General features: G+C 67.0%; 80 protein-coding genes and 1 pseudogene (1 of these 81 running past the window's edge). 56 read left to right on the forward strand and 25 right to left on the reverse strand.

Annotated elements, in window-relative coordinates:
• Both KUA19_RS07375 and KUA19_RS07380 read left to right on the forward strand, forming a co-directional pair.
• The coding region (locus tag KUA19_RS07375) for a non-reducing end alpha-L-arabinofuranosidase family hydrolase (protein ID WP_217395393.1) at positions 1-1,594 on the forward strand (1,594 nt) is incomplete at its 5' end.
• A 418-nt stretch (positions 1,595-2,012) separates the two neighbouring features.
• Positions 2,013-3,596 carry an HAD family acid phosphatase gene (locus KUA19_RS07380; RefSeq protein WP_217395394.1) on the forward strand — a complete coding sequence of 528 codons (1,584 nt, stop codon included), beginning with the start codon at positions 2,013-2,015 and terminating at the stop codon, positions 3,594-3,596.
• A 93-nt stretch (positions 3,597-3,689) separates the two neighbouring features.
• Here KUA19_RS07380 and KUA19_RS07385 read toward each other — a convergent pair whose 3' ends face one another.
• From KUA19_RS07385 to KUA19_RS07395, 3 genes are read right to left on the reverse strand one after another with little or no spacing between them, the layout of a single operon-like run.
• On the reverse strand, positions 3,690-5,123 hold the full coding sequence (locus KUA19_RS07385) for an aldehyde dehydrogenase family protein (RefSeq protein WP_217395395.1): 1,434 nt from the start codon (positions 5,121-5,123) through the stop codon (positions 3,690-3,692).
• A gap of 13 nt (positions 5,124-5,136) precedes the next feature.
• Positions 5,137-6,417, reverse strand: a complete 1,281-nt coding sequence (locus tag KUA19_RS07390; protein WP_254548957.1) for a dihydrolipoamide acetyltransferase family protein — start codon at positions 6,415-6,417, stop codon at positions 5,137-5,139.
• A gap of 19 nt (positions 6,418-6,436) precedes the next feature.
• A complete protein-coding gene (locus KUA19_RS07395; RefSeq protein ID WP_217395396.1) occupies positions 6,437-8,617 on the reverse strand; it encodes an alpha-ketoacid dehydrogenase subunit alpha/beta in 2,181 nt (726 codons plus the stop codon).
• Positions 8,618-8,777: 160 nt separating this feature from the next.
• On the opposite strand from KUA19_RS07395, the gene KUA19_RS07400 reads away from it, so the two are divergent.
• The 10 genes from KUA19_RS07400 to KUA19_RS42470 all read left to right on the forward strand — a co-directional run bounded on the left by KUA19_RS07400 (position 8,778) and on the right by KUA19_RS42470 (position 18,710).
• Entirely contained in the window at positions 8,778-9,284 is a 507-nt protein-coding gene (locus KUA19_RS07400) for a VOC family protein (RefSeq protein WP_217395397.1), read from the forward strand.
• A gap of 138 nt (positions 9,285-9,422) precedes the next feature.
• The gene (locus tag KUA19_RS07405; protein ID WP_217395398.1) at positions 9,423-10,673 is read left to right on the forward strand and encodes an alpha/beta hydrolase; all 1,251 of its coding nucleotides are present in this window, start codon (positions 9,423-9,425) and stop codon (positions 10,671-10,673) included.
• Between the two features lie 44 nt (positions 10,674-10,717).
• The gene (locus KUA19_RS07410; protein WP_217395399.1) at positions 10,718-12,361 is read left to right on the forward strand and encodes an ABC transporter substrate-binding protein; all 1,644 of its coding nucleotides are present in this window, start codon (positions 10,718-10,720) and stop codon (positions 12,359-12,361) included.
• A complete protein-coding gene (locus KUA19_RS07415; RefSeq protein ID WP_217395400.1) occupies positions 12,358-13,233 on the forward strand; it encodes an alpha/beta fold hydrolase in 876 nt (291 codons plus the stop codon). The genes KUA19_RS07410 and KUA19_RS07415 overlap by 4 nt, the downstream gene beginning before the upstream one ends.
• The gene (locus KUA19_RS07420) at positions 13,233-14,180 is read left to right on the forward strand and encodes an ABC transporter permease (RefSeq protein WP_217395401.1); all 948 of its coding nucleotides are present in this window, start codon (positions 13,233-13,235) and stop codon (positions 14,178-14,180) included. The genes KUA19_RS07415 and KUA19_RS07420 overlap by 1 nt, the downstream gene beginning before the upstream one ends.
• Positions 14,177-14,995, forward strand: coding sequence for an ABC transporter permease (locus KUA19_RS07425; RefSeq protein ID WP_217395402.1), 819 nt, complete (start codon positions 14,177-14,179; stop codon positions 14,993-14,995). The genes KUA19_RS07420 and KUA19_RS07425 overlap by 4 nt, the downstream gene beginning before the upstream one ends.
• Positions 14,992-16,851 (forward strand): dipeptide ABC transporter ATP-binding protein, encoded by a 1,860-nt coding sequence (locus tag KUA19_RS07430; RefSeq protein ID WP_217395403.1) that lies wholly within the window; start codon positions 14,992-14,994, stop codon positions 16,849-16,851. Before KUA19_RS07425 ends, KUA19_RS07430 begins: the two co-directional genes overlap by 4 nt.
• Before the next feature lie 117 nt (positions 16,852-16,968).
• Positions 16,969-17,718 carry a GntR family transcriptional regulator gene (locus KUA19_RS07435; protein WP_254548958.1) on the forward strand — a complete coding sequence of 250 codons (750 nt, stop codon included), beginning with the start codon at positions 16,969-16,971 and terminating at the stop codon, positions 17,716-17,718.
• The gene (locus KUA19_RS07440; protein WP_217395404.1) at positions 17,706-18,530 is read left to right on the forward strand and encodes an alpha/beta fold hydrolase; all 825 of its coding nucleotides are present in this window, start codon (positions 17,706-17,708) and stop codon (positions 18,528-18,530) included. The genes KUA19_RS07435 and KUA19_RS07440 overlap by 13 nt, the downstream gene beginning before the upstream one ends.
• A gap of 36 nt (positions 18,531-18,566) precedes the next feature.
• Positions 18,567-18,710 carry a toll/interleukin-1 receptor domain-containing protein gene (locus tag KUA19_RS42470; RefSeq protein WP_217395405.1) on the forward strand — a complete coding sequence of 48 codons (144 nt, stop codon included), beginning with the start codon at positions 18,567-18,569 and terminating at the stop codon, positions 18,708-18,710.
• 79 nt (positions 18,711-18,789) lie between these two features.
• Here the strand turns inward: KUA19_RS42470 and KUA19_RS07450 are convergent, their stop codons facing one another.
• Together KUA19_RS07450 and KUA19_RS07455 are read right to left on the reverse strand one after the other, a co-directional pair.
• Positions 18,790-19,896, reverse strand: coding sequence for a hypothetical protein (locus KUA19_RS07450; RefSeq protein ID WP_217395406.1), 1,107 nt, complete (start codon positions 19,894-19,896; stop codon positions 18,790-18,792).
• Between the two features lie 154 nt (positions 19,897-20,050).
• Positions 20,051-23,689: a TIR domain-containing protein gene (locus KUA19_RS07455; protein ID WP_217395407.1), complete on the reverse strand. Its 3,639-nt coding sequence runs from the start codon at positions 23,687-23,689 to the stop codon at positions 20,051-20,053.
• A 320-nt stretch (positions 23,690-24,009) separates the two neighbouring features.
• Between KUA19_RS07455 and KUA19_RS07460 the strand changes: the two genes are divergently transcribed.
• The gene (locus KUA19_RS07460; protein WP_217395408.1) at positions 24,010-26,811 is read left to right on the forward strand and encodes an NACHT domain-containing protein; all 2,802 of its coding nucleotides are present in this window, start codon (positions 24,010-24,012) and stop codon (positions 26,809-26,811) included.
• Positions 26,812-27,198: 387 nt separating this feature from the next.
• Positions 27,199-28,542, forward strand: coding sequence for a toll/interleukin-1 receptor domain-containing protein (locus tag KUA19_RS07465; protein ID WP_217395409.1), 1,344 nt, complete (start codon positions 27,199-27,201; stop codon positions 28,540-28,542).
• A gap of 368 nt (positions 28,543-28,910) precedes the next feature.
• Here the strand turns inward: KUA19_RS07465 and KUA19_RS07470 are convergent, their stop codons facing one another.
• Positions 28,911-30,158, reverse strand: a complete 1,248-nt coding sequence (locus tag KUA19_RS07470; RefSeq protein WP_217395410.1) for a GTPase — start codon at positions 30,156-30,158, stop codon at positions 28,911-28,913.
• 378 nt (positions 30,159-30,536) lie between these two features.
• Between KUA19_RS07470 and KUA19_RS07475 the strand changes: the two genes are divergently transcribed.
• Positions 30,537-31,880: a tetratricopeptide repeat protein gene (locus KUA19_RS07475; RefSeq protein WP_217395411.1), complete on the forward strand. Its 1,344-nt coding sequence runs from the start codon at positions 30,537-30,539 to the stop codon at positions 31,878-31,880.
• Positions 31,881-32,210: 330 nt separating this feature from the next.
• Positions 32,211-34,736, forward strand: a complete 2,526-nt coding sequence (fxsT, locus tag KUA19_RS07480) for an FxSxx-COOH system tetratricopeptide repeat protein (protein WP_217395412.1) — start codon at positions 32,211-32,213, stop codon at positions 34,734-34,736.
• On the opposite strand, the gene KUA19_RS44935 is transcribed toward fxsT, so the two are convergent.
• Positions 34,690-35,043, reverse strand: coding sequence for a transposase family protein (locus tag KUA19_RS44935; protein ID WP_372451774.1), 354 nt, complete (start codon positions 35,041-35,043; stop codon positions 34,690-34,692). The genes fxsT and KUA19_RS44935 overlap by 47 nt on opposite strands.
• On the opposite strand from KUA19_RS44935, the gene KUA19_RS07490 reads away from it, so the two are divergent.
• Positions 34,997-35,953: a DUF7003 family protein gene (locus KUA19_RS07490; RefSeq protein WP_217395414.1), complete on the forward strand. Its 957-nt coding sequence runs from the start codon at positions 34,997-34,999 to the stop codon at positions 35,951-35,953. The genes KUA19_RS44935 and KUA19_RS07490 overlap by 47 nt on opposite strands.
• Before the next feature lie 171 nt (positions 35,954-36,124).
• Here KUA19_RS07490 and KUA19_RS07495 read toward each other — a convergent pair whose 3' ends face one another.
• Positions 36,125-38,350, reverse strand: coding sequence for a prolyl oligopeptidase family serine peptidase (locus KUA19_RS07495; protein WP_254548960.1), 2,226 nt, complete (start codon positions 38,348-38,350; stop codon positions 36,125-36,127).
• 649 nt (positions 38,351-38,999) lie between these two features.
• Between KUA19_RS07495 and KUA19_RS07500 the strand changes: the two genes are divergently transcribed.
• The 3 genes from KUA19_RS07500 (at position 39,000) to KUA19_RS07510 (ending at position 43,650) form a co-directional block, all read left to right on the forward strand.
• On the forward strand, positions 39,000-40,364 hold the full coding sequence (locus KUA19_RS07500; protein ID WP_217395415.1) for a hypothetical protein: 1,365 nt from the start codon (positions 39,000-39,002) through the stop codon (positions 40,362-40,364).
• A 334-nt stretch (positions 40,365-40,698) separates the two neighbouring features.
• Positions 40,699-42,825, forward strand: coding sequence for an FG-GAP repeat domain-containing protein (locus KUA19_RS07505; protein ID WP_217395416.1), 2,127 nt, complete (start codon positions 40,699-40,701; stop codon positions 42,823-42,825).
• Positions 42,826-43,467: 642 nt separating this feature from the next.
• The gene (locus KUA19_RS07510; RefSeq protein WP_217395417.1) at positions 43,468-43,650 is read left to right on the forward strand and encodes a hypothetical protein; all 183 of its coding nucleotides are present in this window, start codon (positions 43,468-43,470) and stop codon (positions 43,648-43,650) included.
• A 138-nt stretch (positions 43,651-43,788) separates the two neighbouring features.
• On the opposite strand, the gene tmk is transcribed toward KUA19_RS07510, so the two are convergent.
• Positions 43,789-44,502 carry a dTMP kinase gene (tmk, locus tag KUA19_RS07515; protein WP_217395418.1) on the reverse strand — a complete coding sequence of 238 codons (714 nt, stop codon included), beginning with the start codon at positions 44,500-44,502 and terminating at the stop codon, positions 43,789-43,791.
• Positions 44,503-44,812: 310 nt separating this feature from the next.
• Here tmk and KUA19_RS07520 point away from each other — a divergent pair, with 310 nt between their 5' ends.
• The 5 genes from KUA19_RS07520 to KUA19_RS07540 all read left to right on the forward strand — a co-directional run bounded on the left by KUA19_RS07520 (position 44,813) and on the right by KUA19_RS07540 (position 50,135).
• Positions 44,813-45,616, forward strand: a complete 804-nt coding sequence (locus KUA19_RS07520; protein ID WP_217395419.1) for a sulfotransferase domain-containing protein — start codon at positions 44,813-44,815, stop codon at positions 45,614-45,616.
• A gap of 708 nt (positions 45,617-46,324) precedes the next feature.
• A complete protein-coding gene (locus tag KUA19_RS07525) occupies positions 46,325-47,278 on the forward strand; it encodes a hypothetical protein (RefSeq protein ID WP_217395420.1) in 954 nt (317 codons plus the stop codon).
• A gap of 67 nt (positions 47,279-47,345) precedes the next feature.
• A complete protein-coding gene (locus tag KUA19_RS07530) occupies positions 47,346-48,332 on the forward strand; it encodes a phosphoribosylaminoimidazolesuccinocarboxamide synthase (RefSeq protein WP_217395421.1) in 987 nt (328 codons plus the stop codon).
• A 656-nt stretch (positions 48,333-48,988) separates the two neighbouring features.
• A complete protein-coding gene (locus KUA19_RS07535; RefSeq protein ID WP_217395422.1) occupies positions 48,989-49,492 on the forward strand; it encodes an NUDIX hydrolase in 504 nt (167 codons plus the stop codon).
• 49 nt (positions 49,493-49,541) lie between these two features.
• Positions 49,542-50,135, forward strand: coding sequence for a DinB family protein (locus KUA19_RS07540; protein WP_217395423.1), 594 nt, complete (start codon positions 49,542-49,544; stop codon positions 50,133-50,135).
• A 303-nt stretch (positions 50,136-50,438) separates the two neighbouring features.
• On the opposite strand, the gene KUA19_RS07545 is transcribed toward KUA19_RS07540, so the two are convergent.
• From KUA19_RS07545 to KUA19_RS07565, 5 genes are all read right to left on the reverse strand, one after another.
• On the reverse strand, positions 50,439-51,140 hold the full coding sequence (locus KUA19_RS07545) for a class I SAM-dependent methyltransferase (protein ID WP_217395424.1): 702 nt from the start codon (positions 51,138-51,140) through the stop codon (positions 50,439-50,441).
• A 328-nt stretch (positions 51,141-51,468) separates the two neighbouring features.
• On the reverse strand, positions 51,469-52,110 hold the full coding sequence (locus KUA19_RS07550) for an HAD family hydrolase (protein ID WP_217395425.1): 642 nt from the start codon (positions 52,108-52,110) through the stop codon (positions 51,469-51,471).
• Between the two features lie 60 nt (positions 52,111-52,170).
• On the reverse strand, positions 52,171-52,722 hold the full coding sequence (locus tag KUA19_RS07555) for a histidine phosphatase family protein (RefSeq protein ID WP_217395426.1): 552 nt from the start codon (positions 52,720-52,722) through the stop codon (positions 52,171-52,173).
• Between the two features lie 27 nt (positions 52,723-52,749).
• On the reverse strand, positions 52,750-54,954 hold the full coding sequence (locus tag KUA19_RS07560) for a PEP/pyruvate-binding domain-containing protein (protein ID WP_217395427.1): 2,205 nt from the start codon (positions 54,952-54,954) through the stop codon (positions 52,750-52,752).
• On the reverse strand, positions 54,954-55,172 hold the full coding sequence (locus tag KUA19_RS07565) for a hypothetical protein (protein ID WP_217395428.1): 219 nt from the start codon (positions 55,170-55,172) through the stop codon (positions 54,954-54,956). The genes KUA19_RS07560 and KUA19_RS07565 overlap by 1 nt, the downstream gene beginning before the upstream one ends.
• Before the next feature lie 973 nt (positions 55,173-56,145).
• Between KUA19_RS07565 and KUA19_RS07570 the strand changes: the two genes are divergently transcribed.
• The 7 genes from KUA19_RS07570 to KUA19_RS07600 all read left to right on the forward strand — a co-directional run bounded on the left by KUA19_RS07570 (position 56,146) and on the right by KUA19_RS07600 (position 65,968).
• The gene (locus KUA19_RS07570) at positions 56,146-56,913 is read left to right on the forward strand and encodes a nucleotidyltransferase domain-containing protein (RefSeq protein WP_217395429.1); all 768 of its coding nucleotides are present in this window, start codon (positions 56,146-56,148) and stop codon (positions 56,911-56,913) included.
• Complete coding sequence (locus KUA19_RS07575) at positions 56,910-57,230, forward strand: PqqD family protein (protein ID WP_217395430.1); 321 nt, start codon at positions 56,910-56,912, stop codon at positions 57,228-57,230. Before KUA19_RS07570 ends, KUA19_RS07575 begins: the two co-directional genes overlap by 4 nt.
• A gap of 76 nt (positions 57,231-57,306) precedes the next feature.
• Positions 57,307-58,560, forward strand: a complete 1,254-nt coding sequence (locus tag KUA19_RS07580; protein ID WP_217395431.1) for an MFS transporter — start codon at positions 57,307-57,309, stop codon at positions 58,558-58,560.
• 101 nt (positions 58,561-58,661) lie between these two features.
• Positions 58,662-59,618 (forward strand): diiron oxygenase, encoded by a 957-nt coding sequence (locus tag KUA19_RS07585; protein ID WP_217395432.1) that lies wholly within the window; start codon positions 58,662-58,664, stop codon positions 59,616-59,618.
• Between the two features lie 250 nt (positions 59,619-59,868).
• Entirely contained in the window at positions 59,869-62,064 is a 2,196-nt protein-coding gene (gene asnB, locus KUA19_RS07590; RefSeq protein WP_217395433.1) for an asparagine synthase (glutamine-hydrolyzing), read from the forward strand.
• A 935-nt stretch (positions 62,065-62,999) separates the two neighbouring features.
• On the forward strand, positions 63,000-63,920 hold the full coding sequence (locus KUA19_RS07595) for an L-histidine N(alpha)-methyltransferase (RefSeq protein ID WP_217395434.1): 921 nt from the start codon (positions 63,000-63,002) through the stop codon (positions 63,918-63,920).
• A 404-nt stretch (positions 63,921-64,324) separates the two neighbouring features.
• Positions 64,325-65,968: a DMT family transporter gene (locus KUA19_RS07600; RefSeq protein ID WP_217395435.1), complete on the forward strand. Its 1,644-nt coding sequence runs from the start codon at positions 64,325-64,327 to the stop codon at positions 65,966-65,968.
• A 78-nt stretch (positions 65,969-66,046) separates the two neighbouring features.
• On the opposite strand, the gene solA is transcribed toward KUA19_RS07600, so the two are convergent.
• Positions 66,047-67,195, reverse strand: a complete 1,149-nt coding sequence (solA, locus tag KUA19_RS07605; RefSeq protein WP_217395436.1) for an N-methyl-L-tryptophan oxidase — start codon at positions 67,193-67,195, stop codon at positions 66,047-66,049.
• Between the two features lie 415 nt (positions 67,196-67,610).
• Here solA and KUA19_RS42475 point away from each other — a divergent pair, with 415 nt between their 5' ends.
• Both KUA19_RS42475 and KUA19_RS07615 read left to right on the forward strand, forming a co-directional pair.
• Positions 67,611-68,369, forward strand: a complete 759-nt coding sequence (locus tag KUA19_RS42475) for a flavodoxin (RefSeq protein WP_217395437.1) — start codon at positions 67,611-67,613, stop codon at positions 68,367-68,369.
• A 313-nt stretch (positions 68,370-68,682) separates the two neighbouring features.
• Complete coding sequence (locus KUA19_RS07615; protein ID WP_308167370.1) at positions 68,683-69,408, forward strand: M15 family metallopeptidase; 726 nt, start codon at positions 68,683-68,685, stop codon at positions 69,406-69,408.
• 49 nt (positions 69,409-69,457) lie between these two features.
• Here KUA19_RS07615 and KUA19_RS07620 read toward each other — a convergent pair whose 3' ends face one another.
• Complete coding sequence (locus tag KUA19_RS07620) at positions 69,458-70,402, reverse strand: hypothetical protein (protein WP_217395439.1); 945 nt, start codon at positions 70,400-70,402, stop codon at positions 69,458-69,460.
• A gap of 498 nt (positions 70,403-70,900) precedes the next feature.
• Between KUA19_RS07620 and KUA19_RS44450 the strand changes: the two genes are divergently transcribed.
• The 6 genes from KUA19_RS44450 (at position 70,901) to metG (ending at position 77,499) form a co-directional block, all read left to right on the forward strand.
• A complete protein-coding gene (locus KUA19_RS44450; protein ID WP_217395440.1) occupies positions 70,901-71,731 on the forward strand; it encodes an SAM hydroxide adenosyltransferase in 831 nt (276 codons plus the stop codon).
• A 183-nt stretch (positions 71,732-71,914) separates the two neighbouring features.
• Positions 71,915-73,090 (forward strand): methionine adenosyltransferase, encoded by a 1,176-nt coding sequence (metK, locus tag KUA19_RS07630; RefSeq protein ID WP_217395441.1) that lies wholly within the window; start codon positions 71,915-71,917, stop codon positions 73,088-73,090.
• 28 nt (positions 73,091-73,118) lie between these two features.
• Positions 73,119-73,811 (forward strand): B3/B4 domain-containing protein, encoded by a 693-nt coding sequence (locus KUA19_RS07635; protein ID WP_217395442.1) that lies wholly within the window; start codon positions 73,119-73,121, stop codon positions 73,809-73,811.
• Positions 73,804-74,520 carry a class I SAM-dependent methyltransferase gene (locus tag KUA19_RS07640; RefSeq protein WP_217395443.1) on the forward strand — a complete coding sequence of 239 codons (717 nt, stop codon included), beginning with the start codon at positions 73,804-73,806 and terminating at the stop codon, positions 74,518-74,520. Before KUA19_RS07635 ends, KUA19_RS07640 begins: the two co-directional genes overlap by 8 nt.
• Before the next feature lie 14 nt (positions 74,521-74,534).
• A complete protein-coding gene (locus KUA19_RS07645) occupies positions 74,535-75,644 on the forward strand; it encodes a pentapeptide repeat-containing protein (RefSeq protein WP_217395444.1) in 1,110 nt (369 codons plus the stop codon).
• Positions 75,645-75,705: 61 nt separating this feature from the next.
• The gene (metG, locus tag KUA19_RS07650; protein ID WP_217395819.1) at positions 75,706-77,499 is read left to right on the forward strand and encodes a methionine--tRNA ligase; all 1,794 of its coding nucleotides are present in this window, start codon (positions 75,706-75,708) and stop codon (positions 77,497-77,499) included.
• Positions 77,500-77,651: 152 nt separating this feature from the next.
• Here the strand turns inward: metG and KUA19_RS07655 are convergent, their stop codons facing one another.
• Genes KUA19_RS07655 through KUA19_RS07665 form a run of 3 tightly spaced genes read right to left on the reverse strand, consistent with a single transcriptional unit; the run spans position 77,652 to position 82,941 of the window.
• Positions 77,652-80,852, reverse strand: a complete 3,201-nt coding sequence (locus KUA19_RS07655) for an ATP-binding protein (RefSeq protein WP_217395445.1) — start codon at positions 80,850-80,852, stop codon at positions 77,652-77,654.
• A gap of 45 nt (positions 80,853-80,897) precedes the next feature.
• Complete coding sequence (locus tag KUA19_RS07660; protein WP_217395446.1) at positions 80,898-81,689, reverse strand: alpha/beta hydrolase; 792 nt, start codon at positions 81,687-81,689, stop codon at positions 80,898-80,900.
• Between the two features lie 31 nt (positions 81,690-81,720).
• Positions 81,721-82,941 (reverse strand): M20/M25/M40 family metallo-hydrolase, encoded by a 1,221-nt coding sequence (locus KUA19_RS07665; protein ID WP_217395447.1) that lies wholly within the window; start codon positions 82,939-82,941, stop codon positions 81,721-81,723.
• Positions 82,942-83,172: 231 nt separating this feature from the next.
• On the opposite strand from KUA19_RS07665, the gene KUA19_RS07670 reads away from it, so the two are divergent.
• The 9 genes from KUA19_RS07670 (at position 83,173) to KUA19_RS07710 (ending at position 98,980) form a co-directional block, all read left to right on the forward strand.
• Positions 83,173-84,099 (forward strand): nucleotide-binding protein, encoded by a 927-nt coding sequence (locus KUA19_RS07670; protein ID WP_217395448.1) that lies wholly within the window; start codon positions 83,173-83,175, stop codon positions 84,097-84,099.
• A 199-nt stretch (positions 84,100-84,298) separates the two neighbouring features.
• On the forward strand, positions 84,299-84,655 hold the full coding sequence (locus KUA19_RS07675; protein WP_217395449.1) for a YciI family protein: 357 nt from the start codon (positions 84,299-84,301) through the stop codon (positions 84,653-84,655).
• Entirely contained in the window at positions 84,652-85,926 is a 1,275-nt protein-coding gene (locus KUA19_RS07680; protein ID WP_254548965.1) for an RNA polymerase sigma factor, read from the forward strand. Before KUA19_RS07675 ends, KUA19_RS07680 begins: the two co-directional genes overlap by 4 nt.
• A complete protein-coding gene (locus tag KUA19_RS07685) occupies positions 85,916-86,452 on the forward strand; it encodes an SRPBCC domain-containing protein (protein WP_217395450.1) in 537 nt (178 codons plus the stop codon). The genes KUA19_RS07680 and KUA19_RS07685 overlap by 11 nt, the downstream gene beginning before the upstream one ends.
• Positions 86,453-86,681: 229 nt before the next feature.
• Positions 86,682-93,080, forward strand: coding sequence for an RHS repeat-associated core domain-containing protein (locus KUA19_RS07690; RefSeq protein ID WP_254548966.1), 6,399 nt, complete (start codon positions 86,682-86,684; stop codon positions 93,078-93,080).
• Positions 93,081-93,199: 119 nt separating this feature from the next.
• Complete coding sequence (locus KUA19_RS07695) at positions 93,200-93,658, forward strand: hypothetical protein (RefSeq protein ID WP_217395452.1); 459 nt, start codon at positions 93,200-93,202, stop codon at positions 93,656-93,658.
• A gap of 309 nt (positions 93,659-93,967) precedes the next feature.
• Positions 93,968-95,779, forward strand: a complete 1,812-nt coding sequence (locus tag KUA19_RS44455; RefSeq protein WP_217395453.1) for a tetratricopeptide repeat protein — start codon at positions 93,968-93,970, stop codon at positions 95,777-95,779.
• Between the two features lie 213 nt (positions 95,780-95,992).
• The gene (locus KUA19_RS44460) at positions 95,993-97,312 is read left to right on the forward strand and encodes a tetratricopeptide repeat protein (RefSeq protein WP_217395454.1); all 1,320 of its coding nucleotides are present in this window, start codon (positions 95,993-95,995) and stop codon (positions 97,310-97,312) included.
• Between the two features lie 570 nt (positions 97,313-97,882).
• Positions 97,883-98,980 carry a glycoside hydrolase family 11 protein gene (locus KUA19_RS07710; RefSeq protein ID WP_308167372.1) on the forward strand — a complete coding sequence of 366 codons (1,098 nt, stop codon included), beginning with the start codon at positions 97,883-97,885 and terminating at the stop codon, positions 98,978-98,980.
• Positions 98,981-99,069: 89 nt separating this feature from the next.
• Here KUA19_RS07710 and KUA19_RS07715 read toward each other — a convergent pair whose 3' ends face one another.
• The 3 genes from KUA19_RS07715 to KUA19_RS07720 form a co-directional block, all read right to left on the reverse strand.
• Positions 99,070-99,657 carry a DUF5317 family protein gene (locus KUA19_RS07715; protein ID WP_217395455.1) on the reverse strand — a complete coding sequence of 196 codons (588 nt, stop codon included), beginning with the start codon at positions 99,655-99,657 and terminating at the stop codon, positions 99,070-99,072.
• Complete coding sequence (locus KUA19_RS43820) at positions 99,654-99,785, reverse strand: hypothetical protein (RefSeq protein WP_302498845.1); 132 nt, start codon at positions 99,783-99,785, stop codon at positions 99,654-99,656. Before KUA19_RS43820 ends, KUA19_RS07715 begins: the two co-directional genes overlap by 4 nt.
• A 71-nt stretch (positions 99,786-99,856) precedes the next feature.
• Positions 99,857-100,942, reverse strand: coding sequence for a serine hydrolase domain-containing protein (locus tag KUA19_RS07720; RefSeq protein ID WP_217395456.1), 1,086 nt, complete (start codon positions 100,940-100,942; stop codon positions 99,857-99,859).
• Positions 100,943-101,191: 249 nt separating this feature from the next.
• Here KUA19_RS07720 and KUA19_RS07725 point away from each other — a divergent pair, with 249 nt between their 5' ends.
• On the forward strand, positions 101,192-101,533 hold the full coding sequence (locus KUA19_RS07725; protein WP_217395457.1) for an ArsR/SmtB family transcription factor: 342 nt from the start codon (positions 101,192-101,194) through the stop codon (positions 101,531-101,533).
• Positions 101,534-101,536: 3 nt separating this feature from the next.
• Positions 101,537-102,019, forward strand: coding sequence for an SRPBCC family protein (locus KUA19_RS07730; protein ID WP_217395458.1), 483 nt, complete (start codon positions 101,537-101,539; stop codon positions 102,017-102,019).
• A 106-nt stretch (positions 102,020-102,125) separates the two neighbouring features.
• Here KUA19_RS07730 and KUA19_RS07735 read toward each other — a convergent pair whose 3' ends face one another.
• Positions 102,126-102,719: an MBL fold metallo-hydrolase gene (locus tag KUA19_RS07735; RefSeq protein WP_217395459.1), complete on the reverse strand. Its 594-nt coding sequence runs from the start codon at positions 102,717-102,719 to the stop codon at positions 102,126-102,128.
• Between the two features lie 81 nt (positions 102,720-102,800).
• Between KUA19_RS07735 and KUA19_RS07740 the strand changes: the two genes are divergently transcribed.
• Positions 102,801-103,736, forward strand: a complete 936-nt coding sequence (locus tag KUA19_RS07740) for a helix-turn-helix domain-containing protein (protein ID WP_217395460.1) — start codon at positions 102,801-102,803, stop codon at positions 103,734-103,736.
• A gap of 103 nt (positions 103,737-103,839) precedes the next feature.
• A pseudogene (locus tag KUA19_RS07745) lies at positions 103,840-107,064 on the forward strand (S8 family serine peptidase); the annotation flags it as partial.
• Between the two features lie 1,142 nt (positions 107,065-108,206).
• Here the strand turns inward: KUA19_RS07745 and KUA19_RS07750 are convergent.
• A complete protein-coding gene (locus KUA19_RS07750; protein WP_217395462.1) occupies positions 108,207-108,527 on the reverse strand; it encodes a GYD domain-containing protein in 321 nt (106 codons plus the stop codon).
• A gap of 666 nt (positions 108,528-109,193) precedes the next feature.
• Between KUA19_RS07750 and KUA19_RS07755 the strand changes: the two genes are divergently transcribed.
• Positions 109,194-110,168 (forward strand): AraC family transcriptional regulator, encoded by a 975-nt coding sequence (locus KUA19_RS07755; protein WP_217395463.1) that lies wholly within the window; start codon positions 109,194-109,196, stop codon positions 110,166-110,168.
• A 321-nt stretch (positions 110,169-110,489) separates the two neighbouring features.
• Here KUA19_RS07755 and KUA19_RS43825 read toward each other — a convergent pair whose 3' ends face one another.
• Positions 110,490-112,424: an RNA-guided endonuclease TnpB family protein gene (locus tag KUA19_RS43825; protein WP_217395464.1), complete on the reverse strand. Its 1,935-nt coding sequence runs from the start codon at positions 112,422-112,424 to the stop codon at positions 110,490-110,492.
• Positions 112,425-112,771: 347 nt separating this feature from the next.
• On the opposite strand from KUA19_RS43825, the gene KUA19_RS07765 reads away from it, so the two are divergent.
• Entirely contained in the window at positions 112,772-113,746 is a 975-nt protein-coding gene (locus KUA19_RS07765; protein WP_217395465.1) for an AraC family transcriptional regulator, read from the forward strand.
• 233 nt (positions 113,747-113,979) lie between these two features.
• Positions 113,980-115,343, forward strand: the beginning of a protein-coding gene (locus KUA19_RS07770; protein ID WP_217395466.1) for an ATP-binding protein. 1,783 nt of this gene lie beyond the right edge of the window; only the first 1,364 of its 3,147 coding nucleotides appear in the window; the start codon lies at positions 113,980-113,982; its stop codon lies beyond the right edge, outside the window.

The raw sequence follows: 115,343 nt of genomic DNA on the forward strand, positions 1-115,343 counted from the left end.
GACCGAGGTCGACGTCACCAACGCGTCGACGTCGCAGTACGCGGGGCTCACCCAGGCGTGCATGAACGTGCCGCGCTGCATCGGGATCACGGTGTGGGGCGTGCGCGACAGCGACTCGTGGCGCTCCAGCGAGAGCCCGCTGCTGTTCGACGGCGGCGGGAACAAGAAGTCCGCCTACACGTCGGTGCTCAACGCCCTCAATGCCGTCAACCCGACCACGTCGCCGCCCGCGAGCCCGGCGCCGGGCGGCACCGGCAGGATCGTCGGGGTGCAGTCGGGCCGGTGTATCGACGTGCCCAACGCGTCGCAGACCAACGGCACCCGGGTGCAGCTCTGGGACTGCAACGGGCAGACGAACCAGCAATGGACGTACACCGCCGGCAAGACGCTGACCGTGTACGGCGGCAAGTGCCTCGACGCGAACGCGAAGGGCACCGCGAACGGTACCGCGGTGATCATCTATGACTGCAACGGGCAGTCGAACCAGCAGTGGAACGTCAACTCCAACGGCACCATCAGCGGCGTTCAGTCCGGCCGGTGCCTGGACGTGTGGGGCACCGGCAACGGGCAGCAGATCCAGCTGTACGACTGCCACGGGCAGACCAACCAGCAGTGGCAGACCTCGTTCAGCGCCCCCGCCTCGCCGTCCCCGTCCACGTCGCCCTCGTCGTCGCCGTCCCCGGGGGGTTGTGCTCTTCCGTCGACGTACCGCTGGTCGTCGACCGGCGCGCTGGCGAACCCGCAGAACGGGTGGGTCTCGCTCAAGGACTTCACCAACGTGGTCTACAACGGCAAGCACCTGGTCTACGCGTCGAACGTGTCGAGCGGAGGATCGTATGGCTCGATGAACTTCAGCCTGTTCACGAACTGGTCCGACATGGCCTCGGCCGGCCAGACCGGAATGAGCCAGGGCACGGTGGCACCCACGCTGTTCTACTTCGCACCGAAGAACGTCTGGGTGCTCGCCTACCAGTGGGGTCCCAACGCGTTCAACTACAAGACCTCCAGCGACCCGACCAACCCCAACGGCTGGTCCTCGCCGCAGGCGCTGTTCACCGGAAGCATCTCCAACTCCGGCACCGGCGTCATCGACCAGACGCTCATCGGTGACGACCAGAACATGTACCTGTTCTTCGCCGGTGACAACGGCAACATCTACCGGGCCAGCATGCCGATCGGGAACTTCCCCGGCAACTTCGGCTCGAACTACACGACGATCATGAGCGACTCGCAGTACAACCTGTTCGAGGCGGTCGAGGTCTACAAGGTCCAGGGCCAGAACCAGTACCTGATGATCGTCGAGGCGATCGGGAGCCAGGGGCGCTACTTCCGCTCGTTCACCTCCAGCAGCCTCAGCGGCTCGTGGACCCCGCAGGCCGCCAGCGAGAGCAACCCCTTCGCAGGCAAGGCCAACAGCGGCGCGAGCTGGACCAACGACATCAGCCACGGTGACCTGGTCCGCAGCAACCCCGACCAGACCAAGACCATCGATGCGTGCAACCTCCAGTTCCTCTACCAGGGGAAGAACCCCAACGCGGGCGGCGACTACAACCTGCTGCCGTGGCGGCCGGGTGTGCTGACCCTGCAGCGCTAGGCGAATGGGCTGCTGCTGACCCAGTCCAACCCCGTTCGCTGACCGCTCGGGAGTGTCCGGCGCCGACTGGCGCCGGACACGCCCTTCTCGGCAGGCGGGCGCCGGCTGGGGTGATGCAACACGAAGACGCCGGTGTAGCCGTGGGCGACCATGGGCACCGCTCAGGTCGGAACGTGGAACGCTCGCGCATACTCGCCGGCGAAGTCGAACTGCCACCGCCGCGACGACACACCGGATCCTGACGGTCCATTGTGGATACACGACCGTGGAACGCGAATCGCAGCCCTGATCCGGCGCTGGGACTGACAACCGGGCCGGCGGGTCGGGCCCGGTCAGCGGCCCGGTGCCAACCACGGTTTACTGCTTGTTCACCTTCCCGTAGGGTGGCCGCGTCGTCATCTACATGGGGAGATTTCGTATGCTCACACGTGTCCGTGCCACCGTCGCCGCGGCGTTGATCGCGGTGCCTCTCGTCGCCGCGACCGAGGCGCACGCCACCCCCGCACTGGCACCACGTTCGCACTTCACGATGGCCCCGGATGGCTCGAGCGGCCTGACCGAGGGCGGTGCCGGCATCCCGAACATCGACTCGGTGAAGTCGACGATCCGCGCGTACTACAACGCGACCAGCGCGGGCATCGCGAACAAGACCGACTCGCCCTACATCTCCGAGCTGGCCTCGATCGAGGCCAGTGTGCTCGCCGCACTCCCGGCCGTCGACCCCGCCGCCAGGAAGGCGGTCGTCTTCGATGCCGACGACACCACACTGTGGACGTACGACATGGAAGACAACCTGATGCACTTCAACTTCGACCCGGCACTCCAAGCCACGTGGGTGTTCGGCGAGAAGTTCCCGGCCACCCCCGGCATGGTCGCCTTCGTGCACGCGGTCGCGGACAAGGGGTACGCCGTATTCGGGATCACCGGCCGCCGCGAGGCGCAGGAGCAGGCGACCGTCGAGAACCTGGCAAATGTCGGCTACACCGAGTTCAACGCCGAGAACTTCTACACCAAGTGGAACGGCCCGGACTCGAACAAGCCGTCCTACGTCACCTGCGTCGCGGCCTGCACGACGGTCGAATACAAGGCGAACACCCGCAAGCACATCGAGCAGGACCTCGGCTTCGACATCGCCCTGAACATCGGCGACCAGTTCTCCGACCTGCAGGGCGGCTACTCCGACGCCGTGCTGAAGCTGCCGAATCCGACCTACTACCTGCCGAGCCCGAACCTGCCCGGCGTGGACGAGCCCGCGCTCGCGCCGCGTACGCAGTTCACGATGGCTCCGGACGGCTCGAGCGGCCTGACCGCGGGCGGCGCCGGCATCCCGAACATCGACTCGGTGAAGTCGACCATCCGGGCGTACTACCAGGCATCCAGCACGGGCATCGCAGACAAGACCGATTCGGCGTACATCCGCGAAGTGGCGGGCATTGTCGCGGACAACATGAACCGGCTCGTCAATGAGTGCAAGCGCCTCGTACGCAAGGGTGCCAAGCCCGCCGTCGTCTTCGACGCTGACGACACCACGCTGTGGACCTACGACATGGAGGACGCGGCGATGCACTTCAACTTCGACCCGGCCGTCCAGAACAACGACTGGGTCCAGCCGCAGGCCTTCGGCGCCACGCCGGGCATGCCCGCCCTCGTCAACGCGGTCAGCCAGGCGGGCTGCACCGTGGTCGGGCTGACGGGCCGCCGCACGTTCCAGAAGGATGCCACGCTGGGCAACCTGGCGAAGGTCGGCTACACCGCGTTCACGGCGGAGAACTACTACACGAAGTGGGACACCGGCACGACGCCGGATCCGTCGATCTTCGGCGGTACCCCCTGTGCCACCGGCGCGTGCTCGACCATCCAGTACAAGTCGGCGGTCCGCGCCTACGTCGAGTCGCAGGGCTACGACATCATCGCCAACTTCGGCGACCAGTTCTCCGATCTCATCGGCGGCCATGCCGACCGGACGGTGAAGCTGCCGAACCCGACCTACTACCTGCCGTAGCCAGGAGGTCGGCCCGCGGATATCAGCAGAGGCTCGGAGCGTGCGCGCTCCGAGCCTCTGCTGTGGCGGAGGTGAAAGCACCGCAGGACGCGGTCAGAGCTGAAGACCCGTCAGAACCAGGACGCGGGGGTCGGTGTAGTCGTCCATGGCGCTGCGCAGGCCCTCCCGGCCGACGCCCGAGCCCTTGACTCCGCCGTACGGCATCTGGTCGGCGCGGAACGAGGGCACGTCACCGATGATCACACCGCCGACCTGGAGCGTCGCGTGCGCGGTGAACGCCGTCTGCAGGTCCGTGGTGAACACGCCCGCCTGCAGCCCGTACGCCGAGTCGTTGACCGCGGCGAACGCGGCCGCGTCGGAGTCGACGGTCGACACCACCAGCACCGGCCCGAACACCTCGGCGCACCCGACCTTCGCGTCGGCGGGCACGTCCGTCAGCACTGTCGGGGCGTGGTTGGCGCCGTCGCGCCCGCCGCCGGTCAGGACCTTCGCTCCGGCGGCCACCGCCTCGCCGACCCAGCGGTGCACCCGCTCCGCGGCCGCTTCGTTGATCAGCGGGCCGACCTGGGTGTCGGCCGCGGCCGGGTCGCCGGTCTTGAGCGCGCGCACCGCCTCGACCAGCTTGGGCAGGAAGGCCTCGGCCCGGTCGCGGTGCACCACGACCCGCTGCACCGCGATGCAGCTCTGCCCGGCCTGGTAGTTGCCGAACAGCGCGATGCGCTGGGCGGCCCAGTCCAGGTCGGCGTAATCGCCGCAGACCACGGCCGCGGCGTTGCCGCCCAGCTCGAGGGTGACGTGTTTGTGCGGCACCGCGGCTTGGATCGCCGCGCCGACCGGGCCCGAGCCGGTGAACGAGACGACCGGCAGGCGCGGGTCGGCGACCAGGGCGGCGGCCCGCTCGTTGGGCACGGGTACGACGGAGAACATGCCCGCGGGCAGGTCGGTCTCTGCCAGCAGCTCGCCCAGCAGCAGCGCCGACAGCGGCGTGGCCGGGGCCGGCTTCACGATGATCGGCGCGCCGACCGCGATGGCCGGGGCGACCTTGTGCGCCACCAGGTTCAGCGGGAAGTTGAACGGGCTGATGCCGAGCACCGGGCCTTTCGGGAAGCGGCGCACCACGGCCATCCGCCCGGCGGCGGCCGGGTCGGTGTCCAGCCGCATCAGCTCGCCGGAGAAGCGGCGCGCCTCCTCGGCGGCCCAGCGGAACGTGGAGACCGCGCGGCCCAGCTCGGCCTTGGCCCACATCAGCGGTTTGCCGTTCTCGGCGCAGATCAGCGCGGCCGCCTCGTCGCCGCGTTCGGCCAGCCGCCGGCTCACGTGGTCGAGCGCGGCCGCGCGGGCCGCGGCGGGCAGCGATGCCGCGTCGGGTGCCGCCTTCGCCGCGGCCGCCACCGCTGTTTCCACCTGCGCGAGCGTCGCGTTGGCAGTCCGACCGACCACCCGCCCGTCGTAGGGATTGCGGACTACTACGAGATCGTCACTGGTCTCCGGCGAGCCGGCGATCCAGAACGCGGTCTGATCGGCCATGGGACCACTCCTACTATTCGGAAAGGTTGTTCAAGAGCAGCAGCGCGGGCGCTTCGACGTGCCGGACGAACTCGCGCATCCAGTGCGCGGCGACGACCCCGTCGATCGCACGGTGATCCACGGAGAGGACGACCCGCATCCGGGTCGCCACCGCCACGGCGCCATCATGCACGTGCGGTTCCGGCCGTCCCATGCCTACCGCGAGGATCGCCGACTGCGGTGGGTTGATGATGGCCGCGAACTCCTCGACCCCGTGCATGCCCAGGTTCGTGACGCTGAAGGCGCCGCCTTCGACGTCGTCCTGGCGCAGCCTGCCCCTGTTGGCCGCTTCGACGCGGTCGGCGACCGTCTGGGCGATCTGGCTCACCGACATGGTGTCGACGTTGCGCAGCACCGGCGTGACCAGCCCCCTGGTCGAGGCGACGGCCACGGCGATGTCGACGGTGGCGTAGCGGTGCAGCGCGTCCTCGGTCCAGATGACGTTCATGTCGGGCACGAGCGTGTGTGCCCGGGCGGCAGCCTTGATGACGAGGTCGTTCACCGACACCTTGCGCGGCAGGACCGAGTTGATCTCCGTACGTACCGCGAGGAGCCGGTCGATGGAGCACGTGCCCCGCAGGTAGAAGTGCGGCGTCGACTGCTTGCTGCCGGTCAGCCGTGCCGCCACCGCGCGGCGGATGCGCGTATGCGGGACGGCCTCGAACGCTACGGCCGGGCGCGGCCGGGCGACCTCGGCGGGAGGTGTTCGGCCCGGTGGGGCCGACTGCGTTTCCGGCTGGCGCCGGGTCTCGATGTCGGCCGCGATGTGGGCCTCGACGTCGCGACGGACGATGCGGCCACCGGGGCCGGTGCCGACGATGCCGTCGCAGGTCAGGCCGGCCCGGGAGAGAAGAGCGCGGGACAGCGGACTGATCCGGGTGCGCTCGTGGACAGGTGGATTCGCAGGCGATGGAGCGCCGCTCGGCTCGCTCAGGGCGACGCAGGCGGCCGGCTCCGGCACGGAACCGGGAACCCCGAGCGCCTGGAGCATCCGGTGGTGGTCGAGCCCCGACTCGTCCCGGCTGCCGAGCAGCGCGATCGGAGCGCCGACGTCGACAGTCTCACCCGGTGCCGCCAGGAGCTTCAGCAGCACGGTGTCGTCGTCCACCGCGACCTCGACGACGGCTTTGGCGGTCTCCACCAGCGCGACCGGGTCGCCGGCCGCGAGGTGGGCGTTCTCCGCGGCCAGCCACTCGCAGAGGACTGCCTCGGTGGCCCCGGCCGCGATCTCGGGCATCAGGAGCAGGCTTGCCATGGCTCTCGGTCTCCTGGTCTCAACGGGCCGCGATGTCGCGCAGCGTGGCGATGACGTCTTCGGTCGTGGCGATGGCCGCCCGCTCGAGGACCTTGCTGATGCTCGGTGAGGCTTCGCCGCCGGTCACCCGGAGCACCGGCGCGTCGAGGTGGTCGAAGAGGCGGCGCTGGATCTCGTCCGACAGCCATCCGCCGTATGAGGTGCCGACGGCACCCTGCTCCACGATCAGTACGTTGTTGGTCTTCTGGATGCTGGCCTCGATGGTCGGCCAGTCCAGGCTGGCCCGGTCCAGCCAACGAAGGTCGATCACATCGGCGCTCAGGTCGGGTACGGCGTCGAGGGCGTCCAGGCACCGTTGCACCATCGACAGGTAGCTGATGATGGTGAGGTCGCTGCCCGACCGGCGTACGGCGGCCCGGCCGACAGGCAGCAGGTAGTCGAGGTCGTCGACGGGGCCGGTTCCCTTGCTCGGGTAGAGGTCGACGTGCTCCAGCACGACGACGGGGTCGTCGCAGGCAAGAGCGGTGTTCATCAGGCCGACGTAGTCGTAGGGCGTGGACGGGGCGACGACCCTGAGTCCGGGAGCGGTCGTCAGGATGCCGGCCGGATCCATGGAGTGCTGAGACCCGTAGCCGGTGCCGGCGGCGAGCTTGCTGCGGAGCACGAACGGGACGGCGCTCTGACCTCCGAACATGTGGCGTGCCTTGGCGATCTGGTTGAACAGCTGGTCGGCGGCGACCCACATGAAGTCGGCGTACATGAACTCGACCACCGGGCGGAACCGTCCGTCGATCGCGATGCCTCCGGCCAGGCCGGCGAAGGCGTTCTCGCTGATCGGGGTGCCGAGGACCCGGTCGGGGAAGAGCTCGAGGGGGCGCTTGGTGGCCCCGTTGGTCCCACCTTTGAGCCGGTCGACGTCCTCACCCATGACGACGATCCTCGGGTCGAGTTCCATCCGTCGAGCCATGACGCCGCTGACCGCGTCGATGAAGCGGACGTCGGCCAGGGTGCCCGGGTACTCGTCCTGTTCGACGTAGCGGCTCCCCGCGAGCTCCGCGAGGTCGCCGCGTACGCCGACGTCGACGAAACCGGGGTCCGGCCAGCGGTCGGCCCTGATCCGCCGCTTGCCGGGTTGCTGCCCGGGGTCCGGCTCCAGGAAGCCGTCGCTGATCTCACGCAGCGCCTCGTCCACCTCACGTCGGGCCTGGTCGATGGCGCTCTCGGCGGCCAGGCCGCGCCGGAGCACCTCCCGGGTGAGCAGCGCCAGCGGGTCTCGTTCGCGCCACCGCCGCTCCTCGTCCTTGTCGCGGTAGCCGAAGGCACTGCCGGGGAAGGGCCCGTTCTGGTGGAAGAACCGGTAGACGTCGGCCTCCACGATCGTCGGGCCGCGGCCCGCACGCATGTGTGCGACGGCCTGCGACATGGCCAGGTGCACGGCGAGTGGATCCATCCCGTCCACCCGCCAGCTCGGAATGTTGAAGGCGAGGCCACGGGCGGACAGTCGGGTCTCGGCCGTCGCCGCGCTCACCGGCGTCGCGACGGCGTACTGGTTGTTCTCGATGAAGAAGCAGACCGGCAACCGCCAGGCCGCGGCGAGGTTCATGGTCTCGAGCACCGACCCGATGTTGACCGCGCCGTCGCCGAAGTAGGTGACCGACACCGCGTCGGTCCCGGCTGATCTGGCCGACCAGGCGAAGCCGGCCGCCTGCGGGACGCCGCCGCCGACGATCGCGTTGGTGCCCATCGCCCCGGCCTCGAACCACTGCAGGTGCATCGAACCCCCGCGGCCGGCGCAGAAGCCGTCGGCGAGGCCGCAGATCTCGGCCAGGGTCCGGGCCAGCACGGTGCGCACCTCGTCGGTGAGCTTCGGCAGCGAGCCGGGCGTGGCGGCGGCTACGTGGCCGAACGCCTTGGCCAGGAACTGGTGGTGGCCGCGGTGGGAGCCGTTGACGAAGTCGTCGCCGCGCAGGGCGAGGACGGACCCGGCTGCGCCGCCCTCCTGGCCGATGCTGGAGTGGGCGGGGCCGTGTACGAGGCCTTCGGCCGCGAGTTCCAGCACGTGCTCTTCGAAGGATCGGATCCACAGGGTCTGGCTCAGCATCGCCAGCAGCAGGTCGGGATCGGCGTCGTCCCAGTCCTGGCGACCCGCCACGAGCTCCACCCAGGGGGACTGTGCGGCCAGGGGATGGATTGCGGGCATGGGTTGTCTCCTCCGTTGACGATCCGGCGATGCCCGACCTTGCCACACGCGGCCGCCTTTGTGAAGCCGATTGGATCCATTGCCTGCCGACCTGTGCCATGATGTGGCGCGATCTCAGCGGATCGGTCTTCGTTTTGGATCCATTGGAAGGAGTTCTGGCGTGCGCAACGACCTCGGCCCCCTGCCAGGTGTCACCGGGCTCGACCACATCGGCTTCACGGTCCCTGATCTCGACCAGGCGCACGCCTTCCTGGTGGACGTGCTCGGCTGTACGGCGATGTACGACCTGGGACCCTTCGCCGACCGGGGTTCCTGGATGAGCCGGCACCTCAACGTCGCCGACGACACGGTGATGCGGCGGCTGCGCTTCTTCCGACTGGGAAATGCGCCGATCTTCGAGGTCTTCGAGTACGAGGCCGTCGCGCAGCGGACCGTTCCTCCTGCCAACAGTGACATCGGGGGACACCACGTCGCGCTGTACGTCGAGGACCTCGACGCGGCGGTCGAGCACCTGCGCCGCCACGGCGTCACCGTGCTGGGCGAGCCGACGAGCAGCTCGGGACCGAGCCTGGGCCAGCGCTGGGTGTACTTCCTCGCGCCCTGGGGCATGCAGTTCGAACTCGTGTCCTACCCCTCGGGCAAGGCGTTCGATCGGATCCATATCTGATGATGCGGCGCCGCCTTTACGCGCGTTTGCGCACTCAATATGTTACGAAATGGTAACGGCGTCTTCTCAATGGATCCAATGCGTGCCAGAGTCCACGCCACCGCTCGACTCCAGCCACTCGGAGAGGCAGCCGACCTGATGCGCCGACACCGCTTGATTCTGGCCCTGCTCGTCCTGGTCACGGGCCACCTGCTCGCCACCCCCCAGGCCGCGCAGGCAGCCGGGGGACCCATCCTGGAAGCGACCTACACCGCAGTGAACAACGGCTGGGCACGCGTCCAGCGCTGGAGCGACCCCGACCCGAACTTCACCACCGAGCACTTCCCGTCAGACGGTCGTGGCGACCAGAGCGGTGACCGGCTGACCTACTTCGGGGGGACCGCCCGCCCCGGCAGCGGCAAGTTCCTGCTCTACTCGGCACCGGGCTGGAACACCAACCCCAAGGCCGTCCCGGTGCTGCTGGTACTCGGAGCCACCCAGAACGCCGACCAGGCGTGGGCCAACCCGAACCTCAACGGCGCGGGCGGCTGCGGAAACGCGCCGTGCCCCACGACGGGACTCATGCAGGCACTGGCCGGGGCAGGCTACAAGGTCTTCGCGGTCAACTTCGCGCACAGCTTCGGCGACAACTACCAGCAGGCCCAGGTCATCGCAGACGCCATCGAGGTGATCCGAGGCGAGCTCGGCGTCCCCCAGGTCGACCTCCTCGCCTGGTCCAAAGGCGTCCTGGCCGCACGGATGTACGTGTCGGGTGTCAAGCCCCCGTGGGGCCGCCCCTACCAGAACGACGTCCGCAAGCTCATCCTGCTCGGCGGACCCAACAAGGGCATGGACACCCCCTACCGGCACGGCATCCAGAACATGGGCACCGTCTGGCCCGAGTGCGGCGGCAACCTCAACTTCCCGATCGCGGCCAGCACGCTGTTCTGCTTCGGGGCCTACTACACACACCCGGAACTCACCTACTCCGGCACCGGAGCGAACGACGCGTACCCCGGAGCCCGACAGGCGCTCTACCGGTGGGACAACGTCTACGCACTCGATACCAGCTGGGCCGACTGGTACACCGTCTACTACGGCGGCTGGGGCGCCTACTCCTTCTCGCCGGGCATCGACACCGCCATCAACCAGGGCTCGCTCATCACCACCATGCGCGCCGCGCCCAGCCCCGCGTCCGTCGGGGTCTACCTGCTCTGCGGTGGCTACCCGACGCTGCCCACCTCCACGGAGAACACCGGCCCGTCCGACGGCGTCGTCTTCGTCGCGTCCTGCACCGACACCGGCGGGCTGACCACGGTCGCCGACAGCAAGACGCTGTGGTTCGACAACCACGTGATGCTCGGCTGGGAAGCCAACGCCGTCAACCAGATCAAGTCCTGGCTCGCCTGAGCCCAGGCGCCTCTCCGACAGCCCGACCACCGAATAGAGAAACGATGACATCGCTGCTCGCGACCCTCAGGCTACCGAACCTCCGCCCCCACGGGCCCCTCGCGGCCGCCGCCGCGTGCCTGCTGGCCCTGACGGCCTGCTCCGGCGCCGCCGGTGATCCCGCATCCGGCCAGCAGGCACCGAAGCCGATCGGCAGCTTCACCTACGGCATCCCGACGCCGCCGAGCTCGCTCGACCTGACCAAGAACATGAACGGCTGGACGTCGGCCGTCGCGGTCATGGTGACCCAGCCGCTGGAGCGCTTCGACAGTGCGGGCAAGGCCACGCCGGTGCTGGCCGGCAAGGTCACCACCCCGAACGACACCTCGGTCGTCTACGACCTGCGCGGGGACGTGAAGTTCTCCGACGGCAAGCCGCTGACCGCCGGCGACGTGGTCGCGGCGTTCAAACACGCGATCGACGGGGCCGGCGGTGCGCAGACGGCGTCGATCCTCACGAGCATCAAGGACGTCCAGGCCACCGGCGACGCACAGGTCACCGTCACCCTCGCGCATCCCGACCCGGCCATCCGCGGCTCGATCGCCTTCGGCGTCCTGGTGTCCGAAGCCGACGCGATGAAGGGCGCCGGCGCCGACTACGGCACGGCCGCTGGGCTGCCCGTCGGCACCGGACCCTACGTGTACTCCTCGTTCAAGGCGGACAAGGTCGAGCTCACGTCGAACCCCGCCTACTGGGGGTCCGCGCCCCGCATCAAGAAGCTCACCTTCGCCGGGTTCACGGCCGACACCACCGCCCAGCTCGCCCTGCGCTCGGGCGGGGTGCAGGCCAACTACGTCAACGCCCCCAAGAGCACCCAGCAGTGGAAGTCGATCAAAGGCGCGACGGTGTTCAGCACCCCGTCCCTGCTCTCGACGTACCTCACCTTCGACACCAGCAAGGCGCCCTTCAACGACGTGCACGCCCGGCGCGCCGTGGCGCACCTGATCGACCGCCAGTCCCTGGCTCGGGTCACCTACGGTGACGAAGCGCAGGTCATGCGCGGCATGGCACCCGACGCCGAGTTCGTGCCACTGGCCGGATCAGCCGACGCGGTCACGTCGTTCATGTCGGGGCTGCCCCAGGTCTCCTACGATCCGGTCGCGGCCGCCAAGGAACTGGCCCTGTCGGCCACGCCGGCCGGGTTCAGCATCGACGTCCCGTACCCGTCCAGCGAGCCCTTCGCAGAGCCGGTCCTGCTGAGCCTCCAGCAGGCGGCCAAGCCGTTGGGTATCACGGTGAACCTGAAACCGCAGACCTTCATCCAGTGGGCGACCGACATCTACATGTTCAAGCCGGCTCCGCTCGGCGTGTTCCAGATCGGCGACCTGCAACCAGACCCGAACGGAGGCATGGCCCTGATGGTGACCAAGGCCAACGCAGCACCCACCAAATTCAACATGGCGTCCTGGACCCCGCAGGAAGTAGAGCCCCTGGCGCTGACCATGACGCAGTCCGGTGACCGCGCCGCCCGCTGGGCCGCGGCCTCCTCGATCCTGACCAGCGCCGCCGAGCAACTGCCCTACGTGCCCCTGTTCGCGCCGAACACCGTGCTCGTCTACGGCGACGGCTACTCCTCGAGCACGGCACCGGACTTCATGGCCTTCATCACCGGTGCCTGGCTCGACACGCTCACCGGGAACGGCGCATGAGCGCGCGGACCGTCGAGGCCAACGGCCTGACGCTGTGGACCGACAGCTTCGGCGACCCGGCCGACCCGTGCATCCTGCTGGTGATGGCGGCGTACTGGCAGGGGATCGCCTGGCCGGAGCGGTTCTGCGGCCGGCTGGCCGACAACGGGTTCTTCGTCATCCGGTACGACCACCGCGACACCGGGCGCTCCTCGGTCATCGACTACGAGCAGCACCCGTACACCCTCGCGGACATGGCCGACGACGCCATCGGCGTCCTCGACGCGTACGGCATCGAGCGGGCCCACCTGGTCGGCGCCTCGATGGGCGGCATGATCGTGCAGGAGTGCCTGCTGGCCCATCCCGAACGGATCTCCACGGCGACATCGCTGATGTCGACGCCGCTGTCGAACTCCTACGCGTCGGGCACGTCTCCCGAAAACCTGCCCGGTCCCGACCCGACCGCCTGGAAGGCTTTCGAGACCGTGCCGGGACCCGGCAAGAACCCCTCACACGACGAGTACGTCAACGGGTGGACCGACTTCTCCCGCGGCGTGGCAGGCAGCGCCACACCTTTCGACGAGCAGTACGTCCGCAGCATGCACAGCCAGAGCTACCACCGGGCGACACAGCCGGCAGCAGTCTGGAACCACCTCCAGGCCACCGCCGCGACCCCGGACCGGACCGACCGGCTGGCCGAGGTGCGCACCCCGACCCTGGTCATCCACGGCACCGAGGACCACGTCATCCCGGTCCAGCACGGCCACGCCACCGCCGCGCTCATCCCCGGCGCCGAACTCGTCGTGATCGAAGGGCTCGGACACCAATTCGATCCCGCCGCACTGGACCTCGTGACACAGCCCCTCCTGCGACACGCGACCGCGGAGATGTGATGCTCCGACGCCTCATCGGGCGGCTCGGTGCCGCCGGGCTCCTGCTCCTACTGGTCAGCTTCCTGGTCTTCAGCCTCGTGTCGATGGCACCGGGGTCCCTGGAGACCACGCTGCTGGGAGCCCGGCCGGCATCGCCCGAACTGATCCACTCCATCCGACTCCAGTACCACCTGGACGACCCGTTCCTGCTCCGATACCTGCGCTGGCTCACCGAAGCCGCACACCTGGACTTCGGCCGCTCGATCGTGACAAGCGAGCCGGTATCCAGCGCCGTGTCGGCCCGTGCGGCCGTCTCGGCCGAACTGGCGGTGCTGGCGTTCCTCGTCGCGGCGATGATCGGAGTCCCAGCCGGACTGGCCGCGGCCGCGTGGCGGGGCCGCGCCGCCGACCGGGCAATCACGCTGGCGGCGATCCTCGGCATGAGCGCACCCCCGTTCGCGGTGGGCACCCTGCTCATCTACCTGTTCGGCGTCCGTTTCCCCGTCTTGCCCGTGTACGGCGCGGGCGACGGCCCCGGCGACCGGCTCCTGCACCTGGCACTGCCGGCGGTGGCGCTGGGAGCCGGACTGGCCGCACTCGTGGTCCGGCAGACCCGGGCAGCCGCCCTCGGCGTCCTCGACCAGGACTACCTGACCTTCGCCCGAGCCCGCGGCCTGTCACGGGTCCGCGTCCAGACGACGTACGCGCTGCGCAACGTGGCGCTGCCCATCATCTCCTCGCTCGGCCTCGTCCTCATCGTCGCCCTCCCCGGGGCGATCCTCGTCGAGGTGGTGTTCTCGCTGCCCGGAGTGGGCTCGATGATGGTGGAGTCCGTGGGCGCCAAGGACGTGCCGGTCGTACAGGCGCTCGCCATCTTCACAGCACTGTACGTCGTCGTCGTCAACACCGGCGTGGACCTGTGCTCCCTGCTGATCGACCCCCGACTGCGCGACGGGGCCGCCCGATGAGGCCCCGGCTGGGCGCACCAGCGCTCGTCTGGGCCGCAGCACTCATCGCGCTGTCCTTCCTGACCCTGGCCGTGTGCGGACATCAACTCTCACCCCGCAACCCCGACACCCAGGACCTGCTGCTCGGCGCCTCGGGACCGGCCCCCGGCCACTGGCTCGGGACCGACGAACTGGGCCGCGACATCCTGTCCAGGCTGATGGCGGCAACAGGATCGGCGCTGGCCGGCCCCTTCGTCGTCGCGCTGGCCGCGATGATCGCGGGCACAACGCTCGGGCTGACCGCCGGCTACCGGGGCGGACTCGTCGACGCGATCATCTCGCGGTTCGCCGACCTGGTCTGGTCGCTGCCGGGCCTGCTGGTGGCGATCGTGGTGATCGGAGTGCTCCAGGGCGGCACCTGGCTGAGCGTGGCCGTCATCGCGTTCCTGTCCATACCGCACGCGACCCGGCAGACCCGCAGCGCCACCCTGGGCCAGGTACGGCTGCCCTACGTCGCCGCCGCCCGGACGCTGGGGCTCGCGCGGAGCAGGGTCATCGTGCGGCACATCCTCCCCAACATCAGGGCCACGGTGCTGACGACGCTCCTGCTCGACTTCGTCACCGCGATCCTGATCTTCGCCGCACTCGCATTCCTGCGGATCGGCGTCGAGCCGGGGGCCCCGAACTGGGGTTCGATGCTGGCGGACGGCCAGTCACTGATCACCGTCAACCCGTTCCAGATGGCGGCGCCCGCCGTGGCGATCGTTCTCTTCGCCGCCAGCGTGACCATCCTCGGCGACTGGGCCCATGACACCCTGACGAAGGACCAGCAATGACGAACACGACATCGCCCAGGCCGGGGCGGGTCGACCCGGTCGCCCGGGCCGGCGGCCTGATCGTGGACTCCCTCGACGTGCGCATGCTCGACAGCCGGCGGGGGCCACGGACGCTGGTCCAGAACGTCGGCTTCGACCTGGCGCCCGGGACCACCCTCGGGATCGTGGGAGAGTCGGGCAGCGGCAAGTCCCTGACCGCGAAATCCATCATCGGCCTGCTCCCGAAGGGTCTCGCCGCATCCGGGAGCATCCGGCTCGGGCAGCGGGAACTCGTCGGCGCCCCGGAGCGTGACCTGCGCGCCCTGCGTGGCACGTCGATCTCGCTCGTCATGCAGGACCCCTTCACGATGCTGCATCCGCTGCTGACCGTACGCGCCACGCTCGCCGAGTCGCTCGACCCGCGGATACGGCGCGACCGGGCACGGCGCGACCAGGAGATCGAGCGCCGCCTGGACGAGGTGGGCATCCAGCCAGGCATCGCCGACAAGCGCACCTTCGAGCTGTCCGGCGGCATGCGCCAGCGCGTCGGCATCGCCGCGGCACTCGCGCGCGACCCGCAGCTGCTCATCGCCGACGAGCCGACCACGGCGCTCGACGCCAGCACCCAGAAGGACGTGCTGGCCCTGCTGGGCAGGCTGCAGCGCGCACGCGGGATGAGCATGATCCTCATCACCCACGACCTCAACGTCGCGTTCAGCGCCTGTGACCGCATCATGGTGATGTACGCCGGGACCATGCTGGAGTCCGGCACGTCCGAGGCCCTGAAACGCACCCCGCGGCACCCCTACACCCGCGGACTGCTGAGCGCGGCACCGCCGTTGACACACGTCGTCGACCGACTCGACACCATCCCGGGCAGAGTTCCCGCCGCACACGAGGTCCTGGACCAGTGCGCCTTCGCGAGCCGATGCGACCTGGTCGTCGACGCCTGCCGGGCGGCACGCCCGCCGCTGCGCCTGCTCGACGACGGACACACATCGGCCTGCCTGCGCACCGACGAACTGGACGCGACCACGCCCCGCCAGTCACGCACCGGCGACGCCGCCATCGCACAACCCCGGCCCGCCACGGCGCCGCTGGTGAAGGTGCAGAACCTGTCGAAGGCCTTCCGGTCGACCACGATCACGGGGCGCCACCGGGTCTTCCACGCCCTGTACGACGCCTCCTTCGACATCGGCGAGGCGGAGGCCGTGGGCCTGGTCGGCGAATCCGGCTCGGGCAAGTCGACCATCGCCCGGTGCCTCATGGGCCTGACCACACCCGACACAGGCCGGATCGACCTCGGCGAACTCGACGCGACCGACTTCTCGAAGCTGTCCCTCCAGCAGCGCCGCGAGGCCTACCGAACCGTCCAGATCGTCTTTCAGGACCCCTACTCCTCCCTCAACCCGAAGCTGACCATCGGCGCCGCCCTCGAGGAGGCGGTCTCCATCCGCGGCGGGCTCCGTGCCGAGGTGCCTGGTCTGCTCGAGCAGGTGGGGCTGCCGCCCGACTACGCGCAACGGCGGCCGCGGGCGTTGTCAGGCGGCGAGCGACAGCGCGTGGCCATCGCCCGCGCACTGGCCCTGCGCCCCCGGCTGCTGATCTGCGACGAGCCCGTGGCCGCACTGGACGTCTCGGTCCAGGCACAGATCCTGGAACTCCTCCGCTCGGTACAGTCCACCACCGGGATGAGCACCCTGTTCATCACCCACGACCTGGCCGTCGTCCGCCAGATGACCTCACGGATCCTGGTCTGCTTCGAGGGACGGATCGTCGAGAGCGGTCCAACGCCGCAGGTGCTCGACGACCCCACCCATCCCTACACGCGCCGCCTGCGAGACGCCGCCCTCCTAGGCTCACGCGACGCGGCATGAAAGATTGGATCCATCAATGACAAGATCCACGAACTCCCGTCCGGAGCCGGAGGCAGAACCCATGACTGATCGCACCCCGACCAGCTCCATGGTCGGCGACGACGCGCGAGCCGCTGCATGATGCGCGAGACCCGGGCCGAAGACGCCGCCGAGGCGACCGACGCCCAGGCAGGCTCACCGACGGTCGCGAGCAGGCGGATCGCCGAGCACCTGCGGCAGATGATCCTGGACGACCGCCTCCTCCCCGGTGAGCGCATCCGGCAGGAGGCTGTGGCCGAGCAGCTCGGCGCCAGTCGGCTGCCGGTACGCGAGGCCCTACGGATCCTCGAGTCCGAGGGCCTGGCCACCCTGAAGGCGAACAGCGGCGCCTGGGTGGCCCGCATGGACCTGGTCGAATGCCAGACCATCTACAAGATCCGCGAGCGCGTGGAACCCCTTGCCCTCACCGAGAGCATGAACAACCTCACCGACTCCGACATCGCCGGGCTCGAACGCATCCAGTCCGAGATCGAATCCGGCTGGGACGTGGAACGGTTCCTGGTCCTCGACCGTGAGCTGCACCTGCGGACCTACAGCGGCTGCCAGATCCGCCAACTGGCCGACATGGTCCACCGGTTCTGGAACACCACCCAGCACTACCGCCGTGCCTTCGTCCGACTCAACGGTCCCGACCAGCAGTGGATCGTCAACGCCGAGCACCGCCTGCTCATCGAGGCGATCAAGCGACGCGACCCGACCGACGCAGAGCAGATCCTCAGCGGCCACATCCGCCGGACGCGTCACCAGCTCGCCCTGCACCCCGAGCTGTTCGACCGCCCCGCACCTCCGTCATCCGATGACAAGCAGGCCGGCGAATGGAACGGCTGACCCGGCCACAAGCCAGCTCGGGCACGACCCACGGGATCAGCTGGGCTGCCGCAGGAGCCGGCGATCCGCTGGTGCTGGTCCAGGGCCTCGGTTATCCGGCGGCGATGTGGTTCCGACTGCTGCCGTTGCTGACCCCACAGCGACGAGTGATCACCTTCGACAACCGGGGCGTCGGGGGGAGCGCGGCAGCCGACACGACCGGATTGACCATCGAGCAGATGGCTGCGGACGTCGCCCTCGTACTCGATGCCTGCGAGACCTCGTCGGCCGACGTCCTGGGCGTGAGCCTGGGCGGGATCGTCGCCCAGGAGTTCGCCCTCGCCCACCCCCGCAGGGTGCGGCGACTGGTCCTGGCCTCCACGCACACGGCAGACGAGCACGCCGTATCCGCCGACGACGAGGTCCTCGCCATGTTCGCGCGACGCTCGCAGCTCAGTCCTGCGGAGTCACTCCTCGCCTCTGTGCCCTACGTCTATGCGTCCGCCACGCCGCGCGCCTTGATCGAGGAGGATGTCGCCTGCCGGGCTCGACAGCCCGTCCCCCCGGAGGTCTACCAGGCGCAGCTCACCGCGGCTGTGGCGTACGGCGGCACGTGGCAGCGACTGCCCGAGCTGACCCACGAGACCCTGTTCGTTCACGGAACCGAGGACCGCGTCGTGCCACCGGTCAACGCCGCCATCGCAGCGGAACGCGTGAACGGCGCCAGGCTTGCGTGGATCGAAGGCGGAGGCCACAACCTGTTCTCCGAGCGGTCCGGCGAAATGGCCGAGGCCGTGAACCAGTTCCTCAGCGTTTGGCGATCGGCCGCATGATGTCGAATGATCGATGTGTTTCGGTAGCGTACGCGTGTGCCCGGTTATGTCTTCATCAGTTACCACCACGGCAGCAACACGGCATACGCCGAGAAGCTTGCGAGGTTCCTGACTGAGCACGGGGTCGAGGTGTGGTTCGACCGGGAGATCGTGTCGGGTGCCCTCGTGCCCCCGCCATGAGGACGAGGACCCGGCCGCATGCCGTCGCCGTGGCCCGCGCCGAGTCGCCCGTATGCCGCCGGGTCCTCGTCTGCCGGGGTCAGGGTGCCATCGGCACCGGCCCGGCCACCAATGTGATGCGCACGCTCGATGGCGTGCCGGGGTGACAGTCGTGGCAGATCACCTCCGGATCAAGCCGAAGTGTGCCCGTGCGGAAACCGGCCGGCACCGCGATGTCCAGCGGTTCGGGAGTACTGGTGCTGGTCGGCGTATCGGCGAGCAAGCGCTTCTCCGCGGAGGCCGGGCACGTTTTCCCACCGACAGTGACGGTGATGCTGCGTGACAGGTCCAACGTCACCGGGCCGTCGGTGTCGGCGAGCATCTGGTATAGAAACCCTTCGAAATGCAACCATGCCTTCCCGGCGGGTGCCCAGCCATGCTCCTCGGTCCACGGCAGCAGCGCCAGCGAGCCCGACATGTCGATCCGGCCCGGATCCGGCGGCCGGATGTTCGTCCGCACCCCGAAGTCCTTCATGGCATAACGGGTGTAGAACAACGGGTTCGCATCCGGGCCCCGCTTGCCCGAGCGCAGATCGAGGGTCTGCGTACGCCCCTTGTCGGACATCTTCAGCAGAACCGGCGCACCCGTGGGAACGCAGACGATGAGGATGTGGTCGCGGCCGAAGCGGACGGACGACTCCCGAGCCTGTCCGTTGACCACCACCTGAATCGCCGGCGTCAGCGCACCGGCTTTGCCGACCGGACGCGGCAACGGCCGCGCTACGTGAGCGAGGAAGAGTTCGGCGCCGGAGGGCGCCGTGATCGCGCCCTCCAGACCCATCCGGTCCGCGTCGTCGGCGTCGATCCGCGGGACCGCGGCCGTCCAGTCGAAAGCCGTGGCGTACTCGGGGCCGATGATCGCTGCGTCGGCCGGGGTCAGCGGACGCTTCTGCAGCAGCAGCGGGCTGGTATCGCTGGGCGTACTCGGGGCCATGCGGACGTAGTCGGCCGCGACCGCCTCGGCCGCCGGCCCCGACGGCGACGGCTCCGGTTCCGGCTGCGGCGCCGTGCAGCCGGCCGCGCCGACGGCCAGCAGTGTCAGCGTGATGAGCGGGCGGAGGCGTGACGTCTCGTTTCCCTCTGTCGACTGTGGATGATCCGATGCTAGTCGGATCGCCGTATCGAACTGGCCGGCACCGCACCGCACAACAACACCGCTTGAGGACCGGCCGCTCTCAGCACAGTACAAGCGCATGGAACTGCGGCCCCCCTCGTCCCGCACGTCGGCGGCGTAGGTGGCGAGGGCTCACCACCCTCGCGGGCACTGTGCGGCAGTCACAAATACCTGTCCTCGGGCATGGTCATGTGTCCAGGGTGCGCAGCACTGCTTCCACGACCTGGGCGTATCCGGAGTCGCGGTGCAGGGCGGGGGTGAGGGCGTTCAAGTTCTTGAGGACGTCACCGAGCCGGGGCAGGGCAGCGCGGATCGCCGTGTAAAGGTCGATCTCTTCGCGGAAGCCGTCGAGGTTGGCGGCGGAGACCGTCTTCAGGGCGGTGTCGAGGGTCGCTATCTGCTCCTCCCAGAATCTGACGTACTCAATCCGGTCGAGTGGCTTGTAGATCCGGGCGCTGTCCAGCACGACGGGGAAGATCCGGTCGCGGAGGTCGCCATGTTGCTCCACTTCCAGCAGCTCGAACATGCAGTTCTCCGAGCGCAGATACTTGTCGCTGATGACCAGCACGACGGCCTGGCCCTGGCCGATCGCCCGCATGAAGGCGCGGATGTCACCTCTGAAGGCCAGGTCCTTGGTGTCCTGGATCATCCGTACGCCCTGTTCGGCAAACGCCTGGTTCAGTTCAGCGACGACAGTCTTGCTTTCGTCGTTCCACGCGTAGGAGACGAACACGTCGCGGGGGTTGGCCGCGGCCGGCGACCGGCGGAGATCCCGCATGGCCGACAGTGCCTCAAGTCGGCGATTGGCCAGGTCTCTGCGTAGCGGGGCGAACGCCGGGTTCGTCGCGCGGATGCCGTGCAGCGACAGAACCAGGTCGAACAACCGGAGGAAGTGGCGCGATTCCTCCCTGAAGTCGAGGGGATCCCGACCGCCGAGCCGAGCCAGCTGGTCGCTGTCGGGGTTGCCCTCCACGAGCATGGGGATGATCGGTTCCGTGCTGCCACGGCGCAGTCGCGCGGCGAGGACCGGCAGGTCGCGCGCGATCGGGCCAGACGGCTGGGACCAGGCTGACCAGTACGACGGGGTCAGGACCATCAGGACGACATCGCCCGCACTCAGGCCGTCCGGGTGCTCGACCAGCTCGACGCCCGCGTCGCGGATACTCTGCACGAGGTCCTCGGCCCACCTTTCCTGGTCGCCGGCGCGGCTCAGGTAGCACCGGGGCGTGGCGGCGGTCCGCGAGTAAGCCTTGACCCGTGCGAGGTTCGCTTCGTATTCGCTGCGTAGACGGGCGTAGCCCTCCTGGCGGATGACTGGAACAAGCATGCCGGCGTCCGGCGTGCCGACCGGATTGGCGTCGGGCAGCACCACCTTTTCCCCGCACTCGCTGCAGTAGAGGAATCCTCGCCGCTCCCGTCGGCGCTGCACCACCACGGATCGTTCCTGCCGGTGCCCGCCGCGGCAGAGCACCGGCGTGAACCGGGTGGCTTTGACGTCGCGCTGCGTCAGAAACTTCTCGAACAGCCCCTGAAACAGTGCCCGCCCGAAAGGCGGGGTGGCCGAGCTGTACGACAGGACGAACTCAAGCTCGCCCTCGCGCTCCTGGATGACGCGCAGACCGCAGATCTGCCCCTTCTCGATCTCATAGTGCGTCTGGTCCTGCCATTGCGTGACCCGCGTGAAGACCGGCGCGTAGCCCAGCAGCACCGCCAAGGCCGCATACGAGTTCTCCACCCGCCCGCGGGCGATGTAGGAGACGTCGTCGATGGTTTCCGCGTCGTCCTGCAGCGGCCGCCGCTGCCGGATCAGACTCGGGAAGATCAGCAGCGTCTCGGCTCCGAGGGTGACCCGGAAGCAGACCGTGTGCCGTAGGAACCGCTCGACGGTCGCGTCGATCAGTACCTCACGCTCAGTCGGCTCCAGAGCGGCCAGTTCGGTGAAGGGGTAGTCGCCGCGCAGGAGCACGGATTCGCTGAGTGCCCCGAGCTCGCGCGGGTGCCGGTCGGCCTGCAGGATGATTGACGAGGCGAGATCCGGCAGCAGGCTTGGCACCAGGAGTACGAGCTCCAGGCCCGCCGAGCTGCGCATGACGGCGACGTATCCATGGGTCTCCAGGTGTCCCACCGCGGTGCGCATCTCCTGGAGGGTGAACCGCCATTCCGGATCAAAGGCGCACAGCTCCCGGAACAGCTGATCCATGTCGACCAGCACCCGGCCGGTAGCCGATTCCTCCTTCAGCGCCAGGACGTAGTCCTTGATCCGCTTGAAGGTGACCGTGGTGACCGTGGCCGCGGTGTTCTCCCACGGGATCAGCTGGCGCAGGACGGCGGTCAGCTCGTCGACGCCCTCGCCGGTCTTGGCACTGGTGCCGATGTAGCCGCCGGAGATGCCATGGTTTCTGCAGAGCTCGGCCAGGTCCGCCCGGGAGAGCACCGACGAGCCGCGGTCCAGCCGCGCGCCGATCAGCACGGTCGGCGGCAGCGTACCCTTGCCTGCCAGCTGCTCCAGCCAGAAGTCGACACCTTTCAGCGTGTCATGCCGGTTGGTCGGGTCGAACATCACGAGGGCGAGGTCGACCCGTTCGAGGAAGATGACGTGCACCGGCCGGTAGACGTGCTGACCCGCGAGGTCCCAGATGACGGCCTCGCACTCGGTGCCGTCCGGACGTACCACCCCGAGGCTGTCAACCGCCCAGAACTGCTGTCCATGAGTGGAGGCGTGCTCGCGGAACTCGCCGTGCGACAGCCGCCAGCCCAACCCGGTCTTGCCCACCCCCGAGTCACCGACGAGCACCAGTCTCGCCGTGGTGTAGCGCACGGTGTCCAGGGCGGTGCCGCCTTGGGCGATCGCCGCGACATCGGTGCGGAAGATGAGGAGCTCGTCGGCCCGCGCCATCGCGAAGTGGCCGCCGTCAGCGGTGAAGGAGATCGGGCTCCACACCATGTCCCGGCGGGGCGACAGCCTGAGCAGCGCGACTTCGCGGACCTCGTCGGGACGCCAGAACCGGACGGTGCCGTCCCACGAGGTCGATGCGAGGACGGATCCGTCCGGCGAGAACGCCAAACCACGGGTGACGTCGGTGTGCACTTCGACGATGGTGATCAGCCGCCCCGAAAGCGGCTCCCACAGGCGTACGGACTTGTCCATCGACACCGACGCGAGCATGGTCGATCGCGGAGACCAGGCCAGCCCGGTGATGTCGCCGGTGTGTCCAGCCAACCGCGCGACGAAATTTCCGGAGCCGGTGTCCCAGATGCGGATCGTCGTCTCGTGGCCGTCGATACCTCGCCATGGGCCGTCACTGGATCCACCCGCCGCGAGATGTCGGCCGTCCGGCGACCAGGCGAACTCATACACGGCGCCACTGTGATCGCTAAGGGTGCGTAGGACCGTTCCGTCGTGCGCCATCAAGATCAATATCACGCCTGCCGCGGTTCCGGCGGCGATCCTGTCGCCGAGCGGGGAGACGGCTATGCCGAGGAACACCTGATCGCGCCTGCTCCAGACCTCATCGCCGGTCTCCAGGTCCAGGACGCCCAGCTGGCCAGATGCCTCAAAGACGATCCGTTGGCCGTTCGCCAACCACGCGAAAGCGGTGTCGACATGGCCACGCGGCCTGGCGTCTTGGAGCGATCTGCCCGGATCCGACTGTCGGGCGACACGCATGGAGCGAGACTCGGATGTACCCACGATGGTGTGTGTCAGCTGTCCGCTGTCGACGCTCCAGACGAACACCTTGTTGAAAGCCGAAACGGCGACACGAGTCCCGTCCGGCGAGAACTCGAGGCTCCTGATGGGTACGGCATCGATGGTGAGGCGGTGCACGAGGTCCAGTCCGGCGGGCGGAGGCTGATCGAGGCCACCGCACCTCCAGTCGGCGGCAGGGTGTGCTCCAGCTGATTCGCCCATAGCCGCTAAGGCTACGTGGCGTCATGCGGCCATCGGAATATGGAAGTCGCCGGGTGTGTCTGCGATGCAACACACCCCTGTCCGACCAGACGGCGCCGAGACTATTCCGAGGAGTTCGCGTGCTGAGGCAGCGGAACATCAAACACGTCGCCGTCTGATCCTAAGCAGACCCTTGCCTCCGATCGATCGCTGGGGTATGTGTGACACCGAAGGCGTATCGGGCAACCGGAGGAAAGATGCGCGAATGGCTGTCGAGCCGATTCGGTCTGACCCTCGAAGAGTTCATCGGCATCGTCGCCATCCTCGCGGCTCCAGTGGGCGCACTTCTGGTGTCGTTCATCAGAGCGATCTGGAAACTCGTACGTGATCGCCGACCCGGACTTGTCGACGAGCGGCGTTATTCGAGCTGGTTCGCCGTCGAATACAGCAAGATCGACAATATATATCTTGACGACACTGAGGGACTGAGCCTGACGCGAACCTACGTGTCGCTGTTCTTCCGACCGCCGGGAGCTGAGAGCGAGACCCGGATCTCCGCGCTGGAAGCCATGAGCGAGCGACTGACGAGCGCGCACGCGGCTGGTCGAATCCTGGTCGAGGGGGCCCCAGGCTCCGGCAAGTCCACCTTGCTGAAGAAATATGGCGTGCAGCTCGCGCAGCAGGGCAAGCAGACGCAGGTCCCGATCTTCGTATCCCTTCGCAAACTCTCCACCTTCATCGTGGGCGGACGTGGTGTGCTGGACTACATCGTCGGTGAAGTGCTGGTACGCGAATGCGGATTCATGCCCGACCGAGCCGCTGAACTGGTCCGCGACTGGTTGGTCCAGGGCCGGTGCCTCGTTCTGTTCGATGGCCTGGACGAGGTGAGATCGGACCGATACGCATCCGTTCGTGACGCGGTCCGAGCTTTCGTGGCGGACCGCAATCCGTCGAACCCGACCTTCTCGGCGCATGTCATCGTCACCTGCCGCAGTCAGAATCTGCTGGCGATTCGCGACGAGTGGGAGGGTTCCATCGTATCGACGGTGTTTCGCCTGGCCCCGTTGCGAAGCGTGGAGATCTACGAGTACCTGGACAGGCTCAGGTCGAAGTTCAAGGCGGCCACCGGCCCAGAGGCTTTCATAGCGGCGGTTCGCCTGTCAGGGACACTGGAACTACATCGTGTGCCCCTGATCCTCGCGATGTCCGTCGGACGCTTCGCGCACAAGGAGTTCTTCGACATCCCTCACTCGATCGCTCAGCTCTACAAGCTCATAGTCGAGGAGATGGTGGATCGGCACCGGCACCGGTCGGACACGCAGGGTGCGGCGAACGTGTTCCGACCCGAGGACAAGTGCCGGTTGTTGCGGGAATTCGCACTGAGCGCCGCCACCACGGAGATAGCATTCGATGAGTTCACGCGGCGGGACCTCCTTGCCGCCGCCCGTCCACTCGCAGGCGCGCGGAAGTTCCGCAAGGTGCCACTATCGGATGTGGACGCATTCGTCGAGGAGATCCTGGAACATGCCGGCATCATCGTGCCGGTCTCGAAGGACGACGATCGGTATGTGTTCGCGCATCGCTCGATCCAGGAGTACCTGGTGGCCGAAGAGTTGAGTCGTGAGCCGCAGGTCGGCATGCGCGTGATTCTGGGCAAGGCGCAGGACCAGACCTGGTGGCAGGTGATTCTGTTCTTCATGGCGATGATGGACCAATCGCAGGCCAGCCAGACCTTGGCCGCACTGTCCCGCATCGACCTGCGGCTGGCCGGTCACTGCCTCGGGGTGTGTGAGGCGCTGGAGGACGACGCGTTGCCCGTCATCCAGGCCCTCGCGGACCGCCTGCTGCGGGGCGAGGGCGACCTGGCAGTCGACCTGGCGGCATTGGTCGCCGGGGCGAGCTCACCGATGAGCGCGATCCAGGGCGCGACCGTGCACCATGTCCGGGAGACGCTGTCTGAGTTGATCGACCGCAACCCCACGGTGTCCCTACTGGGCGGCGATGCGAATGCGCTGCTCACCGTCCTGGCTACCGTCGTGGCCGCGAACGCCCATGAGACCGCGCCTTTGGTTTCAAAGATCGCCATGGCCATCCCCGACGACCCTCGGCTGGTCGAGCCTCTGTGGCGCTGCCTGGCGATACCCGGCATCGAAACAGAGCCTGCCGCACGGGACATAGTTGACAGGCTGCTCCGGCTGGCCGTCGATCAAGAGTGCTGTGTGGAACTGCTCCATCAGGATCCGTTCAAACCAGCTTTCGTGCAGGAGCAAGACCGGAGCGCGGCCTATCCGTTCAAGCAGGGACTTCCGATCAACAGCACCCTGGTAACGCTTTTGGCGGCTGCTGACGTGCTGTCTGTGGCGCCCCCGCCGCGAAACCGATTCCTCTCGGCGAGAATGAGCAGCCGGTCGATGTTCGCCCGGATCGAAGCGGACAGGTCGAGAACGATCGAATTCACTCCGTACCGGTCGGTCAAGATGATCGCGGGTACGGCGCTCACCATCGCCGGCGTGGTGACCTGCGCCTATCTGATATTCGGCATCCCGAGCCTCCTCGGGGGTGCCGCCCCCGATGAGCCGCTCTCGCCTGCGCTGCTCTTCGTCCCGCTGGTCCTGAATCTGCTGATCCTCGTCTACGCCCCGGCGGATTGGTCCAGCGAGCGTCGGCCCATGGGCGCGCACCCGTTGTCCTGGATCGTCGAACGCACGCGATCCGCGGACGGCGAGGCCACCATGGTGAGCGGATTTCTGTTCTTCTTCCTCGTCGGCGTTCCGGCGGTGATCTACCCGCTGGCCATGTACCCGCTACTTGACGTGTCGGTCGCGTTGTATGTGGCCGCGGCCGTCGCGGTGACCTTCTTCTTCCACTGCATGGCGCTTTATGCGTGGTGCGAGGAGGGCCGCAGCTACTACGTCAGACGGCCCAACCCTTACGTCGACGTGTATGACGACCCGGCAAGCTCGTTGTGGCTGAGCCCGCGCTTGCCGGACCGCATGGCGTTCATAGCTCGCAGCGAGCCGTCGCGTTGGGGCGAGCCGTCACGCAAGATCTACTGGTAGACCGCCACGGGCGGACCTGTTGCGTGGCGCTGCCTTGGTCGCCTGCCGCCTGCGGGGCCCTTTGTCGGGCGGCGACCTGAGGTGTTTCGTCACCGCCCAGCGATGCCGTTCATGGAAATCCTTCCAGGTGCCCAGGCTCAGACCGGCACCCACGCCTCGGTGCGCTGGGGGTGCGTTTCGCAAACCCGGCCACTCTGTCCGAGCAGGTGGCCAGACCATCCGGACGTCCGCGGATCGCGGCGGTTTTCAAGACCAATAGGCTTCATGCCTGTGGCCTGCTACAACGCAGCAGTATCCCGCGCTGTGCCCGCCCATTCCCCGGATCTTTGGAATTCCTGCCCTTCCGGCCCGTACTCCGAGATCGACATCGGCCGGTAGTTTGCTGGGGTGTCCGGTCATGTGTTCATCAGCTACAGCCACGCCTCCGACGCGGGGTATGTGGAGCGGTTGGCGGCTCATCTGGAGGCGGCTGGTGTGGCCGTATGGTTCGACCGGGACATCGTGAGCGGTGAACGGTGGGCCGACATGATCGAGGAGCGGATCGACTCTTGTGCCGCATTCGTCCTGGTGATGACCCCGGCGGCGAAGGCGTCGCTCTGGGTGACCCGGGAGATCAACCGGGCGGAGGAGCTGGGCAAGCCGATTCTGCCGCTGCTGCTGGACGGGAAGGTGTTCTTCCGCCTCAACGACGTGCAGTACGAGGACGTCACCGGTAACCGAATGCCCTCAACCGGGTACGTCGACCGGCTGCCCAAGTCCGTGACTCTAGCCTCGCCAGCACCACGCCCGGTGAAACTCCGAGGCGTCCCTGTCGCCACCCTCACCGGCCATACCAACTTCGTTTTGTCGGTGGGGTTCAGCCCGGACGGCCAGACCCTGGCAACCGGCAGCTTCGACAGGACGGTGCGGTTGTGGAACGTCACCGATCGGCTACGCCCGGTCTCCACCGCCACCCTCACCGACCACACCGGCTCGGTGTGGTCGATGGTGTTCAGCCCGGACGGGCGGACCCTGGCCACCGGCAGCGCCGACGACACGGTGCGGTTGTGGGACCTCACCGATCGGCTACGCCCGGTCGCCACCGCCACCCTCACCGCCCACACCGGCACGGTGTTGTCGGTGGTGTTCAGCCCGGACGGGCGGATCCTGGCCACCGGCAGCACCGACAAGACGGTGCGGTTGTGGAACGTCACCGATCGGCTACGCCCGGTCGCCACCGCCACCCTCACCGATCACACCGACGCGGTGCGGTCGGTGGTGTTCAGCCCGGACGGGCAGACCCTGGCCACCGGCAGCGCCGACGACACGGTGCGGTTGTGGGACCTCACCGATCGGCAGCGCCCGGTCGCCACCGCCACCCTCACCGGCCACGCCGGCGAGGTGTTGTCGGTGCGGTTCAGCCCGGACGGGCGGATCCTGGCCACCGGCAGCTCCGACAAGACGGTGCGGTTGTGGGACCTCACCGACCGGCAGCGCCCGGTCGCCACCGCCACCCTCACCGGCCACGCCGGCGAGGTGTTGTCGGTGCGGTTCAGCCCGGACGGGCGGATCCTGGCCACCGGCAGCTCCGACAAGACGGTGCGGTTGTGGAACGTCACCGACCCACTGCGCCCGGTCGCCACCGCCACCCTCACCGGCCACACCGACGATGTGAACTCGATGAGCTTCAGTCCGGACGGGCAGACCCTCGTCACCACCAGCGACGACAAGACGGTGCGGTTGTGGAACTGACCGCCTGGCCCCGGTCGGTCGCAAGCGACTGAGTCGACGTCCACGGCGACCACACGTACTTGCGCATCGTCGTGCGAACATGACGCTGGCGACCTCGCGCCGTTGCCCGGCCAGCCGGCGACCTCACCGTCGCCGTCACCACCTCGGCCGGGGTGATCATGAAAGCGGCAGCTCACTGGCCGTTGCGATCATGTACTTTGGGGTTCATGCAGCCCCTTGGGCGCACCTGGTACATGATCCATCAGGCCTGGCCCCCGCTTTGATCAAGTGGAGGCCAGGCTTGTATGTCGGCCGAAGGCTGAGCTGCCCGCGTCGGCTGGGTCACGTCGGCGGCGCTCGAGCGCGCGACAACCAGGCTGTACCGGACGCTATTGCTGTTCGTCGAACTCCCGTTTCACTTCGTCCATCTGTCGCTTGTCGATGTAGAAGGCGGTTGCCGCAGTGCCGATTGCGGTCGTGCCCGCGATGGCGATACCGGCCGAGATCAGGCTGCCGCCCAGTGGCAGGAGTTTCACCAGGGCTCGGGCGATCTCGCGCAGGACCATGCCACCCGCGATGTTCACTCCGAGCCCCACGAAGAACCGGCTGACCGCCGCCATGGTCAGGCGCTCGCCGCTGACATATGCGATCACCAGAACCATCGTCGCCTGGATGGTCGTGATGATCGGGAGGTCTGCCACTGGGATCGGCTCAGCGGCCACAATACCTGCTGCGCCAGCGCATACAGTAATGACACTGTTGGCGATGCGCTTCTGAACGCGTCGAAATCTGGCCAGCCGGACGAAGGCGAGCTGCGCCTCATCGGGCAGGTTTTCCGAGATCCTCACCGCCAGCAACTCGATGTTCCACCGATAATCGCGCGCCGGGACGATCTCGCGGCTCTCTCGGTCATAGAACGCGAGCGAGCTGACCGGAATGATCTCGGGGATGAGGTGTTCGCTCAGCGCCGGACGGGTCGCCAGATGCTGCGCGAGCAGGGCGATGGCCGCGTTGATCGTCTCCTGCTTCTCGGCGTCCTGATGTGTCTCTGACAGGCGGATGTCGATGGGGTGCAGTTTGTCGCACTGGTTGAGCACGGGCAGGATCTTCGGTGCGGTTCCGTAGGTGCGGAGGGCTTCGTCCTGAACGGCCTCCAGGGCGAGCAGGTCGCCCTCGATCGCCGAGTCGACATCCTCCGCCTTGACGACGAACACGATCACGTCCGGGCACGTCTTGCGTACCGCCACCAGCAGGGACTCTTCGGCGGAAGCCGCCGGGTCGTCCTCGGTCGGACGCGACCCCTCCTGCACTCCGCGCGTGTCCAGTAGGTCCATCTGACGACCTGCGTACTCGCACGTCACCCACGTCGCCGCACCGGTGGTGGATTTGACCGCACCCGTCTCCTGAACGAATGACCCGAACAGGGCGTTGATGACCGATGACTTGCCCGAGCCTCGGCGGCCCATGATCATGACCCGCGGGTTGCGGCTGTCCCTCACCATGTCGATCAGTGGCTGGATCCTGTCCACCAGCTGGGAGCGCAGCCGCGACGGGATGCGTTCGGCCTGGCTGAGCAGGTCGTTAAGGGCTTCCCCGATGCGCGATATCTCGTCGTCCGGGTTGCGGTTCGCTGTCATGCTGTGAGCTTGCGACTACTGTTCGATTAGGACTATCGACCCAACGGGCGGTCTGGTCGGAGACTCGTTCGGTCTCACTGACAGATCGGATTCCGTAAGCGACGGCCACAGGTTGACCATTCTGCCCGTTGTGGGGACGTCGAGGTCGGCAAGACATGGGCGAGTGGTCTGCCGCCCGCGCCAGCCTTGAGCAGGTTTCCGACACTGCACGGCGGGCTTTGGGTAAAGAACACCCTCGCACCCTCACCACCATGGTCCACCCGGCGGTGGTCATGGCCATGTGGGCGAAGCAGTGGACGCCCGAACCAACCTCGAACTTGAGCCTTCTGCACGCGTAGCCGATGCCGTGAGATCCACAGTGGCCGGTAGTTTGCTTGGGTGTCGGGTCATGTGTTCATCAGTTACAGCCATGCCAGTGACAGCGCCTACGTCGTGAAGCTGGCCAAACATCTAAGCGCCGCCGGTATCGAGGTGTGGTTCGATCGGCAGGTCATCACGGGTGATCGCTGGTCCAGGGTGATCCAACAGCAGATCGACACGTGCGCGGCGTTTGTCGTGGTGATGAGCTCGGCTTCGGACCTGTCGGACTGGGTGGACCGGGAGATCGACCAGGCCGAACTGGTCGGCAAGCCGATATTCCCCTTGCTGCTGGGAGGCACGCGGTTCTTCCGCCTTGCCCACCTGCAATACGAGAACGTCACCGGCGGCCAGATGCCGACGCCTGAGTTCACCGACCGCCTGCGCCGCGGCTGGAACAGCGTCCCCGCCGCGCCGGTGACCGCGCCTGTCGATGCCGCGACCCTCACCCGTCAGTACAAGGACGCCGACAGGATGCGCGAACGGGGCGACTACGCCGGAGCCACGGACCTGCTGCGCCACGTCGTCACCGGCTGCATCCGTGTCCTGGGCACCGACCACCCCGACACGCTGGTCTCCCGCCACCAACTCGCGCTCAACATCGGCGACGGCGGGAACCGGGCCGAGGCGGTACGCCTGTTCCGCGAGGTCGTCGCCGACTACAGCCGTGTCCTGGGCACCGACCACCCCAACACCCTGACCTCCCGCGGCAATCTCGCGCTCAACATCGGCGACGGCGGGAACCGGGCCGAGGCGGTACGCCTGTTCCGTGAGGTCGTCGCCGACCGCATCCGAGTCCAGGGCGGCGACCACCGCGACACCCTGATCTCCCGCTACCTGCTCGCGCTCAACGTCGGGGAGGGTGGGGACCGGGCCGAGGCGGTACGCCTGCTCCGGGAAATCGTCGCCGACCACATCCGGGTCCTGGGCGTCGACCAGCCCGACACCCTGGCCGCCCGCTACCTGCTCGCGTACAACATCGGGAAGGGCGGCGACCCGGCCGAGGCGGTACGCCTGTTCCGTGACGTCGTCGCCGATCGCATCCGGGTCCTGGGCGCCGACCACCGCGAGACCCTGATCTCCCGCCACCAACTCGCGCTCAACATCGGGGAGGCTGGGGACCCGGCCGAGGCGGTACGCCTGCTCCGGGATGTCGTCGCCGACCACATCCGGATCCTGGGCGCCGACCACCCCGACACCCTGGTCTCCCGCCACACGCTCGGGTACAACCTCGGCAAGGTCGGGAAGCGGGACGAGGCGGTACGCCTGCTCCGTGAGGTCGTCGCCGACCAGATCCGCGTCCTGGGCGCCGACCACCCCGACACCAAATCGAGCCGCGCAACACTGAACGCGTACGGCGGGTAGCGGTTCCGACGGGCGCGTCGCGCAACTTCGGACCTATAGCGCAGCCTCGCCTCGCCTCGCCTCGCCTCGCCTCGCCTCGCCTCGCCTCGCCTTCGCGGTCGCCGACGTCGCGGGCGAGGGCCAGCGCCTGCTGATGGTGGTCGATCGCCTCGGGATGGCGAGCCAAGGACGCGTGTGCGGTCGCGACTACCGGCCGGTGGGGTGAGCTGAGCCAGGCCACAACGGTGCGGTTCGCGGCGTGGGCGCGGGTTGGTGTGGGGTGGCGCAGATGGCTGCTGGTTGCTGGACCGTCTTCCGGTTTTCTCCTGGGACGGTGTGGTGTCGTGTCGGTTGACGGCGGGCTGCCTCGGTAGCCGATGGTGTGGGATTGACGGCAGCTGGCATGTTGGTTCGGTGACTGTCGATGCCGGTGTCCGGTGGGACTTCCTCGTGTCGTATACGCAGGCTGATCGCGGCTGGGCCGAGTGGATCGCGTGGGAGTTGGAGGAGGTCGGCTATCGGGTGCTGATCCAGGCGTGGGACATCGTGGCGGGTTCGAACTGGATCCAGGAGATGGACCGCGGTGTACGGCTGGCCGCGCGTACGGTCGTGGTGTTGTCGCCCGACTACCTGCTGTCGGTGTATGGGCGGGCGGAGTGGCAGGCGGCGTGGGCCGCTGATCCTCTGGGTGAGCGATCGAAGCTGCTGCCCGTGCGGGTGGCGTCGTGTGATCGTCCGGGGTTGCTGGGCCTGGTCGTGTCGGTGGACCTGTTCGACCTGAGTGAGGTCGCGGCTCGGCGGGTGTTGCGGGACGCGGTCGATGGTGGGATGCAAGGTCGCGTGAAACCGTCCAATGCTCCCGGGTTTCCGGGTGGCGCGCGGGTGGTGGTGTCGCGGCCACGGTTTCCGGGAGCATTGCCCGCAGTGTGGAACGTGCCGACGCGGAACCCGAACTTCGTGGGTCGCGGGGATGAGCTGGCCGAGCTGGCTGCGGGGTTGCGTTCGGGCGGGCTGGTGGCGGTGTCGGCGCTGCGGGGTATGGGCGGTGTGGGCAAGACGCAGTTGGCGATGGAGTACGCCTACCAGCACGCAGCCGGGTTCGACGTGGTGTGGTGGGTCCGTGCGGAGCAGGCGGCCACGGTCGCGGACCAGTTGGCTGAGCTGGGCGGACGGTTGGGGTTGCCCGCCACAGGTGACGTGATGAAGGCTGCGGCCGAGGTCGTGGCGGCGTTACGGGCAATGCCGGGGTGGCTGCTGGTGTTCGACAACGCCGAAGACCCGGAAGAGATCCGGCGATGGTTGCCGGGTGGGGCCGGACAGGTGCTGGTGACGACCCGCCGGGCAGGGTTCCGTGCGCTGGGCCGGGTGCACGAGGTGGATCTGCTGCCCCGGGATGAGGCTGTGGGGCTGCTGCGCAGCCGGGTGCCGGGACTGACTGTGGGTGTGGCGGACCGGATCGCGCAACTGCTGGGCGATCTGCCGCTGGCGTTGGAGCAGGCTGCCGCCTATATGGAAAAGACGGACCTGCCGGGTGGGGAGTATGTGTCGCGATTGGAGGCGCGGCTGACGGCCATGCTCGACAAGGGGCAAGCGGTAGGGCATGAGCAGCGAGTGGCGACACTGTGGGACATGTCCTACCAGCGGCTTGCTCAGGAGGAGCCGGCGGCGGTCGTGCTGCTGCGGGTGCTGGCGTATCTGGCACCGGACGTCGTTCCCGTCGACGTCTTCGAGCCCGAAGGTGGGATGCCGCAGGGCCTGGCCGAGCTGGATGTCGGCCGGGAGCGGGTGTGGGATGTGATCGGGGCGCTGGCCGACTACAGCCTGCTCCGACGCACCGACGCTACGGTGTCGGTGCACCGGCTGGTGCAGGCAACCGTCCGCCGACAGGTCGCGACGGTAGCGGGCTGGGACGAACCGGCCTGGCTGGACACCCTGGCGGCCCTCCTGCTTCGGGCGCGCCCGGCGGGCGACAACGCCCGCGACCCGCGGACCTGGGACCGGTGGGCAGCACTTCGCCCGCACATCACCGCAGTGCTGGCCGCGACCGATCCGGCCACCGCAACCACCAGGACCGCGGTCCTCGACCACTGGCTCGGGGACTACCTCAGCGCCCGCGGTGAGCGGGCCGCTGCCCGTGCCCTGTTCGAGCGGCTCCTCGACGTGCGGCGGCGGCTGCTGGGTGATGAAGACCCCAGCACGCTCGGCACCATGCACGAGCTGGCGGTGCTGATGGTGGACCGGGGTGAGCGGGCCGCAGCCCGTGCCCTGTTCGAGCAGGTCCTCGACGTGCGGCGGGGGGTGCTGGGTGATGAACACCCCCACACGCTCACCACCATGAACCAGCTGGCCCGGGTGATGGCGAACCAGGGTGAGCGGGCCGCAGCCCGTGCCCTGTACGAGCAGGTCCTCGATGTGCGGCGGCGGGTGCTGGGTGAGGAACACCCCAACACGCTCACCACCATGCACAACCTGGCGGTGGTGATGGCGGACCAGGGTGAGTGGACCGCAGCCCGTGCCCTGTTCGAGCAGGTCCTCGACGTGCGGCGGCGGGTGCTGGGTGAGGAACACCCCGACACGCTCAACACCATGCACAACCTGGCGTGGATGATGGCGGACCAGGATGAGCGGGCCGCTGCCCGTGCCCTGTTCGAGAAGGTGTTCGATGTGCGGCGGCGGGTGCTGGGTGACGAACATCCCGACACGCTCAGCACCATGCACCAGCTGGCGTGGGTGATGGCCGCGCAGGGCGAGCGTGTCGCTGCCCGTGCCCTGTACGTGCAGGCGCTCGACGTGCGGCGGCGGGTGTTGGGTGACGAACACCCCGACACGCTCAGAACCAGGCACGCGCTGGTGCCATTACTCGAAGGGGCCGATTGACGTATCGGCGCTTTTCGTTCAACAGCGTACGACCAGCGCAGCCCACGTCGTCGCAGAAGAACCGGCGCAGCCGCACCCGCACCCGGACCCGATGGCCACCGACCGCCACGTCCGACAGAGACCGCTCGTAGCGGCTGTGCACCCGGCCGTTTGCAAGCGCAGTGCGGACACATCGCCATGGTGGACTTCGGCTCAGTATGGATACCCAGCCCCGCAGGCGCCGGCACGTCACCGCGGAATCCGGACGTGCGCCAACCGCAATGGTCGACATCCTGGCCGGCATGGCCATCGCCCGCCTGCCCCTCATCGCTATCGACTGCCCCGATCCTGGTGCGCTCGCCAGGTTCTACGGCGCGATGCTGGATTGGAGGATCGACGTCTCCGCCGACCGGGCTTCGGTCTGCCCCGAGGACGGCCAGTGCATCGCCTTCCACCGGGTGGCCGGCCACAAGCCGCCGACGTGGCCGACCCACGAGCGACCCAAGCAGATGCACCTGACTTATTACCCCGGTGGCTTACGCCCCCGATGCCCAGATGGCCACCCTGTGCAATACGCTGCCGCGATGAAAGCAGCCGATGAGATTCTCGCTCAACTCGACGGTGCTGCGCGCGAGTTCGGATTCGCCGACCCCGAGCATCCGTACTACTCGGCCATCGACGCGCGGATGCACGTGTTCCGTGATGACGAGCGTTGGGCGTTGTTGATCGAACTTGTCGGCTACAACCCCCGTGCCGGAAATGTCGTCGACGTCGTGCACACGTACGGCAACTGCCTCACCCGAGGCCGACCCGGTTTCGAGGTCGAGGACTTCCACTCCCGGATCGACAACATGGACGAGATCGAGGATCGCGACAACCCGGAGTACTTGTGCGTCGATGGCGGGCCGATCGAGGTCCGCGGGCAGCGGGTGCCGGTGCCCGCACGCGTCGGCGACCTGCTCGAAGATGTGTTTCGCCTGCTCGTGCCGGAGCATCGCGATCTGCTGCTGGCCGACGATGCCGAGCTGCGTCGACGTATCCCGGCGGAGCTGCCTCGGTTCCTGGTGCTCGAAGAGTGGTGGCATCGCGAGCCGGACCGCTACGACCAGCTGCCGAGCGAGACGGAGACGTTCCGGCAGCTCGCCGAGGTCCTGGCGACAGGTGATCCCACCAGATACCGGCCGTCCGCGGCGCCGAATACGCACTGGTCGAACTGGCCGGAATCGGGGTCGCTGTGAGCAAGGAGATCGCTGAAGGCGAAGAGACCGGCCTTCGGCAGTTGATCGGTTTAGAGGTCAGTGCTGTCTGCTACCTTGTCGCGTACGGCTACGGCATGGGCTCCTCAGCTGTCCAGGAGCGGTCAGCCGGCCAATAGATCATGTCGCTGATGTGCAGGCATCCCGTTCGACTCAGCGTAGGGAGTCCCGGGCTGCCGCGGATGCGGGTGGTCTTGTGGCAGACCAGCCGTGCAGGCCTGTGGCCGCAGCGGCGAAGGCCAACTCGTCAGCGGAGAGTTCGACGGTGCGCGTCACCGCGCGCTGCCCGTGCCCCACATCCTTCTCGCGCCGCACAAGAATCGGCCGGGTCCCCGACGTGGCGAATTGCAGCGCGGCCGCCATCTTGCGCGCGTGCAGTGGGTCCACGCGTGTGTCGCCGTCGAAGACGGTGAACAGGACGGCTGGGTAGTCGATGCCCTCGTGCACGTTGTGGTAAGGCGAGTATGCCCGCAGCCAACCGAACTGCTCCGGGTCGACGACGGTGCCGTATTCGCCGGTCCAGGTCATCCCGAGTCCGAAGAGCTCGTAGCGCAGCATGTCCAGCAGCGGAGCTCCGCAGACGACGCCCGCGAAGAGTTCGGGAAACTGGGTAAGCGCCGCACCGACCAGCAGTCCACCGTTCGAGCCGCCCATGACGCAGAGCTGATCGGGGATAGTCACCTCGTGTCCGATCAGCCACTCGGCAGCGGCCCTGAAGTCGTCGAAGACGTTCTGCTTGCAGTCGAGCATCCCCGCCCGATGCCACCCCTCTCCTTCGTCGCTGCCCCCTCGCAGGCTTGCCATGGCAAATACGCCGCCCGCGGCGACCCAGGCGGCGGTTGTCGCCCACCACGATGGACTGATGGGCGTGTTGAAGCCGCCGTAGCCGTAGAGGATGGTGGGACGTGGCCCGGCGGGAGCATGCTCGTCGGCGATCACGAACATCCGCACCTCGGTCCCGTCACCGGACGGATAGGTCACCTGCCGGACCTTCAGCGGGAGTGGTGCACAATCCCCCGACGGCCGCGCCGACGGCGTGACGGAGCCGTCCGCGGCGTCGAACCGGTAGACCGCCCACGGGTTGGCGAAATCCGAGTAGCTGAACCAAGCTTCACCGCTGTCGGCCAACGTCGTGCGGAGCCCGGCGATACTGCCCAACCCCGGCAGCGCCACGGTGCTCACGAGCTCCCCGGTGGCCAGGTCGTGCACGGCGAGCTCGCTGACCGCGTGGCGGGTGCGCGATACCAGCAGCAACGGTCGCGGCAGGTCGTTGGCATCGAGCACCGCGTAGTCGGTCAGTACGGCCTCGGGGTCCTCGGGGATCAGGTCGCACCAGTCGGCGTACTCCAGCCGCCCGGGTGTGGCGGTGCACAGCCGCCCGCGGGGCGCATCCCGGTTGGTCCAGATATAGGCCCGGCCGCCCCGATGATGCACGGTGGTGCGTGCGTCGACGTCCTCCCGCTGCACCACCGTGAACGCAGGCTCCTCGATCGACCCACCGGTCATGTCAGCCACCCGCACGTTGTCGCGTGGGTCGGTGCCTTGCCGGTCGATCAGGGTCAACCACCGCCCGTCAGCGGAGACGGTGATGTGGAAGTACCGGCCCGGTGCGGCGTCCGCGCCGGCGATCAGCACATCCGTCGTCGGCTCGGCGCTCACGCGGTGCAGGTAGACCCGGCGGTGCAGGTAGCCCTCACCGCCCGGAACCGCATCGAGGGGCAGGTGGCGTACGTAATAGAACGCCTCCCCGCCGGGAAGCCATGCGACGTCGGTGTACCGGGATCGGTTGATGGGCCCGTCTATGATCTTGCCAGTGTCGACGTCGAGCACATACAGCTCGGAGTCCTCGGTGCCGTTCACCGATAGGCCGTAGGCGACGAGCCGGCCCTCGATGCAGGGCTCCGCGAAGTCGATGAGCGTCCGCCCGGCCGGGTCGATTGCCATCGGGTCGATCAGCATTCGCTCGGTATCGCTGGAATCGACTACCAGAAATGCCCGATGCTCGTGACCGGCCTCGCGTCGGTAGAAGAACTTGCGGCCATCCCGACAGACTGGCGTGCTGACGTCACCGATCGCCAGCAAGGCGGCCACCTGCGCCCTGAACACCCCCCGCAGCGGCCAGTTGCGCCTGTGCGCGGCCAGCAGCTCGTCCTGTTCGGATGACCACGCCTCCGTCTGCGGATCTTCGCCTGCCTCCAGCCAGCGGTAGGGATCATGCACCCAATGGCCGTGCATGTGGTCGACCACATTGAGGCGGCAGGCGTCAGGGTAGACGGACCGCTGCGGCGGCCACTCCGCCAGCGCCCGCGCCGCCGCACTCATCGCGGCACGACCAGGCCTAGCCGCACGCAGGCTTTCAACCGGTGTTGACGTGGTCATGGCGCCCCCTCACCTGGCAGGCGGATCAGTGCCGTTCAGCACAAATCCGGCCACCGGGGTCTAGGGCGACCTGCCTACCCTAATGCCTCGCCCCAAGCGCACCGCATCCACCGATTGTGCTCGATCAGGTCCTGTCGAACACCTAAGTTGTCACTCGACTGTCGAATCCGATGGCCGCACCGCTACAACACCGTCCGCCGACACGTCCGGCTCGGACAGAGCCGCCCCATCGCCCACGAGTACACCCACGCGCTCAGGCGCCTGCGGCGATGGCCGCCTCGATCTTCCCCGGAAGCACAGGGCACCCTTGCGGGATGGAGACCACACGCATCCGCTTCGGTGCGCACCTCCACCGCCGCTGCCCCAGGCCTTGACGGTGCCGTCGGCCAGCAGCGCCATGCTGTACCGGGTACCGGATGATCACCAGCGATCACCCAAACACACCACTGCACACTCACCCGGCAGCAGGTGCGTACCCCTAACCCATGAAGCGGACCGCGGCACTCCGGCCGAGATCCTGCGCCCAGGGCCCTGATCGGACAACGGCGTGACCGCTGATCGGCTATCGTCGTCGAGCCTGCCCAGCGAAGTGCGCAACCAACAGTCCGGACGGGCGGTTCAGGTGGTGTATTGAGTGACAGGGAGCATCATGAGGCGCCAGAAGCGACGCCGGCGTTACGGCGACCGCATCCTGCTCGGGCTCTTGGTCCTTTCCTTTGCGACTGCTGCGGCGGTGGTGATCTGGGGACGCTCGCCGTCCGTCGACGTCAGCGCAGCCACCACGGCGTCGCCGTCGCGCGGTCCGGACAAGCCGCCCGCGTGCCAAGTAAAAGAGAACCGGTGCGGCACCGTTTCGGTGCCTGAGGTCGGACTGGTGAGCTACGCCGTCCTGCCCGGCACCGCCAACCGCGGCCTGGTGCTGGTGGAAGCAGGCGGGCCCGGCGGCAACGCGCTGGCGCATGGCGACCGGCCGTCGCTGGGCCTGCCCGACTCGCTCAAGGCCAGCGACATCCTGCTCGTCAACGAACCGTGGGTCGGCACCACCCTCGACGACGCGTGCGAGGCCGCGCTTGAGGGGTTCGTGCGCCACATCGTTGGAGGCAGTGCCGAGCCGCGGCCACTGTGCGCAGTCCGGACCTGGACCGCGCAGACCTATACCGCAGCCCTGCACGCGATCCTCGAACAGGAGCACGCCACGCTGACCGGGATCGTCGGCCAATCGTTTGGCGCCCTGCCCGCGGCCGCGGCCGGGGGCGCCTACCCCGCGGCGTGGCTCCTGCTGAACGCCCCGATCGCGCCGGCCGACGTCACCGGGGCAGAGGTGACCAGGGCGCGGGTGCAGAACCTCAACGAGGCGATCGACCGCAGCTACACGGCGTCCTGCCAGGCCATCGGACTGGACTGCGCGCGTAGGGGGGTCGACGTGCTCCACGAGCTCATCGACCGGGCTCCGGACGTTGCCGTCGCGGGCAGGAGCCAGCCCATCACCCGGGGAGATCTGGCAGCTGCTGCCTTCGGTGCCGCATACGGCCTGGCGGAGAACAGTCGCTGGCTGTGGACGACGTTCTCCCGGTGGCCCGATGTCGGGACCGAGGTGCAGCAGCAGGTGGGGCGGATGGCCGACCAGGTTCTCACCCGCTACGAACGCGGCCGGGTCTCGCCGGCGATGGCAGGGTTCGTGGCCGGCATGTGCTCAAGTTATGCGGGCTGGACCGACGGCCCGCAGGTGGATGCCACCCAGCCGCAGGCGCTGCTGGTCGCGACGCAGCGCCAGTGCGCAGCGCAGGCGTCGGCCGCGCCGGCGTGGCCCGCGGTGCGGGTGCAGCGGACCGCGATGACGTGTGTCGCCAGCAACGACCGGGATCCGGTGGTGTCGCGGGCCTGGGCTCAGGCGTGGCAGCGCCTTATGCCAGGTGCGCACCTTGCCACCTACACCCACGACAGCCACGCCAGTACGGCCATCGCCGCCGGACTGATCCGCGACAGTGCATGCGTCAACCTGCTGACCCGCTGACCCGCTGACCCGCCCTGACCGTCGGCCTGCCGGGCGGGCGGGGGCGCCCGGCCGGCCGACGGCAACGGCGGGGCGCGGCATCGTGCGGCCGGGCAGGGAAAAGTCGCCTCCTGCCAACAATTTTCGCGAGGCCGCAACGAAAGCAGGCGCGGCAGGCGTGTCGGCTGAAGGGCAACGCGGGTGCGGTCGACGCGTCGGGTTGTCCCGCAGCCCCCGCGGCGGTACGGCAGCCGTCCGTCGCCTGCCCTCCTGTTAGGAGTCACCTTTGGCATCCGAACCATCAGCCGTAGCCCGCGTCGGGTTGGTAGCGGTCACTGCGGCCGCATGCCTGCTCATGTGGTCACCGGCAGCATCGGCCCACGACACCCCGTCCCACGACGCGGCCCCGTGGACTTCCATCACCTTCGGCACCGGCGGCACCGGACCGGCCGCCACGGAGGTCGCCCGCCAGTACCGCGCCAGCCAAGCCGACCCCCAGCGCGGACTGCAGCAGAAGACCGACTTCCTGCACAGCTCCGCAGCCGAAGGTACCTACCTCGACGTCGCGGCACTGGACTACCTGCGCTTCCAGCGCCCCGACGGCGAAGTCGCCGAAGTCGTCGCCCCCAGCACCTACCAAGTCACCTCGATCGACTTCGGCTCCGGCCTGAAACCCGGCCCCCACGGCGGCGGCCAGCACCACACCGTCTCCGCCGCCGTCCACGGCACCGAGCATCCCGACAACGAGAACCGCCTGGCCTACCCCAGCGGACCCGGCTTCGACACGTTCAGCTTCTGGAGCAAAGGCCGCTACGACCTGCTGACCAGCCGCGGCTCCCTCGAGTTCCACTGGGAGAAGCAGAAGGACCTCCTCGAACCGGTCCCGAGCCTCGACTACTGGGCCTACAAGCGGCACGCTGTGGCCTACCCGGCTGAGATCAGCGGCGCCAACGATGTCGTCGAGAGCATGGGCATGCGCAGCTACCCCACCGCCGACACGCAAGGCATCCTCAACGACTGGGCCGACTGGGCACCGGACGAGCAGGAATACGACGCGGACTGCAGCACCGTCTCCATAGGCGTTGCGAACATCAGCACCGACTTCTCGGCATGCTCCAACTACACCGTCGACCGGGATCGAACACCCTCGCACGCCGGGGATATGAGCTTCAACCTCGAGAACTGCTACTGGTTGATCCTCTGCGACGACCAGGGCCCGCAGAGCATGGCCACGGTCTTCTCGGTCCACACCAACACCGGCGGCCGGATCAGCGAACCAGTTTACAACGACTACCTCTACGTCAACTTTATGATCAACTCGAGAAGTGTCGCCTGGAAGCGTATGGGCGACGGCGGCTGGGACAGCAGCCGCAACCATACTGCCGGGTGCGGCGCCACCTACACCGCCCTCGACGGCATCACCAAAGACTGCGGCGGCGGCGGCTGCACCTGCATCCCCGGTGCGCCCGGCGACGGCACCGGCACCTCCGGCTCGCCTGCCGAGCCGGCCTTGGTATACCAGGTTCAGAGTAACGAAATGAAGATCTACCGCTGGTATTCCACCGGCTCGAACTTCACCAGAGCCAGTGACTACCACTCGGGCATCTTCTACCTGTCACAGGTCGGCAACCGCGTCGCCTCCGGTGACGTCGACGGTGACGGCGATGACGACATCGTCATGGCCTACCAGAACAGCGACGGCACCTTCTCCTACTACGTGTTCAAGAACGGAAAGGGCTCCGCGGAGACCTGGTACACGTCAGGGACGTTCGACCTGAACATGGTCAGCGGCCGCTTGGTGGTCGCGGACTTCACCGGCGACGGCAAGGCCGAGCCGGCGATGGCGTACTACAACGCCGACGGCACGCAGACCATCTACCGCTGGCAGTCGACCGGCTCGTCGTTCAACCGCGCCACCGACTACGAGGGGGCGGGCATCTTCCGGCTCAGCAAGGTCGGGGATCGCATGGCGGCCGCCGATGTGACCGGTGACGGCAAGGCCGACATCGTCATGGCCTACCAGAACTCCGACGGCACGTTCTCCTACTACGTGTGGAAGGACGGCCTCACCAGCCTCGGCGTCTGGTACACCTCAGGAACCTTCAACCTGGACAACGTGCAGGGCCGGCTCGTGGTCGCGAACTTCACCGGCGATGGCAAGGCCGAGCCGGCGATGGCGTACTACAACGCCGACGGCACGCAGACCATCTACCGCTGGCAGTCCACCGGCTCGTCCTTCACGCGCACCACCGACTACCTCGGTACGGGGATCTTCCGGCTCAGCGACGTGGGCGACCGTGTGGCCGCCGGTGACGTGACCGGTGACGGCAAGGCCGATATCGTCATGGCCTACCAGAACTCCGACGGCACGTTCTCCTACTACGTGTGGAAAGACGGCCTCACCAGCTCCGGAGTGTGGTACAAATCCGGAAACTTCCCGCTGGCCAACGTCGGCGGACGCATGGTCGTCGGAAAGTTCTAGGATCGCGGGCGGCCGGGCACTTCGTGTATGGAGGGCCCGGCCGCCCTACCGACACGCGGACCGGCGGAGGTTCGCTCCGAGACGGTTCTCGGGTCTGGCGCACTCGCCGTGACGGACGAACCACATGACCACCCAACGTCACCCCAGAGATTCAGCGGGCCATCGCGGTCGTACAGGGTGCCGGAAAGCGCGCTCGTACTCGCCGACCGCGATCGCCTCGAACTCTCGATCCGGATCAGCGACCGCTGCCGGCAGCGCTGCGGCCCGGGGTCGGTTCCCTCGGCCCGTGAGTGGCCGATGTTCGAAGTACTCGGCCACGATCAGCCCGTCGCCAGCGGTAGCTCGGACGCGGCGCAGAGCTGCCATTCCCGCGACGAGCTCGCGTCCTGGTATCCGTCGGTGGAGATTCGGCCATAAAACGCGAATCGTCCGCGCGGGCCGGGATCGGCGAGGGTCACGTTGCCATGGCAGCCGGGAGGGCCGGACGACTGAGCGCTTGGTCGCGGTGCCTCCGGAATCGTCCGTTCGTGCGACGCCGAATCCGCCGACATCGCCCCGGCGCTGAACCTCGACCGGCCACGACCACCCGAAGACTGGCCCGACCTCTTCCCGCAGGAAGTCTCCGCATTCGACGTCAGCTTCGTGCCGCTCGAGGCGCCGATGACGCCGCTGGCGAAGGCGTTCACGTCAGGATCGCTGGCCTTGGCGCGCCAACTGGGCGGCACCGTTCCCGACGTGGACATGAGCGGCCTCACCGGAGGTGAGGGCTTGCAACTCGTCCATGAGGCCGTCGGACAGATGTTCCCGCACCCGCACCACGATTGAGTCACACTGCTGGTCGCACCAAGAGGCGGTTGCATTACCGATCGCAGGCCACAGGCCACGGCGTATCGGATGGCTCCGGGTGAGGGGTCACCGCCGCACCGCGGCGAAGGACCTCCGCACCGACCTCGTACACCCTACTTACGCACTTCGGCGCTCTGTGAGTCCCAGTAGGAGTGCTGTCCTGTCGACGATGGTTCTGTGTATCCCCTCGACGTCACCATTGCCATCGAATTGGTAGACGTTCTCCTCGTTGCGCAGTAAGGCCAAATACCTGTCGGACACCATTCTGTGAAACTCGACACCCTTCTCCTCGATGCGGTCGCGGGTGCTCCTGTTTCTCAGTCTGTTGTTGCACTCCTCGGGTGACGTGTTCACATGGAACACGATGGGCCGGTCTCTGCCACTGCAGATGTTGTTCTGTATGTAATTGATCAGTTCCACATCCTCGTCATCGATCCCCTGCATCGCGAGAATCGACATGAAGAACCTGTCGATTATCATCACCTCGCACTCTTCTTCTCCTGCTGCCGCGATGTCATCCAAAAACGCCTGCCTGGCCGCGCACAACAGCAGGATCTCCACCGTGTTGCTGAACGCGTTGTTGATGAACATCTCTCTCAGCAGCTTGCCGGCCTTGCTGTCGAAGACATGTTTGTACCGGCTCTTGACGCCGTGTTCGTTCAGGTATTCATTCAGAAGCTTCGCCTGCGTCGTCTTGCCACTGCCATCTATTCCTTCGAAAACAATCCATGTCGGCTTGCTCATTGGATTTCCGGTCCTCCCCGCGGCCCCGCTCGACCTGCCGTCGTCTCCGATCCACACAATCTGGTATAGCTCCAGCCGGACCCGCACCTCATGGTCGGCAACGGCCCCAGTGCCGGGACGTCGGAGAGGTTCGCCTCTGCTTCGTCCTGGCGTCCCATTTCCTTGATCTTGGAATTTCGGACGAAGCCTACCACCGCGGACAAGGGACACCAGAGACTAGGTGAGCGCGGCTCATGCCGGGCGTGACCTGGGGTTCCCCCCGAACGGCGCGGGCGGTGCGGGTTCACACGGTCACCGCGCGACCTGGAGCGCCCAGCCGCCAAGAGCATGTTCGAGCTAGAGTGTGCCCGCTCCGAGTACTCGGAGGGCTGGTCGGACCAAGTTTCGGGGGTTTGTGATGGGTGAGGAAAGTGCGCCGCCGTCCGTAGTGGTCGTCTCACTTCAGAAGAGTGGCACCAATCTGGTGGCGCGCATGATGGCGGACGCATTCGGTTACCGCTGCATCGGCCACGGTATCCGTGACAGTTTCGACGAACTCCTGACTCGGCTGCACGCGAAGGAACCTGGCGTAAGCGACAGACGTTCGTTGTTCTCGCGGCCCGGGATGATGTTGGACGTGCTTGAGGAATACCCTCCTCGGACATGTCTGTTCCTTCACGGGCTTGAGGTCGGGAGTCATCTCCTGAACTGGTGCTCCACCAGGGAACCTCGCATACTCTTCAACTACCGAGACCCCCGTGATTCGCTTCTCTCCCTTGTCAACTATCTCCTGCAGCGGGCGAACGAGCCCTACAGCCAATTCGCTCGAAACGTCATCTTCGCCGAGATACTCGAGGCGATGCCCAGCGCCTCGGCCCAGTTGGACTTCGCCATCACGCACATGGGCGAGCACGTGGAGAAGTACAACCGCAACAGCTGGCTGCTGTTCCATCCCTCGGTGGCGAAGCTGTCGTTCGAGGAACTCGTGGGAACAGACGGAGGGGGGAGCGAAAGCCAGCAGCGTGCCACGATTCGTCGCGTCGGTGAATTCTTGGGAATTGCCCCCAGGGACGAGGAGCCCCGTCTCTTTGACTCGTCGGTTCGAACCTTCTTCCGCGGTCAGATCGGAGCTTGGCGTGACGTGTACAGCCCGGAGCAGACGAGAACCTTCGGGCGCCTCTACGGAGATGTCCTGCGAACCTACGGATACCCTGAGCTCTAGGCCGTGCCCGTAGGGGATCTGCTGGTGGTGAAGCTGGTATCACAGGTGTCGTGGCAGGACGGTTCGAGCTCACCCAAGTGGGATGCGCAAGCCGCTGCTGCCCGCGGGCAGGTGACGTGGACCTGGCCGATCCGCTCGGTGAGCCAGGGGATGCCGTAGTGCCCGCTGCGAGGGCGGCCGGTTGCGCCAGGCGTACCAGCCGGAAACGGAGACGGTCGGCACGCGGCAGCGATGTCGGCCGGGTGCCCTTCAGCGGCCATCTGCTTGATGGCCGCGTACCGGTCTCTTTGGAGGCAACGCCTCTTCGAGCAAGGTTCGGCCAGGTCGGCCGCGCGGGCGGGCCGCTCGCTGGTCTGCCGGAACCCCCAATGACACTGGGCTTTGCGTGGATCGTCGGTGCGGACGACTGCGCGGTCCTGCCCAGCCCCATGGCGATGCCGAGCAGCGGCTCGCCGCGTTCGCTGCCTGCCCTGATCTCCGCGGGCTCGTGGTCATCCGGTCGCCCACCTGCCATGAGCAATCCCCTCCGGCCGACAGTGCGGGTCACGCCCTGCAACATGTAGGAGTCCGTTGCGACAGGCAGTGGGGCCCGCCTAACATCACGCAGTTGGTCCGCCCTCGGCCCGCCCCCGTGCAGATGTGCCTTACTGCCTGAAGCGGAATGTCACGACTTCGCGGCGGCATCAATCTATTTGAGGTGATGAATGAATGGAACTGAGCGAGTTCGATCACATCGTCTGGTGTGATCTGGAAATAGTTCTCCTGAAAATTCATTCCTTGTCGCCGTGGGACACGAAGATGGTCGGCACTTGTCACACGCCGGATCCATCCAAACCGACAGTGAACGTTTATATCTGTCGCGAGGGTGATGTCATCTTCGACAATCCCACGACATACCGTGAGAAAGTCATGCGGCAAGGGTCCTATAGGGGCCACAACTTTGGCCTGCCGGCAAGTCTCAAAATCATGGATGACAGGAATATCGCGCTCTTCCACCCCGACCCTGGAAAGATCATCTGGAGTTATGTAATAAAGTACGTGCTCACAGTGTGCGCGATGCGGGCGAACATGCTTCACATCAAGGGGGGAGCGGTTGCCTACAAGGGTAAGGCGTTCTTGTTCCTGGGGCGGGGTGGAAGCGGGAAGACGGAAGTGGTCAAAGCCCTGTGCAAAAATGGAGCCGCGCTCATCGCGAATACACATCTGCTCATCGATGGCGAGTCGGTTTGCGGCATAAAGTCCAACATGCGTGTCAGGGAAAACGGCGGCGATGTCTACGTTCCCGTCAATCATCAGCAGGACTTCGACGTGCACGATGGATGGTTGCCCGTCGGAGGAGTGTTCTGGGTGAACTATCGAACGGATGGCACAACTTTGGTGGAGAGCGTGCCATCCGGTCATGCCAGGGCGAACCTGCAGTTTTTCGCGGAGTCGATCAGAAATTGGGAGATCAAGGAAGACATCGCGGACTACTTCCGGTCAGATCCGTTCGAGTTCGCTGAACACATGAATCGAATAGACGACCTGCTGAACGACTTCTGTGAAAGCAATGACATCTACTACCTGAACTTGGACATCTTCTCTCCTGACGGGATGGAAAGACTGGTGTCCGTCATGGAGGCGGCGCTATCCACGCCCCGCGTCATGCAGGAACTGCGGTAACCGTTACAATAAGAGCATTGTCCGGAAGACTGTACAACCGGAAGACTACTTAAGAGGTGTCACCTTGATGGCTCCACAGGCCAGCGACTCGCCGCTCATGGACAATTGTCTGACCGATGCGGAATTCAGTGAGCTGCCGGGTTTCTCCCGCAACAAGGTGCGGGACGCCTACCAATTGCCGGATCGGCGACGCCTGCTGATTTCGACCGACCGTCAATCCGCGTTCGATCAGGTTTTGGCCGCCGTGCCGTACAAGGGCCAGGTGCTGACCCAGACAGCACGCTACTGGTTTGATGAGACCGCGGACATCTGTCCCAACCATGTGATCTCTTACCCGGACCCGAGCGTCGTCATGGTCAAAGACCTCGACATGCTGCCGATCGAGATAGTGGTACGGGCCTACCTCACGGGTTCCACCAACACCAGCGCCTGGCCGATGTATGCCCGTGGCGAGAGGGTGTTGTACGGTCACGAATTCCCAGAAGGCCTGAAGAAGAACCAGAAGCTGCCCAAAACGATCATCACGCCGACGACGAAGCCCGCTCAAGGTGGGCATGACGCGCCGATCACGGAAGCCGAAATTCTCGAGACCCAGCTCGTGACGGCCGAACAATGGCAGGAGTTGGCGGAGAGAAGTCTGGCGCTGTTTGCCCGTGGACAGGAGCTGGCGGCCAAGAAGGGACTCATCCTGGTGGACACCAAGTATGAGTTCGGTCTTGACGAAAACGGCGCGATCGTGGTCGCCGATGAAATTCATACCCCGGATTCCAGCCGCTACTGGATCGCCGAGACCTATCAGCAGAGGTTCGAGGCCGGGGAAGAGCCGGACAGCCTGGACAAGGAATTCCTGCGGCTGTGGATCGTCAGCCAGTGCGACCCCTACAAGGATCCGATTCCGGAAATCCCCACCGATACCTTGATTGAGTTCAGCAACAAGTACATCGCCTTGTACGAACAGCTGACCGGTTTGGACTTCGAGAAACCCGACCCGACCGTCTCGGTGCGTGCCCGTATCCGCGAAGCGTTGGCCAAGGAACTCCCCGAGTATTTCTGACGGCTTCGGCGCAGAAGCTCTTGACGGTGTCCACGGAGGTAGCAGCCGTCGCGTCCGCGACGGACGAGCATGTCCGGCGTGTTCGGCCAGCTGCCGGCAGCTTTGCACGTCGATCGGCGCCGGCAGCGCGGTGATGAAGTCCTGGGCAACCAGCCTCGGTTCGATCCGCACGAACTTGGCCGAGTTCTAGTCCAGCAGGTCCTCAGGTACTGCCTGCCTACGGCAGCGCACGCTTGGTCAACGGCCACCGCACTCGATATCGAGCTGTCCACAACACTCGATGGTCGGGCGGTGGCCGCCCATCTTCCAGTGGCCGTCACCTGACCTCGGCCGGGTAACCCGCAGATTCCGGACGTTGGTGACGCCGGCCAGTCCGAGGCAGCGGTGCAGCAGCGCGGTCAGCATGTCGGTGTCGGCACTCGTGAGGTTGTCGGGTGCGCCGCACACACCTGACCGGTGCCTGCGACGCCTGTGCCGCGTACGAGAACGCTCTGCGGGAGGAGGTCCCCCGTTGAACTCGGCCCGTGACAACGCGGCCTGCGGTTACTCCCGGCGGTCCCATCCGACTCGGGCGACCGGTGGGCGATCCGAGTTCGTCGCCGGCGGGCCTTGCATCCTGTACCCCGATCGCCGCCATGATCTGTGATCATGTGCTCGTGCCGGAGCTTGTTGAACGGGTGGATGAGACCGATCGAGTCCTTGGTGTCGTGCCGCGGGCAGAAGCGGTGGCGAGGGGCTGGACAACGCGGATCGCCACGACCGTCTGCCGCGATGAGCGAGGGCGGTACCTGGTGTATCGCCGACCGGATGACGCGCCCTGGTTCCCGGGACGCTATGAGGTCTCGTTCGGCGGTGCGGTCCAGCCCGGTGAGCCGTACGCAGTTGCGGCCGCCCGTGAGCTGACCGAGGAACTCGGCCTGACGGTGCCTGTGCGATACCTGTTCAAGTACCTGGTGCACGGGGCGATGGGGACTTACTGGCTCGGTGTTCATGAGGCGCTGATCGACGTTGCGCCGACGCCGTCGCCCGTGGAGATCGCGTGGCACGGCTGGATGACCGCGACGGAGCTGCATGACGCCGTGCAGAGGCTACCGTTCATCCCGGACGGCCAAGACGCCTGGCGCAGGTATCGAGCCCATGTCGGCGAGACCCGTGACTGACCACGTCGGGTACCCCGGCTCACGCCGTTTACTGGCAGACTTGGCCTCCATGATCGATGACTTCGCCAAGGGCTACCTCCACCATCAACTGCGCAATGTCCGCGAGGTGCTGGTCTGGAAGCTTGACGGGCTATCGGAGTACGACATCCGCCGCCCCTTGACAGCGACCGGGACCAACCTCCTCGGGCTGGTCAAGCACAGGGCGTACTCGGATGCCAGGTACTTCGGCGAGGTCTTCGGCCGGCCGTTCCCCGGACCGATACCGCGGTGGAACGAAGCCGGTGCCTGGGAGAACGAGCATTGGGCCACCGCCGACGAGACGCGTTCGGACATTCTGGGTCTTCACCGGGCTGTCTGCGAACACGCGGATGCGACGATCGACGCCCTGCCCATCGACGCGCTGGGGCACGTGCCCTGGTGGCCGAGCCCAGACGTGAAGCTGTTCAACATCATGGTCCACAGTCTCAACGACACCACCCGGCACGCCGGGCACGCCGACATCCTGCGCGAACAGTTGGACGGCCGCACCGGAACGACGGCCGAATACGAGCAGCCGATCGATGTCGCGGCTCGTGCGGCGTACTGGGCGGAGGTCGAACAAGCCGCCAAGGCCATGATTCGGGAACGGCCGGATGGTCGGTGAACCCATCCTGAGGAGCAACGGTCCGTGACCGGACCGGCCAACGTGACCGCCCGCCCGACGCGCCATCTCTGGCCCCATGTTCCCGCCTGTGGGATTCGTGCGAGCGAGAACTGGCCTACCGAGGCAGCAGGCATCGCCAACATGTCGACGCTACGCACGGCTACGGCTGAGGTTGCCGGTCGGCGATCAGTCGTGCCGGACTGCCGACCGGATCGCGGCAAATCCGGACGTCGTCGTGACGCCGCCGGCGTGACTGTGCGGCAGACGGCCACCGCCGGTTCGAGGTCGTGCGGGCCTCCGACGTCAGTGTGCGTCCAGGACGAAGAAGATGAAGCAGATGAAGGCTGTTCGGTCGCCGAGCTGGGGCGGGAGGAGCTCGCGGGGAGTGTCGGGGGAGAAGGGAGGCTCACTGATGACCGCGATGCGGAAGCCTGCCGCGGTGAACGCGTCGGTCATGGCGTGCAAGGGCCGGTGCCAGAAGGTCAGCACCGCACGCTGACCGTCCTTGAAGGTGTACTCGTCCGAGTACTGCGTGACGGAGAAGTAGTCGGCGCTGGGGTCGCTCGACTCGAGGATGCGGGGGTGGTTGACCGACAGGAGGAGACGGCCACCGGGCTTCAGCACGCGCCGCAGCTCGGCCAGCGGTGCGGTCCAGTCCTGCAGGTAGTGCAGCACGAGCGAGACAACGACGTCGTCGAACGCGCCGTCGGCGAACGGCAGTGGCAGGCTGAGGTCGGCTACCCGCAGGTCGGCGTCCTCACCCAGCCTCTTCCGCGCCAGGTCGACCATGACCGGGCTGGAGTCGAAACCGGTCACGACGGCGCCCCTTGCGCGGAGGGCTTCGAGCAGGGGTCCGGAGCCACACCCGGCATCGAGCACCCGACGACCGTGGACATCGCCGGCGAGCGTGAGCATCGCCGGTCGCGCGTAGTAGGCGTTGAAGAGGCCTGACTCGTTGTCTCTCGAGTAGCTCTGGGCAAAGCTGTCGTAGTGGTCGGCCCGCATCAAGTCCTCGCTTCTTTCGTGCTCCCTGGGCGGGAGCGATCCGGCCAAAGGGTGCACGGCTCCCCAGGCTCGTTGTCAACCCAACCGCGCTGCGCGCCTGCCGGCCCGGCGAGCAGCTGTACCTGATCTGCGACAGACTTCTCCACCCACAAGCACGCACTCCATCCACAACCACGCCATCGCGCGACACCCGAGACCAACTTCGCACCCGGCTCGCGTATTCGCGAGCCGGGTTGCACCATCAAGTCGACGTGACAGGCCAGCGGCTCAACGGGTTCGACCATTCCTGGACGTGACAACCAATTGGGACGCGCCGGTGGAGGCTCACTCAGTTTGCCTTGAGAATGATGTCCTTCAGTTCAGTCAGGGTCTCGATCCGATGGCTGGCCTGCGAGAAGTCCTGTGCTTTGGTGAAGTCGTTATGGACAATGACGCAGTCGATGCCCGCCGCCACGGCCGAGGCCAGCCCTCTGGCCGAGTCTTCCACAACCAGGGTCTCTTCTTTGGCGGCTCCAAAGCGCGTCAAGCCGGTCAGGTACGGCTCCGGGTGCGGCTTCGCGAGCGTGTAGTCTTCACGAACAAGGACGAAATCCATGAATTGTCGTATCTGACGCTTTTCGTGGATGACTTCGAAGTCCGCTCGTTTTGAAGTCGTCACGATGGCCATTCGGACGTACCTCGACAGTTCGGCAAGCGTGTCAACGACGCCCTCGATCTCGATGGCCTCTGTTCTCAGATACTCCTGGTAGTACTCATTGCGAGCCTCACGCTGCCTGCTGAGGGTCTGTTCATCGATACCTGCCGCCTTGGCCAGGCCCCAAGTGCCCAATCCCAGAGCCATGTCCCGGAGGTATTGGTCCTTGTCCAAGGTCAGGCCGATGTCCGCCAGGGCGCGTGCGCCGGCCTTGTAGTACCAGAATTCGGTATCGACCAGCACACCGTCATGATCGAAGAGTATGTACTGTTTCATTCGCTTGAACCCTTCCAGTAGCCGAGGCAACCATGTTCGCCATCAACAATCGCACCAGGGTCACTGATAAGTGAACGGGCCACGGATGTTCGCGTTGTCGGTGATGGCGCTCTCCAGACTGACTCCACGGCAGATGTGCGCGAAGATGGCGGGACTCAGGCGCCATCCGATGGTGATGATGGTGTGCTCGCGGTGTTGCTTGGACTTCTCGTCGAGGAACTCGCGAACTCTGCGCGCGAAGTCCCTGAAGGACTCGCCTTCGGGAAACGGTTTGTCGATGAAGTCTAGGTAGTCTCGCTTGCCTTCATCGAAATTCATACCGGTGTACTGTGGGCCGTTGTCGATCTGACGGAGGCGTTCGTCGACGACGATCGGGATGGACGTGCCACTGAACAGGATCTCGCACGTTTCCTTCTGGCGTCGCATCGAGGACGTGTATGCAGCCGCGGAAGTCCCACTCTTCGTGACCATGTCGCTCAACAGGAGGACCAGATCCCGGGTCTGGTTCTTGAAGAGCGGTCGAAGTGAAGGGTCCACCGGGTCATCCGACGTGCCGAGGATGACCCCCTTCCGTGCGGCAGGTACGTGATGGATTGTATATATGGTCAGCACGATCGCACCTTGACGTCCACAGGCCTTCTAGTACGGCCTGACCTGAAAGATGTATATGGTTTCATTCTTTATGCCCCATTCAATCTGTACCCTGCGGGAGAATTGACGCTCCAGGTCCACTGCGATCCTTGCCAATGACTTGAACAGCCCTGCGAGAGGCTCGGTGATGATCGCAGGGTACGCACAGTAGCTCTCGCTGCCGGAGATGATGTCCACTTTCCTGATGTATGAACTCAGCGGAGTGACATCTCCCTGCATCAGGTGGCAAAGATCGCCGACTATGTACTCGAGCAACATGTAGTCGTAGCCATTGAACGCGTTGGACGTCAGGATGACGCCGGAGATGTCGGCCGAAATCATTTCCTGCACGATTACCGACATGTCTCCTTCCGCCTTGCCGTACTGGTCTATCGAATCCGTCCGCTGCGAGCCGTACACGGACCTGGCCAACTCGATGACCTTGGCAGGATCGCCGGCGTCCACATTGACGTAGCTTTCGAACAGACCAGCGTACGAACCTGAGCTGCTGTCTTCACTCGCGTGGGACGAGCGAACCACAACTCGATCGCACTTCAAGGAGGCGAGCCTCTCCAGCACGACCGCCTGAACGCCGGCGTCATCGATGTTTCTCAGCGCATGGCTGGTTATCACGAAGCCTTCCGCGATCCTGGCCGTCTTGTTGATCTTTATCAGATTCGCGGCTTTCGCGCCTACTTCTTCGCTGGTGTAGCCACTTTCGGTGGTCAACTCGACCACTGGCTCGGTCATCGCCGACTTCGACAGGTCGGCGTCGACCAGTTTTATGGTTCCGCGATCGAAATCAACTTCGATATGATCATCTGTTTCCAGGGCGTCCAACAGGCCGTTGACGCTGATCATGCTGTTGATACCCAGCTCACGGCAGAGTACTGAGGCGTGCGAGGTGTATCCGCCGTACTGAGTTATCAATGCGCCGAACTTCCTGAGTTTCGGCACCAGGTACGGCCTCAGGACGTTGGTGATGACGGCGACGTCTTCTTTGGCGTCGGTTGCCTCGATGAACGCGTCAAAGCTGTTCAGGCCTTCTTCGTGTTGTTCGACCTTCTTGACCCGATACCTCTTCGATCCGGTGCCGATGAGGACGTCTCCGGACAACTCGTGCTGTGAGGGGTCTCGGCTGCTCGTCACCTCGATGTACTGAGGAATTGAGTCCAAGAAGTCGATACGATCGTCCTTCAGTTCGAATACCGCCAGCTTTTGCCGTTTCGAGATTTCGGCATCGGAGACCCTCCTCCCATCACGGATGAAGTCGGCGATCTCATCCATCAGCATGTAGTCGAACTGATGTTTGCCTATTTTCTTGATGAGCTCGCTCAGGAAGCGGCGCCTCACGGTGACCTTGAACTTCTGAAACTCCTCCCGCATCTGGATTTTGAGATACGAGAGTTCGCACGTGTGCCTTATGAGCAGCCTTGTCGCGTCACTCAGGCCTATCGCGGAGGCTGTTCTTTCGCTCCACACCTCTGCATTGACGTATCTGAAGTGCAGGTTGTCCAGGAAGGCTTTCTCCAGTTGCACGCTACTCGTGGTCTGCTGCGAAAGATGATCCTTGACCTCGTCTGCCGTAATGCCGTTCGGGCTCCCGGACGAGATGGTCGTCGATCGGTATTTCTCGACAAAACTCTCGATGTCCTCGGCGACGCTCCGACCGTCCAGGTACTGCTGGGACATGGCCAACATGTCCACCGTCTGCATGTGCGTCAACAGCTCATTGTTGTTCGTGGCGAACAGTGAGTCCTTTATCGCTTTTGCTGCGAAGCGCATGTCCTGCGTGAGTTCCGCGTCCACCAGGTCGAAGACATTCTGGTAGAACGTGTCGGTGATGACCGAGTTGTAGTATGCGATGTATTCGCACAGCAGATCGCGGTAGAGTTGGAACTGCTCAAACAAGTCCAACCGGGCGAACGACTCATCCGAGTGCCGCAGTTGTGCCAATACCTTGTGTATTTCCGCGACGCATCGATCATATTGGGCCTCGTCCGCCAAGAACCTGACGATGCCTTCTCTGACGTGGACCAGCTCTGCTTCCTCGAAATATCCCTTGTAATATCTGCTGGTCCCTATCGACAGATAGTAGTCGATGTCCAGCCGCGCCATGGAGCCGTGATACTTCTGCAAGGCTCTGACGTTGCTCTCCTCTATCATCAGGGCCCAGCTACCTTCATCCAGAAGGTTGAGTTTCTTGATGGACATCAAGCGTCTCCCCATGGCATTGATTTGCTCAATCTTGTTTTCTTGGTCGCGTCAAAGAGTCGGCAGCAGGGCGTACCGGTGATCAGTGCCGGGTCCGGTGCCTGGAGTGCGGCCGTCACGAACAGCCGATCCTTCGAGAGTTCCGGCGCCGGGTCCCGAGCGAGCGCGTGTCGGTGGCCACCAGAGGCGACGATCACCACGCGGGTGGGCATCTTCATGGGACCTCTCCTTCGGTGACATGGCTACGACCGGTCGGCACGCTACCGGGCGCCAGAGATTTCCGGGCAGCTCTCCCATGAGCTCGGACTCGGAGCGAAGTCGCCTGTCCTCACCAAGAGCGGCGAGGTCCGATGCCCCTTCTCGCGGGTCCGGCAGGTGCTCGGCCGGCCGCGACGCCATCTCGCAACGCCCGTTGAGGACGCCCGCGATCGCCCGGAGGTCATTCTCGACCGCTTCCGGAAAGTCGTTCCCCCCGCGCGCTCTCCCTCGCGGGCGCCCGACAGCCAAGACTCGGTCTGCGCAGCGCCCCAAGCGGCACCCGAGTCATGGTCCTGCGGCAGAGCCGCGGTGCCAACCGGCTCACGTGCTTCGAGGGCCGCCCGCGACGCCAGCCGGTTCGCGATCGCGGCTTCCTGGACGACACGTGCGCCGAGACGGATGCGCCTTGGATCTATGAGCAGAAGCCACCGCCAGATCCGGCACCGGACGATCGCGCCCCGCTCAGTTCGGCGAGGTGCTGAGCGACCCAAGCCGACTTCTCGCTGCCCAATCGGCGGCCGTCGGCAATAGGAGCAGTCGACTCATCCGTACCGCGCCGGATGTGGCTCGACACCGCCGTGCCACCGGGGACCGACACCGTCACCGTGTCACGCGGCGATCGCCCGATGTGGATGCTGCCCTGACCGGTACACGGTTGTGGACGCGCTCGCTCACCAGAACCTCCCCGTTGTGCCGATGCCTGGCCTGCGCAATTTCGCAGACAACATAGCGACAGGTGGAAGGGCTGACAACCCCGGTTGAGCTCGCGTCCATCCGCGCCAGAAGCGACGTGGACAGCATGCTGCGTGCGGGTGTCTAGAGAACTGAGATGTCCTTGCGACCATCGCTCGTGATCATGTAGTTTCCATCCCGGCAAACTGGGGGCCGCGCGAAGCGTGCGTGCTGTCCAGTCAAGGGACAGAGGAGGCGGCCGTGACCTTGCTTGGCCACTTGGACCAGGCCGGCCTCATCCCTGAACAGGCCCTTGGCGCGCTCCTCGTGGGTTCCCAGGCTCGAGGATGGCAGCACGCCCGCAGCGACCTGGATGTCGTCGTGGTCTCCCCGAACACATGGACCGCGACTGTCCAGTCACAGCAGCCAGTGGCACTCACCCAGAGTTCCATCGGTGTCGCCGTGACGGCGGTGGACGGAGTGTTGTGCGAGGTCAAGTACTGGACCGAGGCGCAGATCCTGGAAATGCTGGACAAGGTCAGCTGGGCGGCATGGGATGCCGGGAATGCCGGAGCCGCGCTGTCCACCAACGAGGCCTACCTGATCGAACGGCTTCCGCACGCTGTCGCACTCGTCGGCGCCGAGTGGGCCAACGACATCACCGACCGGCTACGCGACAGCGCCGCCCTCTCCTCGTTCGCCCTGGCCTGCCTGACCCGTGCCGACTACTCACTCGACGATGTCTCCGGTCTGTGGCAGTCCGGCGACGTGCGCAGTGCACTGCTGGCGGCACAGCGGGCCTTCGTCCACGTCACCGATGCGCTGACCGCCAGCCTCGGCTCTCCCGGGACCGACTCGAAATGGCGGCTGAGGCGGGTGGAGTCGGTCAACTCTGACACCCTTACCGCTGACGAGTTCTGGCGCCTGACCACCATGCAGGACTTCGACGCCCAGCAGCCCGAGAGCTGGCTCAACCTGCTCGTCTACCGCTGTTCCCAGATCATGCTCGACGTGAGGCTCGGCCGATGACAACCAGCGCGAACGCGGAGCGGATGTCCCGACTGGACGACCTTGTGGCCCTGCCGCAACCACACGTCAGGATCCGCAACCTCTCGGGAACCATCGTCCTGGGTGTCGGTGACGACATGATCGAGCTGCCGGAGGTCTCGGAAGCGATCTGGCGGGCGATGGCCCCCGACCGCAGCGTGCTCGGCGTCGCGCAAGCTCTGGCGCAGATGTACGACGAGCCCGAGACCGAGGTGTTGGAGGACGTGCGTGACTTCCTCGGCGACCTGCATGATCGCGGGTTCGTCAAGCTGCTGAGCCGGGCAGTGCCGCAGTCATGACGACGAGGCCAGTCACCGTCATCGGCACCCGTGCACACGAGCACGCGCTGACCTACGACGGAGAGGCAGGCACACGATGACCGTCGACGCTCTGGACGCCCAACAGGCCGTTACCCCGAATGCCGCCAACCAGATCTTCTGGCGCTACTGGACCGCATCCACCGTCAGCACCTGGGGCACCAGCGTCACCGCGGTCGCAATGCCGATCATCGCGCTGACCATGCTGCACGCGTCGGCTTTCGAGGTCAGCCTCCTTCCGGCTGCGTCCTTCGCCGCCTGGCTGCTCATCGGGCTGCCGGCGGGTGCACTGGTCAAGCGGTATCCGCTGCGCGCCACCCAGGTGTCCATGGACGCGGCCCGCGCGATCGCCATCGCCTCGATCCCCGTGGCCTACGCGCTGAGCGTGCTCACCATGGCCCAGCTGGTAGCTGTGACGCTCCTGTTGAGTTTCGCGGACGTCATCTTCTCGGTCGGCAATTCGACCTTCCTGCCGCGAATCGTCCCCAAGGCCGAGCTCACCCGCCGCAACAGCATCTTCTCCGGTACGAACTCCGTGAGCCAATTCGGCGCTCCCGCTCTCGCGGGCCTGCTCGTGGCCGCGGTGGGACCGGTCGTCAGCCTGGTGGTCGACGCGGTGTCGTATGTGCTCTCCTCGGTTATCCTGCAGACCCTGCCCAATCCCGGCATGCAGCCCAACAAGACCCGAGGCCCGATCGTCCAAGAGATCAAGGAAGGCATCTCGTTCGTCTGGCGCCATCCGGTGATGCGGCCATGCGTCACCGCGGCGACCGCGATCAACTTCGGATGCGGGGCGCTCATGGCGCTCCTGCCGATCTTCGTCATCCGCGGAGTCGGGGCCTCTCCTGCCCTTGTCGGCCCGGTGCTGGCGACCGAAGGCATCGGTAGCCTGCTCGGTGCGATGCTGGTCGGGCGCCTGGTAAAGCGGTTCGGCAGTGCCCGGGTCGGGCTCGTCGGCGTGTCGATCGCCGCAGTCGGCGGGATCCTGCTTCCGCTGGCGCACGGCCCGGCCGCGCTCTACCTCTTCGGCCTCGGCAATCTGGTCTGCGCGCTGGGAGTCGTGATGTTCAGCGTGGTGACCCGCACGCAACGGCAGGCGGACAGCCCTCCGGAGATCCTCTCCCGGGTCATGGGCACAGTGCGGTTCGTGTCCTGGGGCGCGGTACCGTTCGGCGCGATGGCAGGAGGCCTGCTCAACACCTGGAGCACGATGACGGCCTCGCTGTCGCTGATCGCCGCGTCCATGCTGCTCTCAGTCGTGATCGTGCTGGCCAGCCCGGTCCGAGGACGCAGGAGCCTGGAAAGTGTCTGAGCCGAGTCGCCGCGCCCGCCGCCCCCTCGGGCGGTCATGACATGTGTGGAACAGCAGGCCTGTTCCTGGGCTGCGAGGCTGCTCTCACCTGCCCCCTGCAGTTGCTGCGCAGCCCGGACGCCGAAGCCGCCGACCAGCCGTACAGCTCCGCCTTCCATTCGTGGGACGAAAAGGCGTCTGTGCGCACGGCCCCGCGACGCGTGCTTGAGTCCCCGCTGCCGGCACACCCCTTTCCGCCGGAACTGGTCCCGGTGTTCCGCCATCCGCTCGTCACGCAGCTGCCCGAGCCGCAGCAGAACTTCCTGCTGGCTCAGCACCTCTACCGATATCTCGACTTCACCACCCAGCTGGAACTGGTGGTCGTCAACGGCGCCCTGCTCAAGCTGGCGCTGCAAGCCGAGTACGGGCTATCCGAGCCGATGCGGCTCGACGCGCTGCGGATGATGTGCGACGAGTCCTACCACGCACTGTTCTCCGTGGACATGAAGCTCCAGGTGACCCGGGCCTACGGCATCGCGGCTCCCACCGACGCGCGCGCCTGGTTCCTGACCCGGCTCGAGCGGTTGCTCTGCGACATGGACCCGACTGCGCGAGAGGTGGCCAAGCTGCTCTTCGTCACCGTGTCCGAGACCCTGATCTCGGCCAGCCTCGCGGAGCACAATCGGGGCACCGCGGCACCGGCCGCGGTGCGCGACATGCTGCAGGACCATGCGATCGACGAAGGCCGCCACCACGTGTTCTTCGCTTACTTCGCCAAGCACCTGTGGGCGCGCCTCGACACCGCCGAGCGACTTCACGCAGGCCGCCTCATACCGCACCTGATCGACGCATTCCTGAGCGCCGACACCGGAGCCATCGAGGGCGACCTGCGCTCAGCCGGGCTGTCCCACGACGACGCGCACCAGGTCGCGACGGAGATCTACCTCAACGGGGATGTGGCGCGGCAGAAGCGGCAAGCGGCCAGCCGGACGATGCGCTACTTCGCGGAGCTCGACGCCTTCCACGACGGCTCGGCCCAGGCCGAGCTGGTCAGATACGGGCTGGTCGAAGTGACCTGACCCCCACGGATTCTGGACGGAACCCCGTCCAGTACCCAGCACGGCAGCATGCCGTGCCGTCCAAATGTGAAGGAGGTGTCACATGCGCAAGTACCAGAAGCCGTCGGCCAAGCCGGTCTCGGCCGCGGCCGTCATGAAGATGATGTCCTGAGTCGACGACTGACCTGGTCCCGGCCGCCACAGCGCGGCCGGGACCAGGTCTGCGCGCCCGTGCGTATCCGAATCGATGTGCGATCCGTGGGAGAAACAGATGTGCGGTCTGGTCGCGTGGGCCAGGATCGGCGCGGCGGCTCAGGCCGGCGTCGCACCGGGTGTGATCGAAGCGATGCTCCGAATGGTGTCCCATCGAGGCCCGGATCAAGAAGAGATCCTCATCGACCGTCACGTCGCGCTGGGCTTCTCACGGCTCTCACTGGTCGCGCCCGGCGCAGTCAGCCAACCGTTCACCTCGGCGGACGGGCGTTACAGCCTCGTCGCCAACGGCGAGGTCTACAACCACCGGCAGCTGGAGCAGGTGACCCCGGGCGGCAGCGCCTGCCGGACGGGATCGGACTGCGAGATCCTGCTGTACCTCCAGGCCGCCCACGGGCCTGACTTCCTTCGGCACATCCACGGGATGATCTCGACGATCATCTGGGACCGCGCCGCCAACAAACTGATCCTCAGCCGCGACCCCTTCGGGGTGAAGCCGCTGTTCTACCACGTGTCGGGCGATCGCGTGGCAGTCGGCTCCGAGATCAAGGCCCTGTTCGCCGACGAGGCCACCCCCCGCTCGGTCGACTGGGAGACCAGCCTGGCCGCCGCGTCCATGCACGGCACTCCTTTGCTCTCCCGCGACCGGGCACACACCTGGTTCAGCGACGTGCGCATGGTCGAGGCCGGCACGACCGTCGAGATCAACCTGTCTGACGGTAGGGTGACCATCCACCGATACTGGCAACCGGACCTGATTCCGGCGGATCACGACAGCACGGCCGAGTCCTTCATCGAGCGTTACCGCGACACCCTCACCCGCTCGGTCCGGGAGAACCGCGAAGCCGACGCGGAAGTGGGACTGCTGCTCAGCGGCGGCATCGACTCGGTGACCGTAGCCGCCCTGACCTCGCCCGGCATGGCGACGTTCACCGTCCTCGCCGGGTCGACCGCCGCCAACGGCGACGCCGAGTTCGCGTTCGAGGCGGCTCGCCTGATGGGCCATCTCAACCACCAGATTCTGGTACCCGATGAGCACACCCCCAGCCTGGAAGACTGGCTGCGGTTCCTGTGTCTCATGGAGACGCCGCTCGCGGGCATGGAAGCGTATCTGAAGTACCTAGCCTACGTCGGTGCCAAGACGGTCAACCCCGACCTGCGGGGCATGATGCTGGGCACCGGCGCGGACGAGTTCAACGGCGGCTACTCCAGCGAGCTGTCCCGGGGAGAAGGCTGGGACGGCTTCTCCGATGCCCTGGAGTCGCTCGTACGCTCGACGGCACGCACCTCTGGGCTTGGCTTGAGCCACTGGACGGACCGCGACGACCTGCTGGACCTGGTGGACCCGGCACTGGCCAAGCCCGGGTCGATGCGGGACGCCTACGCGGCGTTCGTCGATCGGAAGTATCTCGACGTCGAGCAGTACAACACCTGGGTCGAGGACCGTGCCGCCGCCGGCTCGAGCGTCGAGGCCCGGGTGCCGTTCCTGGATCGGGACCTGGTCGAGCTCTCGCTGAGCGTGCCGGAGCATCTCCGACAGGAGCTGCTGTGGGACAAGGCGATGCTGCGTTCGGGCATGCGCGGCGTGGTGCCGGAGCGGCTGCGCGTCCGCGACAAGCAACCGTTCTTCCACGGCACCCACGCCAATCACACCTTCGACATCGTGGTGCGGATGCTCAAGGCAAACGACTTCGAAATGGTCCGCACGGCCGCTTCGGGAAACGCTGCCGTCCCGTTCTCGGTCGACAGCGCGATCAGATTCATCGAGCAGGTCGAGCGCCGGCCTTCCCGATCCGCCATCGAGTTCCTGCTCCGCCTGGTGAACCTGAGTCTGCTGGACCAGCTGGCGGGCGGCCATGCGCTCGGGCTGTTCAAGCCCGGACAGGGCCTGCCGCACGGGGTGGAGGTGACTGTCTACGACCGCCTGTCCAGCAGCCAGAGTCAGTCCCTGCTCAGCAACCTGGACCGCCAGCCCGACGCCGTCCGGTACAGCCTTGACGACGACTGTACCGCCGTAACGCCGCTCGGCGACCCGTCCACGATCCTCGTCGCCCGCAACGGCGAGTTCGAGGTGGTCATCGAAGAGGACGTCGCTGCCTGGACCCTGCTGTTGACCGAACTCGGCGAGCCTCGAAGCATCAGTGCGCTGTCCACGCACACCGGCCTGCCCGACGAGCAGCTCGAAGAGCTGCTGCGCGACGGTACGGCCGCCGGGTTCATCCGTCGATCGCTAGAACCCGGCCCGGTGCGCTGACCCGCGTCCGGCCGGTACGCCGACGTCATCTCGGTCCTTCACGGCGAGGAACTCTGCGCCCAGGGGTCCCTTGCCCGGCTCGGCTACGTGGCGAACACATCCTTTGCCATTGGCGGGTTCAACTCCGGGAACGACACCATCGATGGCCTTACCCGACTGGCTGACACCGTTGGGCTCCCGACCCGTGATTGGTGCGGGGTTCGGATCCTTACCGATCGCATCGCCGATTCTTTCCTCGATGACAGGCTTATGCAGGCCGTCTGGCTGGAGCTCGCGGCGAGCGCGAGAGCCCCTTACCGGCAGTTGGGCACGCCAGTGGCATCTGGTCCTCAATAAGCGTCATTTATGGGCACGCAACAGGATGTTGTGGCGCGTCGATCGTGGCTCTGGGTGACGATACGGTTCGCGGCCGACCTCGTGGGTCAATCGCTGATTGTGGAGACCTTTGTCCATAGCAGACGGAGCCGCCGTACGTTAGACTCACGCTGCAAGAAGGAGACGGACTTCATCGGCGTGGCGGCAGCCCTTGTCGCAGTGTTCTTGCGCGATATTCGGCAAGATCGGACGCCAGATTCGTTCCCGAACATGGGAAAGAGCATGGTCTGGACCGACCTCGGCTCCATGGCGTCGGAGGCACCGTCGCCACACCGTTCAGAGCCGAGCCGAGCCGACCGGCAGCTGTCGGGCGATATGCGCCCGGTCAACACACTCCCACAAGGCAGTCCGTGACAATGGCGAGCCCGCAATCGCCGTCCTCCAGCCCTGAAAACCTCACAAAGGCCCGCAGCGACCCCTGCCAATCAACGACGATCTTCAGGCGATCACCGCGCTGGCGCACCTCGAGGAACAAAGCTCATGAGCTGGGCAGGATCTCAGATGCAACGACAGCGTCGCCGCGAACAATGACCACATCCTGAAGAGTCGATGGAGTCCGCATGAGTGACGTGCGATCCTACTTCGAGAGCGAACACCACCGCGAGGAGTTCCGGAAACACTTGGCACGCCGCACGGTGCCGGTGAAGTTCGCGTTCGCTGGAAGTGGAGCGCTGACATACGAAGCACTCGCCAACTCGGATGGATATCAAGAGGTGGTCGGCGAGCTCGACTTCGAGCTGGATGCCCTCTTTGGTCAGACCGGCCTCGGGCAGGGGTCTGCAGACCAGGTGTGTGAAGTCGGTCCAGGCAACGGCCTGCACACGGCCGCCCTCCTGGCTGCGTTGACAGCCAGAGGCCTGGCGCCCAGCCGATACCTCTGCCTCGACTTCAGCCAAGATCTCCTCACCATCGTGAACAGGCCGCTGGCGAAGTTTCCGATGGAGTTTCGCTCCGATGTCTGGGACTTCGAGAGCGGCGCAACCGGTTCGATCGCTCGCTGGCGCCGAAAGGACGAACCGGTGCTCGGATTGATGCTCGGCCACACAATCGGAAATCCAGTGGATCCGCTCTCGGTATTGCGCAACATGCGTGACAGCCTCAATCCGGGCGATCTCATACTGATAAGTGTCGCGCTTTTGCCGGAAAGGGCAGACGAGGCGCGAATTCTAAGTCCTTACAGGAATGAAACCTTCACCAACGCGGCCATCGAGCCGCTCCGGGCGGCGGGAATTCCTTCCGAACTGATACGGTTCGATCTCTGTTTGCGGGATGTCGATGTCATCGGCGATGCCATCATAACCGGGAACGTCACGGCAATGGGCATCGACATCGCGGCAGGAGAGAGAATACGGTGCTTCAAGTCGCGTCGTTTCAGAGGCGCAGAATTCGGCCGACTGGTTGAAGCCGCTGGTTGGACGGTTACAAGGCAAGCCCAGGACGGCACGGCAGAACACGGCGCGATTCTGGCCTCAGCGGCTTAGCGCCACTGCCCGCGATCGTCATGCTCGGCAGGTGTACCACGTTCGGTAAGTGCGCGATTCCGGCTATGGCCTGGCGTTCTCGGCGCCAGGGTGACCACTGCAATGCCCCGATGCCATGACGGCGCGGCTTACCTGTGCCAGGCAAGCCGCGCGGCGTCGGGATTGATATTTCCTGGCTTCCTGGAACGAGCTGTTGAGGGTACGGGCCGCCGTGGATTGAAGGAGCTGCCAGCGCTTAAGGCCCTCCTCATTTCAAGATCTACAAATCGTGGCCCCCAGCACCGACCTCTACGGGCAGCGCGGCCGGCCAGAGTGTCAATCAGCTTGTGTCCTCATGCGACCATGGACCGCACAAAACGCCTCGCGGGAGGAGATCTCTGGTGCGTGGTACATCGCGACCAATCATGGCATTGGTGTTTGCCGTGACAGCCTGGTCGGCTGCCCCACTTTGGATCTTCCAGTCACGCGGCTTACTGCCCGCTCCAGTCGCGGCGCTGGTAGCACTTACGATCGCCACCACGTTGGCCCTCGCGCTGACCTCATTCAGCCGCAATTTGAATATAGTCGCGGCCGTTCGCGCCACCCATCAGCGCAAATTGATCAAGTCGGCCTTCGGCGTCGGCGCATTGGCCTACTTCGCCTACCCGCTCCTGTACTTCTCCGCGCTGCAAACCGGCCCACCGCTGATGGTCAACCTGATCAACTATCTATGGCCCATCATCGGCCTGCTGATGGCCTCGGCGATGCGTCGGGAGAACAGAGCGCTCGAGGTGTTGATGGCCGCCGGGTTCGGGTTCGCCGGAGCGGCACTCGCAATTCTCAACGGCGCCCGGGGCGACAGCCTGATCAGTAAGCTGAGCAATCCGCTGCCACTCGCTCTGGCTGCTTTGGGGGCCATCTCCTACGCGACCATGTCGGCATTCATGAACGCGGCGGTTCCCAGGCAGGAAGGCCCGTTCGCGATGCAGTTCTTCCTGGTGGCGCTGTGCGTGGGCGGAAGTGCGTGCGGACTGACACTCGCGGCGGTGGCCGTGATGTCGCCGGGTTCGGTCACGCTTCATCTTGCGGGCGGGCACCCGTGGGCCCTACTTGTGTATGCGGTGCTGCACCCGTTCTCGCATCTGGCTTGGATGATCGCGATTCAGGCCAGGGAGATCCCGGGTTTCACTTCCTTGTTTCTGGTGCCCGTGTTTTCCACGATCATTCTCGCGGTGGCCCTGAAAGGGGTAGTGGGCCCGCAGATCATCTCCGCGTTGACACTTGTCCTATGCGGAATCCTGTTCTCTTCGGTGCGAGACCGAGGTGTCCCCGTGGTATTCGCGGCTGTACTGGCCGGCCTGGGATCACTGATGGTCAGTGTTTCGCTGCCCGTCGGGGGAGTCGACGAGATGCTGTCGATCACGGAAGTGTTCGTCGGTCTGTTCGCGATCTTCGGCGGCTTCGTTCTCTCCAATTCCATCGGCCGGTACGCCAATCTGCAGAAAGAATGTGAGGCGTTCTACGCCAAGGCGCAAGGACTCATCGACAGCGACAGCGGTCGGGCGGAGGAGGTGCATGTCAACCTGGATCGACTCGACACCAGGGTTATCGAGAGCACCCGGCTGGAACACAAGGCGTTGCTCGCCCCGGCCTGGCGCCCCTTCGTCGGGTTGTCACGAGAGTGGGCGCGGGTGGATCTCGCGCTTTCCACTCGCGTGTCGCCGTATGAATGGCTGGTGCTACTGCTGGGAGCGGCCGGGGTGATCCTGACGATGCACGTGGCGCCGGTGGGTTCGCAACTGCTGACCATGGCTTTGGCGCGAGGGCTGGCGACAGCGATGGTGGTCGGATTGTTGTTCGCGGTGCGCGATTACGACATGAATCGCCCGAACCTGATGCTGTCAAATCTGGAGAGCCTGCACCTGCACTTCGGGGTGACGGTCCGGCCGGAGACGACGCTTGGTGCTCTGTTGGACGCAAGGCGGACTCGGGAACTGGACTGGATGGCGGTCGCCCTCGTGATTCTGGTGGCCGCCTCCTGCATTTCGGTGATCATGAATGTGCGTTGAGGGCAGGAGCGGACGCCACGAGCACCAGGGTGGTCGATGGTCGGCGCTCGTGTCGACCGTTGCTTGACTGGGAGATACTCAGGTCAGTTTGCGCTCAGGGTGTAGGAATCCGATGTCCCAGCGGGACTCCTGGCGCATCGCCAGATCCGCTGCGATCTCGCCGATGACGGGCGCGAACTTGAACCCGTGCCCGGAAAAGCCACCCAGGATCGTGAGCCCTGGCAGGTCGGCGCGCGCACCAACGAGGAAGTTCCGGTCCGGCGTAAGCGAGTACGTACACGACTGCATGTGCACCGGCACCGGGTTCAGCCCCGGAAGCGTCGTGCTCACGATCTCCGTCAGCAGCGCCGCGTCCCGTTCGTCAGGTTCGCGTGGACCCTTGGCCGGGTCCACCGGCTCGTTCAGGCCAGGCCAGGCGTGCACTCCGATCTTCACCGCCGAGCCGTCCAAGTCGGGGATCCCGTACCAGTTGTAGGCGCCTGTGGCGTCGGTCCTGATGAAGATGGGGAACCGGTGGGGCGCGTACTCTTCGGGATGTTTCGCGGTGAACCAGCCAAACACCCGCCTGCTCACGGCGACCCGGCTCATGGCCGAAGGCGCCAGGCGCGTCAGCCAGGCGCCCGCTGCGACCACGATGTGCCGTGCGGTGATCACCTCATCGCCGATGCGTACCCGCGGACGGGTGGCGTCCGGAATCACCTCGGATACCTCGGTGCCGGTCCTGACCTGTGACCCCAGCTTCTCGGCCAACCGGACGGACGCGAGCACGGATGCCTCGGGGTTGATGATGCCGGCGTCCTTCTCGAAGAACGTCTCAAAATCCGCATCGAACACGTGTTGTGGATACAGCCGCGACATTTGTTCGTTGGAGTGGATCTCGTAATCAAGATCGTGAGCCTTCGCCGAATGCACCGGGGCTTGTACCGGCGCCGATCCCGAGGGCGCCATGACCAGCCCTCCCGTTCGCATCAGCAACGTCTCTCCGGCCAAGTCCTCCAGCTCGGACCACAGTTGCCAGGCTCGCCGAGCCAGCGGGACATACTTGTCCCCTTCCGCATATGCGGTTCGGATTATGCGCGTCCCGCCATGGCTTGCGCCACGCGAGTGCCCGAGCTCGAACTGCTCGATGCCTAGTACTTCGATCCCACGCTGGGCGAGCTGGAAAAGAGCGCTACTGCCCATTGCGCCAAGACCGACCACCACCACGTCGATGTCTGGAGCGTTCATTGCGTACCTCGCTAGGTTGGAAAGAAGCCTGGCGTGAACGGCTCGAGGCTACCCGCAGCGACTGCACATTGCGCGCCCAGGGAAGACGTCGGCGAGCCGGGGCTCACTAGCGGGTGTGGATCTGTGTCACACATCCGGGTAATCGCCTCGGCCAAGGCGAACGCCGCAGCCAGGGATGGCCGATGTCGCCGTTCTGTTCCATCCGCAAGCCGACGGCCCGCATAAGGTCGGCATAGCCGCCAGCTTCACACCGATGCCGGGTACGCGATTCGGGAATCATGATCTCGGTCGACCTGCTCTTGTCGAACGCCACTGAGAAAACTCCTCCTTCGCTCACGAATCCGTGGTGCTCCAACTTGCCACCAGCAAGGACCGGCGAAGTGGCCGTAACGTAGATCGGTCCGGTCTCCCAATCGTGAGAGTCAGCCTTCTGACTTCGCTGGTTTTTCCGCGTGCCACTATCGGGCTACCGTCGCTGCGGGCGACGGTTACTTCTGCTTCTGATACGGGCAGCGAGAAGCCTCGCCATCGATGCATGCCGTCGCTCGTACGTCGACTTCAACCTGCGCCGGGCGGCTGCGCGGCCGATACCCGCGAGCAGCCGCCAGGCGCCGCGGCACCGCGCGGCTCCACCGTGCCGGACGCGCGGCCCAGAGCGCTGCTGGTTTACTTCTCCCGGGCCGGCTGGAACTACCACGACGGCGACAGAAGGTACCTTCAGACGGGCAACACCCAACGGCTCGCCGACATGATCGGCAAGCTCACCGGCTGCGACATCCACCGCATCGAGGCCGCCGAACCCTACTCCGACGACTCCGACGACACCGTCGCGCGCAACGTACGCGAGCAGAACGCCGACGCCCGCCCGGCCATCGCCAACCCGCTCGCGTCCATCGACCGGTACACCACCGTGCTACTGGCCAGCGGCATCTGGAACGTCCGCGCACCGATGATCATGTCGACCTTCGCGGAGAGCCACGACTTCACCGGCAAGATCGTCCATCCGGTCACCACCCACGCCATGAGCGGGCTCGGCACCACCGAGCGCGACTACGCCGCATCCTGCCACGGCGCCACGCTCGCCACCGGGCTGGCGGTACGCGGCGAAGAAGTCGACGATGCCGGTCCCGCCGTCCAGGCCTGGCTGCGACAGAACGGCCTGATCGCCGCTTGAGTACAGGAGCGGTTCAACCCACCCTGCGGAGTCCGGCTCGATCGTCAACGCGACGACGATGCCGCTGAGCAGGGCAAAGGCTATCCTTGTCGAAATGTGCGCCCCCGAAGACTTCTCGTCTGCCCGTTCCACGGTCCGCGCGGGTGCTGGTCTTCGGCGGCGCGTTGGCGCTCGGGCGGCGGGCCTGCTGGCCGTGGCTGTGCTCATGGGCTTTGCCCTGTCCGGCTGTTCGAGCGCCCTGGTCGGCCCAGAAGCGGACAAGACGACACAAACATCGCCAACTGTGGCGACAGTGCGCACCGAGGAGAGCCCGGTGCCCGTCCGCATCGGGAACGCCACCGCCGCACCGTCCTGGCTGGGAACACGAGTGCTCCCGGTAGGGCCGCAGGGGTTCGCCGCGGCCCAGCAGACCCCGCCCGAGCTGCGTAACCGGTCGATCGTCACCGTCGACGACCTGCCGCCACCGGCGGACGGCCGCTTTCACGCGACGGTCCAGGCGGTGCCGGCCGACGTACTCGCTCGATCCAGCTGGACCAGGGACTGCCCGATCGCCGCAACCGACCTGCGCTACCTCACGGTCGGCTTCCGCGGCTTCGACGGCCGCGCCCACACCGGCGAGCTGCTGGCCAACGCCCGGGTGGCCGACGACCTGGTCACCGTGTTCCAGCGACTCTTCGCCGCGGACTTCCCGATCGAGCGCATGCGGATCTCCAGCGCCGCGGAACTGAACGCACCGCCGACCGGCGACCACAACACCACCGAGGTGTTCGCCTGCCGACCGGTGCGCGGCCACAAGGGCTGGTCCCAGCACGCCTACGGCCTCGCCGTGGACCTCAACCCGTTCCAGAACCCGTACCAGAAAGGCAAGGTCGTCCTGCCGGAGCTCGCCACCGCCTACCTCGACCGAGCCGACGTGCGGCCCGGCATGGCGCAGCCCCGCGAGCAGGCTGTCCAGGCCTTCGCCGCGATCGGATGGGAGTGGGGCGGCGACTATCGATCCCTGAAGGACTACATGCACTTCTCCGCCACCGGCGGCTGAGCCGACCCCACCCATCGCTGCGCCATGGCGAGTCCCACCGTCGCGTGCGCTAGGCCGCGACGTAGCCGTTGAACACGTGGACCCCGTCGTAGGCACCGCTCGAGTTCGCCCGGTTCGTGTTGAAGTACAGCTTGCCGTCGCTGATGCCGACGCCTTCGATCTCGAACTTCGTGGAGTATGCCGAGGACGTGATGCGGAAGGAGAGGTCGGTGGCCGCGGGCGCGGTCCCGGTCGTCGTCGGTGACACGTTGCGGTAGACGAGCACGATGCTGCGGTTGTCCTTGGTCAGCGGGTAGTAGAGGACCTTGTTGGTCGCGTCGTAGAAGAACCCCTGGTTGGCGAAGGTCCCCAGGTCCGGCACCGTGGCGCCGTTGACGAGGGCACCGTCGACCTGCAGGTCGAACGCCTTCGTCAGGTTGATGGTCCCGGAGGAGGCGCGCAATGGGAGACTGCCGTTGTAGATCGTCCTGCCGCTCTTGAACATGAACGTGATCGCGGTGCTGGTGACCGAGACCCGGTTGACTCCCGACGGCGTCGACACAGCCCCGTTGAGACGCACCTGGTACGACCCGGCGTGGTAGTAGGTGGTGCCGTCGTAGCGCAGCCGCACGAGCTGCGCGCCGCTGGTGTTCATGGTGACGATGAACATGTGGTGCTGACCGTCGATGTCGACGATCGTCATGTCGTTCGCGTGCCCGAGCCAGGTGTTGGTCGACCCGCCGTTGGTGCCGTTGGTCATCAGCACCCGCTCACCGGTGGTCTTGTGGACACGGTAGATGACGGAGACGTCGTCGTAATCGGTGTGGTTCTTGATCGAGTACAGGTAGGTGGCTCCGGCGGCGAAACCCTGCACCCCGGTGCAGCAACTCGTATCGGGCGTGTCGGCTATGTCGGTGTACGTGTTGTAGTAGGCGGCTTGAGCCGCCTGTCCAGGCAGGGCCAGCAGACCGACGATCACCGAGACCACAACCGTCAGTCGTCCACCAAGTCGCATGCTGTCCTCCCCGGACTCGACGACCTGGGGCCCGTTGCCGCCGAGGCCATCGAATGCAGGCTATTGCGCGACGGTAGAGGGGTCAACGCGGCGAAGAGGCACGGAAGTGCCGACGGAAGCGGGCGGTGGCGACGGAACTCGTGCTCGCCGCCGGAGCCGCGTGGCGAGCAGGTGGCCACTCCCGTACCACCATGGGCGTGGTCCGGTGGCAGCAAGTACGGCAGACCTCAGCCCCTTCACAGGTACGTGCCGGCGCCGTATCGCATTCACCCGATTGGGTGGCTGCACGCTATGTCTGCTTGCTGCCCCGTTGGGGGGCGCGTACAGTTCTCCGACGTGACCTCCCCTGAACCGCAGCCCAGTCTGCGAATGATGCGCCCCGTCGGTCGGGAGACTGCGGGGGCGTAAGGTCACGCCACTCAAAGGGTCCCGAAGTGCGGGGCCCTTTCGCGTGGGATACGCCGAAGAGCCTCGCCCTGATGAGCGAGGAGAGACACGGTGAATCCGTCCGTCATCTGCATCACCGACTGCACCGACACCAATGCCAGAGCCAGGTTGGCCGCCCGCATAGGAGCGCTGTTCGGCAGCGTCCCCGCCGTGCTCCCGCTGGACGGCGCCGAGCCGGAGCTTTCCGCCGGTCTGACCCTGCTGGACGTGCTGCTCAGCACGCAGGCGCTCGGGACGGCGGCTCAGCCGACGGTCATCCTGGTCAATGTCGCCCCGCGGGACGGGTCATGGCACAACGGCGCGCCGTTCTGCTACTTCCGGGTCGGATCCAACCTGGTCGTCAGCACGTTCAGCGCTCGACTTCTCTCTTTCGTGCGCCGGAGCCTGGACGTGGCCTGCGTCGAAGTGACCGATATTCGGACGGTCATGACCGCAGCCGCGGAGGGCTGGGCGACCTTCACCGCCACCGAGGTCGAGACGATCAGCGCGACGCAGTTCCGCAGCCTGTGGTATCAGCCGCTGGTCGCCAGCTGGGTCTTCGACGGCCGACCCGTGCCCAGCAGCACCCATCAGCTCACCCAGCCGGTGGAGTTCGAACCGACCGTCGTGGCATTCGTCGACAACTTCGGCAACTGCAAACTGAACCACTCGAGCCACGAGATCGACTTCGCGGTCGGTAGCCACCTGAAGGTACGCACCTATGAGGAGGGCCGGGCGGCAGGGCTGCGGGCGGTGACCTGTTACCCGCACCTGACCGCGGTGCCGCGGCACGAACCCGGCCTGATCGTCGGCAGCTCGGGACAGGGATTGGCCGAACTGGTGGTGAGAAGCGGATCCGCCGCCGAACAGTTCGGCCTCCAGGTCGGATACGAGGTGTTCTAGGCCGGTCGGCGTCCCCGGCGGCCGGTGCGGCACCCGGGTGCCCGCGACCCGTCTTGCACGTCTGCGGTCTGCGTCGAAAGCGATTCTGCCGAACCGGGCTGATCAGACGCTGCTTCGACGTTGCCTAGACGGCGCGCTGCCATCGTTGGCGGTACTCATCCCCTCGGCTAAGGAGTCGCCGAAATGGCTGTTCACTTCATCAGCAGTGAGTCCGTCAGCGAAGGACACCCGGACAAGCTCGCCGACCAGATCTCCGACGGCGTCCTCGACGCATGTCTGGCCGTGGACCCGACGTCCCGGGTGGCAGTGGAGACAGCGGTCAAGTCGAACCTCGTGCTCGTCGCCGGCGAGCTGACGACTCGCGCGCGCCCCGACATCAGCGGAATCATCGCCGAAACGATCGAGCGCATCGGCTACACCGACGCGGCGTTCGAGGACTCGTTCGCGTGTGCTCCCGGCAACCTGCAGATCCTCACCGCCCTGGTACGTCAGTCGCCGGACATCGCGCAGGGCGTGGACGGGGAAGGTCTGGACGAGCAGGGCGCCGGCGACCAGGGCATGATGTACGGATACGCCTGCAATGAAACTCCGGAGCTCATGCCGGTGTCGATCGCGATGGCGCACCGGCTGACGCTGGGCACCACCCAGGCTCGCCGTACCGGGCTCATCCGGGGTCTGCGCCCGGACTCGAAGTCCATGGTCACGATCGGCTACGAAGACGGCCGTCCCCGGGCGGTCTCCACGGTCGTGATCTCGGTGCAGCACGACCCTGACGTGGACATCGAGAACGAGCTGCGGGCGGCGCTGATGCAGCACGTCGTGCTGCCGGCGCTCCCGCCGGACCTCGATGGCGACAAGGTGCGGTTCCTCGTCAACCCGACCGGCAAGTTCGTGCGGGGCGGTGCTTTCGCTGACGCGGGCGTCACCGGCAGGAAGATCATCGTCGACACCTACGGCGGCGTCGGGCGCCACGGCGGCGGCGCGTTCTCGGGCAAGGACCCGTCCAAGGTCGACCGGTCGGCCGCCTACGCGATGCGGTGGGTCGCGAAGCACGTGGTGGCCAGTGGCGCGGCGGCCCGGTGCGAGGTGCAGATCGCGTATGCGATCGGTGTCGCGCAGCCGGTCTCCATCATGGTCGAGACCTTCGGCACGGAGAACGCCGACCCGAACAAGATCGCCAAGGTGATCAGCGAGCTGTTCGACCTGCGTCCGGCAGCGATCGTCCGCGACCTGGACCTGCGGCGGCCGATCTACGGGAAGACGGCGAAGTACGGCCACTTCGGCCGCCAGGATCCGGATTTCACCTGGGAGCAGACGCCGCGTGCCACCGCGATGGCGTCCGCGCTCGGTCTGTCCTGAACAAGCATTCAACATCCGAGGTGAACCAATGACACTGCCTTCCTTCACCGTCTCAGAAGACGTCAGCGAACTCGGGATCAAGGCGATCGCGTTCGTGCTGCCAGGCCTGTCGCTGTCGGAGGAGTACGGCCCGGAACTGCGTGAGGAACTCATGCGCAGGGAGAAGCGGCTGCTCACCGAGACCACTGCCGACGGTCTCAAGCAGCAGCCCCTCCTCAGGGGATTCCGGGATCTGCACGCACGCGTCGGCTCCGCCGCCAAGCGGGAGATCGCCGCACCGGAGGCGCTGCTGCGACTGCTCCACCGAAACGCACGGCTGCCGCGGATCAGCCCTCTCGTCGACATCTACAACATCGTGTCGGCCGAGACGATGCTCGCCCTGGGAGCGCACGACCTGAACCGGCTCGCCGGAGCAGTGCGGCTGGCTCGCACCGACGGCTCGGAGAAGTTCGTGCCCCTGGGGGCCGCCGCACCGGTCGACGTGACGGCGGGCGAATACGCCTACCTCGACGACGAGGAGATCCTCTGCCGCCTCGAAGTGCGTCAGTGTGACAAGTCCAAGGTGACGCTTGCCGCCACCGACGTCGTGTTCATCGTGCACGCCGGGCCCGCGCACCCGGAGAATGCGGTGCACGAGGCCATGGAGCAGCTCGTCTCCATGATCCACCAGTATTGTGGCGGCGGCCCGGCCAAGATGCTCTCGGACGGGTTACATGTCTAGAGGGCCGCACTCGCTGTCTCAGGTCGCCGAGCCCGATCTGGCGATCCGGCGCGCCCACTGGGACCGCCGGGCAGGAACGTACGATGGCGACTTCCTGAACGCGCCGATCCGCAGCCGGGTGCTGGACGAGATCATCCGGCGGCTGCCCAGCCACAAGTGCCGAGCGCTCGACGCCGGAACGGGAAGCGGGCGCACCCTGGCTCGCCTGATCGAACACCTCGACCCGCACTCCGAGCTGGTCGCGACGGACATTTCAGATGCGATGCTGCAGGAGGCGCGTGCACGGATCCAGGTCGCCGCACCGGGCACGCTGGCCTTCGTCAATGCCGACAGTGCCGAGCTGCCGTTTCCCAGCGGCATGTTCGACATCGTCCTGTCGACCTTCACGCTGCATCACGTCCCGTCGGCACAGCAGCTGAAGGTGCTTCGCGAGTTCCGGCGGGTGCTCAAGGCAGGCGGCATCCTCGCCCTGGCCGATCAGGTCCAGACGGCGCCGCCGCTCAGCCCCGATGACATGCGGCAGGAGATCGCCAAGGTGTTCTACCCGGATCTCGCACGCGAGGCGGTGGACCGCAAGCTGTCGGACTACGGGGAATGGTCCCTTCAGCCGGCACAGCTCCTGAGTCTGCTTACCGCGGCCGGATTCGAGGCGGACATGACCCTGCTCGTCCCCATCGTCGCAGTGGTCCATGCCCGGGCCGCGGCCTGACACCGGATCCCACCGTGAAGGTCTTCATCAGCTGGTCAGGAGTGCTGGGCAGACAGGTTGCGGAAGCGTTGCACGCCTGGCTGCCCCGCGTCCTGCAACCACTCAAACCGTTCTTCTCCGCCGACGACCTCGCCAAAGGAGGGGTCTGGAGCAATCAAGTCGGCCAGGAGCTGAACACCTCACCCATCGGCATCGTGGTGGTGACGAAGGAATCACTGGTGTCACCGTGGGTCATGTTCGAGGCGGGAGCGCTGTCCCGCGGCATCACCAGGGGCAAGGTCATCCCGCTTCTGGTGGACGTCGCCCCTGCCGAGGTGGTCGGACCCTTGAGCCACTTCCAGGCGGCCGAGCTCGACATGGTCGATATGAAGCGGGTCGTGCGAACGCTCAACAGCGAACTGAAGGAGCGGGCGCTGACCGAGGACGTCCTGCACGCCAGCTTCTCGATCTGGTGGCCGGCGCTGGAGGAGGCGGTCAGCCAGATTCGCCGCAGTCACCGCAAGAACAGCGTCAGCCAGGTCTCGGACCGCGAAGTGCTCGACGAGATCCTGGGCCTGGCGAAATCGATCGCGGTGCGCCGGTCGGAGCCGCTGCTTCAGCAGCTGTTCTCGGAGGTGGCAGCCACCGAGTCCGGCGCCCTGCCGAGCTCGGCAGTGCGGGCACGGCTCGCGGAGGGCGGCAACCTGGTCGGCGCCAACCTGATGTACCTCGACCTCGGCGGATGGGATCTCCATGGCGTGGATCTGCGCGGGGCCAACCTGGTGGCGGCCAACCTGACGAACGCCAACCTCGTGGGAGCGAACCTCGATGGCGCCAACCTGGAGAACGTCCGGCTGGACGGAGCGGACCTGCGGCAGACCAGGCTCTCCCGTACCAACCTGTGGCGCACGTCCATGGTCGGCGTCAGGCACCTTGACGAGGTCGAGTCGCTGGAGGACGCGAATGTGTTCGAGGTGCGGCTCAACCCCTCCGACCAGGAATTCGTCGCGACCTTGAACAAGGTCCACAGCTTCGGCACCTACCCGGAGCTCTTCGACTACTACCTGGGCGAGGGGATCACGCCGGCCGAACTACGCGATCTGTTCCTGTGGACGGCCCACTCCTACCCGGGCGTGGTGCCGTGAGATTTCGTGATCCTCCGCGGCAGGAGACGAGCTGCTGCGCACCATCGCCAGCCGACAATGTATTGGAGACGTAGTGCACTATCTCGCAGCCGTTGCCTGGCCGTATGCCAACGGCCCTCGCCACATCGGGCATGTGTCCGGCTTCGGCATTCCCTCGGACGTCTTCTGCCGCTACATGCGCATGGCGGGCCACGAGGTGCTGATGGTCTCGGGCACCGACGAGCACGGCACGCCGATCCTGGTCGAGGCGGAGAAGGAGGGGCTGACTCCACGAGAGCTGGCCGATCGCTACAACCAACTGATCGCCGAGGACCTGGTCGCGCTCGGGCTGTCCTACGATCTCTTCACCCGGACCACGACGCGCAGCCACTACGCGGTCGCGCAGGAGCTGTTCCGCACGGTGCATCGCAACGGTTACATGATCGAGCAGACGACACGCGGAGCGATCTCGCCGTCATCCGGCCGGACCCTTCCAGACCGCTACGTCGAAGGTACCTGCCCGCTCTGCGGCTACGACGCCGCCCGAGGCGACCAATGTGACGGCTGTGGCAACCAGCTCGACGCCATCGATTTGATCAATCCGCGAAGCCGGGTCAACGGCGAGGTGCCCAAGTTCGTCGAGACCGAGCACTTCTTCCTGGACCTGCCCGCACTGTCGGACGCCCTGGGGGAGTGGCTCAAGTCGCGCAAGGACTGGCGGCCCAACGTGCTGAAGTTCTCGCTGAACCTCCTCGACGACGTCCGGCCGCGAGCCATGACCCGCGACATCGACTGGGGCATTCCGGTGCCGCTGCCCGGCTGGGAGGACAACCCCAGCAAGCGCCTCTACGTCTGGTTCGACGCGGTGGTCGGGTACCTGTCCGCGTCGATCGAGTGGGCCCGCCGCTTCGGCGACACGCCGGATGCGTGGAAGAGGTGGTGGTCAGCGGATGCCGAGGCGCGCTCCTACTACTTCATGGGCAAGGACAACATCACCTTCCACTCCCAGATCTGGCCCGCCGAGCTACTGGGCTACAACGGCGAGGGCACCAAGGGCGGTGCTCCGGGCGAGTTCGGCAGGCTCGCACTGCCGACCGAGGTGGTGTCCAGCGAGTACCTGACGATGGAAGGAAAGAAGTTCTCCTCCTCGCGCAGGGTCGTCATCTACGTGCGGGACTTCCTCTCGCGTTACGACGCCGACGCCCTGCGCTACTTCGTCGCCGTGGCCGGCCCGGAGACCAGCGACACGGACTTCACCTGGGCGGAGTTCGTCCGTCGCAACAACGATGAGCTCGTCGCAGGCTGGGGCAACCTGGTGAACCGTTCGGTCTCCATGGCGGCCAAGCACTTCGGCATGGTGCCCCCACAGGGAGAACTCACGGCCGCCGACCGTGAGCTGCTCACCACGGCGGCCGACGCGTTCGTATCCGTGGGACGGCTGATAGAACACCACCGCGTGAAGGCCGCGATCACCCAGGCGATGCGAGTGGTCGCCGACGCCAACAGGTACCTGTCGGATCAGGCGCCCTGGAAGCTGACCGACGATCTGGCGCGGATGGGCACCGTACTTCACGTCGCACTGCAGGTCGTCAGCGACTGCAACACGCTGCTCACGCCGTTCCTGCCGCACTCGGCGCAGAAGATCCACGAGTTGCTGGGTGGTGTCGGCGTACACGCCCCGATGCCACGGCTCGAAGCGGTATCCGACCTGGACGACGGGCGCAGCTACCCGATCATCACGGGCGACTATGCCGTGGGCGCGCGATGGCAGACCGTGCCGATCGAGACCGGTCGTGAGCTCAAGGCGCCGGCACCGGTGTTCCGCAAGCTCGACCCGCAGATCATCGACGAAGAACTGGCCAGACTGGCCACCTGAGCCGAACAAGCCGACCGGCCGTCCGCGGCGGAACTCCGCCACGGACGGCCATCGTCGGGATCCGAGGTCAGGGCTGAACGCGGTCGCCTGTGCGGCAGCCCAGCCCGGACAGCGACCGTGGCGGCCGTAGCCGCGCCAAGCGGCTCCGGCGCCTACCACCCGCCGAGCACCTCGACTGCCCGTCGATGGTCTCGCATCGCACCCAACGTGGCGAAGTCGTTCCTGACTCTCTCCATCAGCTCGACCGCCTCGTGATCGCGTCCCATGGCGTGTAGCGCGAGCGCGGCCAGGTATCCGCACTTGACGCTCTGGTAACGCGACGGCATCTCATCGAAACCCCGCCGCGCCTCGTCCAGAATCTCGACGCATCGGGTGTACTCGCCCAGCCGCAACGCGGCCTCGGCTTCGGCTCGCAGTGCCATGCCCAGATAGAAAACGGAATAGTTCCGCCGAGCCAGCAGGTCGTGGGCACGCTTCGCCATCAGCCAACCCTGCTCGGCGTCACCCGTCCGCACCAGGATCTTGGCGTGATAGAGGACCGCGTAGGCAAGGAAGTCTGTCGACTCGATCGACAGGCACACTTCCTCGGCGGCCACGATGAGGGCCTGGGCGTCGGTGAACCGATTCTGATCGAAGTAGATGGCGCCAAGGTTTTCCAGACAGGCCGCCTCGCCATATCGATCGCCCATCCGGCGGTAGATCTCCAGCGCGCTCGACGTCATGTCGATGGCCTCGTCGTCGGCGCCCGTATTCCAGGCGAGCAGGCCGAGATGACGGTAAGCCAGGGCTTCCTGGCGTACGTTGCCGAGGGAGCGTGCGAGATCCAGGCAGACTCGCTGCGTGGTCGCGGCCTCAGCCCAGAGGGAGCTCTGCCAGTAACAGCGTCCCAACCAGGCCAGAGATTCGCATCGACCCCACTGATCTCCGATCTTGGCCTGAAGGGTCGTGGCCTCCTCAAGCCACGCCTCGGCATTCAGTAACCGGCCGGCCATCAGCTCCAGCCATCCGAGATCGCACAAGGCCGCGCCGACGGCGATGTCCGGCCGCAAGATGCGGGTGGTTCCGGGCACGGGATATGCCCCGCGTTCGCGCTGTGCGGCCCGGATCAGGTCGATGCCGCGGGTGAGGGTGTCCCGGGCGGAGGAGAAGTCGCCGACTTGAGCGAGGATCGAGCCCTCGGTGGCCTGACACAGCCCGAGCAGCAGTCTGTCGGGCGGGTCCAGGACCGACACCTCGGCGGTCGCCCGTCCGATGACCTCGAGGGCACGTGGCCACCGTGACAGATGCCTCAGCGCCGTGGCCTGCCCGATGGCGCCGATCGCCCGATACGCCGTCGGGGCCGCCGCGGTGATGGCGAAAGCCTGCTCGGCATGCTCCAGCCTGCCCGCCATGCCGAGCAAGTCCCCGTAGAGCAGCGCGACGTCGGGACGGCCCGAACGGAGGTCAACCGGCCACCCCTCGACCAGGCTCAACACCTCGGTCGCATGCCCCGCCTGGATGGCTTTCTCCTTGCAGTCCATCAGCCGGTCGAGCGCTTTCGGAACCTCACCGGCGGCGCCCAGGTGATACAGCTCCTCGACGATGGAGCCGACCGATCGCTGTGCCGCCGCGGCGATACCGTGTTCGCCGGACAGGTCCACCTCCTGCAAGCTGTCCCGCAGGAAGTCCCGCAGGATGCTGTGCAGGTAGAAGCCGTCCCCGCCCTGTTCGGTCTCCTCGATCACATGCCGTCGCATCAGACCGTCGACCGCGTCGAACGGCTGCAGTTCGGCCGCCTCGGCGGCAGCCCAGAGCGCTGCCAGCGGAACCGCCGTGCGAAGCAGCGCGAGCGCGGTGACCAAGCGGTAGGTGGCGGCCGGAATCTCGTTCAGAAAGTTCGACAGCATGTACCGACGCGCGTTCGGCCACCGCGACGGGTTCGCCAGCAGGCGGTCGACGCTACTGCCATCCGCGTTGTTCTCGGTGGCCCAGGCGACGAACATCCGCAGCAACTTGAGGTTGCCGGAGGTCCAGCGGTACAGCATGTCCGTTTGACGTTCGGTGATCCGCACCCCCATCTCGGCCATCATCTGGCTGGCCTCGTGCTTCGTGACACCGAAGACCATCTGCGGCACTGAGTGGTCGAGGATGCCCACCGGTGCGGTCCTCGCCACGACGAGGACCCGGCTTGCGCTGTCGGCGTCCTCGACCTGCTGCAGGAGACTGCGTAGGAAGCGCGCGGACTGGCTTCGATAATTGACGAGGTGGGCGTCGTCGAGGATCAGCAGCATGGGGAGCTTCGTCATGAGGTCGGCGACCAGAGTGGCCTTCCACAGATCGTCGTACGGCACGCCGCGTTTGACCTCTTGGTCCAGCAGGCTGGCGAGGGCGTTGTCGTGGCGACCCTGAAAATGTGCCGCCAAGGTCGCCAACAGGCTGGCCGGGGTGTCGGTCAGCCCTATCTGGAACGAGAACCGGACGAACGCCATCCCCGCCCGCTCGGCCACCCGCAGGGCGAGCCAGCTCTTGCCGTTTCCGGGCGCACCCTCGATCGCGGTCACCTTGGCGCGGCTCATCTTCAGCAAGATCGCTTCCGCCTCCGCCGACCGGGACACCTCCCCGGCGACCGAGCTGGTTCGCTGCGGAAGCGGTGGCTGATCGCCGCCCCGGGAGCCGGCCAGCAGGCCGCCGGCCGAATTCGCCAGTTCATCCGTGGGCAATCCGAGGTCTGCCAGCACCGCCAGCGCGCGGCGTGTGACCACCTGCGCCGCGGATGGGCCCTTGCTGCGGGCGGTCTGCTCAATGAGCATCAGCCAGGCCGCGGTGTCCTCCGGCGTCACCTTCGTCAGGCGGCCGAGTAACACGATCATCTCTTCCGCCGACCCGTCGGCCGCGGCCAGCGCGTCCAGACGGTGATGTAGTGCCCGGCGCAGCATCTCCTCGGCTTCACGAGCGCCAGGGTGGTCGATCAGCCTGAGGGCGTCTTCGGCGCCGACAGGCCATACCTGCGCGGCCCGTTCCCACGTGGCGGCACCGGCCTCGGCCGCGTGACAAAGGTCAACAAATACCCACAGGTCAACACTGTCACGGTCAATGGTCAGCCTGATGAAGCCAGACTTGTCGGACACTGGAATGTCGCGGGGCAGCTTCAGCCTCAGCTGATACAGCTGGTTGTCCAGCTGTCGGGCCGGTGGAGCTTCGGGCCAGACCAACTCGTTGACGACTTCTCTGGACACCTCGTCGGCTCGGGCCAACGACAGCAAAATGCAGGTGAGTACCTCGCGTTCCTTCTTTCTCAGGTGGACCCGCGCATTCGTGTGGTCTCGGACGGAGAACCCGCTGAGCAGGCGGAGACGGAAGTTCGTGGTGGTCATGTCACCCGCTTCGCCACGTTGTGAGCCGAGCTGAGGAATGAACGCTCATCTTTGACAGACCGGTGCGGCCAGCGCTGCGCTCAAAAGTGACTCCTTACCTCGGTAGAAGTGGCCGGCGCCGGGAATCGACGTCAGCGCTCGGCGGCTCGGCTGCTGCGCCACTATGTCGCGGGCGGCCCGCAACGTGGACTCGTGCTCACGGTCGCCCACGAATACGTGGATCTCCTGTGACACGTCGGCTGTCAGGTCCGCGAGAGCGGGTTGGCTGTGGAGATCGCGGATGGTGGCCGCGCTGAGGAAAGGAAGGTTGTCCCGGCCGGTGTGCACGAGATCGTTGCCGTCGACCTCGGACCGCGGCCTCGTCACGTCGTCCAACACCTGTGGCCGATCGGCGAACATGGCTTCAAGCATCGACCGACCCGATCCGATGGGTGACACGAGGCTCAGGTGGGTGCACGTGACGCGGCCGGCCGCCAGCGCCACCAGGTGACTTCCCCAGCTGTGCCCGATCAGGGCCGGATGCCCGCCGTAGCGGTCCGCGCAGCACCGTACGAAAGCTTCGACCTCCGCCACCATGGGTTCGGTGGCGGTCCACGGCCAGCCGCTGAATCTGTGAAACGAACCGGCGTAGCGCCCAAGGCTCCTGGCCGAGAGGTTGATGGCCGCACAGATGATGCCGCTCTCGGCGAGTTCTCGGCTGATTCGCCAGACCAGGCCGTCGAAGGAATCGGAGGCGGCGCCGTGGATCAGGACCGCCAGTGCGGTCGGTGAGCCGGTGTCTGGTATGTGTACCAGCCCCAACAGGCTGGTATTGGCCGATATCGCCTCAATGGGCATTGAACTCCGCCGCTCAGTCGGGTCCGTTCAGTCAGGCTACGACGTTTGCGGACCTGCGGTCGTGCTGTGCTTGCACCTGATCGCGCGGCCAGGGACTCTCGTCGGCACCCGGAGCCGGAGCCGCCCGCGCCACCCGGGACAGCGCCGGGATGGCCGCGGCGGTGAGCGCGATCCGCTCCTTCATGCTGGCGAGGTCCACCCATTCCTCGTCGGAATGGTCGCCGCCGCCGGTGGGGCCCAGGCCGTCGATCACCCAAACGCCCATGGCGCTCAGATGCGACGCGTCGGAGATCCCGTTGCCACCGGCATTGCGAGGAGGGTTCAAGCCGGCGGACTCCGCCGCCTCCCGCAGGGCGCGGTAAACCGGAGCCGACATCACTGAGTCCATCGGCGGGAACATGTGCAAGATGGTCACCTCGATGCCCACGCCCGCCACCGACGTGCCCAGTGCCGACAATCCGGCCAGAACTCGATCCTGTTCGGCCTGAGTGATCGTGCGACAGTCGACAGTGAGGACGGATGCCTCGGGGACCGTGTTGATGGCTGTTCCCGAGGCTGCCCTGGTCGGCACCACGGTCGTCTCCAGCACCGGATCGGCCAGCCCCGGCAGCCTCGCCGTGTAGTCGGCCAGGGCCAGCAGTGCGTTGGATCCGAGTTCGGGGCGAGAGCCGTGGGCGCTGCGCCCGCTGAACCGCACGTCGACCCAAAGCCCGCTCTTGCGCTGGGTCACGACGCTGCCGCCCGAGGTGTCGTCGCCTTCGAAAACCGCGGCCACCCGCAGGCCCGCGTCTCGCAGCGCGGCAAGTTCACCGCGTGACCACCGTGATCCCTCCTCCTCGTCAGGGCACAAATGAATGACGATGCCGTCGAGGCCGGCCGGGTCAGCTGCCATCGCCGCCGCGACCCCGTACAGTATGGTCAGAATGCCCGCTTTCATATCATGCACGCCAGGTCCGCGGGCCACCATTCCCTCGACCGTGAACGGCCACTCGGCCAGGGTGCCGACTGGGTGGACCGTGTCATAGTGGCCGATCAGTCCGACATTCCACGGCGGGGCCCCAATGCGCCATTGAAGTATCGGACCAGCCGGGGAGTCCACAGTGCGGGCTTGGGCGGCCGGTCCGAGGATTCGCGAGCCGATTTCACTTAAGACTGCGGCACAGTGACGAAGGGCCGGTAGATCGCCTGTCTTGGACTCGGCCTCGACCAGGCGTCGCAGATCCGCGCACGCTGTTCGGTCCTCCCACGTCATGGTTCCTAGCTTCCCATCGCATAAGCGCTCCGAAAAGCCTGAGTTGCCGACCGAGTGGACACTATTCGAATCGGGTCATATGAATCGATGGCGCCGGTCGTTCGAAGCGGGCTGGACACAACTCCGAAGCCACGCTCGCCAGCCGCCCTGCCCACCCGGGGTACGTGATCCATGTCGCGCGGGGCGTAGAGTCCCGCCTGCGGGATGGAGCCGTCCAGATAAGGAGCCCAGATGGTCTTGCCGTGGCCGACAGCCCTTTCCCGTGGCGGGAACATGGCCGACGCTGACGAGCGCGCGATAACGGGGCTCTTGGACGAGTTCGGCGACGCGGTCGCGGCCGGACTGGCTCGCATGGGTTATCGACCGAACGCCTCTCCGATCTTCAGGCCGTTCTCCCTGACGGTGATTCGCGACAAGACCAAAGTTCTCGCCGGGTTCAGCCCGGCCGAAGGCATGGCGCGAATGCTGTGGATGGATGAGCGCGATGTCGACTACGAGCCGGCCGCCCTGGTCGACCTGGTCCAGAACCATCTTGGTCAGAAACTCAACGCGGCGGTCACGCTGTGCCCCCCGGAGTCTCCTTCTCGGACGGCGCAACTGCGGCTCGCGGCGGCCGAACACGTACGTGAGGTGGAGACGGTGCACGCCCTCGGCAAACTGGGCGATCTGTCCGGGCTCGGCCACCTCGAACCGCACCTGCGCGAGTTCCTTGCGGATCATCCGGACTATGATCGCAACGTCTTCATCATGATGCGCTTCGCCGACACGCCCCAAATGAATGAAATTCACGCTGCGATCAAAGGCGCACTGGCGGAACGCGGAATGCATGGAATTCGGGCCGACGACCGTGATTACACCGGCGAGCTGTGGTCCAACATCGAGGTCTATCTAACCTGCTGTAGGTACGGGGTGGCCGTCTTCGAGGACGTCGATCAGCGCGACCACAACCCGAATGTCGCCCTCGAACTCGGCTACATGATCGGGCGTAAGAAGCGAACGCTGCTGCTCAAAGAGCATCGCCTGCCAACGCTTCCCAGCGATGTCGTGCACCGGCTCTACCGGCCCTTTGACATGTTCAACATCGAGGCGTCGGTCAAACGCGAGGTCGGCCGCTGGGCGGACGTCGACCTCCAGGTGGGCCGTTCGACGCGCGCCTGAGCCCGCGCCCGGAAGCCAAGAGAGGCACGCCGCAGGGAGCAACCCGCCGCACCCGTCCCGCTACATCCTGGGACGGGCTGGCCCGTTGGCGGTCTTCCGTGCTGTGGAAAATCTTTCCTCGGTTGTCGATCGGCGACCGGTCTGACTCGTCGTAGAGGTAGGCGGGCCCGGCCGGGCTCCACACGATGGGATGTGCGCCATGGCGAAGTACCTGCTCCTCATCTACGGCGACGAACGGCAGTGGGCCGCGATGCCGCCACCGGAGGTGCGGAAGCTCGACGAGGCCCACCGCGCCTTCTCCGCCGCGGCCGGGTCGGCCGTCCTCAACGGCCAGGAACTGGAGCCGGCCAACATCGCGACCACACTGCGCGCGGACTCGGCCGGTCGGTTGACCATCACCGACGGACCGTTCCTGGAGACCAAGGAAGCAGTGGGCGGCTACTACCTGATCGAAGCCGCCGACCTCGACGAGGTGATCAGTCTGGCCTCGCGACTGTACGAGGTATCCACAGGCCACAGCGGGGTGGAGATCCGACCGGTGGTCGATCACGGATGAGCGCCGAGGTCGCCGCGGCGGTCGCGCAGGCGCACCGCAGTGACTGGACCCAAGTGCTGGCCGCGACGGCACGTCTGACTCGAGACCTCGATCTCGCCGAGGAGTGCACCCAGGACGCCTATGCCCAGGCGCTGCAGGCCTGGACGCGGATCGGCATCCCCGATCGCCCGGCCGCGTGGCTTACCACCACTGCCCGCAACCGGGCGCGCGATGTGCTGCGGCGGGAGTCCGCGCTGCGCCGGGCCCTACCACTGCTGGTGGCCAAACAGTCGGTGCCCGGCCCCGAAGGCAGCCTCGACGACGACCGCCTGCGGCTCGTCTTCACCTGCTGTCACCCGGCCCTGTCCCGCGATGCGCAGGTCGCACTGACACTGCGGTTGGTGTGCGGCCTGTCCACTGCCGAGGTGGCGCGGGCGTTCCTGGTGTCGGAGTCCACCATGGCCGCGCGCATCACCCGGGCCAAGAAGAAGATCACCGCCGCTCGCATCCCGTACCGTGTGCCCTCACCCGAGCACCTCGCCCAACGAGTGAGCGTCGTTCTCGAGGTCCTACATCTGATCTTCACCACCGGCCACACGGCGCCGATCGGCGCGCATCTTGCCCGCCGGGACCTGATGGACAGCGCGATCAGCCTCGCCCGGCTGCTGCTCCTGCTCATGCCGACCGACGCCGAGGTCAGCGCCCTACTCGCGCTGCTGCTCCTCATCGACGCGCGCGCCGACAGCCGACTGTCGGCCACCGGGCGGCTGCAGCTGCTTTCGGAGCAGGACCGGACGCGCTGGGACAGTCGGCTGATCGGCGAGGGTATCGCCCTGCTGACCGAGGCGCTCCACCGTCGGCCGCCGACGCGGTACGCCGTCGAGGCCGCGATCGCCGCCGTGCACGCCGAGGCGCCGACCTGGCAGGACACCGACTGGGCGGAGATCGTCGGACTGTACGACGTCCTGCTCCGACTCTGGCCCTCACCGGTGGTCGAGCTCAACCGTGCCGTGGCCGTGGGACTTCGCGACGGCCCGCAGGCAGGCCTCGACGCGCTGGCCCCGCTTTGCGCCGAGCCGGCGCTGGCCACCTACGGCTACCTCAGCGCCGCCCGCGCCGACTTCCTGCGCCAACTGCACCAGTGGACAGCAGCGGCGGACGCGTACCAGGAAGCCCTGACCCTCACCGACAACGACGTCGAACGCGCCTTCCTCACCGAACGGCTCGGCGCCGTCCAAGCATGTGCCGACCGGGAAGATCGACCCCAGTGGAGCCGTACCAATGACAGTTAGCGAGCGCGAGCCCGTCGCGGTGTCCCGTCGAATCGCGGCGCCCGCGGCCGACATCTTCCGGATCCTCGCGGATCCTCGGCGACACACCGATCTCGACGGCTCCGGGATGTTGCGCGGCGCCGCGTCGGACACGGTGGTCTCCGCCGTCGGCGACGTCTTCGTGATGCGAATGCACTACCCGCCACACGGCGACTACGAGATGAACAACCACGTGGTCGAGTACGAGGTGAACCGGCGCATCGCCTGGGAGCCGGAAGCGGGCCGGGGTCATCCGGACACCGCGCCCGGTAGCACGGCGCCAAGGAGCTGGGGGCACCGGTGGACCTACCAGCTGACCCCGGACGGCCCGGACGCGACCATCGTGACCGAGAGCTATGACTGTTCCCGGGCACCGCAGGACGAGCAGGAGTCGATGGACGGCGGCCGCATCTGGGTCAGGAGCATGACCGAGACGCTGGAACGGCTGGACGTGCTCTGCGCCAGACAGCGCGGTCAGCACGACAGCTCCAAGCACGGCTCGACGTGACGGTCGTGGTCCCGTGCCGCGTCGCAGAGGGGTAATCGATACCGTATCGAGATTTCATCGATCCCGACGGGGCAATATATCGACGCTGATTGTGGCAATGTTGCGCACCGCAGGGTCGATCGGCATCCCGCATCCAGGCGGGTTGCCCAGCCGTTCTTAACAAAGGATGCGCATGAGATCTCAACGGGGAAGACTGAGACACGCCAGGCAGACCAGCATCATCAGCTCGATGACCGCGCTAGCCACGATCATGGCGATGGGCGTACCCAACGTGGCGGCCGCCGCGCCCGGCGGCCGCATCACGGCCGGGGCGCCCGCCGTGTCCCCGGGGCCGTCCGTCAAGGGCGTGCACCCGGTGCCGTCGAAGTTCCAGCCACCGGCCAACGATCCGGCCCGGCGCACATTCGTGGCGGACAAGACGTCGTTCCCGGCCGCGGCCGACACCACCATCGCCCTGCCGACGACCACCTCGGCAGGCCTGTCCGCGACGGGCAGCCGGGTCCAGGGCCGGGGGACGCCGGTGTGGGCCCAGCCCGTGACGGGCAAGCGGCCCGTATCACTGGGCGTGCGCGTGCTCGACCGCGCCCGCACCGAAGCAGCCGGAGTCAACGGTGTCCTGCTCACGGTCACTCCCGACAGCAGCGGCACCGACCCGGTGCGCATCGGGCTGGACTACGCCGGCTTCGCGCAGGCCTACGGCGGCAACTACGGCTCCCGGCTGCGCTTCTTCCAGCTACCCGCCTGCGCGCTGACCACCCCCACGCTGGCCGCCTGCCAGCGGCGCACGCCACTGGTGTCGAGCAACGACGCGCGTACGCAGAGCGTGTCCACGCAGCTCGCGGCCGCACCTGCGAGCGCGAGGACGATGGTCCTGGCGGCGGCGTCCGACCCTGGCAACGACGGCGGTTCCGGCGGCACATTCGCCGCGACCGACCTGAAGCCGTCGGGTTCGTGGACGGGCGGTGGCAGCACCGGCTCGTTCGGCTACGACTACCCGCTGGTGGTCCCCCCGGCCGCGTCCAAGCTGGTGCCGAAGCTGGCGCTGTCCTACAACTCGGCCGGCATCGACGGCCAGACCGCATCGACGCAGTCGCAGGCCTCATGGGTGGGCGACGGCTGGTCGACGCCGCGTTCCTACGTGGAGCAGACCTTCACCGCCTGCTCGGAGAGCCCAGAGGGCACCGCGTCGCCGAAGTCGACGCCGGACATGTGCTACAACGGTCCGATCCTCACCCTGGCCCTGAACGGCTCCACCACGTCGCTGGTGTGGGACTCGGGTGCCTCGAAGTGGCGGCCGCAGCAGGAGAACGGCGTGACCGTCACCCGGGTGACCGGTTCGAACAACGGCTCCGGCACCTACAACACCGACTACTGGAAGGTCGTCGAGCGCGACGGCACCGAGTACCAGTTCGGCCGCAACCAGCTCCCCGGCTGGACCTCGGGCAAGACGCCCACCAACTCGGTCGACAGCGAGCCGGTGTACTCCTCGCACTCGGGTGACCCGTGCTACCAGATCTCCGGATCCGGGTTCAACAACTCGGTCTGCACGATGGCCTACCGCTGGAACCTGGACTACGTCACGGACGTCCACGGCAACGCGATGGCCTACTACTACAAGCAGGACCGCAACTACTACGGCCAGAACCAGGGCGCCAGCAACACCTCGTACGTGCGCGACAGCCACCTCGACCGCATCGACTACGGCTTCGCCGACGGCGGCGCGTACGGCACGGTCGGCAACCGGGTTCAGTTCAACACCGGCGACCGGTGCGTGTCGGGCACCTGCCAGCCGCTGAACTCGGCGAACAAGGCCAACTGGCCGGACGTGCCCTACGACCTGATCTGCGCGTCCGGGGCCACCTGCTCGTCCTGGGGCCCGTCGTTCTTCTCCACGGTCCGTCTGACCTCCATCGCCACCCAGCAGTGGTCGACGGCGACCAGCAGCTACATCCCCGTCGACACGTACGCGCTGAGCCAGACCATCCCGCCGACCGGTGACGGCACCTCGCCCACGCTGTGGCTGAGCTCGATCACCCGCACCGGCAACGACACCACTGCCGGCGGCTCGGCCAGCCCGATCGCCATGCCGCCGATCCAGTTCGGCAGCATCCAGCTGCAGAACCGGGTGGACACCGTCACCGACGGCCTGCCCGCGTTCTACCGCTACCGCATCCAGTCCGTCACCACGGAGTCCGGCTCGGTGGTGACGGTGACCTACGGTCGTCCGAACCCGTGCACCGCGCCGGTGACGATCGCACCGGCGTCGAACACGTCGTCGTGCTACCCGGTGTCGTGGACCCCGCCGGGCTACACCAACCCGATCACCGACTGGTTCAACAAGTGGGCTGTCACGAAGGTGGTGTCGACCGACCCGACCGGCGGTGCGCCGGCGCTGTCGACGACGTACCGCTACCTGGGCGGCGCAGCCTGGCACTACGACGACAACGAGGTCACCAAGGCCAAGTACCGGACCTACGGTCAGTTCCGCGGGTACGCGAAGGTCCAGACGGTGAGCGGCGACGGGGTCAACGACCTGCAGACGCTGACCGAGGCCAGCTACTACCGGGGCATGTCCAAGAACAACAACACCACCACCGTCAACGTCACGGACTCGCTGTCGGGCAGCCACGAGGACATCGACCAGCTGGCCGGCAAGCCGCTGGAGACGACCACCTTCCGCGGTGACGGCGGGGCGGTCGACCACGCCACGATCACCTCGTACTGGGTGTCCGGGGCCACCGCGACGCGTACCCGCACCGGGCTCTCGGCGCTGACCGCGAACTGGGTCGCCGAGGCCAAGACGTACACCCGCCAGGCGGTCACCGCGGGCGGCACGACGAACTGGCAGTACACGGCGGTCGAGAGCTCGTACGACGCGACCGTGACCAGTCCGACGGTCGGGTTGCTGAAGCACTCCTACACCCACACGCTGCCGGTCAACACCGCCTACGACCAGTGCCTGACCAACAGCTACGCGCCGCCGAGCTCCACCCGCAACCTGGTCGGTCTGGTCGCGGAGGCCGAGACGGTGTCCGTGGCCTGCGCGGGCTACTCGGCGGGCACGACCGACTCGGTGCCCGGCACGCTCAACGCGTTGAGCGCGCCGACCACGGTGAGCCGCCCCAACCAGGTGATGTCGGCGACCCGGGCGTTCTACGACGACCCGAGCTTCGGCACCACCTTCCCGCAGTCGGCGGCGACCATCACCAAGGGCGGCACCAGCATGGTGCGCAAGGCCACCGGATACTCGGGCGGGGCGTACACGTACCAGACCGACCGGCGGGCGGTGGTGGACAGCTGGGGTCGGGCCGTGACCGGCTACGACGCCAACAACTACCTCACCAACACCAGCTACACGACCAACAGCGCCGGCCTGACCACCGCCTCGGTCGTCACCGATCCGCTGGGCCACACCACGACCACCACCTTCGACACCCTGCGCGGGCTGCCGCTGACCAAGACCGACGTCAACGGCGTGGTCACCCGCTGGCAGTACGACGCGCTGGGCCGCACCACGGGGATCTGGCAGTACTCCCGGCCCACGACCGCACCGGCGAACTACAAGTTCAGCTACGTGCTGTCCAACACCGGGCTGTCCTCGTCCACGACCGAGCGGCTCAACGACTCGTCCGGCTATCAGAAGTCGACGCTGATCTACGACGCGCTGCTGCGTTCCCGCCAGACGCAGACGATGACTCCGCAGGGCGGACGCCTGGTCACCGACACGTTCTACGACAGCCGGGGCTGGGTCACCTCGACCTACAACGGCTGGTGGGACCCGGCGACCCTGCCCAATACGACACTGGTCTCCGCGGCGTCGCTGGGCAGCCAGGTGCCGAGCCAGACCTTCACCACCTACGACGGCCTGGGACAGGCCGTGAAGGTGACGAAGGCCAAGAACGGCGTCGCGGTCTCCACGACCACCACCGTCTACAACGGCGACCGCACCACGGTCATCCCGCCGGCGGGCGGGGCGGTGCAGACCACGATCAACGACCCGCTGGGCCGGGCCAAGCAGATCGACAACTTCAAGGTCGCGCCGACGGTGAACACGCCGACGGACACCTTCAAGGGGCTGTACTCCATCTCCGGCGGTACGGCGATCTCGTCCACCTACGGCTACGACGGGCACGGCCGGCAGTCGGTGCTGACCATCGGGTCCAACACCTGGACCACGACGTTCAACGCGCTGGGCCAGGTGATCTCCAAGTCCGACCCGGACGCGGGGACCAGCACCAATTTCATCTACGACAGCAACGGCAACCTCAAGCAGTCCACCGACGGCGGCGGCAAGACCGTGTCGTACACCTTCGACGCGCTCAACCGCAAGACCGGCATGTACGCCTCGGCCTACACCGCGCAGTCGGCGTCGAACCAGCTCGCGAAGTGGGTGTACGACAACTCCGACAACGCGACCCCGGGGATGACCTACCCGATCGGGCACGTCACCACCGCCACCTCCTACGTCGGCGGCCAGGCGTACGTGCAGTCCGCGGTGAACTTCAACATCTTCGGCAAGTCGCTGGGTGAGAAGACCACCCTGCCGACCACCGAAGGCACCACCCTGGGCACGTCGTGGACGGTGAGCCACCTCTACACCGCGACGACCGGCCTGCCGCTCAAGGACATCTACCCGGCCCAGGGCGGCCTGCCGGCCGAGACGGTGCTGCACGGCTACAGCGGCGTGCTCGACCTGCCCAACACCCTGGGCGGCCTGACCGGCTACACGCAGGGCGTCAGCTACGACGCCTTCGGCCGGGTGAACCAGGTGACCCTGGGCTCGGCGCCGAACCAGGCGTACGTCACCAACACCTACGACGAGAACAACGGCAACCTGCTCAACCAGCTCGTCACCCGGTCCACCGGCACCGTCACCACCCTCGACGAGCAGGCCTACCGCTACGACCTGGCGGGCAACCTGAACCGGCAGATCTCCACCCGGATGGGCTCGGCTGCCACCTCGGAGACCCAGTGCTACAGCTTCGACAAGCTGCGCCGGCTCGTCGACGCCTGGACCGCCAACGACCAGTGCGCCATCGCGCCCACCCCCGCCAGCCGGGGTATGGTCGCCGACGCACTCGGCGCGTCCAGCGCCTACTGGACGCACTGGAACATCTCCGATGACGGCAACCGCACCAGCCAGGTGGAGTACAGCACCACCGGTGGTTCGGACCGCACGGTCAACTTCACCTACAACGGCAACGGGACCGGACAGCCGAACACGCTGACCGGCACCACCGGCGCGGCCAGCGGGTCGACGTCGTTCACCTACGACGCGGCCGGCAACATGCTGACCCGCAACGCGGGACAGGGCAGCCAGGTCCTTGGCTGGAACGAAGCCGGCCGGCTGACCGGCATCACCGGTGGCACCGGCGGGCCGAGCAGCTTCGTCTACGACGCCGACGGCAACCTGATGCTGCAGAAGAACCCCGGCAAGACCACGTTCTCCGTCGCGGGAGAGCAGATCGACCTCAACACGAGCACCGGTGTCGCCACCGGTACGCGCTACTACTCGCTGCCCGGCGGCCCGACCGTCGTGCGGACCGGCAGCGCGAGCGCGTTCTCGTACGCCATCGCCGACCAACACGGCACGCCGGTCCTGTACCTGGACAACACGGCGCAGGTGCCCAGCTGGCGGCAGTACACCCCGTTCGGCGCCGAGCGGGGGGCGGCCATGACCGCACCGGACAACCACGGCTTCCTCAACAAGCCGGTCAACTCCAACACGGGGTTGACCCATATCGGGGCCCGCGAGTACGACCCGGTCACCGGGCGGTTCGTGAGCATCGACCCGCTGTTCGACAGCCAGGCGCCGCAGACCTGGAACGGGTACGCGTACGCCGACAACTCCCCGGTCAACAAGAGTGACCCGGAGGGCACCTGCGTCGTCGACGAGGACACGAGCCGCTGCTACAACCCGGCGGCCGAGAAGCGCGAGGAGGAGCGCAAGGCGCAGAACAAGATCGACAACGATGTGCACGCCAAGTGCGACCAGGCATGCACCCTGCGTCGCCAGGCGGCGGACCGCCGGGCTCGCGAATACCGGGCCAGCCTCATCGAGTGGACCAAGGCCTGCTCGGCGATGTACGTCCTGATCTGCATCGACTACCCGGTCCACCCCAAGGAGGAAGAGGAGGTCGTCGAGACCAGCGAGTCGATCGACCTGGGTCCGCTGAGCGACATCCGGATATCGCGGACCTGGGGAGGCGACAACGCGGGGACGTTCTCCGCGTCGAACGCCATCACGGACGCGCACACCTGGTCCAAGGCACTGGCCACCAAGGGTTCGGTCAGCTGGGACGTCGCGAAGACGGTCAAACTCGGCGCGGAGGAGACGTTCACCTACACCTGGGGCGACACCCACTCCGACACCCACACCGACACTCAGACCGCCGGCTACGGCGCCGGTGAACGGGGCTACTTCGCACCTGACGTGTCGATCAGCTGGTCGAAGGTCAACTACTACGTGCGGTTGTCCAACGGCGAACGGGTGCAGACCGGAACCGGCTACCGGCTCAACGTCGAGTACAAGGGCGAGTACCAGGTCCGTGTACCGGCCGGGGCCACCATCCCGTCCGGCAACTCACCGCAGGACGTCGCGGCGGCTATCTTCAACAGGCTGGGCTGACCTGTCCGAGCCGGGCGGGGCGGCGGGGGGCGCCCCCCCCCGGGCGCCCCGCCGCCCAAACCAAGCGGCGGGGCCCGCCCCCGCCGTGACGACCGGCGACCATCAGAAAGCGGGTGTACATGAGACGTAGCGCGCGAGCAGTGGCGATACTGCTCGGCTGCCTGCTGGCGGCGGCCTGCCGAGACGAGCCGGCCACACCGAGTCCGCACGTGACCTTCGACCCGTTCGAGGGCATGCCGGTGGTCGCCTCGTGGAGTTCGGCCACCTCGGACACGGACGTGGTTCTGGCACAGATCCCGGACAACGGGCACGGCATGTGGCTGCGTACCAGGTGCAGCGGCTCAGGCCGCACGCATGTGACGGTGCGGGGCGCGTCCTTCTCGATCGACCGGACGGTCGAATGCGACGGCGAATGGCACGCCACCGACGGGTTCCCGGCACTCGGAGATCCAGACGTGGGCCCCTACCCGATCACCGTCGACCCGGTGGACCGGGTCAACAACTGGGAGGTGGTGGTGCTGCAATCCGTCAGCCTGCACCGTCCCGTCTCGGGCACACCGTCGCCGAGCACTGGCTAGGCGACAGCGTCAACGTTTTGGCCCCCGCTGGACGGGGGCCAAAACGTTGACGCATTGGTGGATCGCTGGGGAGGCTGGATTGTCGTCGCGACCTCGAGTCAGATCGCGTGGCGAGTTCGTCGTACACGGCAGCGGCCCGCCTCGCGGGCGGGGCGTCGGCGCGAGTTCCCAGTGTCTGCGGCGCAGGTTCTGTCTGAAGGCGCGCGCCGCTGATGATCACTTGTGTGGTCTTGTCGGTCGGTAGCTCCCGCATCGTGCTGAGCCGGTGTCTGAGCCGGCTGTGGTCAAGCCCCTCTGTAACGTAAGGATGTGGGTGGACACGTATTCATCAGCTACCGTCACGCCGGACCGGACAGCGCCTACGTAGAGAGGCTCACCAGCCATCTTGAAACGTCGGGCATCAGTGTCTGGTACGACCGGGACATCGTGCACGGAGAACGATGGGCGAACGCGATTCAAGAGGCGATCGACACCGCCGGCGCCGTCGTCGTGATCATGACGCCCGCAGCGGAGGCATCGGACTGGGTGCGACGTGAGGTCGATCAGGCCGAGCGGCGGGCGCTGCCCATCTACCCCGTGTTGCTGGACGGTGAGCGCTTCTTCTCGCTCGCCCACCTGCAATTCGAAGACGTGTCGACAGGCTGCATGCCATCGACAGACTTCGTGGAGAAACTCGGTTCCCACATCTCGAGCTATCCAGAGGATCTGGCGAGACGCCACCAAGCCGCCGTGCCCTTGCTGCGATCCGGCGATCTGACGCAGGCAACGCGCATTCTCCTCGGCGTCGTCGCCGCACGGACCAGGCTGCTCGGACCAGACAACGCCGATACGCTCACCGCCCGCCATGATCTGGCGACCGCCATGCGTGACTCAGGGCAGTACACCGAAGCGGGCAAGACCCTTGCCGCTGTCGCCGAGGTCCGCGCCCGCGTCCTTGGCGCGACTCACCCCGACACCTTGCTCAGCCGGTTTGAGGCAGCCTGCGCATCGGGATCGGCTTCGGGCTGGGAGCGTGCGGTGCCCTTACTGAGCGAGATCGTGTCGGCACAAACTCAAGCGCTCGGCCCCGACGACGCCGCGACGCTGCGAAGCCGAGCCGTACTGGCCGATGCGTCGAGCAGGTTCCGGCCCGCCGAGTCCGCGACCCAGCTGCGGGAGATCGTGCACAAACAGACGTCGCTCCTCGGCGCCGATCACGCGGACACACTGCGCAGCCGACGCCGGCTCGCGGATTCGATCAGCGAGGCCGGGCACGATCCCCAGGTTCTGACAATGCTCATCGACATCGTCGCCGCGCAGACGAGAACGCTCGGGCCGGTTCACCCGGACACCCTGGACAGCCGCCACAACCTGGCAATGGTCATCGCGAGCACCGGCGACTACACCCACGCGATCAGACTGCTGCGTGAAGTCATCGGCGACCGGACCAAGTCCCAGGGACGAACCCATCCCGGGACGATCTCCTCGCGTGCCGCCGTGGCGGTGATCGTCGGCAAAGCAGGCGACTGGGACGAAGCCATCGTCGGGCTCAAGGAGGCGTCAGCCGCCTTCCACCTGGCCCTGGGCCAGGACCACCCGCTGTCGCTGACGGTCCGTCAGAACCTGGCCGTCGCGCACTACAACGCCGGTGACCCCGAACTCGCACTGCCGCAGGTCCGCGGCGTCATCGCCGATCGGACTCGGATCCTGGGCGCCACCCATCCCGACACCCTGCACTCCCGAAGCGAGCTGGCGGCGTTGCTGGTCCAGGAAGGTTCCTCCGAAGCCATCGACGAGCTACGCGATGTCCTGAAGCTTCAAGGCCACACGCATGGATGGCATGACCGGAGAACGCTCCGTACGGGGTACGCGCTCGGCACATTGCTCGCCAACGACAACGTGCGCGATGAAGCAGCCGACATACTGGGCAGCGTGCACGCGTGGCAAACACGTCTACTCGGAACGGATCACCCGGAGACACTGGAGACCGCATACTCCGTCGCCGTGAATGCGGCCATCAAAGGCGACCTCCGCCAAGCACGGACCCTGCTCAAGCAAGTTCTGGCCACTCAGCAGCGCGTGCTCGGGCCAGACCACGCGGCGACGGTGAGATCGCGAACGTTCTGGGCGAAACTCAAGTAAGAGCGTTGACTCGAAAATGTGAGCGAGGTGCTGGTCAGGCCGTTTGCGGTGTTGATCGTGACGGTGGAGCCGAGGTGCTTGAGTCCGCTATGGCTTGCCGGGCTGGGTATGTCCGGGCTTGGTGTTGCGCCGGTCTTGTTGTTGCCGGATCTTGGAAGTTTTGCTCCGTCTGGCCGGTGCTCGGCGATTGACGGCAGTCGGTAGTTTGCTCAGGTGTCCGGTCACGTATTCATCAGCTACAGCCACGCCACCGACAGTGCTTACGTCGCGAAGCTGGCCAAGCATTTCACCGCTGCTGGTGTCGAGGTGTGGTTCGACCACCAGATCATCACCGGTGAGCGGTGGGCCAAAGTGATCCAACAGCGTATCGACACCTGCGCGGCGTTCATCGTGGTGATGAGTCCCGCCTCGGATCAGTCCACGTGGGTGGACCGGGAGATCGACCAGGCCGAACTACGTGGCAAACCGATCTTTCCGCTGCTGCTGGGCGGGGAGCGGTTCTTCCGCCTGGCGCACCTGCAGTTCGAAGACGTCACCGGCGGCCGGATGCCATCAGCCGGGCTCGCCACCAGCCTTCTCGGCTGGCAGACCGCCACACGGGCCGCGGCGGCCGGGCCGGCGGCGGCTGTCGGCGCTGCGACCCCCGACCGCCGGCACAGCGACGACGCCCTTGGTATGCGCAAACGCGACGGCCGCGGCGAAGCCGCACAACCTCTGGACCACGCCACCCTGAAGGCCCGCCACAACGCCGCGTTCAACATCGGACGGGCCGGGAACCGCGCCGAGGCAGCACGTCTGTTCCGCGCCCTGGTAGCCGACAGCATCCGCGTCCTGGGTCCTGACCACCCCGACACTCTGAACGCCCGCTACTGGCTTGCGCTCAACACCCACTCGGCCGGGGACGGCGCCGAGGTGACACGCATGTTCCATGCCCTGGTAGCCGACAGCACCCGCGTCCTGGGCGCTGACCACCCCGACACTCTGAGTGCCCGCTACTGGCTCGCGACCAATACCGACCGCGACGAAACCCGCGCCGAGGCGACCGAGTTGTTCCGCGCCCTGGTGGCCGACAACACCCGAGTCCGGGGCGCTGACCACCCAGACACCCTGAGGGCACGGTCCCGACTCGCGCTCAACGTCGGGCAAGGTGGGGATCGCGCCGAGGCTGCACGCATGTACCGCGCCCTGGTGGCCGACTACACCCGAGTCCGGGGCGCTGACCACCCAGACACCCTGAGCGCTCGCCACTGGCTCGCGCTCAACATCGGGGACGGCGGGGATCGCACCGAGGCCGCACGTCTGTTCCGCGCTCTGGTGGCCGACAGCACCCGAGTCCGAGGCGCTGACCACCCAGACACCCTGAGCGCTCGCTACTGGCTTGCGTACAACATCGGGCAGGGCGGGAAGGGCGCCGAGGCTGCACGCATGTTCCGCGTCCTGGTAGCCGACAGTACCCGCGTCCTTGGCGCGGGCCATCCCGACACCGAAAGCGCCCGTTTCTTCCTGGAGAGCTACGGCAGCAGGGCTGACTGATCACTTCAGCCTCGACGTACGCGTCCATGGGCGTCTGTAGTGGGCCGTCGGGGCAGATCCCTGATGCCGGGCGATCTTTCGTGCGGGACCACCGGAGCCGACGCGTATCCACGCGGGCACGCATCGGCTCGGCGCTGGCGACTGAATGGGCCGTGGCGCCGCATCGGTTCCGAAACTTCCGCTCGCCCTGTCAGTTCTGTCGATCACTATGAGGTCCGTCTTTCTATCAACATCCACATGCCGGTGATTCAGGAGCCCCTTGACCGGCTCATATACCTGTTGTTCCCGGCATGTTGCCAAGAGAGGGTCGAGCTGGCATTCCGATAACTTCCGGAAGTTGTTGACAGTCCTGATCGGTCGGCCCAATACTGCCTGCATCGATGAATGTCGACGACCGTCGAACCCGATTCGTGGCCACGACTCCGGTGCCCGGCCGTCGACCGGACCACGCCACCCGTTCCGGGCCTGGTCCGCCGCCGCGTGACGCCGCCCGCCCTGGCGGCCCACGACTGCGTCGAGTCGAGTCACGCAGCCTGGCCCGCAGGCTGCCCTCACCAGAAGGATGCCCCGGTGAACGATCACCCCTCCCACCTACGGCCCCGCAGGCGCACCCACGTGAAGCCGCTCCTCGGCGGCCTCTGCGCCGTCGCACTGGCCGTCGCCTCGATGGCGCTCGGCGGCACGGCCCACGCTGAGGCCGACCGGACCATCACCTCGAACTCCACCGGCTTCCACAACGGGTTCTTCTACTCGTACTGGAAGGACAACGGCAACGTCACCATGAACCTGGGTGCCGGCGGCCAGTACAGCGTCCAGTGGAGCGGCATCAACAACACCGTGGTCGGCAAGGGCTGGAACCCCGGCTCCAGTCACACCGTGAACTACTCCGGCTCGTTCAGCCCCAACGGCAACGGCTACCTCGCGCTGTACGGCTGGACGACCAACCCGCTCATCGAGTACTACATCGTCGAGAACTTCGGCAGCTACAACCCGAGTTCGGGTGCGACCCGGCTGGGTTCGGTCACCACCGACGGCAGCACGTACGACATCTACCGCACCCAGCGCGTCAATCAGCCGTCCATCATCGGCACCGCGACGTTCTACCAGTACTGGAGCGTCCGCCAGCAGCACCGCACCGGCGGCACCATCACCACCGCCAACCACTTCAACGCCTGGGCGAGCCTCGGCCTGAACCTGGGCACCCACAACTACCAGATCCTCGCGACGGAGGGCTACCAGAGCAGCGGCAGCTCCAACATCACCGTCAGCGAGGGCGGCAACCCGCCGACCAGCCCGAGCGCACCGGCCAGCGCGAGCCCGCGGCCGAGCTCGTCGCCTACGCCGGGTGGGGGCAGTGGCGGCTGCCGCGTGAGCAACGCGCTCAATCCATGGAACAACGGCCTGACCGACAACATCACCATCACCAACACCGGCTCGACCGCGATCAACAATTGGTCACTGCGGTTCAACCTCGCCGCCGGGCAGGTCATCACCTCCGGCTGGAGCGCCACCTACGCACCGACCAGCGGCCAGGTGACGGCCACCAATGTCAGCTACAACGCCAACATCCCACCCGGCGGTTCCACCACCATCGGGTTCCAGGCCACCCATACCGGCAACAGTTCCGCGCCCACCGGGTTCACCCTGAACGGCACCGCCTGCAGCTGAGCGGCACGAAGTGCCGCGGGCGTCACCCGCGAGTCCGGTGGCGCCCGCGGTGCTCTTCGACGGTGACCGCCAGGTCGAGTGAGGTGCGGTCAGGACACCGCCGGGGCGGGTGACCGCGGCGGGCGTGGACGCATGGCGGCGATGAGCAGCACGGTGATGCCGCCGATCAGCAGCAGGTCTCCGGCACTGACCATGATGGCGGTGCCGGGGACGGCCATGACGTCGCTGAGCCAGTACAGGCGATGCTGCCCGGCCTCCCAGGCGGCGTGGCCGACCGGCCCGCCGGTGACCTCGGTGGTTGGCGAGTAGGGCATGATGCCGCGGTTGGCCGCGATCGCGAGCGCGTTCGCGGCGCCCCCGGCGAGGACGGCGATCAGCCCGGCCCGCTGTCCGGGCGTACGCCCACGCAGATTGACTCCCAGCCACGCGGCCGCGAGCACCCAGGTCGCGGCCGCGAGCACCAGGCCGCTGTCGCGCCGCAGCACCTGCGGCAGCCAGGCCGGGGCGGCGTACCGCAGGGCCGCGATGGCGGCGGCGGCCCACATGAGGGCGATCCACCGCAGCCGCAGCCCGGTCAGGCGCAGCGGGTCGCGGCCGAGCCGCATGCCCACGACCACGGCGACGAGCAGTGGCGATGCGATGAAGACGACCGCGGCGAGGGTGGGAACGGCCGTCACGGCTTGGGGTCGTTGCCGATCATCGGCGCGGCGATCGTGTAGAGCGTGGTGAGCAGAGTCGCGGCGGTGATGACCGCGCCGGTCACCCGTACCGCGGCACGGTCCTTGAGTGGCTTCTTCTTCTCCATGGTTCCTCCAACCCGGACGATGAACATCAGCGTCAAGCGGACACGCCTACATGTCAATGCGTCGCTCCGGGTCAGACCTGCGGCGGACGGTCCGGGACGAGCATCGTGGCGATCTCCTTGCCCAGCGGGAGCGCGTTGTCGACGTTGGCGTTGGAGGTCGGCCCCAGGGTCACATAGGCGATGACGAGCGTCTTTGTCACGGTGTCGTAGTAAACGACACCGTGGTAGCCGCCGTAGGCCGGATTCATGAAGATCCAGTCTCCGGCGTGCGCGACACCGTAGGCGAAGAACTTGTCCTTCGTCAGCGACCCCAACCCGGCCGTGGACGGCGCCATCATCGCCTGGTGCTGCCCATCGCTGAGGACCTGGCCATCGGCGAGGGCGCGAACCCAGGTGGCGACATCGGCGACGGTCGTGTTCATGTTGCCGCTGTGCAGGAACGCCGTCGGGTTCCAGAAGGACGAGTCTTCGAAGACCCCGCGCTCGTTGGTGTAGCCGTGCAGGAAGGGCTCGCTGAGCTGGGGCGTCAGCATGACCTTGCTGGCACGCATCCGCAACGGGTCGAGGATGCGCGTCTGCAGCAGCTCACCCAGCGGTTTCCCGGTCGCCTTCTGCAGCACCTCACCCAACACGACAAGGTCGCTGTGCGCGTACGCGAAGCTCTTGCCGGGTTCGAACAGCGGCGGGCGCTCGTTGGCCAGCGCGAGCAGTTCCTCGCTCGTGAACCCCTTGATGGGGTTGGCGTAGAACTGCTTCTCGAAGTTGGGGTTCGTCACGTAGTCCGAGATGCCGGAGGTGCTGTCGGCGAGCATTCTCGGGGTGATCTGGTCCGCGCGGGGGAAGTCGGGCAGCCACTTCGCGATCGGCTCGTCCTGTTTGAGGATGCCTTCGCCATCGAGCTGCAGCAGCGCGGTGGACAGCATCGGCTCCATCGGCTGCCCGATACGCACCTGCATGTCGGGGCTCGCGGGAACCCCGATCGGGGAGCCGCCGAACGCGCCGACGGCGATCACTTCGCCGCCGCGCCACACGCCGTAGACCGCGCTGGTGAGGTCCTGCTCCTTCATCTTCTGCTGGACGATGTCGGCGACCTTCCGGGCCTCCGGACTGACGGCCTGGGAAGCGAATAGCTCCTGGGGTACGACTGAACCCGTCACGCCGACAGTGGACTCACACGAAGACAGACCGAGGGCGAGAGCCATGACGAAGGCTGTCGAAGCCCGACGCCGCAGCCGGGTCGAGACGCGCATGGCAGCCGTCCTTGGTGAACGAAAAGGTGGGGCGCTCCTTGGCGAACGTATCGTGAGTCTTGCGCCCGTGATGCGGTTTCACCTCATTTCGGGATGAACGCCGTTGAAGACCCATCCGGACGCAGACGTACAACCAATTGGTTGTATGTTTGATGGGTGACCGAGCGGAGCGAGGATCAAGCAGACGCCTTCTTCCAGGCTCTGGCCGACCGGACCCGGCGCGACATCATGCGTCGCGTGCTGGCCGGGGAGCACTCGGTCTCCGCTGTCGCGGCGAAGTACGGGATGAGCTTCGCCGCGGTGCAGAAACATGTCGCCGTGCTGGAGAAGGCCGGTCTGCTCACCAAGCGCCGCAGCGGGCGCGAGCAGCTGGTCAGCGGCGAGGTGGAGGCGGTGCGGTCGGTGGCGTCCATGCTCGCCGAACTGGAGCAGATCTGGCGTGGCCGCGTCGCCCGCATCGACGAGCTCATCGCATCCGATCCTGACCAGGAGGACTGAACCATGCCTGTGACCGACGTCCAGCATGACCTTGACACCCTGACGCTGAGCATCACCGCCGACTTCGCCGCGCCGGTGGAGCGCGTCTGGCAGGTGTACGCCGACCCGCGCCAACTGGAGAAGGTGTGGGGGCCGCCGACCTATCCGGCCACTGTCGTGGAGCACGACCTCCGGCCCGGCGGACGCGTGACCTACTACATGACCGGTCCCGAGGGCGAGAAGTACGCCGGATACTGGCTCATCACGGTCGTCGACGAACCGACGGGCCTCTCGTTCGACGACGGCTTCGCCGACCTCGACTTCAACCCGAACCCGGACCTGCCCGTCTCCAAGAACGTCTACACCTTCGCCGCACACGACGGCGGCACCCGAGCGACGTACGTGAGCACCTTCGAATCCGCCGAGGGGATGCAGAAGGTGCTCGACATGGGCGTCATCGAGGGCTCCACCGCGGCGATCAACCAGATCGACGAGCTGATCCAGTAGCCCAGCCCAGCCCAGCCCAGCCCGGTCACCGACGGCTTGAACCACCGGTGACCGAGGCGGACGGCGTACCCAGGCCGGGCGAGCCGCGGCGGTCCGACATCCACGGCTACCGGGGCGTCGAAGCGTCCGGCACGAACGGTGCCCCGTGGCCGGGCACCACGAGGTCGGCCACGGCCAGGACCCGCTCCCGGCTGGCCGTCAGCTGCCCGCGGTCCGGCGCGACCGGGTCCTCGGCCGGACCGTTCGCCCGCCACCACAAATCACCGGCGAACGCGACGACACCCTCAGGCGTGCCGGCGAGCATCGTGACGTCCTCCCGGCTGTGGCCCGGGGTGCGGATCAGGCGCACGGACTCGGACAACGCGAAGCCCTCCGCGTCGCGATCGGTCCACTGGTCGCCACGGTAGACCGCCTGGTAGTCGTGCACGCGTGCGTGCGGGAACAGCCCCACGTTCATGATGTTGTCCGGGTGATGGTGGCTGAGCACGACGTCGGTGACGTCCTGCGGCCGCAGGCCGAGGTCGGCCAGCGGATCCAGGATCGCCGACGGGTGCGCGACCATGCCCGGGTCGAACACGATGCGCAGCTCACCGTCGAGGACGAGGGAGACGGTGGCGGCCACCCCCGGCCCGGTGGAAGTGGTGTAGCCGGTGCTCAGGACGTGGAAGGCGGCGCTGCGGCCGTGGGGTGCGTCGTTCATGCGGCAATCCTGCGACGTCCGGCCGATCAGAACGAGTGGCACGGTTGCCACCGATCACAAAGAACGTGCCATCATCACGGCATGGCTTTCCGATCCGTGGCCGCGTACGCCCCCGAAGGCGTGGCGGCGTTCGGGCTCGGGCTGGTCGGCGAGATCTTCACCGGCCGGTTCGCCTTCGCCGTCTGCGCCGAACGACCCGGTCCGGTCCGCACCGACCTGGGGCTCGCGGTGCAGGTGGACACCGGACTCGACCGGCTCGCCACGGCCGACCTGGTCATCGCGCTGCCGGGCAGCCGGTTCCGGGAACCACCACCATCGGTCGCGGCCGCCTTCCGGGCGGCCGCCGCCCGCGGCGCGACCGTCGCCAGCCACTGCGTCGGCGCGTACGTGCTGGCCGAGGCGGGTCTGCTGGACGGGCGCCAGGCGACCACGCATTGGCGCTTCGCCGCCGAGTTCGCCACGCGCTACCCGGCGGTGCGGCTGACCACCGACGTCCTCTACGTCGACGAGGGCCAGGTCGTCACCGGCGCCGGTGCGGCCGCGGGCCTCGACATGTGCCTGCACCTGATCCGCCGCGAGTACGGCGCCGCGGCCGCCAACGACGTCGCCCGCGACCTGGTGATCCCGCCGCACCGCGACGGGGGACAGGCGCAGTATGTGACCGCGCCCGTGCCCGACGGATTCGAGGACCAGCGGCTCGGCGCGGTGCTGGCCTGGGCCCGAGCCAACACGCACCGGCGGCTGACCATCGACGAACTGGCGGCTCGGGCGCTGACCAGCCGCCGCACGTTCCTGCGCCGCTTCGCCGACGCGACCGGCACCACCCCGCACGCCTGGCTGCTGGCACAGCGACTCAACCGGGCCGAGGAACTGCTGGAGGCCAGCGACCTGCCGGTCGAGGAGGTCGCCCGACAGGTCGGGTTCGGTTCCGCGGCCGCACTGCGCGAGCAGTTCGTACGCCGCCGCGGCGTGCCGCCACGCACCTACCGCAAGGCCTTCGGCAGTCGCCCCACCTGAGCCGATGGGTCCACAGTGGATTAATGACGGGTTGGTGCCATGGCGTTAATCCGCCACCCAACGATCTTGTGTCGCCCCCGGCGACTGCGCAGGCTGCTGGACTATGTCACGCAGACTCCGCCGCGCTGGCGCGGCCCTCCTCGCCACGGTAGCGGTGATCGCCACCGTGGCGTCCCCCGCCTCGGCGGCGCCCGGCGACGGCAAGCCGCCCGGCCCGCTCAAACGCTCGGCGGAAAACAAGAAGGACAAGCTCGGCTCACACGACCGAGACCTGCTGACCCAGGCCGTCCGCGACGGCAAAAAACAGGTCAACGCGATGTTCGCCGTCCAACCCGGCCAGTTCGACGCCGCCCGCAAGGCCGTCGAGAAGGCCGGCGGCAAGGTGGCGTACCGGGACACCAAGCTCGGCTACCTGCGGGCCTCGGTTCCCACGCAGTCCGTCGACAGCCTGGCCAAGACCGCCTCGGTGCTCGCCGTAGACCTGGACGAGAAGCTCAAGATCGTCGACCCGCAGCCGCAGGCCGACGGCACCGACCGGCACAAGGCCCCGAGCGGCCCGCCGAAGGCACCCGGCACCAGGACGCCCGACGACAACCCGTACCTGCCGACCAACGAGACCGGGGCGGTCTCGTTCAAGGACCACAACCCCCAGTGGGACGGGCGCGACGTCACCATCGGCATCCTGGACACCGGCGTCGACCTCGACCACCCGGCGCTGGCCACCACCTCGACCGGCGCGCGGAAGATCGTCGACTGGGTCACCGCCACCGACCCGCTGACCGAGGGCGACGGCACCTGGCTGCGCATGTCCCGCACGGTCACGGCCGACCCGGCCTTCGACAGCTTCGGCATGACCTACACCGCGCCCGCACCCGGCGACTACAAGTTCGGCCTCTTCTACGAGTACGACACGACCGGCGACACCGAGCTCAGCGGCGACGTCAACCGCGACGGCGACGACTGGGACGCCTGGGGCGTGCTGTACCGGCCCGCCGACCACGCCATCTGGGTCGACGCCGACGGCGACGGGGACCTCGCCGAGGAGCCCCTGATGAAGCCGTACAAGGACGGCTTCCAGGTCGGCCATTTCGGCACCGACGACCCCGCGACCGACGTGCACGAGAGCGTGCCCTTCGTGGTCGAGTACCGCCTCGGCGTGGACCTCGCCCCGATCGGCGAGTCCGGCCAGGCCGACTTCGTCAACATCGGCCTCCCGGCGGGCGCCCACGGAACCCACGTCGCGGGCATCGCGGCGGGACACTCGCTGTTCGGCGGCCAGATGGACGGCGCGGCACCGGGCGCGAAGATCGTGTCCGCGCGTGCCTGCACCTGGTCCGGTGGCTGCACGGCCGTCGCGATGACCGAAGGCATGATCGATCTGGTCGCCAACCGCGGCGTCGACGTCGTCAATATGTCCATCGGCGGGCTGCCCGCGCTCAACGACGGCGCCAACGTCCGGGCGTACCTCTACGACGCGCTCGTCGACACGTACGGCGTGCAGCTGTTCCTGTCGGCCGGCAACAACGGGCCGGGCGTCAACACCATCGGCGACCCCTCGGTCGCCGCACGGGTGATCAGCGTCGGCGCCTCCGTCTCCAGCCAGACCTGGTACGCCGACTACGGCTCGCAGGTGGCCACGAAGATGGGGATGTTCAACTTCTCCTCCTTCGGCCCGCGCGAGGACGGCGGCTTCAAGCCCGACATCGTGGCGCCGGGCGCGGCCGTCAGCTCCATCCCGATGTGGCTGGGCGGCGCGCCGGTGGCCGACATCGGATACACCCTGCCGGCCGGATACGGCATGTTCAACGGCACGTCGATGGCGTCCCCGCAGGCCGCCGGTGCGGCCGCGCTGCTGCTGTCGGCGGCCAAGAGCCGTCACGTCGACGCGTCACCGGCCAAGCTGCGCCGGGCCATCTTCGACGGCGCCCGCCCGCTGACCGGCACCCCCGCCTACCAGCAGGGCAACGGCCTGTTCGACGTGGACGCCGCCTGGCAGCTGCTGCGCAAGGGTGGCCTGGCCCGCAGCACGTACACCATCGACGCCCCGGTGTGCACGCCGATCTCGGACTACCTGGCGACCCCGGACCGCGGCGCCGGCCTCTACGACCGCTGCGGCGGCACGAGCGCCCGGACCCAGGAGGTCAAGGTCACCCGGACCAGCGGCCCGAAGGGGAACCTGCTGCACCGTGTCAGCTGGGTCGGCAACGACGGGACGTTCCGGACCAGCCCGATGCTGCTGCTGCCGCTGGGCAAGGCGGTCACCGTGAAGGTCGGGGTGGACCCGCGCGGCAACGGCATCCACAGCGCGATCATGGAGATCGACGACGTGTGGACACCCGGCCGTGACGCCCTCATGATGGCCAACGTCATCACCTCGGCAGACCTCACCGGGCCGAACTACGCCAGCACCGCCAAGGGCTCGGTCCGCAAGGCGGGCGTGCGGTCCTACTTCGTCACGGTCCCGCAGCACACCAAGACCATGCAGGTGAAGCTGGACGGCGTGGCCAAGGACAGCCGCGTACGGCTGGTCGGACAGCACCCGTACGGCGTACCGGTCGAGGCGGGCTGCTACACCAACCTGCCGGAGTCCGGCTGCGATCCGAACCTCAAGACGTACAAGGACCCGATGCCGGGCGTCTGGGAGATCACGATCGAGGCGGCCCGCACGTCGCCGCTGGAGGCCAACCCCTACCAGCTGACCGTCACCGCGTTCGGGGTGTCCACTGCGGACACCGCGGCGGTCGGCACGGTCGAGCTGCACCAGAGCGCCGACGTGAGTTGGCACGTGACCAACCACTTCGGCCCCGTGCAACTGGCCGCGTCGTCCTCGCCGCTGGGCAGCCGCTACACCGAGCGGCCGACGATCGGCGACGGTGAGGACAGGTACTTCTCCGTCACCGTCCCCTACGGCACCAAGCGGTTCGAGGCGACCATCGGCAACCCCGGCGACCCGCAGGCCGACCTGGACCTGTTCGTCGCGGCCGGTGGCGCGATCATCGGGCAGAGCGCCGACGGCGACTCCGCCGAGTCGGTGGTGATCGACAACCCGCCCGCGGCGGTCTACACGATCATCGTCAGCGGATACGCCGTCCCGGCGGGCAGCACCGACTTCGACTACTTCGACGAGGTGCGCACCCCGTCGCTGGGCAGCGTGCAGACGACGTTCACCCCGCCGCTGAGCCTGGCGCACGACCAGTCGGGCACGGTGACCGGCAAGGTCACCCCGGCCGCGCTGGCGCCTCAGGGCCGCCAGATCTTCGGCGCACTGGAGATGACCAGCACCACCGGCGCCGTCGTGGGCGAGGCCATCGTCACCGTCGGCGGCGTCACCGCGCCGAAGGTGTACGTAGGTGAGGTCTTCGGTCCGATGATGCCGCTGTCGGTGCGCAACGGCCGGGTCGCCGGTTCCGCGCAGCGCAACGCGGTGAGCGTTCCGTCGGTCTGGACCGCCCAGGATGGAATCGTGCCCTACTTCGGCTACGAGGGGCACATCTTCTCGATCAACAACAAGGGCGAGGGTGTCGGCCAGTCCGAGCACGTCACCACGCCGACCGTGCCGGGCATCTTCCACGCCGACGGAACGGTGACGGAGCTGCCGCTGCCGGACTGGGCACCCGACGCCCTCTACGGCCGGGCCTTCGCCATCAACGACTCGGGCGCGGTCGTCGGCAACATCACGCGGTGGACCGACACCAACGGGTTCCAGTGGTTCAACGAGCCCTACCGGTGGACTCAGGCCGGCGGCTACGTGCACCTGCCGCACCTGACCGACGACCCGTCGCAGACCGAACCGCTCGCCATCAACTCCAGCGGCCTGGTCGTCGGCGCATCGATGAAGGACGGCGGCGAGAAGCCGGTCTACTGGGACGCCGACAACACGATCCACCCGGTCGACGACGGCTACGGCGCGCTGCTGTCGGTCAACGACAGCGGAGTCGCCGTCGGCCGCAGCGGCTCGCGCGCGGTCATCTGGTCGAAGGCGGACGGCCTGCGGCCGCTGCCGGACTTCGGCCTGCAGTCCGACGCCATCGCCATCAACGCAAGCGGCTGGGTCATCGGCACCGCCGACGTGGAGCCCTGGGACACCCATGTCGTGGTGTGGGACCCGCAGGGTCACATGTACGACCTGACCGCGGCCATCGGCTACGACACGTTCTACGCCGACGCGGCGGTGGGCATCACCGACGACAACCAATTCGTGGTGACGGGCCAGGCAATGGACGACACCGGCCGCAACACCGCGATTCTGCACTTCTGACGTACCGTCCGAGCGAACGACCGGCCCGCCCCGTCACCGGGGCGGGCCGGCCCGCCCCGGCTGAGCTCCGGTTCCAGGGCGCCCACTCGACCGCGAACAGGCGGATGCGTCCCCTTACTCGCGTATCACCCCTGAGCTGGCGGTGGCGGACGGTGACGCGGGTTGCGCAACTCACGAATCAAACCCATGCCCCTGCTTCGCGCTGATGCGGATCATCGACCGGGGGCGCGAAAGTCGACCTTGACGTTCGCTGCTTGGTCGATCTCCTCGGGCGTCAGCAGCACCGTGGTCTTGGTGCTGACGCCACCGGCGGCACCGACAGCCAGCGCTACGGCAGCGGCCGCCTTGTTGTCCGGAAGATCGCAGACAACGTACGTGTCGTCCTCACCAAACGCGAAGTAGAAGGATTCGAGATGCCCGCCGACGCTCTCGGCCAACTTGCGCACAGCGTCGACCCGGGCGCTACCACCATCCTTGAGCACGCCCTTGAGGCCTTCGTTGCTGTAAGTTCCCCGGATCATGAACTTCGGCATCGCCATCCTCCGCCGGTGAGGGACAACGTCCAGACGGTGCCAATCTATCGCCGCCGACCCTGGACCGTGGCGACTTCGGTGACCTGAGCGGGCCCTGTCGCGTCGGTGGTGGGATGATCGGGGAGACGACCGGTGCCCTTCTGTCGGCACTCGCGGTCCAGCTCGCGGTGGCCGAGCTCGCGCCGCGACCGCCCGGGTCGAGGCCGAAGGGTTTCTCGACGATGCATGGTCGGCGCAATGGGATGGTGCTGCTGCGGCGGGAGCGGCCGGGGTATTGGTGCCCCGGAGTACGGACGCGGGCTGGATGCCGAAGATGATCGCCGGACCAGCCGTCGTCGGTCTGTTCGCGCTGGCGGTACGGGCTGACATCCACGCCCAGATGCGAGCCGCCGCCGGGCGGGATGGCAAGGGGACGGCCACCGCGCTGCACGATCGCGTGGTTCCGAATCGCCCGTCCTCGGCCCAGGACCAGTCAAACACAGCTGGGGGCGGCTAGGAGAGATCTCCCCCCGGACCGTCCGGGGCAGTCAACTCAGCCGTGACCTCCTTCCGCACCCGAGAACTGCACGCAGGACGGGCAAAACCCACCGCCCGGATTCTCGTTTGGTGGTTAGGCCCCCTTGCCCAGCCCCACCGGCGGCCAGCATCGTTCGAGGATGGGGTGGCATGACTGACGGCGAAGCACTGCGGGTGCAGTCGCGCGAGTTCACGACCCGTGACATGGAGGTCGCGCACCAGGTCATCTGCGACACGTACACGCCACACCGGCCCCGTGTCCTCGGCGGCAGCCACGACTTCCGGTTCCAGCAGCACGTGATCACGGCCGGGGAACTAAGTATGAGCAGCGTGCGGCACACCGCCAGCGTGGAGACCGTTACCCACCCGCTGCCGTACCTGCTGTTCGGCGTCTCGCTGAATGCCGAGCTCAGCGTCCAGGCCGGGCGCGAGGAGGTGCGCCCGATGCGCGGTGACGCGTACCTCAGCCCCACGGGTGTGCCGCTGACCGTCCAATGGACCGAGGTGGACGTGCGCCTGCTGTGGCTGCCGGTCGAGCGGGTGGCGCGGGTGGCCGCCCGGTCGGGCGTCGCGCTCGCGGACTTCCGCTTTCTCGCCATGACGCCGGTGTCCCGGGAGGCGGGCAGGCAGTGGCGCGCCACGATGGCATACCTGTTCCAGATGCTCAACGAACCCGACACTGTGCTGGCCAACCCGCTGGTCCACGCCGCGGCGGTCGACCTGGCGGCCGCCGCGGCCATCGGAGCCTTCCCCAACACGGCCACCACTGCCGGTCATCTCGGCGAGCCGGGGCGGGTGGCGCCCGCGGCGCTGCGGCGGGCGGTGGCCTTCGTCGACGCGCATGCGCACCAGCCGGTCACCGTCGAGGACATCGCCGACGCGGCAGGGCTCTCCTGCCGGGCGCTGCAGACCGCGTTCAGCCGCCACGTCGGCACTACGCCGATGGCGTACCTGCGCCGGGTGCGGCTGGAGCGGGCCCACCGCGACCTGCAGGCCGCTGATCCCACGCGCGGGGCCACGGTCGCCGACGTGGCACGCCGGTGGGGGTTCACCAGCCTCAGCCGGTTCGCCGCCGTCTACCAGCAGGAGTACGGCCGGTCACCGCGGCATACCCTGCGCACCTGAGGTGTCCATAGGCGTGATCATGCCCAACGATCGCTGGGGCTCCTTGATGGACGCGTCGGGTTGTTGGACGGGTTTTCTGAACGGTCCTGGCCGTCCCTGAGGCCACTTCTTGATCTTGTTCAGGTAACGAAGCATTGTTGGACAGCTTCATGGTGCCGACTGCCAGAACACGGATCGTCCCACGCGTGCGAGGAGCAGCGGCCAAATTGCTCAGGGCGCCTTTCGGCACGTAGCTGCTGCGTCGCGTCGGCTGTGGTGGTGTGGGACGCCCGGGGATCACTCCCCGAGGGTGGCACTGGCGTTAACCAGTGTCTTCTCGCTTCAACGCCCCCTGCCCGGCGTCCTTGCGGACGTCGGGCTTGCCGGGTCTCTACGAGCGTTTAGGGTCTCCCCGCTATCGGAGGCGACCGTCGTGAGCTGCCTTCGCGCCGCGTACACGATGTTCGCGGTGCTGTTCTCGTGACGGTGTACGACGGCGCCGCACGAAAGGCAGTGGAACCTGCTGCGTGAAGGGTCGGAGCTTGGGTTTCGCTCCTTGCACTTCGCACAGGTGCTGGCGACTGGCTCGTTTTTGTCGAGGACGACGAGTTGGGAGCCGTACCACGCGGTTTTGTATTCGAGCTGGCCTCGCAGGATCCCCAGCGCGGCGTCCAGGAGGTGCCGGTTGAACCGGGCCTCGACCTTCACGTCCTTGCCGGGCTGCTCGGCGGTGCCTCTGGCTGAGGCGGTGAGAGCGGCCAGGGCGAGGTCTTCGATCGCCACATGCGTGAACCGGGTGGCGAGCTTCTTGGAGACACCGTGTAGGAACGAGGCACGGCCGACTCTGATCTGGTGGTGCAGGTGGGCGACCCGGGCTGCGGCCTTCGCCCGCCGGTGCGACCCCTGCTGGGCACGGGCCAGCGTGCGCTGCGCCTTGGCCACCTTGGTCAGGCTGTCGGCGAGCAGCCGGGGGTGCTGCACGAGGGCCGAGGTGGGGTCGGCTGGATCGAGGGGGCTGGACAGGGCGGCCAGGTAGCGGGAGCCGAGGTCGACGCCGACGAGCCCGCCGGCGCGCTGGCGGACGGTCGGGCCGCCGACCTGCTCGACACGGCCGCTGCCGCTGGCAGCCTTCTCGGCCTGGGCGCGGGTCATGTACGGGACTCGGATGCCGTCGTCGTCGACGTGCTCCCACAGCACGGGGACATCCTGTTTCACCTTGGCCAGCACGGAGGCGTACCAGCGATGGGCGCCACGGGTGACGGTCACGGACTGGATGACGGCCTGGCCGCGGGTCACCAGCCGTGCCAGGCGCTTGCCGCTGTCGTGGATGCGGATGCTGCCCAGGCCCGGCATCACCAGGCGCCGGTAGCCGTCCAGGCGGATGATCGGCCTCTTCACGTCGTGGAACAGCGTGAACGAGTCCGCAGCGCGGCCCTTCTTCTTGAACCGGGGATAGCCGGTGCGGGGACCCGCGCGCCGACCGGCCAGCGAATCCTGCCAGTACCTCCAGGCGACCCCCGCGCGGTCGAAGCCGGACGTGAAGCAGAAGCCGTTCACCTCTGACCACCAGGGGCTGCCGCCCTCTTCTTTGGGCCGGTCCCGGTCCATGCGCCACAGGGCGCTGGTGTCGAAAGCAGTCGGCGTGCGGAACCCGGCACTGAACGCTTCGGCCTTGAGCGCGTTCACCATGGCGCGGGCTTCGGCCAACAGCTCACGTTCGCGGCCGGCGCCGGCGGCGTCCGCGCGCACAGCGGCAAGCCGGCGCTCAAGTTCCTCCTGCCCCGTCGAGGGCTGCGCCGGGGCAGGAGCCTGCTTGCCGATGACGTTGTTCATGAGGCTCTTGCGGTGGTGGTCCCACACCTTGATGCGGTCGGTGAGCTCAGCGCCGTCGGCCTTGATCCGGGCCTTCGCCTCGACTTCGCTCAGCCCCGCGTCAAGGTAGACGCTCCGACGAGCGGCCCAGGCCTGGTAGGACTCGGTCATCTTCCCCAGGGCGTAGTTGTAGGCCCACCGGCACGCCCCGGCATAGCGGGCCAGCTCGGCGCGTTCAGCGTCAGAGGGGTCCAGGGCGAATCTGAAAGCACGCAGAACCTCTATCTGAGGCACAGCGTTCCCCCTCACAAACACCGACGCGCTGTCAGAAAAAACCCTTTCCACCAGGCTTGCCCGATAAGCGCCGTTCCACAATGTTCGAGGCGGGCAATGGTCGATGCGTGCGCAGTGCTGACATGTAAGCGGCGGAATACGGTCAGTACGTGCGTAGCCGGTCCCGTCCACAGCCGGGAACGGTCAATACGTGCCGGAAGTGTGCACGCGACTCACAAGGCCGACTGTTTGGACGACGGAACGGCTCCCGGTAGTTCCTAATCCGCAGCCGCTGGCGCCGAGTGGAGGGCAGCCCAGACCTCAGACCTCGGGCTGGTACGACCGGACTTGACAACACATCGACGCGACGGGCAGCCGCCACACCCGGTCGATCCCAACGCTGGTGGCGCATCTCGGGTTTTCGCGCTCATCGCCAAGCGCGCAAGGCACAGCGACACCCAGTGTCGCCGACTCTCGTTGATTTAGGCGCGCCTTGCGCCGGAATCCTCTGGCGGGCGTATCGTCCGAGGGCGGGTGGCATGGCTGATGGCATAGCGCTGCAGGTGCAGGCGAGCGAGTTCACGACCCGCGACGTGCAGCAGGCACACGAGATCATCCGCAGCGCGGACGGGGTGAACCGCCACTGTGTCATCGGCGGCGTCGACGACTTCCGATTCCAGCGGCGCGAGTTGACACTCGGGGAACTGGGCATGGAGGCCATCCGGCACACCGCGACCGTGGAGATGATGACCGACCCGCTGTCGCACCTTGTCTTCGTCGTGTCACTGAGCGCCGAGTTCGACATCCAAGCCGGGGACATGCAGCTGCGGTCGCTGCGCGGGGACCCGGTCCTTTACCCCATGGGCGTGCCGATGGCCGTCCGGTTCGCCGACCTGAAACAGTGCATGCTGCGGCTACCGGTCGACCGGGTGGCGCAGGTGGCCGCCCGGTCGGGCGTCGCGCTCGCGGACTTCCGCTTCGAGGGAATGGCCCCGGTGTCCCCGCAAGCGCGCCGGCGCTGGCGCAACACTATGAGATACCTGTTCAAAACGCTCAGCGCACCCGACACCGCGCTGGCCAACCCGCTGGTGCACGCCGCAGCGATCGACCTGGCGGCCACCGTAGCCATCGCCGCCTTCCCCAACACCGCCACCGCCGCCGGTGAGTTCGCCGAGCCGGGGCGGGTGGCGCCCGCCGCACTGCGGCGCGCCGTCGCCTTCATCGACGCCCACGCGCACGAACCGGTGACCCTCGAGGACATCGCCGACGCGGCGGGGATCTCCGCGCGCGGTCTGCAGGCCGCCTTCCACCGCCACATCGACACCACACCGATGGCGTACCTGCGCCGAGTGCGACTGGAGCGGGCACATCGCGACCTGCAGGCCGCCGATCCGACACGCGGGGACACAGTCGCCGACGTCGCGCGCCGCTGGGGGTTCACCAGCCTCAGCCGCTTCGCCGCCGACTACCGGCAGGAGTATGGCCGCACGCCTCGACAGACCCTGCGCACCTGAACCTGGGCGCAGTCGCATGGAAAGATCAACGGGTACGAACGGCGCATCGTCGTCGGCTGGGCCGCCAAGTGCCTGAGCATGACCGGTATCCCGGACACCACGCCGCGATGGTCCAGTGGGCCAGGGCCATCGCGATGACCCGACGCCTGACCGGATACCACCGCGCTGGCCGGTTCAAAGCCCCACTCCGCACCGACTGACCTCGCTATTCAACAGGCTCTTAGACTTGGCGGGTGCCGATCATCCTGTCGCTGCTGGAAACGGTGCGCTGGGACGGCGAGCCGGTGCTGGGCGAGCGGCCGCAGGCGCTCCTGGCCGCGCTGGCCGCCGCCGGACGGACGGTCGGCTCCGCACGTCTGATCGACCTCATCTGGGACGAGGACGTCCCCGCCAATCCACTCAAAGCGCTGCAGGTGCTGGTCTCACGGACAAGGTCGGCGCACGGGCCGGACTCGGTGGTTCGCGACGCAGACGGCTACCGCCTGGGCATCGAGCGGTCGCAAGTGGACACGCAGGTACTCGCGGACCGGCTCGCCGCGGCCCGGTCCGCGTTCGAATCCGACCCGGCACGCGCGGCCGACCTGGCCGCTGCGGCCCTCGCGCTCGGCCCGGTCGCCACCGACTTCGGCCATGGACCGCTCGGGTCGCTGCGCCGGGAGGCCGAGCACCACCTCGGGCAGGCCCGGCTGCTGCTGGCCAGAGCCAAGGCCAGGCTCGGCGAGTACGCCGACGCGCTGCCCACCCTGACCGAGGTCTGGACCGCGAACCCCGCCGACGAGACACTGCTGCCGGACCTGCTGCGCAGCGAGGCGGCGGTCCGCGGCACCGCTGCCGCGCTGAGCCGGTACGAGGCCTACCGGGCGGACCTGCGCGACCGCCTCGGCACCGACCCCGGCCCGGAGCTGCGCCGGGTCCACAGCGAGCTGCTCGTCCAGGACAGCCCGGTCCGCGCGGGCCTGCGCTACGAGGCGACCACTCTGCTCGGCCGCGCCGCCGATATCCGACGGCTGCAGGCATCGCTGGCCGCCTTCCGGGTCGTGTCCATCGTCGGGCCGGGAGGGCTGGGCAAGACCCGGCTGGCCCATGTGCTGGGCCGGGAGTACCCGGCCCCGGTGGTGCATTTCGTCGAACTCGTCGGCGTCACCGCTCCCGACGACCTCGTCGGCGAGATCGGGTCGGCGCTGGGCGTACGCGACTCGGTCAGCGGCCGACGCACCCTCACCGCCGAGCAGCGGGCCGACGTGCGCGCCCGCATGGCGCGCTACCTCGACCAGGCACCGAGCCTGCTGATCCTGGACAACTGCGAGCACATCGTCGCCGCCGTCGCCGACCTCGTCGCCTACCTCGCCGCCGCCACCCGTGAGCTGCGCGTGCTCACCACCACCAGAGCGCCGCTGGCCATCGCCGCCGAACAGGTCTACCCGCTGGCCGAGCTCGACCCCGAGGACGCGGCCGAGCTGTTCCGACAGCGGGCCACGGCAGCCCGACCGGACGTACACCTCGCCGGTACGGACGAGGTGGTGGCCGAGATCGTCGAGCGGCTCGACGGGCTCCCCCTCGCCATCGAACTGGCGGCGGCGAAGGTACGAGTGATGGC

The organism is Catellatospora tritici (assembly GCF_019083965.1).
In the GTDB taxonomy this organism is placed as follows: domain Bacteria; phylum Actinomycetota; class Actinomycetes; order Mycobacteriales; family Micromonosporaceae; genus Catellatospora; species Catellatospora tritici.

What these genes read in the sequence shown, in the direction of transcription:
- KUA19_RS07380 (WP_217395394.1), top strand. Translation starts at nt 2,013, where the DNA reads ATGCTCACACGTGTCCGTGCCACCGTCGCCGCGGCGTTGATCGCGGTG.
- KUA19_RS07660 (WP_217395446.1), bottom strand. Translation starts at nt 81,689, where the DNA reads ATGCCCATTGAGGCGATATCGGCCAATACCAGCCTGTTGGGGCTGGTA.
- KUA19_RS07640 (WP_217395443.1), top strand. Translation starts at nt 73,804, where the DNA reads ATGTCTAGAGGGCCGCACTCGCTGTCTCAGGTCGCCGAGCCCGATCTG.
- KUA19_RS07430 (WP_217395403.1), top strand. Translation starts at nt 14,992, where the DNA reads ATGACGAACACGACATCGCCCAGGCCGGGGCGGGTCGACCCGGTCGCC.
- KUA19_RS07575 (WP_217395430.1), top strand. Translation starts at nt 56,910, where the DNA reads ATGACAACCAGCGCGAACGCGGAGCGGATGTCCCGACTGGACGACCTT.
- KUA19_RS07600 (WP_217395435.1), top strand. Translation starts at nt 64,325, where the DNA reads ATGGCATTGGTGTTTGCCGTGACAGCCTGGTCGGCTGCCCCACTTTGG.
- KUA19_RS07680 (WP_254548965.1), top strand. Translation starts at nt 84,652, where the DNA reads ATGAGCGCCGAGGTCGCCGCGGCGGTCGCGCAGGCGCACCGCAGTGAC.
- KUA19_RS07740 (WP_217395460.1), top strand. Translation starts at nt 102,801, where the DNA reads ATGGCTTTCCGATCCGTGGCCGCGTACGCCCCCGAAGGCGTGGCGGCG.
- KUA19_RS07425 (WP_217395402.1), top strand. Translation starts at nt 14,177, where the DNA reads ATGAGGCCCCGGCTGGGCGCACCAGCGCTCGTCTGGGCCGCAGCACTC.
- KUA19_RS07560 (WP_217395427.1), bottom strand. Translation starts at nt 54,954, where the DNA reads ATGTCCATCAAGAAACTCAACCTTCTGGATGAAGGTAGCTGGGCCCTG.
- KUA19_RS07635 (WP_217395442.1), top strand. Translation starts at nt 73,119, where the DNA reads ATGACACTGCCTTCCTTCACCGTCTCAGAAGACGTCAGCGAACTCGGG.
- asnB (WP_217395433.1), top strand. Translation starts at nt 59,869, where the DNA reads ATGTGCGGTCTGGTCGCGTGGGCCAGGATCGGCGCGGCGGCTCAGGCC.
- KUA19_RS07435 (WP_254548958.1), top strand. Translation starts at nt 16,969, where the DNA reads ATGATGCGCGAGACCCGGGCCGAAGACGCCGCCGAGGCGACCGACGCC.
- KUA19_RS07385 (WP_217395395.1), bottom strand. Translation starts at nt 5,123, where the DNA reads ATGGCCGATCAGACCGCGTTCTGGATCGCCGGCTCGCCGGAGACCAGT.
- KUA19_RS44935 (WP_372451774.1), bottom strand. Translation starts at nt 35,043, where the DNA reads ATGAGGGGCAGGCGGGCGATGGCCATGCCGGCCAGGATGTCGACCATT.
- KUA19_RS43820 (WP_302498845.1), bottom strand. Translation starts at nt 99,785, where the DNA reads ATGGAGAAGAAGAAGCCACTCAAGGACCGTGCCGCGGTACGGGTGACC.
- KUA19_RS07565 (WP_217395428.1), bottom strand. Translation starts at nt 55,172, where the DNA reads ATGAAGATGCCCACCCGCGTGGTGATCGTCGCCTCTGGTGGCCACCGA.
- KUA19_RS07500 (WP_217395415.1), top strand. Translation starts at nt 39,000, where the DNA reads ATGAGGCGCCAGAAGCGACGCCGGCGTTACGGCGACCGCATCCTGCTC.
- KUA19_RS07665 (WP_217395447.1), bottom strand. Translation starts at nt 82,941, where the DNA reads ATGACGTGGGAGGACCGAACAGCGTGCGCGGATCTGCGACGCCTGGTC.
- KUA19_RS07530 (WP_217395421.1), top strand. Translation starts at nt 47,346, where the DNA reads ATGGCTCCACAGGCCAGCGACTCGCCGCTCATGGACAATTGTCTGACC.
- KUA19_RS07685 (WP_217395450.1), top strand. Translation starts at nt 85,916, where the DNA reads ATGACAGTTAGCGAGCGCGAGCCCGTCGCGGTGTCCCGTCGAATCGCG.
- KUA19_RS07735 (WP_217395459.1), bottom strand. Translation starts at nt 102,719, where the DNA reads ATGAACGACGCACCCCACGGCCGCAGCGCCGCCTTCCACGTCCTGAGC.
- KUA19_RS07750 (WP_217395462.1), bottom strand. Translation starts at nt 108,527, where the DNA reads ATGCCGAAGTTCATGATCCGGGGAACTTACAGCAACGAAGGCCTCAAG.
- KUA19_RS07460 (WP_217395408.1), top strand. Translation starts at nt 24,010, where the DNA reads ATGCGCGAATGGCTGTCGAGCCGATTCGGTCTGACCCTCGAAGAGTTC.
- KUA19_RS07420 (WP_217395401.1), top strand. Translation starts at nt 13,233, where the DNA reads ATGCTCCGACGCCTCATCGGGCGGCTCGGTGCCGCCGGGCTCCTGCTC.
- KUA19_RS07690 (WP_254548966.1), top strand. Translation starts at nt 86,682, where the DNA reads ATGACCGCGCTAGCCACGATCATGGCGATGGGCGTACCCAACGTGGCG.
- KUA19_RS07520 (WP_217395419.1), top strand. Translation starts at nt 44,813, where the DNA reads ATGGGTGAGGAAAGTGCGCCGCCGTCCGTAGTGGTCGTCTCACTTCAG.
- KUA19_RS07695 (WP_217395452.1), top strand. Translation starts at nt 93,200, where the DNA reads ATGAGACGTAGCGCGCGAGCAGTGGCGATACTGCTCGGCTGCCTGCTG.
- KUA19_RS07525 (WP_217395420.1), top strand. Translation starts at nt 46,325, where the DNA reads ATGGAACTGAGCGAGTTCGATCACATCGTCTGGTGTGATCTGGAAATA.
- KUA19_RS07675 (WP_217395449.1), top strand. Translation starts at nt 84,299, where the DNA reads ATGGCGAAGTACCTGCTCCTCATCTACGGCGACGAACGGCAGTGGGCC.
- KUA19_RS07620 (WP_217395439.1), bottom strand. Translation starts at nt 70,402, where the DNA reads ATGCGACTTGGTGGACGACTGACGGTTGTGGTCTCGGTGATCGTCGGT.
- KUA19_RS07765 (WP_217395465.1), top strand. Translation starts at nt 112,772, where the DNA reads ATGGCTGATGGCATAGCGCTGCAGGTGCAGGCGAGCGAGTTCACGACC.
- KUA19_RS07395 (WP_217395396.1), bottom strand. Translation starts at nt 8,617, where the DNA reads ATGCCCGCAATCCATCCCCTGGCCGCACAGTCCCCCTGGGTGGAGCTC.
- KUA19_RS07440 (WP_217395404.1), top strand. Translation starts at nt 17,706, where the DNA reads ATGGAACGGCTGACCCGGCCACAAGCCAGCTCGGGCACGACCCACGGG.
- KUA19_RS07495 (WP_254548960.1), bottom strand. Translation starts at nt 38,350, where the DNA reads ATGACCACGTCAACACCGGTTGAAAGCCTGCGTGCGGCTAGGCCTGGT.
- KUA19_RS07595 (WP_217395434.1), top strand. Translation starts at nt 63,000, where the DNA reads ATGAGTGACGTGCGATCCTACTTCGAGAGCGAACACCACCGCGAGGAG.
- KUA19_RS07730 (WP_217395458.1), top strand. Translation starts at nt 101,537, where the DNA reads ATGCCTGTGACCGACGTCCAGCATGACCTTGACACCCTGACGCTGAGC.
- KUA19_RS07545 (WP_217395424.1), bottom strand. Translation starts at nt 51,140, where the DNA reads ATGCGGGCCGACCACTACGACAGCTTTGCCCAGAGCTACTCGAGAGAC.
- KUA19_RS07490 (WP_217395414.1), top strand. Translation starts at nt 34,997, where the DNA reads ATGGTCGACATCCTGGCCGGCATGGCCATCGCCCGCCTGCCCCTCATC.
- KUA19_RS07580 (WP_217395431.1), top strand. Translation starts at nt 57,307, where the DNA reads ATGACCGTCGACGCTCTGGACGCCCAACAGGCCGTTACCCCGAATGCC.
- KUA19_RS07755 (WP_217395463.1), top strand. Translation starts at nt 109,194, where the DNA reads ATGACTGACGGCGAAGCACTGCGGGTGCAGTCGCGCGAGTTCACGACC.
- KUA19_RS07505 (WP_217395416.1), top strand. Translation starts at nt 40,699, where the DNA reads ATGTGGTCACCGGCAGCATCGGCCCACGACACCCCGTCCCACGACGCG.
- KUA19_RS07670 (WP_217395448.1), top strand. Translation starts at nt 83,173, where the DNA reads ATGGTCTTGCCGTGGCCGACAGCCCTTTCCCGTGGCGGGAACATGGCC.
- KUA19_RS07410 (WP_217395399.1), top strand. Translation starts at nt 10,718, where the DNA reads ATGACATCGCTGCTCGCGACCCTCAGGCTACCGAACCTCCGCCCCCAC.
- KUA19_RS07390 (WP_254548957.1), bottom strand. Translation starts at nt 6,417, where the DNA reads ATGGCAAGCCTGCTCCTGATGCCCGAGATCGCGGCCGGGGCCACCGAG.
- metK (WP_217395441.1), top strand. Translation starts at nt 71,915, where the DNA reads ATGGCTGTTCACTTCATCAGCAGTGAGTCCGTCAGCGAAGGACACCCG.
- KUA19_RS07540 (WP_217395423.1), top strand. Translation starts at nt 49,542, where the DNA reads ATGATCGATGACTTCGCCAAGGGCTACCTCCACCATCAACTGCGCAAT.
- KUA19_RS07415 (WP_217395400.1), top strand. Translation starts at nt 12,358, where the DNA reads ATGAGCGCGCGGACCGTCGAGGCCAACGGCCTGACGCTGTGGACCGAC.
- KUA19_RS07405 (WP_217395398.1), top strand. Translation starts at nt 9,423, where the DNA reads ATGCGCCGACACCGCTTGATTCTGGCCCTGCTCGTCCTGGTCACGGGC.
- solA (WP_217395436.1), bottom strand. Translation starts at nt 67,195, where the DNA reads ATGAACGCTCCAGACATCGACGTGGTGGTGGTCGGTCTTGGCGCAATG.
- KUA19_RS07470 (WP_217395410.1), bottom strand. Translation starts at nt 30,158, where the DNA reads ATGACAGCGAACCGCAACCCGGACGACGAGATATCGCGCATCGGGGAA.
- KUA19_RS07550 (WP_217395425.1), bottom strand. Translation starts at nt 52,110, where the DNA reads ATGAAACAGTACATACTCTTCGATCATGACGGTGTGCTGGTCGATACC.
- KUA19_RS07655 (WP_217395445.1), bottom strand. Translation starts at nt 80,852, where the DNA reads ATGACCACCACGAACTTCCGTCTCCGCCTGCTCAGCGGGTTCTCCGTC.